Source organism: Roseateles sp. P1_C6 (assembly GCF_056406315.1).
The window spans coordinates 114,138-221,189 of the sequence record NZ_JBFUAK010000013.1 but is presented as its reverse complement, the minus strand read 5'-3'; the positions used below and the strand labels follow the sequence as shown (position 1 = coordinate 221,189).

Genomic DNA, 107,052 nt, shown 5'->3' with positions numbered 1-107,052 from the left:
CTGAAATTCCTGTGCTACAGTCGTGGGCTTCGCTGATGACAAAGCGCAACGCAAACCGGCAACGGCAAGCGGGGTGTTGAGGAGTTGGTGAGGCTGAGCTGAAGAGCTCGGGGCGAGCTGGAGAGTTCGTTGGGTGCTGAGGGGTTCGAAAGAATTTTTCAAAAGTACTTGACGACACTGCGAAAGCAGATCAAAATCTCGCCTCTTTGCTGCTGACGACTGAACGCGAAGCGAACAGTATGTGGGTAGTAAAGAAAGCCAAGCCGCTGAGTATTGAGAAAAGAAATTTTCAAAAATACTTGACGACGAAGCAAAAAGCAGATTAGAATCTCGCTTCTTTGCTGCTGACGAATTAAATGATTCGACAGCAACGCAGGATAAACAAAACGGCGCAAGCTGCTGAGTTTTGAATGCGATGTTCTTTAAGAATTCACAGCCGATAAGCGTGGGCGTTTGAAGTGAAGTGATGTTATCAGGTGACTGATGACGGTCCTTCGGACTTTAAACGCTCACGGAAATTAGATTTGAACTATGCAAATGGTTTAAGTCGATTCCGTTGAGTAAATTCAAGATCGAACTGTAGAGTTTGATCCTGGCTCAGATTGAACGCTGGCGGCATGCCTTACACATGCAAGTCGAACGGTAACAGGTTAAGCTGACGAGTGGCGAACGGGTGAGTAATATATCGGAACGTGCCCAGTCGTGGGGGATAACTGCTCGAAAGAGCAGCTAATACCGCATACGACCTGAGGGTGAAAGCGGGGGATCGCAAGACCTCGCGCGATTGGAGCGGCCGATATCAGATTAGGTAGTTGGTGGGGTAAAAGCCCACCAAGCCAACGATCTGTAGCTGGTCTGAGAGGACGACCAGCCACACTGGGACTGAGACACGGCCCAGACTCCTACGGGAGGCAGCAGTGGGGAATTTTGGACAATGGACGCAAGTCTGATCCAGCCATGCCGCGTGCGGGAAGAAGGCCTTCGGGTTGTAAACCGCTTTTGTCAGGGAAGAAAAGGTTCTGGTTAATACCTGGGACTCATGACGGTACCTGAAGAATAAGCACCGGCTAACTACGTGCCAGCAGCCGCGGTAATACGTAGGGTGCAAGCGTTAATCGGAATTACTGGGCGTAAAGCGTGCGCAGGCGGTTATGCAAGACAGATGTGAAATCCCCGGGCTCAACCTGGGAACTGCATTTGTGACTGCATGGCTAGAGTACGGTAGAGGGGGATGGAATTCCGCGTGTAGCAGTGAAATGCGTAGATATGCGGAGGAACACCGATGGCGAAGGCAATCCCCTGGACCTGTACTGACGCTCATGCACGAAAGCGTGGGGAGCAAACAGGATTAGATACCCTGGTAGTCCACGCCCTAAACGATGTCAACTGGTTGTTGGGAGGGTTTCTTCTCAGTAACGTAGCTAACGCGTGAAGTTGACCGCCTGGGGAGTACGGCCGCAAGGTTGAAACTCAAAGGAATTGACGGGGACCCGCACAAGCGGTGGATGATGTGGTTTAATTCGATGCAACGCGAAAAACCTTACCTACCCTTGACATGTCTGGAATCCTGAAGAGATTTGGGAGTGCTCGAAAGAGAGCCAGAACACAGGTGCTGCATGGCCGTCGTCAGCTCGTGTCGTGAGATGTTGGGTTAAGTCCCGCAACGAGCGCAACCCTTGTCATTAGTTGCTACGAAAGGGCACTCTAATGAGACTGCCGGTGACAAACCGGAGGAAGGTGGGGATGACGTCAGGTCATCATGGCCCTTATGGGTAGGGCTACACACGTCATACAATGGCCGGGACAGAGGGCTGCCAACCCGCGAGGGGGAGCTAATCCCAGAAACCCGGTCGTAGTCCGGATCGTAGTCTGCAACTCGACTGCGTGAAGTCGGAATCGCTAGTAATCGCGGATCAGCTTGCCGCGGTGAATACGTTCCCGGGTCTTGTACACACCGCCCGTCACACCATGGGAGCGGGTTCTGCCAGAAGTAGTTAGCCTAACCGCAAGGAGGGCGATTACCACGGCAGGGTTCGTGACTGGGGTGAAGTCGTAACAAGGTAGCCGTATCGGAAGGTGCGGCTGGATCACCTCCTTTCTAGATAGATTGAGCCTCGTTTGTTCTTCGGGACAAGCAGAGCGAAATCGCTAAGAGCGAAAGCTCAAGCACTTTACTTTAAGCGCCCACACTTATCGGCTGTCATACAACAGTGAGTGAAAATGCGTGAGCCTGTTGAGCTGGCCTCGACAGGCTGGCAACAAACAGAGTTCATGCGACAAGGTTCGCGTGGGTCTGTAGCTCAGTCGGTTAGAGCACCGTCTTGATAAGGCGGGGGTCGTTGGTTCGAATCCAACCAGACCCACCACGGCTTCAAAGTAATTTGAAGATCAACCCGGGGGATTAGCTCAGCTGGGAGAGCACCTGCTTTGCAAGCAGGGGGTCGTCGGTTCGATCCCGTCATCCTCCACCAGTTTCACTCATTCAGTTGGTAAACCTTAGCGAATAGCAATGTTCGTTGAGGTTTACCAGCTTCAGGTCTGCAAAGATCGGCTGTTGTTCTTTAACAATTTGTAGAGTCGAATCAGCGCTGTTGGCGGAAAGTACCTCCTGGTACACCGTGCCGCCAACAGTGATTTTGATTGCGTCAAACATAGACTTCAACTAAGCAAGAAATTGATTAGGTATGAAGAACGGCGTAACGCGTGAATACTCAAAAACAGTTTGGATCTGAGGATCTGAATTGAGTCCTTGACGACAGTGCAGTCAGCGCTGTCAAAGTTATAGGGTCAAGTGACTAAGTGCATGTGGTGGATGCCTTGGCGATTACAGGCGACGAAGGACGTGATAGCCTGCGATAAGCTTCGGGGAGCTGGCAAATTAGCTTTGATCCGGAGATTTCCGAATGGGGAAACCCACTCCGCAAGGAGTAACTCTGACTGAATACATAGGTCATTGTGGCGAACCGGGTGAACTGAAACATCTCAGTAGCTCGAGGAAAAGACATCAACCGAGATTCCGAAAGTAGTGGCGAGCGAAATCGGAGTAGCCCTCGCGTTTTAGCAGTTTGTATATCAGAACGGAATGGAAAGTCCGGCCACAGCGGGTGATAGCCCCGTATGAGAAATGCAGATTGTGGAACTAGGCGCGAATAGAGTAGGGCGGGACACGTGAAATCCTGTCTGAATATGGGGGGACCATCCTCCAAGGCTAAATACTCGTAATCGACCGATAGTGAACAAGTACCGTGAGGGAAAGGCGAAAAGAACCCCGGGAGGGGAGTGAAATAGATCCTGAAACCGCATGCATACAAAAAGTAGGAGCCCGCAAGGGTGACTGCGTACCTTTTGTATAATGGGTCAGCGACTTACATTCAGTGGCGAGGTTAACCGAATAGGGAAGCCGTAGAGAAATCGAGTCCGAATAGGGCGAATAGTCGCTGGGTGTAGACCCGAAACCAAGTGATCTATCCATGGCCAGGATGAAGGTACCGTAACAGGTGCTGGAGGTCCGAACCGACTAGTGTTGCAAAACTAGCGGATGAGCTGTGGATAGGGGTGAAAGGCTAAACAAACTTGGAAATAGCTGGTTCTCTCCGAAAACTATTTAGGTAGTGCCTCAAGTATTACCTGCGGGGGTAGAGCACTGTTTAGGCTAGGGGGTCATGGCGACTTACCAAACCTATGCAAACTCCGAATACCGCAGAGTACAGCTTGGGAGACAGAGCACCGGGTGCTAACGTCCGGACTCAAGAGGGAAACAACCCAGACCGCCAGCTAAGGTCCCTAAAATTGGCTAAGTGGGAAACGAAGTGGGAAGGCTAAAACAGTCAGGATGTTGGCTTAGAAGCAGCCATCATTTAAAGAAAGCGTAATAGCTCACTGATCGAGTCGTCCTGCGCGGAAGATGTAACGGGGCTAAGCCAGTTACCGAAGCTGCGGATGTGCAATTTATTGCACGTGGTAGGAGAGCGTTCTGTAAGCCTGTGAAGGTGGGTTGTGAAGCCTGCTGGAGGTATCAGAAGTGCGAATGCTGACATGAGTAGCGTTAAAGGGGGTGAAAAGCCCCCTCGCCGAAAGCGCAAGGTTTCCTACGCAACGTTCATCGGCGTAGGGTGAGTCGGCCCCTAAGGCGAGGCAGAGATGCGTAGCTGATGGGAAACAGGTCAATATTCCTGTACCGATTGCAAGTGCGATGTGGGGACGGAGAAGGTTAGCTCAGCCGGGTGTTGGATATCCCGGTTCAAGCGTGTAGTCGTGCTCTTTAGGCAAATCCGGAGAGCTTAGATGAGGCGTGATAACGAGGAGGCTTGCCTCCGAAGTGAGTGATACCCTGCTTCCAGGAAAAGCCACTAAGCTTCAGCTTGCAACGACCGTACCGCAAACCGACACTGGTGCGCGAGATGAGTATTCTAAGGCGCTTGAGAGAACTCTGGAGAAGGAACTCGGCAAATTGACACCGTAACTTCGGAAGAAGGTGTGCCTTTAGTAGGTGAACCATTTACTTGGGGAGCCCAATGAGGCCGCAGAGAATCGGTGGCTGCAACTGTTTATTAAAAACACAGCACTCTGCAAAGACGAAAGTCGACGTATAGGGTGTGACTCCTGCCCGGTGCTGGAAGATTAAATGATGGGGTGCAAGCTCTTGACTGAAGTCCCAGTAAACGGCGGCCGTAACTATAACGGTCCTAAGGTAGCGAAATTCCTTGTCGGGTAAGTTCCGACCTGCACGAATGGAGTAATGATGGCCACACTGTCTCCTCCAGAGACTCAGCGAAGTTGAAATGTTTGTGATGATGCAATCTCCCCGCGGAAAGACGGAAAGACCCCATGAACCTTTACTGTAGCTTTACATTGGACTTTGAACAGATCTGTGTAGGATAGGTGGGAGGCTTTGAAGTAAGGTCGCTAGATCTTATGGAGCCAACGTTGAAATACCACCCTGGTGTGTTTGAGGTTCTAACCTTGTCCCGTTATCCGGGATGGGGACAGTGTATGGTGGGCAGTTTGACTGGGGCGGTCTCCTCCCAAAGTGTAACGGAGGAGTTCGAAGGTACGCTAGATACGGTCGGAAATCGTGTCGATAGTGCATTGGCATAAGCGTGCTTGACTGCGAGACTGACAAGTCGAGCAGGTACGAAAGTAGGACAAAGTGATCCGGTGGTTCTGTATGGAAGGGCCATCGCTCAACGGATAAAAGGTACTCTGGGGATAACAGGCTGATACCGCCCAAGAGTTCATATCGACGGCGGTGTTTGGCACCTCGATGTCGGCTCATCTCATCCTGGGGCTGTAGCCGGTCCCAAGGGTATGGCTGTTCGCCATTTAAAGAGGTACGTGAGCTGGGTTTAAAACGTCGTGAGACAGTTTGGTCCCTATCTTCCGTGGGCGCTGCAAGATTGAGAGAGCCTGCTCCTAGTACGAGAGGACCGGAGTGGACGCACCTCTGGTGTATCGGTTGTCACGCCAGTGGCATTGCCGAGTAGCTAAGTGCGGAAGAGATAACCGCTGAAAGCATCTAAGCGGGAAACTCGTCTCAAGATGAGTCTTGCCGGGGCCTAGAGCCCCCTGAAGGGTCGTTCGAGACCAGGACGTTGATAGGCTGGGTGTGGAAGCGCAGTAATGCGTTAAGCTAACCAGTACTAATTGCCCGTGAGGCTTGACCCTATAACTTTGATAGTCTGTGCTACAGCACGACGTCAGGGTGAGTGTTCAAGTTATGTCGTTCTTCGAAGCTACGAAGACGCAATCAAATTAAACTGATTCCGCAGCAAGTATGAATACTTGCCGCGTGCAGATAACATCTGCTGACTCTACGAATTGGGTTTGTTGACCTCGTCAACAAGCCAACCAGTCAAGCCTGACGACCATAGCGACTTGGTCCCACTCCTTCCCATCCCGAACAGGACAGTGAAACGAGCCAGCGCCGATGATAGTGCGGATTCCCGTGTGAAAGTAGGTCATCGTCAGGCTATTTACCCTTCAAAACCCCTCCAGCCCAGGCTGCGAGGGGTTTTGTTTTTGGCGGCAGGAAAACCAACAGCCTTGCGTGAAGCCGGGCGAATCATATTGGCGACTGAACCTCCGGAGTAATGACATGGCCGATGAACAGTTTGATCTGCTGGGTTTCAGTGGTCCGCAGCACTTCTTCTATCCCACACCGCCCCCTGGCAGGAAACTGGCGAAGTCGTTCGACTTGTTCCTGGCGCTGCGTGTCCCGCCTGCCGACGCTGCGCGGATGTCAGCGGACATCCAACTCCTGCGGCGGCGCATCGGCTCCGGCGCTGAAAGAGAAGTACCCCCACATCTCTGGCACATCACCCTGTCAGCCATCGCCCGGTTCGACGAGAGCTTTCGCCAGGCCACGCTGGACGCGATCCAAGCAGCATGCGGCGGTGTAGCTTGTCCTGTCATTCCGATTGCCCACGACAGGGTGATCGGCTTTCAGCCGAGTGGCGCATGCGTGTTGCTATGCACCGAAGAAACCGCGCGGGCGATTCGGCATTTGCGAGCGACTATCGCCGCCGCGCTGAAGAACGTCAGCGTCAGCAGCAGGGCGTCAAGCACGCCGCATCTGACCCTCTTCTACGACAAGCATCACCCGACGGCTGAGACGACCCTGGATGTGCCGCTCACATGGCAGGCCGTCGACTTCAGCCTTGTCGTCAGCCACCACGGGCTTGGGCATCACGAGATCGTGCGCAGCTGGGACCTTCAGAAATAGAAGAACCCGCCGCAGCGGGTTCTTCATTGCGGACATCGGCCGGACCAGGCCGGCTTCATGCGTGTCTACACGTTGAACAGGAAGTGCAGCACGTCGCCATCCTTGACGACGTACTCCTTGCCTTCCGCGCGCATCTTGCCCGCGTCTTTCGCGCCCTGCTCGCCACGGTGCTTGATGAAGTCGTCGTAGGCGATGGTCTGGGCGCGGATGTAGCCCTTCTCGAAATCGGTGTGGATGACGCCGGCAGCTTGCGGGCCGGTGTCGCCGATGTGGATGGTCCAGGCGCGCACTTCCTTCACGCCGGCAGTGAAGTAGGTCTGCAGGCCCAGCAGCTTGAAGGCGGCACGGATCAGGCGGTTCAGGCCGGGCTCGTCCTGGCCCATCTCGGCCAGGAACAGCGCACGGTCCTCGTCGGCCATATCGGCCAGTTCGGCCTCGGTCTTGGCGCAGATGGCGACAACCGGTGCGTTCTGGCCGGCGGCGTATTCGCGCAGACGGTCCAGAAAGGGGTTGTTCTCGAAGCCGTCCTCGGACACGTTGCCAACGAACATCGCCGGCTTGGCTGTGATCAGGCACAGCGGCTTCAGGATGACCAGTTCTTCCTTGCTGAAGTCGATGGAGCGCACCGGCTTTGCTTCGTTCAGCGCGGCCTCGCATTTCTCGAGCACCTTGACCAGCGCGATCGCCTCCTTGTCGCCAGCGCGCGCCACCTTGTTGTAGCGGTGCAGGCTCTTTTCCACGGTGCCCATGTCGGCCAGGCACAGCTCGGTCTGGATCACCTCGATGTCGGAGATCGGGTCGACCTTGCCGCTGACGTGGATGACGTTCGGATCCTCGAAGCAGCGCACCACGTTGACGATGGCGTCTGTCTCGCGGATGTGCGACAGGAACTTGTTGCCCAGTCCTTCCCCCTTGCTGGCGCCAGCCACCAGGCCGGCGATGTCGACGAACTCGACGACGGCAGGCAGCACGCGCTCCGGGCTGACGATCTCGGCCAGCGCGGCCAGGCGTGGGTCAGGCAGCTCGACGATGCCGACATTGGGCTCGATCGTGCAGAAGGGATAGTTCTCGGCGGCGATGCCGGCTTTGGTCAAGGCATTGAAAAGCGTGGACTTGCCGACGTTCGGCAGGCCCACGATGCCGCATTTGAGGCTCATGGCTGGGCTTTCTGAGGGGAGGCGACCGGCGGCGGGCCGGTGCCGAAGCGAATGATTTTAGTCGGCTGGCGTCCTGTGGGCCGCGCCCGCGATGCGGTCACACCCCGCTGCCTACAATCGCCCCATGCAAAGCGTGGACGTGTTGGTGAAGGGTCGTGGTGCGGTGGGCAGCAGCCTCGCGCTCAGCCTCGCCGCTCAAGGCCTGACGGTGGGCATCGCAGGTGCCGCGGAGCCGGCCCGGGCCGACGATGTGCGCACCTATGCGCTGAACGCGGGTTCGGTGGCCTTGCTGACCGAATTGAAGGTCTGGGACAGCCTGCCTGCGGATGCCGTCTGCCCGGTCTACGACATGGTCGTCTGCGGCGACGCTGCTGTCGACCAGCCCGCCGGCCGGCTCAGCTTCTCGGCCTGGCAGCAGGGGCTGCGCGAACTGGCCGTCATCGTCGACGCGGCGGCGCTGGACACCCAACTGGCAACGGCGCTGCGCTTTTCGCCGCATGTGCACGGCGTCAGTGCGGCCACGCCGGCGGCGTTGACGGCACTGTGCGAAGGGCGCGAGTCGGCCGCCCGCGAGGCGCTGGGCGTCGAGTTCAAGCCCAAGCCTTATGGCCATCGCGCATTGGCCACCCGCCTGGTCGCGGACCGGCCGCATCAAGGCGTCGCCCGCCAATGGTTCGGCGCCGGTGGCGAGGTGCTGGCGTTGCTGCCCTTCGAGCGCCCCAGTCCTGCGCACTCGTATGGCCTGGTTTGGTCCTGCGCCGACGCTCGCGCCCAGGCCTTGCTGGCGGTGACCGAAGCCGATTTCGAGCGCGAGCTCAATGCAGCGACGCAAGGCGCAGTCGGCGCCTTGTCGCTGGGTGGCCCGCGGGCGACCTGGCCGCTGGCGTTGGCGCGTGCCGGCGCCGTCACCGGGCCAGGCTGGGCCTTGCTGGGTGATGCTGCCCACCTCGTGCATCCGCTGGCCGGCCAAGGTTTGAACCTCGGCCTCGCCGATGTGGCGGCGCTGTCCCGCGTGCTGGCCGAACGGGAAGACTGGCGCCCGCTGGGCGACGAGCGCCTGCTGCGCCGCTACGCCCGCGAGCGCCTCGCACCCACGCTGGCCATGGGCGAGCTGACCGATGCGCTGCAACGCCTCTTCGCACATCCGTCGTCCGCGGCGCAAGGGCTGCGCAACCGCGGCCTGGATGCGCTGAACCAACTCACTCCCGTCAAGCGCTGGTTGACCCAGCGTGCGCTCGGTCTCTGACCTCTTTTTTCGAAGCTGCCATCGTGCTGAATCGTCTCCGTCTGCTTGCCGTCCTGCTTGCCGCAGCCAGCCTGCCCGCCTTCGCCAGCGAGGCCGCCATCCGCAAAGCCATCACCGAGCGCATGCCCAATGCACCCAAGATCGATGAGGTGCGGCCAGCGCCCATGCCGGGCCTGTGGGAGATCCGCATCGGCAACGAGATCCGCTACACCGACGCGACCGGCAGCTATCTGATCGAGGGCGAGCTCATCGACCTGAAGGCCAAGAAGAACCTGACCGAAGAACGCGTCACCCAGCTCAACCGCGTGGACTTCGCGGCGCTGCCGTTCAAGGACGCGCTGACGTGGAAGAACGGCACCGGCAAGCGCCGCATCGCCGTCTTCGCCGACCCGAATTGTGGCTACTGCAAGCGCTTCGAGAAGTCGCTGCAGGAGTTGAAGGACGTGACCGTCTACACCTTCCTGATCCCCATCCTCGGCGGCGATTCGCCGGAGAAGACGCGCGCGATCTGGTGCGCCAAGGACGGCAGCGCCACCTGGCTGGCTTGGATGCTCAAGAACGAGCAGCCGCCCAAGGCGCCGGCCACCTGCGACGACGCGGCCATCGAGCGCAACCTCGCGCTGTCGCGCAAGATCCGCGTGAACGGCACGCCGGCCATCCTGCTGGAAGACGGCAACCGCATCCCGGGTGCCGTGGGCGCTGTCGAACTCGAGAAGCGCCTGCAGGCCCTGGCCGCGCCCGCCGCCGGGCAAGCCGTGACCCGATGAACGCCGCGTACCGGGAGCTTGCGCATCGACTGGGCTACGCCGGCCTCATTCCCTTTGTGCTGGGCTGCCTGCTGATCTGGCTGATCGGCGACCGCGACCTCGACCAGCATGCCTTCGTCAGCCTCGCGATGTCGGCCTATGCCGGCCTCATCATTGCCTTCCTGGGCGGCATCCACTGGGGCCTGTCGTTCGCGCGCGGCCTGCCCGGTCGCCAGCCGCTGGTCTGGGGCATCTTTGCCGCACTGCTGGGCTGGCTCGGCGTGCTGATGTCGCCTTACGCTGGCCTGGCCCTGCACGGCGGCGTGCTGATCGCCTGCTATGCGGTGGACCGCCGCGTCTACCCGCAGCTGGGCGCTGCGGACTGGCTGACCCTGCGCTTTCGCCTCACGGTGGTGGCGTCGTTGAGCTGTTTCCTCGCCGCCGCGGGCAGTTGATGGCCGGCCCGCGCTACCGCATCGAGCTGGCCGACCTCGCGGCCCACCGCTACCGCGTCACGCTGACGCTCCCGGCCCCCGCGGCGCAGCAGGACTTCAGCCTGCCGGTGTGGATCCCGGGCAGCTATCTCGTGCGTGAATTCGCCAAGCAGCTGAGCGGTCTGAGCGCCCACCAGGGCAGCCGCGAGCTGGCCGTCGAACAACTCGACAAGGCCAGCTGGCGCGTGCGCTGCAGCGGCCGCGCGGCGCTGGTGCTGAGCTATGACGTCCATGCCTTCGACGCATCGGTGCGCACCGCCTGGCTGGACAGCCAGCGCGCCTTCTTCAACGCCAGCAGCCTGTGCCTGCGCGCGCATGGGCGCGAGGCCGACGCGCATCACATCGAACTCGCGCACGTGCCCGACGGCTGGCACGTGGCGACGGAGATGGCGGTGGCCGATGGCGGCTACCAGGCCGGTGGCTACGATGAGCTGCTGGACCATCCCTTCGAGATCGGCGCGCATTGGCAGGGCGAGTTCGTCGCGGCCGGCGTGCCGCACCGCATCGTCGTCGCGGGCGCCTGGCCTAGCTTTGATGGCGCACGCCTGCTGGCTGATGTGCAACGCATCTGCGAAGCGCAGATCGCGTTCTGGGGCGAAGCCCCGTTCGAGCGCTACAGCTTCCTGCTGTGGGCCGTGGACGACGGCCATGGCGGGCTGGAGCACCGCGCCAGCACGGCGCTGATCTGCGCACGGCGCGAGCTGCCCACGGCGGCGGAGGCGCAAGCGCCCAGCGACAACTACGCGCGCCTGCTGGGCCTGTTCAGCCACGAATACTTCCACGCCTGGAACGTCAAGCGGCTGCGGCCGGCGGAGTTCGCGACCTTTGACTACCAGCGCGAGAACTACACCGAGCTGCTGTGGTTCTTCGAGGGCTTCACGAGCTACTACGACGAGCTGCTGCTGCTGCGCGCCGGCCTGGTCGACACGCCGCGCTATCTGAAGCTCCTGGCCGCCTCGGTCAACGGCGTGCTCGCCAGCCCGGGCCGGCGCGTGCAGCCGCTCAGCGGCGCCAGCTATGAGGCCTGGACCAAGTACTACCGGCCCGACGAGAACAGCCCCAACACGACGAGCAACTACTACGCGCAAGGCGCGCTGGTGGCGCTGTGCCTGGACCTGAGCCTGCGCGCGCACAAGTCCAGCCTGGACGCGCTGATGACGCGGCTGTGGCAGGCCAGCGCCGGCGGGCCGGTCAGCGAGGCCGACATCCTCGCGGCCGTCAAGTCGCTCGGTGGTGAAGCCGTGGCCGGGCAGCTGCATCAATGGGTGCACGGCACGGATGAGCTGCCGCTGCGCGAGCTGCTCGAGGCCGCCGGCGTGAACTGGCGCGACGACGGCCGCGCCAGCGTCGCGCAACGGCTGGGCCTGCGCGTGCGCGAAAGCGCGCTGACGGGCGTCACCATCACGCATGTGCTGAGCGGCGGTACGGCGCAAGCCGGGGGACTCAACGCGCGCGATGACGTCATCGGCTGCAATGGCTGGCGACTGCGTCGGCTGGATGACGCTCTGGGCCTGCTGGCCGCGGGCGACACGCAGCTGCGCCTGCTGGTGGGCCGCGACCAGCGCCTCGTCGAGCTGGTCGTCGACCTGCCGCCGTCGCGGCCCGCCGCGGTCGCGCTGACGCTGGCCGCCGACGCGCACGCCGCACGCCGCCGTTGGCTGGGCGCCTGAGCGCATCATGAAGACGCCGCGGCCGCCCTGGCTGCTGGTGCTGGCCGTGCTGGCTCTGCACCTGTTGCTGGGCCACGAGGTGCAGCGCATCCACGAAGGCTGGATCAGCGAGGGCCAGCCGCCCATGCCGGCGCGCATGCAGGTGGCGCTGGTGCAGGAGATGCAGCTGCAGGCGCCCCCGCCCGTGCGCCCTGCCGCGCCGCCCCCGCCGCCGGCGCGGCCGAAAGCCCCTGCCGCGGTGGCGCAAGCGCCCGACGAGCCCGCATCCGCCCCTGAGCCCCAGCTGCAGGCCTCGGCACCGGAGCCCGTGGCGCAGGCCGCGTCGGCTCCGGTCGAGGTCGCACTGCCGGAAGCTCAGGCGGCATCGGCACCGCTTGACGGCGAGCCCGGTCCTGAGTGGCCGCTGTCCACACGCCTGAGCTATGTGCTGACGGGCAACTACCGCGGCCCGGTGAGTGGCCAGGCTCAGGTGGAATGGCTGCGCAAGGGCAAGGACTACCAGGTCAACCTGGACGTCGGTGTCGGCCCCAGCTTCGCGCCGCTGATCTCGCGGCGCATGAGCAGCCAGGGCCAGCTGACGCCCGAGGGCATCGCGCCGCAGCGCTATGACGAGGAGACGCGGTTCATCGTCGGCGAGGGTTACCGCGTCAGCGTGTTCTTTCTCGGGGCCGAGGTGCAGCTCGCCAATGGCGTGCGCGAGCCCGCGCCGCGCGGCGGCCAGGACTCGGCCAGCCAGTTCGTGCAGCTGACCTGGCTGTTCATGACCGGCCGCGAGCCGCTGCAGGCCGGCCGCGTCGTGTCCTTCCCGCTGGTTTTGCCGCGCAAGCAATACGCCTGGCAGTACGAAGTGCTTGGCGAGGAGCTCGTGGACACGCCGATGGGCCCCGTCGCCAGCTGGCATCTGAAGCCCGTGCGCCCGCCAGGCGGCGGCGACCTGACGGCTGAGGTGTGGCTGGCACCCACGCTGCAATACCTGCCGGTGCGCCTCGTCATCCGGCAGGATGCGGACACCTACATCGACCTCATGCTCAAGAGCGCGCCGCTGCAAGAAGCCGCGCCAGAATCCACCGGCATCCCCAGGAGACTTTCGCAATGACCACCTACGAATGCATCATCACCGCCGTGCACGGCGACGGCCCGCGCAAGACCGGCCTCATCACGCTGAACCGCCCGAAGGCGCTGAACGCGCTGAACGACCAGCTGATGGACGAGATGGGCCAGGCGCTGCTGGCCTTTGACGCCGAGGATGCCATCGGCTGCATCGTGCTGACCGGCTCGGAGCGCGCCTTCGCGGCCGGGGCCGACATTCCGACCATGCTGCCCCACACCTTCGCCAGCGCCTTCAAGAGCGGCCTGATCTCCAAGAACTGGGAAACCATCCTGCAGGTGCGCAAGCCCGTCATCGCCGCCGTGGGCGGTTTTGCGCTGGGTGGCGGCTGCGAGCTGGCGATGATGTGCGACTTCATCATCGCGGCCGACTCGGCCAAGTTCGGCCAGCCCGAGATCAAGCTGGGCATCGTGCCCGGCGCCGGCGGCACGCAGCGCCTGCCGCGCGCGGTCGGCAAGAGCAAAGCGATGGACATGCTGCTGACCGCCCGCATGATGGGCGCGGCGGAAGCGGAGAGCGCCGGCCTGGTGTCGCGCGTCGTGCCGGCGGAAAAGCTGCTGGAGGAGGCGCTGGCCGCCGCCGAGACCATCAACGGCTTCAGCGGCCCGTCGGTCATGCTCATCAAGGAGCTGGTCAATCTGGCCTTCCAGGGCCCGCTGACCGACGGCGTGGCCGTGGAGCGGCGCTACTTCCATGCGCTGTTCGGCAGCCATGACCAGCGCGAGGGCATGGAGGCCTTCCTGGCCAAGCGGGCCCCGACTTTCGAGCACCGCTGAGCCAGGGCTGAGAACCGTCCGCTGCGGACTGCTCGGTGCTAAGAAGACGGCCGCCGTGCCGGGCGGCGGTTGATTGCTGGTTTTTGTGGCAAAACGATGACGTTCTAGGGATGACTATTTGCGTTGGATGAATAGTCAGTTCCCGCCAGCCTAGTATTTCTACTGAGATGGGCTGCCTACAGTTCAGGCCATGGACAACGCGGTCGCGAAGTCCGAATGACCCAAGCAGGACGTTCCTGCCAGAACCTGAAGGAGCCCGTCATGAGCAAGCTGTCTACCGTCATCGCCGCCACCCTGCTGATCGCCGCTGGTGCCGCATCCGCCCAAACCGTCACTCCGCTGACCCGCGAGCAAGTCATCGCCGATCTGGTGGCTGCGCGCAACAGCGGTGAACTGGCCGCGATCCAGGGAGAAAAGGGCGTCGAAGTGGCCCCCGCTGCCGCCAAGAACAGCGCGGTCGCGACGGCCAAGCTGCCCCGTCAAGCCGTGCTGACGATCAAGCCCACCGAAGTGCGCAGCGAAACCAGCGCCGCGCTGGCTGCCGATCACGGCGAGAACGCCGCCCGTGAGCTGGGCGACTTCCCTGCGCCCATCACGCGTCGCAACTCGGCGCTGGCCAGCAGCAACCGCTGACCTGCCGACGCAGCCGCGAGGCTGCGGTCCTGACGAGCGGCCCTTCGGGGCCGCTTTTCTTTTGTGGGTTGGAAAAGCCTGAGCAGTTGCTTGCCTTGTCGGGCGCCGCGCGGAAGCCACCTGCTCATCCAATGAGCTAATTGCGCGCCGAGAAGAGGTATTGTTTTTGTTTGGCAAATAGCGCATTGCTTTTTGCCTGGTGTTTCTACTGAGTGGCGCTGCCTACAGTTCAACCCATGGACACCGCGGTCGCGATGCCCAAGCGAACCAGGCGGGGCAACCGCCAGACCTTGAAGGAATCATCATGAGCAAGCTGTCTACTCTCTTCGCCGCTGTCGCCCTCGTCGCTGCCGGCGCCGCTTCCGCCCAAACCACCCGCGAAGCCGTCATCGCCGACCTGGTCGCCGCCCGCAACAGCGGTGAACTGTCTGCCCTCCAAGGCGAGAAAGGCATTGAAGTGACGGCCCCGGCCGCCACGAAGGCTGCCGCCGTCGCCACCGTCAAGCTGCCCCGCCAGGCTGTGCTGACGATCAAGCCGACCGAAGTGCGTGCCGAAACCACCGCCGCGCTGGCCGCCGACCACGGCGAGAACGCTGCCCGCGAACTGGGTGATTTCCCGGCCCCGATCGCTCGCCGCGCCTCCGCGCTGGCTGCCCGCTAAGACCCGGCGCTGAAACAAAGCGGTTTCAAGCCGATGAAAGGCGACCCGAGAGGGTCGCTTTTTTGTTGCCTGCGTTCCTAGAATCCGCGGCCCACGACAGAACGGGCGTTGGAGACGAGATGCGGATGCAGAAGATGTGGGCAGCGACAGCGCTGCTGATGACCTCGATGACAGCGTTGGCCGCCGGCCCCGTGGTCGGGGTGAGCTGGTCCAACTTCCAGGAGGAGCGCTGGAAGACTGACGAGGCCGCCATCAAGGCCGAACTGGCCCGCTTGGGCGCCAGCTATGTGAGCGCCGATGCCGGCGGCTCGCCGGAGAAGCAGATCGGCGACGTCGAGTCCCTGCTCGCCAAGGGCGCCAAGGTGCTCATCATCCTGGCGATGGACAAGGACGCGATTCAACCGGCGCTGAACAAGGCCAAGGCGCGCAAGGTGCCGGTGCTGGCCTACGACCGCCTCATCGAGGCGCCCGAGGTCTTCTACCTGACCTTCGACAACCGTGAGGTGGGGCGTCTGCAGGCCAAGGCCGTGCTGGCCGCCAAGCCGCAGGGCCGCTACGTGATGATCAAGGGCTCGCCCAGCGACCCGAACGCCGACTTCCTGCGCGCCGGCCAGCGGGATGCGCTGGCCGACGCGGTGAAGAAGGGCGACGTGAAGATCGTCGCCGAGGAGTACACCGACGGCTGGAAGCCCGAGGTGGCGCAGAAGAACATGGAGCAGATCCTGACCCGCCTGAAGGGCGGCGTGGACGCGGTCGTGGCCAGCAACGACGGCACGGCCGGTGGCGCCATCGCCGCGCTGGCGGGCCGTGGCGTGAAGGGTGTGCCGGTCAGTGGTCAGGACGCCGACCATGCCGCGCTGAACCGCATCGCGCTGGGCACGCAGACCGTGTCAGTCTGGAAGGATTCGCGGGCCCTTGGCAAGGAGGCCGCATCGGCCGCCGTGCAACTGGCCGCCGGCCAGAAGGTGGAGGGCGCCGCGGCCTGGGCGGGCGGTGAGCGCAAGGTCTCGCTGCAGGCCAAGTTCCTCGCGCCGGTGGCGATCACGCAGGCCAACCTGGGCGACGTCATCAGCGCCGGCTGGGTGCCAAAGGCGGTGGTCTGCAAGGGCGTGGACGCGGCCAAGGCGCCCGCCGCCTGCAAGTAGGAGCCCGGATGAGCGCCCAGACCCAGCGGCTCGCCGTCATGGCGGCCGTGCTGGTGGCCATTGCCATCGGCTTTCACGTGCTCACCGGCAGCTTCCTGACGGCTGAGAACCTCTACAACATCGCCCAGCAGACGGCGGTCGTGGGCATCGTCGCCAGCGGCATGGCGCTGATCATCGTTGCGCGCCAGATCGACCTCGCCGTGGGCTCGCTGCTCGGCGCCGTGGGCGTGCTGATGGCCTGGCTGCAGTACACGCAGGGCTGGTCGATCGCGGCCTCGCTGTTCGCGGGCCTGGGTCTGGCGCTGATCGTCGGCCTGTTCCAGGGCTGGCTGTCGGCCGTCATCGGCATTCCGTCCTTCGTCGTCACGCTGGGCGGCCTGGTCTCGCTGCGCGGCGTGGCCTTTCTGATCGCCGACGGCAAGACGCAGCCGGTCAGCGAGCCCTGGCTGCTGGCGCTGGGCGGCGGCATCGACGGGTCGCTGGGTGAAAGCGGCAGCTGGCTGTTGGGCCTCGTGCTCGTCACCGCGCTGTGGGGCTGGCAGCTCGTTCAGCGCCGCGCGCAGACCCAGGCGGGGGGCGTGCCCGGCAACCTCAAGCATGAGCTGCTGAAGGGCGGACTGGCGGCGCTGGCCGTGTTCGCCTGCGTGGCCGTCTTCAACGCCTACAAGATCGAAGGCCAGGAGCACGGCCAGGGCCTGCCGCTGCCGCTGGTGATCTGGGCGGCGGTCGTGCTGCTGCTGGGCTTCATTGCCAAGCACACGCGCTTTGGCCGCTACGTCTACGCGATCGGCGGCAACCCCGACGCCGCGCGGCTCGCGGGCATTCCGGTGAAGCGCGTGATGATCCAGCTGAACCTGCTGCTGGCCGCCCTGGTGGCGCTGGCTGCGGTGGTCGCGATGGCGCGCCTGAATGCGGGCACGAACTCGATGGGCACGGGCATGGAGCTGACGGTCATCGCCGCGGCCGTCATCGGCGGTGTGAGCCTGGCCGGCGGCAGCGGCAGCGTGGGCGGCACGGTGCTGGGGGCCTTGATCATCCAGAGCATAGACAGCGGCCTGCTGCTGACCGACGTGGGCATAGGCTGGCGCATGGTGGTGCTGGGCCAAGTGCTGGTCGCGGCCGTGGTGTTCGACCGGGTGGTGCAGAAATGACGGCGCTTCTTGAAGTGCGCGATGCGCGCAAGTCCTTTGGCGGCGTGCATGCGGTCGATGGCATCAGCTTGAGTTTGGCGCCCGGCGAGGTGCTGGCCGTGCTGGGCCACAACGGTGCCGGCAAGTCCACGCTGATGCAGATGATCGCCGGCGCGCTGCCCTTCGATGGCGGTGAGCTGCTGCTCAACGGGGACGCGGTGAAGTTCGCCAGCCCGGCCGACTCGCGCGCCGCCGGCATCGAGACCATCCACCAGAAGCTGGCGCTGGCCGACAACCTCGACTCGGTCGCCAACCTGTTTCTCGGCCGCGAACTGCGCACGCGCTTCGGCCTGCTGGACGACGCGGCCATGCGCGCCGCGGCCGTGCCGCTGTTCGCGCGGCTCAACCCGAACTTCAAGAACATCGCCGACCCGGTGGTGTCCTTGTCGGGCGGGCAGCGCCAGGTCGTCGCCATCGCCCGCGCGCTGCAGTTCAAGGCCCGCGTGCTCATCATGGACGAGCCCTGCGCGGCGCTGGGGCCGGCGGAGACGGCGATGGTCCACGACCTGATCAGGCGCCTGAGCGCCGAGGGCGTGGGCATCCTGCTCGTCACACACGACATGCCGGACGTGTTCGCGCTGTCGCACCGCCTGGCCGTCATGAAGAACGGCCGTCTGGTCGGCGTGACTCAGACGGCCGCGGTGACCGAGGACGAGGTGCTGGCGATGATCATCGCGGGCAAGGCGCCCGCAGCGATCGCCTAGTTTCAGCCTTCCCGGCGCAGCGCCGGGAACAGGATCACGTCGCGGATGGACGGCGAGTCGGTGATCAGCATCATCAGCCGGTCGATGCCGATGCCGCAGCCCCCGGTGGGGGGCATGCCGTACTCCAGCGACCGGATGAAGTCGGCGTCGAAGAACATCGCTTCCTCGTCGCCGGCGTCCTTGTTGGCCACCTGGGCGTGGAAGCGCGCAGCCTGGTCCTCGGCGTCGTTCAGCTCGGAGAAGCCGTTGGCGTATTCGCGGCCGGTGATGAAGAGCTCGAAGCGCTCGGTGATCTTGGGGTCGGCGTCCGACGCGCGCGCCAGCGGCGAGACCTCGACGGGGTAGTCGATGATGAAGGTGGGCTCCCACAGCTTCTCTTCGACGACGGCCTCGAACAGGCCGAATTGCAGCTCGGCCAGGCTCCAGCGCGCCGGGGCTTCTTCACCGGCGGCCTTGATCCTGGCGCGCAGCACGTCGGGCGAATCGGCTTCCTCGCCTGTCAGGCCGGCGAACTGGATCAGCGAGTCACGCACCGACACGCGGGCGAAGGGCTTGTCCAGCGCCACCGGCTTGCCGGCGTAGGTCAGCGCGGCGCTGCCGGTGGCGGCGATGGCCGCGTGGCGCAGCACGGCTTCCGTGAAGTCCATGATGTCGTGATGCGTCCAGTAGGCCGCGTAGAACTCCATCATCGTGAACTCGGGGTTGTGGCGGACCGAGATGCCCTCGTTGCGGAAGTTGCGGTTGATCTCGAACACGCGCTCGAAGCCGCCCACGACCAGGCGCTTCAGGTACAGCTCGGGCGCGATGCGCAGGAACATCTGCTGGTCCAGCGCGTTGTGGTGCGTCGTGAACGGCTTGGCGTTGGCGCCGCCGGGGATGGGGTGGAGCATGGGCGTCTCCACCTCCAGGAAGCCGTGCTCCACCATGAACTGGCGGATGGCCGACACGCCCTGGCTGCGCGCGACGAAGCGCTTGCGGGCGTCCTCGTCGGTGATCAGGTCCACATAGCGCTGGCGGTACTTCTGCTCCTGGTCGCTCATGCCGTGGAACTTGTCCGGCAGCGGGCGCAGGCTCTTGGTGAGCAGGCGCAGCGTAGTGACCGTGATGGTCAACTCGCCGGTCTTGGTCTTCATCAGCGTGCCCTCGCCGCCGATGATGTCGCCCAGGTCCCAGTGCTTGAAGGCGTCGTAGACGTCCGCGCCGACGTTGTCGATGGTCACGCGCAGCTGGATGCGGCCGGTGGCGTCCTGCAGCGTGCAGAAGCTCGCCTTGCCCATCACGCGCTTGAGCATCATGCGGCCGGCCACGCTGACCTTGACGGCCTGCGGCTCCAGCGCCTCGTTGTCCAGCTCGCCGTACAGGGCTTGCAGCGGCAGCGCACGGTGTTGCGGCTTGAAGTCGTTGGGGAACGGCACCGCGCTGGCGGCCCGCAGCGCAGCCAGTTTTTCGCGGCGCTCGGCGATCAGTTGGTTCTCTTCAGCGGCGGGGGTGGGCGGTGTCGTTTGGGTCATTGCAGGCCTTGGTGAATCCGCGATTTTAGAATCCGCCACCTCGCCGGGCTCCGCACACCACGCTCCCGTGGCTTCGCAGGCCCCGCCGCCCACCCTCCACATGCCGCGAAACGCCCCGCTTCCTGCCCGTTCGCTCCGCGATTTCCTGCCCCTGGGGCCGCGCTGACATGGCGCTCTGGCCTTATCGTCTGGAGGCCGCCGTGGCCCGCCTGCGCGCGTGGGTCTGGCGGCTGCGTGGCCTGGCCGTGGGCGCGGGCGCCGCGGTGCATGGCGGCGTGCGTCTGCGCTTTGGCGCGCCCTCGGCGCTGGGCGAGCGCAGCGTGCTCTACCGCGATGTGCAGATCCTCGCGACCGGTACCGGCAGCTTTCGCATCGGCCGCGATAGCCATCTCGCGCCCGGCGCCTACGTGCTGGTCGGCGAGCAGACGCTGGACATCGGCGACGACGTGGCCATCGGCCCCGGTCTGATGCTGTTCTGCGAATCCAACGACGCCGGCCCCGACGGCCTGTTCCGACAGCAATACCGCCGCGCGCCGGTGCGCATCGGCGCCAACGTCTTCATCGGCGCGCGTGTGACGGTGCTACCGGGCGCCGTCATCGAGGACGGCGTCGTCGTCGCCGCGCACGCAGTCGTCAGCGGTCGCCTGGCGTCCGGCTGGGTCTATGGCGGCTGCCCGGCGCGGGCGTTGCGGCCGCTGCGCCCCGAGGCCGCGGCGACATGAAGTCGCACGCGGCGACAGCGCTGCGCTGGCTCGACTTCCCTGCGGCAACGCTGCGCTGGTTGGTGCGCGGCGAGCGGTGCCTGAATGACTTCCGCGCCACGTTTGCGGCCACGCTGGGTGTCGACGCGGCGCGGGTGCACCTGTTCGGCAGCGGACGCGCCGCGCTGCATGCCTATGTCACCAGCCTTGGGCTGCCCGCCGGGTCCGAGGTGCTGCTGCCCGGCTACACCTGCGTCGTCGTGCCCCAGGTCTTCGACAACCTCGGGCTGAAGCTGCGCTACGTGGACATCGAATCCGGTGCCTTCAACCCCGGCGCCGCGGCCATCGCCGCCGCCATCGGCCCGCAGACCGGCCTGGTGCTGCTGCCGCACAACTTCGGGCTGTGTCTGGAAGGGATTGCGGGCCTGCGCGAGCGGTTCCCCGGCGTCGTCTTCGTCGAGGACGCCGCGCATGCCTGGGGCAGCCGCACCGCCGATGGCCGCATCGCGGGCACGCTGGGCCAGGCCGCCTTCTTCAGCTTCGAGTACTCCAAGCCGCTGTCGACCGGCCTGGGCGGCGCGCTGGTCGTGAATGACGCCGCTGCCTGGCAGCCGCCGGCGCAGCATCGCCCGGCGACGGGAGCCGTGCTGCGCCAGGCACTGACGCTGGCCTGGCACCGGCTGGTGCAGACGCTGCCCGCGCCGCTGCTGCAGGCCGTCAAGTCGCTGCTGCGCGGCCCGTCGCGGCGGCTGGGCGTTGTGGCCGACACCCCCGACGCCGAACTGCAAGGGATGGCGCAGCCCGATTACCGGCTGGGCCTGCACCCCTGGTCAGCTGCACTGGGCGCCCGCCAGGCGCGGCGTGCGGCCGAGGTCTGGGCCGTGCGGCGCGACCAGGCGACGGCTTACGACAACCTGCTGGCCGCCTTGCCAGCGGCGCAGCGCCCCGAGCGCGCCACGGGCGACGTGCTGCTGCGCTACCCGCTGCTTCTGCCGCCGGGCAGCGACCGTGACGCGCTAACCGTGGCGCTGGCCCGTGAGGGCGTCGAGCTGGGCTGCTGGTTCGACGACGTCGTGCATCCGCGCGGCAGCCGCCGCCCGGGCTACCGCGATGGTGACTGCCCGGTCGGCGAGGCCACGGCGGCCTGCATCGTCAACCTGCCGCTGGGCTTGCATGCCCGTCTCAGCCAGGGGCAGATGCTTGCGCTGCAGCGGCATCTGGCCGGCCCGGAGCCCCGGCCATGAGCCTGCGGCGCCGCTTCGCACAACTGGCCGCCGCCTCCGCCATCAGCCAGGCCTTGCCGATGGCGATGGCGCCGCTGCTGACGCGCGCCTTCGGCGCCGAGGCGCTGGGCCAGTGGGCCTGGTTTGCCGCCGTGGCGGCCAGCTTCGCGACCGTCGCCAATGCGCGCTACGAGTACGCCATCCCGCTGCCGCGCCGCCGTGTCGACGCCGGGCTGCTGCTGGTGCTGGCGCTGGGCCTGAGCCTGTTGATCGGTGCGGCCACGGCGCTGCTGGCCTGGGGTCTGGGTGCCTTGCCCGCGGGCGCGCTGGGCGGGCGCTGGTCACACGCAGCCTGGTTGCGCGAGGCCGCGCTGGCCCTGGCGGTGGTGGTGGCGCTGACGGGCCTGCAGCAGGCGCTGATGCTGTGGAACAACCGCCACGGCCGCTTCGGCGCGATCGCCCAGGCGCGCGTCGGCCAGCAGGTGGTGCTGGCCCTGGCGCAACTGGCGGCCTGGGGCGCGGGCTGGTTGACGGCCGCCGCGTTGGTGGCGGCGCAGTTGCTGTCGCTGCTGGTGGCGCCGGCCTGGCTGCTGTGGCGCGGGCAGCCGGCGCGGCTGCGTATGGCCCGCACGGCCGTGGCGGCGCGGCGGCGCTGGCGGCGCCTGCGCGCCGTGGCCTGGCGGCACCGCCAGTTCCCGCTGGTCAACAGCCCGCATGCCTTCGTCAACAGCCTGCAGGAGGCGCTGGCGCTGTCGCTGATCGCCGCCTCGGCGGGCGTGGCGGCGGCGGGCTGGTATGCGGTGATGGTGCGGCTCGTGAAGGCGCCGGCCACGCTGGTGGGCGGGGCCTTGTCCGAGGCGCTGCTGTCCACATTGGCCCAGGACTGGCGCGAAGGCCGCAGCCTGCGCCCGACGCTGGCGCGCGCGATGCGCGGGCTGCTGCTGCCGGCCGTGGTGGGCGCGGCGGTGCTGGCGCTGGTGGGGCCAACGCTGTTCGGCTGGGCGCTGGGCAGCGACTGGACGACGGCGGGTGACTACGCACGCTGGTTCGCGCCCTATGTCGCGGCACACTTCGTCTGCGCGCCGCTGACCGTGGCGCCCATGGTCACGCAGCGCCAGACCGGCGCGCTGGCATTCAGTCTGGTGGGCAATGCGCTGTACGTGCTGGCGCTGGCGGGGATGCTGCACGCCGGCCGGCCGGTGACCGAAGCGTTGGGCGCCGTGTCGGTCGTGATGCCCTTGTACTTTGCGGCCTACCTGGCCTGGCTGTACCGCGGCGCGGTGCCGCCTTCTCGCACGGAGACTTGAGTTGAAACTGGTGTTGATCGGCGATGGCGAAAGCCCGCACCTGCTGAAGTGGGCGCGCATGCTGGCGCCGCGGGTACGCCTGGCGGCCATCTCGTCGCGCGGCTTTGCGCCCGGCTGGGAGCTGCTGCTGCCGGACGCCGAACGCCTGGCGCTGAACACCTCGCCCGATCACGCGGGCGGCAATCTCGCCATCGTCAAGATGCTGCCCCGTGTCGGCGCCTGGCTGGCCGGCACCGACCCCGACTGGATCCATGCGCACTACCTGACCTCGCACGGCACGCTGGCCTGGGCGGCCAAGCTGGGCTGGCGGCTGCGGGCGCAGATCGCCGGCTCGGCCTGGGGCAGCGACATCCTCGTGACGCCCAACCAGGGCGGCGCCTACCGCTGGATGACCAAGAAGGTGCTGCGCAGTTGCGCCGTGACGACCTCGGACTCCCACTTCATGGCCGATCGCATGCGCGAGCTGGGCGCGCGCGAGGTCATGGTGTTCCCGTTCGGCCTGGAGGCTATGCCCAAGCAGAACGCGAAGAAGCAGCCTTGGCTGTGCTTTGCCAACCGCGGGCTGGAGCCCATCTACCGGCCGCAGCGCGTCATCGAGGCGTTCGCGCGCATCGCGGCGGCGCAGCCCGAGGCGAGGCTGGTTGTCGCGAACGACGGCTCGCTGCGTGCCGCGCTTGAGGCAGACGTGGCCGCGCGAGGCCTGGCCGACAAGGTCAGCTTCGTCGGCCGCCTGGACGCCGCGGCGCAGGCCAGCCACTACGCGCGCTCGACCTGGTTCCTGAGCCTGCCCGAGAGCGACTCGGTGTCGGTCTCGGTGCTGGAGGCCATGGCGCATGGCTGCGTGCCGCTGCTGTCCGAGTTGCCGGCCAACCGCGAAGTCATCGGCGACTCGGCGCGCGGGCTGATCGTCGGCTCGCTGGACGACCTGCCGGCCCGCATGGTGGCGCTGGACACGACGCGACTCGCTGCGATCAACCGCGACTGGGTCGCCGCCAACGGCCTGTTCGAGCCACACGTGCAGCGCTTCCTGACCCGCCTGCGGGAGCTGTCGACATGAGGTTGCTGCTCGTCAACCACTACGCCGGCTCCCCCGCCCACGGCATGGAGTTCCGCCCCTACTACCTGGCCCGCGAATGGGTCAGGGCAGGGCACGAGGTCACCATCGTCGCGGCGTCGTACTCGCATGTGCGCGCTGTGCAGCCCGAGGTCGGCAGCGAGCCGCGCGAAGAAGTCATCGACGGCATCCACTACCGCTGGCTGCCTACGCCGCACTACGCCGGCAACGGCGTGGGCCGTCTGCGCAACATCCTGTCCTTCCTGCGCCAGCTGCGCGCCGATGCCTGGCGGCTGACGCGCGAATTCCGGCCCGATGCCGTCATCGCGTCCAGCACCTACCCGATGGACATCTGGGTCGCGAGGAAGCTCGCGCGGCTGGCGAAGCCCGAGCGTGCGCCGGGCGCTGCCGGCCCGTCGCGGGCCAAGCTGGTCTACGAGGTGCACGACCTCTGGCCGCTGTCGCTGATCGAGCTGTCCGGCATGTCGCCGCGCCACCCCTTCGCCATGCTATGCGGCAAGGCCGAGGCGGAGGCCTACCGCGACGCCGATGCCGTCGTCTCCATGCTGCCCTGCGTGCACGAGCACATGGCGTCACGGGGCCTGGACCTGAAGAAGCTGCACATCGTGCCCAATGGCTTTGCGCCCGAGGAATGGCAGGGCCAGTCGGCCCCGCTGGGCGCAGCACTGGCCTCACATCTGGACGCCGAACATGCTGCCGGCCGCGTGGTCGTTGGCTATGCCGGCTCCATGGGCCTGCCCAACGCGCTGGACGTGCTGCTCGACGCCGCCGCGCGGCTGAAGGATGCACCGCTGAGCTTCGTGCTCGTCGGCGGCGGCCACGAGGCCGCCCGCCTGGCCGAGCGTGCCGCGGCCGAGGGGCTGACGAATCTGCGCTTCTTTCCGCCCATCCCCAAGGCCCAGATCCCGACGTTGCTGGCCCGCTTCGACATCGCCTACATCGGCTGGCAGCGCACGCCCATCTACCGCTTCGGCATTGCGCCCAACAAGCTCATCGACTACCTGATGGCCGGGCGCGCCGTGCTGCATTCCGTCGAGGCTGGCAACGACCCGGTCGCTGAGGCCGGCGCTGGGTTGACCGTCGCGCCGGAGGCCCCGCAGGCCGTCGCTGACGGGTTGCTGAAGCTGGCGGCTCTGTCGCCCGAAGAGCGCGCCGCGATGGGCCAGCGGGGTCGTGCGTTCGCGATGGCGCATCACGCCTACCCGGTGCTGGCGGCGCGTTTCATCGAGGCCTTGTCGTGAGCGAACTCGAGCAGATCGCCCAACGCTACGCCCGCCGCCAGGCTCGTGGTGATGGCGGCGACCGCTACAGCCTGCTGCGTCCCGAGGTCTGGCAGATGTGGCAGGAGCGCCAGCGTGCCTTGCTCAAGCTGCTGGCCAAGCGCGCCGGCGAACCAGCCGACTGGCGTGCCACCGAGGTGGGGTGCGGCGCCGGCGGCAACCTGCTGGACCTGCTGCGACTGGGGCTGGTGCCCACGCACCTCACCGGCATCGAACTGCTGCCAGAACGCCTGACCGCCGCGCGCGCCGCCCTGCCAGAGAGTGTTCACCTGCTGGCCGGCGACGCGTCCGTCGCCGCCGTGCCACCGGCGAGCCAGGACTTGGTGCTGCAGTCCACCGTCTTCTCGTCCATCCTCGACGATGCGTTGCAGCAGCGCGTGGCCGACGCGATGTGGGCATGGTTGAAGCCGGGCGGCGCCGTCGTCTGGTACGACTTCACCGTCAACAACCCGCGCAACCCCGACGTGCGCGGCGTGCCGCTGGCACGCGTGCGACAGCTCTTCCCGAACGGCGGCTTCACCGCACGCCGCGTCACGCTCGCACCCCCTTTGGCCCGCGCGCTGCCAGGCGCTTACGCGCTGTTCAATCTCATTCCCTGGCTGCGCACCCATCGGCTGGTTCTGATCGAGAAGCCCCTGTAGTGCGTGATCCGCGAAAATCCCCCCAATGACTGCCCAGCCCTTCCTCCCTTTTGCCTTGCCTGACATCGGCGACGACGAGATCGCCGAAGTCGTCGACACGCTGAAATCCGGCTGGATCACGACCGGCCCCAAGGCCAAGCGCTTTGAGCAGGCCTTCGCCGACTTTCTCGGTGACCCGCAGATCGAATGCATCGCCGTCAACTCGGCCACGGCCGGCCTGCATCTCGCGCTTGAAGCCATCGGCCTGGGCCCCGGCGATGAGGTCATCACGACCACCCACACCTTCACGGCCACCGCCGAGGTCGTGCGCTACCTGGGCGCCGACGTGAAGCTGGTCGACATCGACCCGGCGACGCTGAACATCGACATCGCCGCCATCGAAGCCGCGATCACGCCCAGGACCAAGGCCATCCTGCCCGTGCACTATGCGGGCCTCGCCTGCGACATGCTGGCCATCCTCGACATCGCCCGCCGCCATGGCCTGCGCGTCATCGAGGATGCCGCGCACGCGCTGCCGACGACGCTGGAGAAGGAGCTGATCGGCACACTGGGCAGCGACGCGACGGTCTTCAGCTTCTACGCCAACAAGACCATGACGACGGGCGAAGGCGGCATGCTGGTCACCCGCAACGCCGAGCTCGCCAAGCGTGCGCGCATCATGCGCCTGCACGGCATGAGCCGCGACGCCTTCGATCGCTTCACGGCCAAGGTGCCCAGCTGGTACTACGAGATCGTCGCGCCAGGGTTCAAGTACAACCTGACGGACATTGCGGCGGCCCTGGGATTGCATCAGCTCAAGCGCCTGCCCGCGTTCCAGACGCGGCGGGAGCAGATTGCGAGGCGCTTCCAGGAGGCTTTCGCCGACTTGCCGCTGATCCTGCCGCCTGAGGCGCCCGAGGGCGATACGCATTCGTGGCATCTGTACGTGGTGCGCCTGGCCGACGACGCGCCCATCACGCGTGACGCCTTCATCGAAGGCATGTATGCCGCGGGCATCGGCTGCAGCGTGCATTACGTGCCGCTGCATCTGCATCCCTACTGGCGCGATCGCTACGAACTGACGCCGGAGCAGTTCCCGCAGTCGCAGAAGGCCTTCGAGCGCACGGTCAGCCTGCCGCTGTACACGGCGATGAGTGATGCCGATGTGGAGCGTGTCGTCGCTGCGGTGCGTGGGCTGCTGGCTTGAGCAAGCGAATCTTCGATGTGACCTGCTCAGCGCTGGGACTGCTGCTGCTGTCGCCTCTGCTGCTGCTGATCGCCATCTGGATCAAGTTCGATTCGCCCGGTCCGGCACTGTTCCGCCAGACTCGCGTCGGCCGCTTTGGCGTGCCGTTCACGATCCACAAGTTCCGCACAATGCGAGTCGAGCCCGGGCCGGCGATCACGGTTGGTGTCGATCCACGCATCACGCGTTCGGGAGTCCTGCTGCGTACCAGCAAGCTCGATGAACTGCCCCAGCTTTGGGATGTGTTGCGCGGCGCGATGAGCTTGGTCGGGCCGCGGCCCGAGCTGCCGCTGTATGTCGCGCTGTACCCGGAAGACTTGCGTGAGCGGGTCTTGGCGGTGCGTCCCGGTCTCACGGACCCGGCTTCGCTAGCTTTCAGTCATGAGGCGACCCTGCTCGCTGCGGCGGCCGATCCTGAGCGCGAGTATCGCGACGTTATCCTGCCGGCCAAGCTGAGGCTGGCAGTGGACTACGCCAGCCATGCGGGCCTTGCGGCAGACCTCCAGGTGCTTCTCAAGACGCTGGCGCGTGTACTGCGCGGCTGACAATCTCGCCCATGAACTGGCTATTTCTCGACACGCTCCTCACCCGCCTGCGCCCGCACCGGGAGGCGCTGGCGCTGATGCTGGATGCACTTGTCGTCGCGTTTGCCTGGCAGGCCACCTACCTGTTCCGCCTGGGCTTCGAACGCTGGTTCTCCGCGCGACCCGCCTATGACTGCTGGGTGCTTCTCGGCCTGGTCATCCTCTACGCCATGTCTTTCCGGCTGCTGCATGTGCCCAAGGGCATGTGGCGCTTTTCTGGCTTCGGCGAGATCAAGCGCCTTGCTGCGGCGTGCCTGGTGGCGGGCCTGGTGGGCGCGACCGTCATCCTGATGTCCCGTCTGGAGGCCGTACCGCGCGCCGTACTGGCATTGCACCCCATCTTCTCCCTGATGCTGCTGGCGATGATGCGAATGGCTTACCGCATGTTGTATGAGCACATGCGCAGCCGCATCAGCGGCAGCGCCCATGAGCAGCGTCGTGCGTTGGTGATGGGCGCTGGCGATGCCGGGAGACTGCTCGTGGCTGGAATCCAGCACAGCCAGGGTTGGGTGGTTGTGGGGTTCCTGGACGATGCACCCGAGAAGCGCGGCGCCAGGGCTGCAGGCATACCCGTGCTGGGCACCCTAGAGGAAGCGCCGCGCTTTGCGCAACTCCACGGCATCACGCACCTGATCTTCGCCATGCCCGCGGCCACACCCGCCCAGCGTCGCCGCGCGCTGGATCTGGCCGGCCATACGGGTCTGCCTGTGCTGACCATACCCAGCAGTCAGGAACTTCTCGCAGGCCTGCATGTCGACCAGGTGCGTGACATCGAACCCGAGGACCTGCTTGGCCGTGAAGCCGTGAACCTGGACGAGGGGGGGATCAGCGAATGCCTGAACGGCAAGGTCGTCCTGATCACGGGTGCTGGCGGATCGATAGGGTCGGAGCTGTGTCGCCAGGTGGCGCGATACGGCCCATCGAAGATCGTGCTGTACGAACTGAGCGAATTCGCGCTGTACTCGATCGAGCAGGACTTGAGTGAACGGTTCCCGCACATTCCGCTGGTGAAACTGATTGGGGATGTAAAGGATTTGGAACAGCTGCGTCACGTCTTTGCCAAGTACAAGCCCCTGATAGTCTTCCATGCGGCGGCGTACAAGCATGTGCCACTGATGGAGGAAGAGAACGCCTGGGCAGCGCTGCGCAACAACACGCTCGGCACCTATCGGGCCGCGCTGGCGGCGATCGAGGCCGGGGTGGAGCGTTTCGTACTGATCTCAACGGACAAGGCCGTCAATCCGACCAATGTGATGGGCGCCAGCAAGCGGGCTGCAGAAATGGTGCTGTCAAGTCTTGCCACCCGCGGCGGTCGCACAAAGCTGATGGCCGTGCGCTTCGGCAATGTGCTCGGCTCGAGCGGTAGCGTGATCCCGAAGTTCAAAGAGCAACTGGCCAAAGGCGGCCCGCTGACGGTCACCCATCCGGACATCACGCGCTACTTCATGACGATCCCGGAGGCGGCGCAGTTGGTGCTGCAGGCGGCGGTCATCGCGGAAAGCGGGCAGGTGTATGTGCTCGACATGGGCCAGCCGGTGAAGATCCTGGATCTTGCGCGAAACATCCTGTTGCTGAGTGGGCATCGCGACAGTGGTGTGAAAATCGAGTTCATAGGTTTGCGACCGGGCGAGAAGCTCTATGAGGAATTGCTTGCTGACGAGGACCTGACTCTGGCGTCATCGCATGATCGGCTGAGGATCGCGCAGTTGAAGGAAGTGGCAGGAGAGGCATGGTTGAATGCCATCGTCGGCTGGCTCGCTCCACCTGAGGCTGACGTGGTGGAAAGAGCGCTTCGCCAGAAGTTGCAGCAGTTCGTGCCTGAATATCTGCCGCGTTGATCCCAACCCAGGAATACGAGAGGCGAAATCGATCGCCGAGGATGAAAATGAACCAGAGAAGCAAAGTCGTTCTGACGCTGGGTCTGATCACCTTGCCGGGGACCGCCTTCGCGTATGTCGATCCTGGCAGTGGCTTGATGCTGCTGCAAGGGCTGATTGCCCTTGTAGGGGCGGTGGTCGTCGCAGTGCGTAATCCCGTGGCCGCGCTCAAGCGCCTGATCGCGAAGATCCGGCGCAAATGAGAGATCCCCAGGCGTCGCTGACCTTCGAGGCGGACAGGGTGCTGCGTCACCTGAATGCACCGTTGGCACCAGACCATTTCCTACATTCAGGCCTCGCGCGCCTGTGGGTGGAGCGCGGGGACCTCGTGCAGTTTGAGATCCTGTCGCCGACGACGCTGGCCGCGCGACGACTGAAGTTCGTCACGCATCCCTTTGAATGGAGTGACAGCCAGCTGCATGCTGCGGCCCGTTTCACCCTGCGTCTGCAAGAGGAAGCGGTGGCTGCGGGATTCGATCTCAAGGATGCGTCGGCGTGGAATGTCATCTTCGACGGAACGCGACCTGTGTTTTGCGACCTGATGTCGCTTCAGCCCTTGCGGGACAAGAAGTGGTGGGCCGCGGGACAGTTTGCGCGGCATTTCATCCTGCCTTTGCTGCTTTCGCGCCGTCGCGGACTGCAGGCTCACCAGGCATTTGCGATGTGGCGGGACGGCGTGCCGGAGCACGTGGCTCGGGAGATGTTGGGCCCCACGCGGTTTTTCGGCAGGTATTGGCCGTTGATGGCGAGCGGCCCGACACGCGACGCGCACAACGCAGCGGCGGGGTCTTGCCCGCGTGACGACGACAGCGACGCGATCAAATCCTTCCGCAGTTCCTTGCTGGGTGGACTCTCCTGGATGCTCGACGGCGTCAGTCCACGCCCCGACCAGGCGCGCCATGCGACCTACTGGCAGGACTACGCCGAGGCACGCGCGCACTACGAGGCCAACACGCTAGAGGTAAAGCGCCAGCAGGTGGCACAGTGGCTCGCGCGGCTCAAGCCGGCATGGGCGCTGGACTTGGGTTGCAACGCCGGTGAGTTCAGTCGACTTGCCTCAGCTGCGGGCGCGCAGGTGATCGCTGTCGATGCGGATCACGGCGCCATGGAACGCGTCTGGGCGAGCGCTGACCCAGCCCTGCATCCGGTCGTGGCCCATCTGGACGACCTCAGCGGCGGTCGAGGCTGGGCAGGGCGCGAGCACCCGGGTCTGGCTGACCGTCTGGTGCAGTCTGTAGATTTGACGATGATGCTCGCGCTCATCCACCACTTAGCGGTCAGCGCGTCGATCCCACTGCAAGAGATCGCCGCGTTTGCAGCGCGTTGCACGCGCCGCGCGCTGATCATCGAGTTGATCTCAAGCGACGATGTCCAACTGCGCTCGTTGTGCGAGCAGCGCCTGCGCGACCCGTTGGAGTTCGGGATCGACCGTCAAAAGGCGGCATTTGCTGCCGCTGGATTCGAGCTTATCGAGCAAGTCGAGTTGGGATCAGGTGAGCGCATGCTAGCGCTGATGCGTCGCGCCGCCTGACTTCATCTGGCAGGCACTTCAGTGGGGCTGCGCTGAACCATCAGCCGCGGCACGGGGCTTCGATGTGTCGACGCAGGACATCAAGTCAGTGAGCAACTTCTCGAGCTGGTAGGCGTTGCCGATCCGGTCGGCGCAAAAGCTGGCCGGCTTCGTGAACAGCGCGATGCCCCGCTCGTCCACTTCCTTGAGTCTGGCGGGGAACAATGCTTCGGCCTTGGGGTCGGCGCGCCAGCCACGCGAGCGAAGGATGCCGTGATCGCCGAAGATGACCACTATCGCGTTCGGATCCAGCGAGCCGATCGTGGCGAGATAGTCCTGCATCATCACGGTCGCGTGCTGCGAGTTTCGCAAGTGGGTGTCGATGAATTCCGCCTTGTCCGCGGCGAGGTAGTCCCGATAGGTGAGGTTCGTGTGCTCGGGAAGCGCGATATAAGACCACACGATCCAGGCCGAACTGTCCGACGCGGCCTTCTTGATGAAGGTGTTCGTAACGTGGTGATGCGCCTGTACCTCGTCCTCCTGGCCGGTCAAGCGCTGCGCCACCTTCTGGGTACCTCTGCATAGATGCAGGCCGACACGGATAGGCGCCAGCGAGCAAAATCCTATGCTTCGTTGGGGTTCGTAGGCGTCCAGATTCTGCAGGGGATGAAGGGTGCCGAAATAGTTGTTTTGGTACAGGAACGCGACCTTGTAGCCAGCGGCGTGGGCCTTGTCGACGCCGGTCGATGGCGAATCTATCGTGAGGGATGCCGATTCCTCAATCGGACTGTCCCCGAAGGCGCTCCAGGGCATCTGCCGCTCCTGCAGCACGTCGATGACCGATTGCATTGAATATGGGCGCGACGAGCGAGCGTTGACCGATTCCCTGAATCCCTCGTGAGCCAGAACTGCTTGCCAAGGCGGGGAGCGGCCAAACGTAGCCGAGTAGTAGTCGGTCTCGCTCATGGCGTCGAACATCAACAGATAGATGTTGGGTGGCTTGGCTCCGTGTGACTGCGTCGGTGCTGTGATCGCGGACCGGGGCGGTGGTGGCGCACGTCGGTGCGTCGAGGACTGGACGGCTGCCATGGCGATGGCCAGGATCAACGCCGTCAGGATCGCGCGGGAGGCACGGTCGAAGGTCAGACCTAGAAACGCCGCCAATGCCACCAACGGAAGGCAGGCAAGCTTTGTCACCTGGTTCCATTGCATGAAGACAAGAAAGCTGTAGGCGAACGAGACTGTCACGCAGAGCGCTGCAATAGCGGCCGGGATCCATCGTCTAGTCCCCGTGACGGGCGCTCTCCTGCAAACCAACCATGTGGTCACGCCGCAGATGGATGCCAACACCAGTGAATTGATCGCGATGCCCGCCGAGATGTACGCCAGCGACAACCCGGAAAAGGTCCGCCAGGCGTTTGCCACGACCCAGGCATACGGGAGCAGGCAGAACCAGAACACCCTGGCTGACACGAGGCGGGCCGTGTTCGTCATCGAGGCCTGACGGCCTGTAAATAGGCGTCCGCGATCGCCGAGGCGGTATAGCGCGAACGCAGCGTTGTGCGGTCGCCGCTGCTGGTCGTGGAAGCGTCGAGCGCCAGCCGCAGGTCTTGCGCGCTCTTGAAGTAGCAAGCGCCCTTACCCGCGGTCCTGCGATTGAACTCGACGTCGAAGCAGAGGATGCCGCAGTCGTAGAACAGCATTTCCACGAGCGAAGGGTTCGTACCTCCTACGCTGTGGCCATGCAGGTAGTACTCGCAGCTCGCCCGCAGCTCAGCGAGTTGAACGGGGTCGTAGATCGGGTCCAGCAGTCGAAGCCGTGGCTCCTGCGCGTATCTCGAGCGCAACGAGCGAGCGTAGTCGCTGTGATTCCAGTTGCCGATGATGGTGTATTCGGCAAGTGTCGATTGCAGCGCACCGTCGATCAGCAGTTCCAGGTTGTTCTCAGGTTCGATCCGACAGATCGTCAAGCCGGTCCGTGGCTTGCGATTGGGGTGGTCCACGCGCAGGACGTGGTCACCCGGATAAGCAATGCAGGTCGACTTGCACTTCGCGGACTCTGTGAGGAAGTCCCGAAGCGCTTCGTTGTCGTAGACTACATGGTGCGAGAACCATTGCGCAAGCGTATCGAAGACCTTGAGCAGTCGGCGCTTGTTCGCCGAGAACTTCGTGCGACGCCATTCGACGCCATCCACATTGACGACCAAGCGTTTGCCTGTGAGTGAGCACAGCGCCCGAAAGAGCGGAAACCACAGTCCGCCGGACACGCCGAGAACCACGATCTGCCGGCTCCTCGAGAACACGCGCACGAATGCCAGGGCATCATGGAGCACCGAGGAGGCCCCGTTGGCGGACACCGTCAGAAACTCGCGGTGCACGCCCTGAAAATCGGGTGACCGGTCCGGGTACAGGCGGGCGTCGCAGGTGACGATAACTGGAATTCCGCGCGCCGCGATGGTGGGCGCGCAGTGCTCGAGGAAGGATTCGAAGCCACCATATCGATTCGGGATGCCGGCCGATCCGATGAATGAGATGGTCATTGCTGCCCGCCTTTTTGACGCGCACCAATGATGTCGGCATAGCCGGCGAGCAACCGAGCGCAATAGGCGGACTCGCTGTGACGCTCGCGGATCAACTCGAGGGAGTTCCTGCCCATCGCAGCACGTGTCTCGCTGGACGAGCAAGACGCTTCATCAAGGGACCGCAGCAGGGAGGCCTTGTCGGAAGGCGAGAAGATGAGGCCTGTCGAGCCGTGCCGCACCAGTTCAGGAATGCCGCCGATATCAGCGCCCAGGACCGGCGTCCCAGCCCCGAAACTCTCTAGAACCGACATCGGATTGTTCTCGTACCACTCGGAGGGGACCACGCTGAAGCTGGCGTGTCGCATCTCCTGCCTGAGGGTCGCAGCGGGCAGCTTGCCGAGAAATTCAATGTTGGCGCAGTCCGCGTACCTGCCGCGCAGAACGTCCGACAAAGGGCCGTCGCCTGCAATCCTCAGGCGCAGATGCGGCCGCTCCCGGAATGCCGCGCACATCAGGTCAACACCTTTCTCGTGGGACAACCTTCCTGCATACAGGAAAGGTGCGTCTGCCGCGACCTCCGCGGGCGCCTCGGCGAGATCTTGATCGCTGATGAAGTTGTAGAGGACGGAAGATTGCGCGCGGATGGCCGGCAGGTACTGCGCGTGCTTGTCCAGGCAGAACTGCGAGACCATGAAAAAGTGATCGATGTGGTCCAGGTAATTGAAGTACCGGTCGCGCACCCAGCTCTCGCCTGCGGACAACGCGCTGGCGAACAGACTGCTGCGATTGCAGCGCAGCGCGACGGCGTGCCGCTTCTCTCCGGAAGCGCAGCGCTCGCAAACGCCTTGCTGCTGCGTGTACAACGTGCTGATCGGGCAGAGCATTCGATACTCATGCACGGTCATCACGCAGGGGATTCCCAGGCGGCGCAGCGCGGCCAATACCGCCGAGCTCAGCTGGCCATAAAAGATGTGCAGGTGCGCAATGTCGGGCTTGAATGAGGCAACCAGACCTTCGATGGCCTGGGCAGCGTCGGGTCGGTAGACGAAGTCGCGAATGTTGCCCAGGGTTCGCACCGGATTGCGGCTGAAATAACTGTTTTGAGGAAGAAGTGCGGTGGTTTTGCGGGCATCGAAGGATTCATCGCCGCAACTGAGCGTGGCGACATCGTGCTTTCGATCTAGCAGCATGCGGGTCGTCAACTGGAATACCCGGTCGGATCCGCCTCGAATGTTCTCGAAATTATTGAGCTGGAGAATGCGCATGCGTGGCAGATCGTCTATTTATGAGCGACGTGGAGGCGGGATTTCGAGTACGGCCGACTGCGTCGGCCGCGAGGAAAAAGCAAAGAAAGTACAGCCCGTATCTGGATAGCAGAATCTGCGACGAGAAGGAAATGACTAGGATGGCCACGCAAAACAGTTGCAGAGTTGCGCTGTCGGGCGTTCGCGGTCTCATGGAGTGCGCACCCCTGAAACCGAGGCCAATCAATGCTGCGCCGCCTAAAACGAACGGCAGCCCGCCCACCAGCAAGAAGCCGAACCACATGATGTCAAAAACGGCAATGGCACCGCCGTCGGCAAACAGCTCAGGCAGCAGACCAGCGAGGTAGAGCGTTTCCACCAAATCGTTAAGTGGCGTTGGCATGCCGCCCACCAGCAGCCGACTCCCCCCTGTCGACAGCAGCTCGGGCAGAGCCAGCAGCATGCCCAGCCGTTGATAGGTCAGTACGAGGATGAAGTCGTCCCAGTTGTTGCCCGGGCCGAGGTAGATTTCCGGTAGGAACCAGATGAACAGCCCGCCGACCAGGGTCAGGCCGCAGACCATCGGCCAACGGTAGCGCCGAATCCAGGACTTGCCCCGCAGACTGTGGACCATACTCACAGCAAGTGCCGCCAGCATCGTCGTGTTAGAGCGGCCGCAGACGATGATCAGGAGGGCTGCGGGCACCATGGGAGAGTCAGTTCGGCGAGTGAGAGCAAAGCAAAGCAGAAGCAGCCCAACGTAGCTCAGCTCGATGGGATTGCGCAGCGTGAGCGACGCGAAGGACTTGCCAAGGCTCAGACTCGTGAGAACAGCGTTGGTCTTTTCCGCCGGAGTGAAGCCCTCATGCAGGGTCTGCAAGGATTTCGCCAAAGCGTCCGAAAGCAGCAGTTGCGTGAAAGCAAGTGCGGCGAGGGTGAGCGTGACAGTGCTCAGGGCTGCCGACAGTTCATCAATAGCTTGAGAACCATCCTGGTTCGCCGGCAGGAAGCAGCCAGGGCGAGACAGCACCGTGGCAACGAAGGTAACCCAGACGGTGTACCTTAGCGCTGCGAGGATGAACTCGTGATTGCCGCTCCCCGAGGCCAATGAAGTGGCTAGCGAGACGAGATACAACATCGCGGGGACAAGGATCCACCATCCGTAGGCGCCGAGCAGGGTCTTTGTACCGCGCTTGGCTCCTAGGGCGAGACCTAGCAGCGCCACAATGTCAACGCCTTGGGTCGCCACCGAATAAAGCGTCGCCGAACCTGTGACGAGATAGACGGCCATCGCTACGCTGTCAACCCACAGCGGCAAAAGCAGCAGGCCTACCAGAAGCGCCACTCGACGGCGAGGCGCTGGTCGCGAGGTGAGCTGGCCTGCTGCCTTTGCGTCAACTGGGCGCGACATTCGAGTGCCGATCAAAGAAGCGCGCCTGACCGCGCCGTGCGCGCCAACGCAGGGCCAACATGCTTGCGTTCAGGCTAATACTCTCTAGAGCGGTGATGGATTGCGGCCGCCAAGTGGTATGGCTGGTGCGCTGTGCCAGCCCGATGAAGTCCCTGCTGGTGCGCTCGATACTGAAATCCAACGCCCGGAGCTGGGCACGCCGAGTATGTTCGGCATACCCAGCCTCCGTCGCCATGCTCAAGGTTTCCAGGCAGGTGTCGAAACTTGTGAGGGGATATGGCAGGCCCGCATCATGGTAAGACAAGCCATTCGTATCGTGAAGGAAACCGTACGTGCCTGCGTCGACCGCGTGTTCGATGCCGATGATCGCCGGGACGCCGGCCGCCGACGCCTCTATTAGCACAGTTCCACTGCCAACGAATGCCAAAGCGCCCTCGAGCACCTCAGCAATGCGTTCATAGGCTATGGTCCCCTTCAAGTGCACCTGCTGCTGCAACCCCAATGTAGCGATCTGCTCGCGCAGGGCCGATTCGCATTCGCCGGTGCCATATATGTCGTATTGAAGCTCCAGCCCGCGGCTCCTCAGTCGGGCGATTGCTTCCAGCATTTGACTGTTATAGGTCTTGAAAGGTGTTAGTCGACCGATGGAGACGACACGCCGCGATCTTTTGCCTAGGGCAACTGCTCCGGCGCCTTGAGCATCTATTCCAATAGGAGTCAGCAACCCGGCGCGGTAGTCAATGCCGAAGCGCGCCGTATGGACCAATACCGAGCTCTCGTTAAAAAAGACCACGTGTTCAGGCGGCAACCCGCGGAATAGCGTTTCGGCGCGCCGCACGAATGTCACATCTTCGTCCTCGAAGAGATACTCGCGGTCATGATAGACCCCGACGGTCAACCTCCCGAGCGCGGCCACGGCGCTCAGCCGGGCCGCCAGCAGCAGCGAGCCGGTGTCAGCGGCGTGACAGACGTCAGGTACGTCCTTCAGCCACTGACGCAGCGCTGGGCCGTCCAGTGGCAGCACGAATCGCAACAAGGGTTTGTCAAGGATGGGCCGCCAGGGTCCAGCGGGAATGAACTGGTCGAGGTAAGCAATGCGGGCGTGGTCGCTCAGCTGGGCCAGTAAGCCAGGATCCGCACGGCGGGTGGCAAGCAACACGGAAACGCGAACACCAGCCCGGGCTAGAGATCGGCTAAGGCGAACCAGCAACGTTTCGACACCGCCCAACGGCAAGCCAACATAGACGAAAAGGATGTGCATTCGATCTCAGCGCGCAGGGGTGGTGGGTAGGGCACGCAGATAAATGCGGTACACCAGCACGCACAGTGGCAAATACAGCGCGTAGGTCAATACGTAGGCATAGCTCGCACCTGCCGCGCCATAACGGCCGATCAGCATCCAGCCTGCGAGCAGCATCATGCCCCCTTGGAAGAATTCAGCCGCAACGTGCAGCCTCAGATTGCCACGCGACAGACCGACAAAACCCAGCACAAGCGACAGCGAGCGAAGCGCGTCGCCGCAGGATTGCCAGGGCAGCAATGTGACCGCTGAGCCGAACTCTCGTGAAAACAGCAGCGCAACCAGACCTGCCGCAAATTGGAACGTGAATAAAGTGATTACGGCTACGACGGGCACAAGAAAGCGGTAGGCCTCGCTGACCAGGCGCTGAAGGCCAAGGCGATCGTTCACCGTCGCCACGCGAGGAAGAAAGTAGCTGCTCAGCAGGGCGCCAATGAACTGGAGCGAAGCGTCAGAGTAACGAAGTACAGCCTGCCATCCTCCAACTTCGGACCAGCCGCCGTGTTCCAGCAGGCGGTCTCTGAGAAGGATCTGAACCAGCGGCATCGCGATCGCTGAAATCAGTACCATCAGGCTGAACTTGCCCAGATACAAGGCGTCGGGCCAATGAATTCCCCATTGACGCCAGCGCGGCCAACCGCTGCGCCAGAGCTGGTGCGCAGCGTAGACGATTGCTGGACAACAGGCTGACCATAGCAGTCCGTAGGCAGCGCCTAGCACGCCCCACGTGGCCGCCAGCCACGCCATGCCACTGAGGCCCGCGATGACGGCGATTGAGGAGGCCACTGCGAAGGTTTGGGTCTTCTTGTCAGCGATGATCTTTGCGGAGGCCAGCGCGGCAAAGCTGAGTGCGAACTGCAGCAGTGCAAACAGCTCGATGACACGGACAAAGTTCTCCGACTTGAACAGCAACTGGCTCAATGGCGCCGCTGTAGCCAAGATCACGGATGCCACGATGAAGGAAGCGCCCAAACCCAACGTGGAGGCGGTCAGCCAGAAACGCTGTTCTGCTTGGGCATCCTGACGTCGCTGCGGCAAGCCCGTGATGACCCCGTTCTGAGTGCCACCAGCGGCAAGCAGGACGCAAATTGCCAACAAGCTCATGAGCTGACCGAGCTGCCCCAGACCCTGTGGGCCTGTGCTGACGGCGATGACCTTAACTGTCAGCACCCCGCCGAGCAGACGCAGGATGGTCGAAGCCCCGACTAACAGGCCGGCTGTCTTGAAATTCATTGAAAGCGTCGGCCGCAGCGGCGTCTGAGACTTAGCCGTGCCGCAGTGACGAGAGGACCACGTCGCAGACCTTGTCAACCTCGGCGTCAGTCAACTCGTAGTACAGCGGCAGGCGGACAAGGCAGCTGGAGAAGTGGTCGCTGTGGGGAAGTGGCCTGCCGTCATGCTTGCGCTGGAAGTACGGGCTGTCGTGAAGCGATAGATAGTGGAACACCGCATGTATTCCTTGTTCCTTTAGGCCAGCGATCAGCTTGGTCCGTTGTTCAAGGCCGCTGCACACGAGATAGAACATGTGTGCATTGTTCGTCGCGTAATCAGGAATTACGGGCAGCGTCACTCCGAACTCTGGCACCTGCGGGGCCAAGCGATCCCAGTAGCGCTGCCAAATCGACAGCCGCCGAGCCTGAATCGCTTCCAGATTCTCAAGTTGCGCGAACAGGTAGGCGGAAATGATGTCCGAGGGCAGGAATGACGACCCCACATCGACCCAACCGTATTTGTCCACCTCACCACGAAAAAACGAACTGCGGTTAGTGCCTTTTTCCCGCACGATCTCAGCGCGGCCGACATACTGTGGTTGGTTGACCACGAGCAGACCGCCCTCGCCCGCAATTACATTCTTCGTCTCGTGGAATGAAAAGGCAGACATTGCGCCAATGCCGCCCAATGGCCGACCTTTGTAATACGAGTCAATGGCTTGAGCGGCATCTTCGATTACGACCACCCCATATCGCTGTGCGATGGCCAGGATGCGGTCCATGTCACATGCTACGCCAGCGTAATGCACAACGACGATTGCGCGAGTGCGTGGCGTGATTAACGCTTCAATGGATTCAGCATCGATATTCGGATTGAGCCTCTCGCTATCGGCAAAAACGAGGGTCGCCCCACGCAGAACGAACGCGTTCGCGCTTGATACAAAGGTGAACGACGGCACGATGACTTCGTCGCCCTCTTTGATGTCGAGAAGCAGGGCGCTCATCTCCAGCGCGTCAGTGCACGACGTTGTCATCAACGCCTTTGCGAACCCGTAGCGTTGTTCGAAAAATGTGTGGCACTTCTTCGTGAACAGCCCATCGCCTGAAATCTTGCCAGATGCGACGGCCTGCGCGATATATACCAACTCTCGGCCGTGCAAGTATGGTTTGTTGAACGGAATCATTTGCTTTCCTCTTCAAGCAGCGTGGCTTCGAGATTCAACAACTCCTTGGAGCGAGCCTTGGCCCGTCTGGCGGGGTTCCCAATATATATTCCCCACGGTTCGGTACTCTTGTGAACTAAACTCATTGCTCCGACAGAGCATCCTTCAGCAACCGAGACGCCGGGAAAAATCACCGAACTAGCGCCAACAATGACATGCCTACCGAGGTGCACTGGCAATTTCGTCTCAGACTTGTATTTGCCCGGGACGGTCGGATTCGTCATGGTCTTGCCCGAATAGTCATCGGATTGGCTGAAGACTTGTACGAAATACGCCAAGCCCGCAAAGTCATCCAGCGTGATTCCAGCTTCTCCGCCGGCGAGCAGGCAATGTGGGGCGATGTGTACATATCGCCCGATAGTGATCTTGCCAGAAATAACGCAGAAATCGTCGATTCTTGAATTGTCTCCAATCTCGATCTTATCTGGGTTGTAGATCGCCGCCCTTGAGCTGATTTTGACGTTTTTTCCGAGAGACTTGAAGCCGAACGATTCTAATTCGGCGAGAGTTAGATATGCCATGTGAGTGTTCCGGTGGATCGACTCTTGACGGGTGGGGCCCCATCCGTTCGCATCGACGAGAGATCGCCGTCGGTATTAGATATTGGAGAGAGTGCGGCGGCGAGTGAAAACTATCAGGTAGGCCAGAGAAATAAGCAAGCCGGCTGCCACGCCGCCCAAAGTGATCAATGACCGTTTGGGCTTGCTCTTGCGCTCAGGCGGTGTGGCTGGGTCGACAACCTGGAATAGTAAGCCTTCGCGACTTTCATCTAATTTGGCCAATTCGAACTGGCGGGAATAGATCTCGAAGAGTGTTTCCTGGTATTTGAATTCGCGGTACGCTCCAACGTAGTCTTGATTTCCAGTACTGTCGGTCGGCTGCTCTATCGAGCTAAGTTGTGCTCTCAAACTCGAGAGCGCGGCCGCTTGCTGCTGTACTTCCACCGCGTTTTCGTTTAGCGTGCGGCGCATCGCCTGCAACCGCACCTCGGCTGCTGCTATAAGTGCTTTGGTACGGCCATATGATTCCGCTGCAAACTTGGGCTCGTTCTTCAGGGCCCCTGCGTTGATACCCGACTTCTGCAGCGCGATTTGCGCTTGGCTTAAACGGTCGCGCGCGGTATTCAGATGCTGTTCGAAGAATGTGCGCCGCTGTTGTGCCTCAGTCAAGGCGAGCCCATTGCTTAACGTGCGCAATTCCGAAATGAATGCGTTCGCCATGTCAGCCGCACGTTTCGGATCAGTGTCATCAACCTCTATGACAATTAGATTGTCCTTCTTGCCCTGAGTGATGTGAAGCCGCTGCCAGAGTTCTTTGCGAGTAGCCGCCCGATAATCCTTATCGTAGAGTTCCTGAAGATTGAATTTGTCGACGATGCGATCGGCGACTGTCACGCTTTGCAACAGGGAGACATATTGGTCAATAGGTGTTCTAACCCCCGTCGCGGCACCGGCGATGGATGACAGTGCGCCGAGCGATGCCAAGGCAGCTGCGGCGGGACCCTGCTGCGGCTGTGGACTGATGAAGGCTGCGCGCGCTGTGAATACTGGCGGGATGATGAACGCTGCACCGAGACCCACAGCTCCGCCGACGAGGGCGCCTATCGCAAGTCGCCTCCAATTCGGTAGAAGAAGGGCCACGTAATTGAAGTCCCGCGAACTGTCCGTCGGGTCTGCGCCGAGGTCTTGCAAATCTGCACTGCTCATGGAATTCAGTTGCGGATGGTTTTAAGGGCAGCGGCGCCAATGCCGAACTGATACAAGATCTGTGTCCAGTCCTTTGCTTCTTGGATGAAGGTCGTTTTATTCAGCTCTTCTGGTACGAAAACCGTATCGCCCGGCAACGCTGCCAGATTCGCAAGCGAGCCTCCCCCAAACCAACCGCTGCTGGACTGCCTGGCACTGATGACACTGCCGTTGGCGCGCAGAACGAACATGCTTCCGCTATCGGCACCACGGGTGGGGCCGCCGGCGAGTTTCACGATGTCGTTGATAGATTCACCGCGCTTCAGCAGGTAACTGCCACCGTTAAACACGCTGCCGAACACACCGACCGTATTGGGGCGCGGGGGGACGTACAAGCGGTCACCGTCCTCTACGACCAGGGCCGGCAGCTTGCTTGAGGCGTCCGTGAGGTCCAGCACGACGCGACCCGTCGGACGCACGGCTCGCAGGCGTTCAATCAGTCGCGTGGTCCCAGCTTGCTTCTGACTTAAGGCGGCCGCTTCATCGGCTGAGCTCACCTTTTGAGTGGAAGTGTTCCGAGTGAAATCGGTTTCCAGATCGCGGAGCGCGCGATCGTATTGCGCTTCTTGAACCTTGCGCACGGTCTCCCGAGACAATTCGGTGCCGAATAGATAGGCATCTGAAGTCAGCCCTCCAGCTGCTTGCACAGCATCGACCAAGGTGCTGACGGGGGGCAGAACGTAGTCGCCAGGTCGTCCGACCTCGCCTTCTACTCGAATGCGCTTGTACTGTTTGGCCTGCGGAAGTACAGCGGCAACGCCGTTGAACGCGCGCACGACATCACCGCTGCTCAAACGCTGAGTGCCGTCAGCTGGCAGAAGCAACTCGACCACGCGGCGATCATTGCGTTCACTGAGCCGCTCAATCGCGACGCGCCTGGTGTCGGCAACCGTTGACAACCCGCCGACATAGGCAATGGCGTCATTCACTGTCTCCCCGCCTTTAAGCTCGACTATTGCGGGTCGATTCACGCTGCCAATCATGGCCACCTGTGCGCCGACAGGGCCGACGTGGAGCACGTCATCGGCTTGCAGCGGCAGATCGCCCTTCTTGTCGCCCTGAACGAGCAAGTCATAGAGATCGAATCGGGCAACCAACTGCCCGCCACGGCGCAACTCAATGTTGCGGAAGCTGCCCGCCGAAGAAGGCCCGCCAGCCTGCGCCAGGCCAGTCATCACGGTTGCCAAGCTACTGACGCTGTAGGCGCCTGGTTTGGCGATGAAGCCGGTTACGTAAAAGCGAATGCTTCGCAGGCGGCCAAGCGTGGCGCTGAGCTGGAAATTCTTGAAAACCTGCCCTACGCGCCGCGTCAGCAGTTCATTGAGATCGGCATGCCGCACGCCCGCAACGACCACAGGACCGACGCGCGGGATGACGATGCGACCCGAACGGTCAACTGTCAGCCGCAGATCCGCATCCACGGCGCCCCAGATCGTCAGTTGAATTTCGTCCCCAAGGCCCACCACATAGTCGGACGGCACTTGGCGATTTGCTTCAATTGAAGCGATGGTCCGAGTCGGCAGCATCAAATCGCCGCCCAGGCGCTGTATAGGTACCCCGGCCAGTTCGCTTGCGTACGCTTCAAACTCGCTGGGAGGCGTCACTTTCAGTGGCGGCATGGCGCGCTGGGGCGTCACAACACCATCGTCGACACCGGCTGATTTGGTGAGTTCGTCCTGAGCAGCGGCCGGACGCGGTGGTCCGGACCCTAATCGCACTGGCCCGGAAACGCCGGAGCTCTGACTGTCAGTGTCCGTTACGTCGGCCGGTGCTGCCGTGGCGGTCGCGGTGCAAGTGAAGAGGGTAGCCGCCAGGAGGCTGGAAAGTAGATGCCGCGAGGGTTTCATCGTGAGTCTGTCAGGAGAGCGGCGCGCTATGCCGCTGGGCCACCTTGCGGAAAGGTGGCGGATGAAAGGTGGCGGATTCTAGAGGGCCTGTGCTCGCGCCCACTAGGTGGCGGCCGTTCACTAAACTATCGCCAATGCTCTATCTTCTTGTGTCCTTCTTTGTGGCTGCCCTGGTGACCTTGTTGGTCATCCACTCTTCGCGCAGTCACGCCCATCTGTCCGCTGATGCTGACCTCTCTGGCCCTCAGAAGTTCCATGCCGCGCCCGTTCCGCGCATCGGCGGAATGGGAATGTTCACCGGCTTGCTGTGTTGCGTCGCCGTTGCATTCATGGCTGGGCACGCCGACTGGATGTTTGGCGCGCTGCTGCTGTTTTGCGGGCTGCCCGCCTTCCTCGCCGGCCTGGTCGAGGATCTGACCAAGCGGGTCTCGCCGGGAAAGCGTCTACTGGCCACGGCGGTGTCCGCCGCCCTGGGAATCTGGCTGGCGGGCGCGGCGATCACGAAAACCGACATTCCGGGGCTGGATCTGCTGGTTTCCACGGCAATCGGAGCCTGGATCGCTACCATCTTCACCGTCGCGGGCGTGGCCAATTCAGTCAACATCATCGATGGCTTCAATGGCCTGTCGTCAATGTGTGTGAGCCTGATGCTGCTGGTGTTCGCCTATGTGGCTTACCAAGTGGGTGACGTCACGTTGGCCCTGTGGGCGCTGGCAGGCGTCGGTGCCGCGCTCGGATTCTTCGTCTGGAACTTCCCGGCCGGCCTTATCTTCCTTGGAGACGGCGGCGCCTACTTCCTTGGCTTCTACCTTGCTGAAATCGGCATCTTGCTGACCGCCCGCAATGCCGAGGTGTCGCCGCTCTTCCCGCTGATGGTCTGCATCTATCCGGTGTTTGAGACGGTTTTTTCCATCTACCGGCGCAAGATCGTCCGGGACGTGCCGCCGGGCCTGCCGGACGGCATTCACTTGCATTCACTGATCTACCGCCGCCTGATGCGCTGGGCCATCGGCGCACGCGATGCCCGAGCTATGACGCGGCGCAACTCAATGACAGCGCCGTATCTTTGGATGTTGTGCGTCTCATCCCTGGTGCCCGCTTTGATGTTCTGGGACTCCACGCCGCTGATCGCAGCATGCATGGTGCTTTTCGGGCTGACCTACGTGGCCCTGTATCGCCGCATCGTCCGCTTCAAGACGCCGAAATGGCTGGTCGTCAACCGCTGAAACGCCCAAAACGCCCAGGCGGGCGATAATCGGCGGCTATGAGCGAAAACGCCTCCCCGTCCGTGCAAGCCGATATTGCGGACATCGAGTCGGCCCCCCCGGCCCGGTTCGACACCCTTCCCCTCGACCCCAAGCTGATCCGCGCGGTCGCCGATTCCGGCTATCTGACGATGACGCCCATCCAGGCCAAGGCGATCCCTATCGTGTTGGCTGGCAAGGACGTCATGGGCGCGGCGCAGACCGGCACGGGCAAAACTGCCGCCTTCTCGATCCCGTTGCTGCAGCGCATGCTGAAGCACGAGAACCCGAGCGTGTCGCCGGCCCGCCATCCGGTGCGGGCCCTTGTGCTGGCGCCCACGCGTGAGTTGGCCGACCAGGTCGCCGAGAACGTCAAGAAGTACGCCAAGCACACGCATCTGCGCTCCACCGTGGTCTTCGGCGGCATCGACATGAAGCCGCAGACGGCGACGCTCAAGGCGGGTGTCGAGGTGCTGATCGCGACGCCGGGCCGCTTGCTGGACCACATCGAGGCCAAGAACTGCGTGCTCAACCAGGTCGAGTATGTCGTGCTCGACGAGGCTGACCGCATGCTGGACATCGGCTTCCTGCCGGACCTGCAACGCATCCTGAGCTACCTGCCCAAGACGCGCCAGACCCTGCTGTTCTCGGCGACGTTCTCGCCCGAGATCAAGCGGCTGGCGCAAAGCTATCTGCAGGACCCCATCCTGGTCGAAACGGCGCGACCCAACCAGACCGCGTCGACCGTGGAGCAGCGCTTCATCGCGGTGACCGACGACGACAAGCGGGCGGTGGTGAAGCAAATCCTGAAGGAGCGTTCGATCTCCCAGGCCATCGTCTTCGTGAACTCCAAGCTCGGCGCCGCCCGCCTGGCGCGCACCTTCGAGCGCGACGGTCTGCGCACGGCCGCGCTGCACGGCGACAAGTCGCAGGACGAGCGCCTGAAGTCACTGGACTCGTTCAAGCGCGGCGAAGTCGATCTGCTGGTCGCGACGGACGTGGCCGCACGCGGCCTGGACATCGCCGATCTGCCGGCCGTCTTCAACTTCGACGTGCCCTTCAACGCCGAGGATTACGTCCACCGCATCGGCCGCACCGGTCGCGCCGGGGCTTCCGGCCTGGCCGTCACGCTGGTGGCCAAGTCCGATGCGCGCCTGGTGGCTGACATCGAGAAGCTGATCAAGCGCAAGATCGAACTGGACGCCTTCGAACTGCAGGACAGCCGTCCGCCGCGCTTTGAGCGTCGGCCCGTGGAAGAAGACGAAGCGCCCGCAGCTGCCGCACGGCCCGCGCCGCGTGCCGCCTTCCGTCCGCCGGCGCCGCCCAAGGACCCGTTCTTCGACAAGCCCTACGAGTCCAGTACCAGTGGTGAGCCGCCGGCCTGGGAGAAGGCCAAGGCTGCGGCCGCGCCGGTCAAGGGCTTGTCCAGCTACATCAAGCCCAAGAAGCAGGTCGCCGCGCTGTTCGGTGCCAAGCGTGCGGCGGAGCCTGCCGAGTCCTAAGCCAAGATGGAGAAGACCGCAGGGATGCGGTCGGGCAGGGTGGTGCGGTTGGACCGCCAGTCGGCCACAGTGGCGGTTTGCGTCCAGCCGCCCGGCAGCGTCAGCCCCACGCTGATGGACAGCCGGGTGCCGGGCTTGAGCGCCGACAGCAGCGCCTGGCGCAGCGGCTCGTTGCGATAGGGCGTCTCGATCAGCAACTGGGTCTGCTGCTGGCGCGCCGATGCCGCTTCCAGCTCGCGGATGCGCGCCGTCCTCGCGGGCGCGTCCACCGGCAGATAGCCCACGAAGGCAAAGCTCTGCCCGTTCAGGCCGCTGGCCGCCAACGCCAGCAGCAGCGAGCTGGGCCCGGACATGGGCACGACCTCGATGCCGGCCTCGTGCGCCAGCGCCACCAGGCGTGCGCCAGGGTCGGCCACGGCGGGCAGGCCGGCTTCCGAGATCAGGCCGAGGTCGTGGCCCGCCAGCGCGGGGTCCAGCAGCGCCAGCCAGGCCACGCCGTCATCACCACCGCCCCTGCCGCCCTTGGGTGGGCGCGGCAGCTCGGCAATCTGCAGCGCTTGCAGCGGCTGGGCCAGTGGCGCGATCGCGTCGACCCGCTTCAGCAGCGAGCGTGTCGTTTTCGCGTTCTCGGCCGCCCAGTGCGTCAGTCGCGCCGCCGTCTCGATGACGCGCTGCGGCAGCACCTCGCGCAGGTCCAGCGAATCGTCCACGCCGAAGTCCAGCGTGTTGGGCATCAGGATCAGTTTTCCGGTTGTCATGCGAGTGGGTCCAGGCCGGCGCGGCGCAGCAGCGCGCAGGTGCGGATCAGCGGCAGGCCGATCAGCGCGGTCGGGTCGTCGGATTCGACGGCCTCCAGCAGCGCCACGCCCAGACTTTCGACCTTGGCGCTGCCGGCGCAGTCATAGGGTGTGTCGGCGCGCAGGTAAGTCTCGATCGCCGCGTCGCTCAGCGCGCGAAAGCGCACCCGCACCTCGGCGCGTTCGATGGCCGCGAGGCCGGGCGCGACGATGGCCACCGCGGTCTGGAAGACCACCTGCCGTCCGCTCATGCGCTGCAGTTGCATCACCGCGCGCTCATGCGTGCCGGGCTTGCCGATGGCCTCGCCGTCCAGGTCGGCCACCTGGTCAGAGCCGATGACCACGGCGCCCGGATGCCTGGCTGCCACGGCCCGCGCCTTGGCCAGCGCCAGCCGTTCGGCCAGTGCCGCCGGTGCCTCGCCGGGCAGGGCGGATTCATCGACCTCGGGGGCGATGGCCTCGAAGGGCAGGTGCAGCCGGGCCAGCAATTCCTGTCGGTAGCGCGAGGTCGAGGCGAGGATCAATGCGGGCATCGGGGCATTCTCCCCCGCCTAAACTCCTGACCATGAAATCGCGCGCCTTTGTTCCCGAGAAGCTCGACATCGCGGCCCTGGCTCACGACGACGCCAGCCTGCAAGGTGAATGGCCTGCGGCATCGCTGCAGCGCTTGGCCGACTCGGCTGCGCCCGAGACGCCCGCCAGCGGCTGGCCCGCGCTGCACTGGAGCCTGCACGGCGAGATCCGCCAGCCCAAGGCGGCGACGCCGCAGACCTGGCTGCACCTCACCGCATCGGCGCAGGTCGCGCTGACGTGCCAGCGCTGCCTGAAGCCGGTGCATGAAGACATCGCCATCGACCGCTGGATCCGCTTCGTCGACACCGAGGCCGAGGCGGCTGCGCTGGACGTGGACAGCGACGATGACGTGCTGGCCTTGCCGCGCCACATGGACGCCCGCGAACTCATCGAGGATGAGCTGCTGCTGGCGCTGCCGCTGGTGCCCCGCCACGAGGTCTGCCCGGAGCCGCTGGCGCATATCGACGAGCCGGGCGAGCCCGAGCTGGAAGAGCGGCCCAACCCCTTCGCGGCGCTGGCGTCGCTGAAGCGCCAGAAAAACTGATTCGCCATGCGCCACGCCGCCTTGTCGACCTCGAACACGCGGCGGTGTTGGTGCTCAAGGCATTCGGTGCTACACTCGTGGGCTTTTCTGCGGTCTGGAGTTCGAGCTTTGATCTCACTCCCCGGGGCAGTGCCCCAAAGTCCGCCCCCGAACCCCGCAGAGTCTGGAGAATTTCATGGCTGTTCAGCAAAACAAGAAGTCGCCTTCCAAGCGCGGCATGCACCGTTCGCACAATGCCCTGGTCACCCCGGGTACGGCCATCGAGCCGACCACCGGCGAAGTGCACCTGCGTCACCACATCAGCCCCACCGGTTTCTACCGTGGCCGCAAGGTGCTGAAGAGCAAGGCCGACGCGGCCTGATGGTGCCCGGTGCCGCTCGCCGCGGCGCCACCCGACCGATGAATCTGCCGACCCGGCCTGCGTACCGCGCAGGGCCGGGTTTGGTCTTTGTGGCTCACAAAAACCACTGATATGACCGCAGTACCCCTGTCCGAACCGATACACTTGGCCGTCGACTGCATGGGCGGCGACCACGGCCCCTCGGTCACGCTGCCAGCCTGTCGCGCCTTTCTCGACAAGCATCCCGGCGCCGAACTCATCCTCGTCGGCAAGCCGGAGGAGCTGACCGCCGCGTCGGCCTGGCCGCGCTGCCGCGTCGTCGCGGCCAGCGAGGTCGTCACGATGGACGACCCCATCGAGGTGGCGCTGCGCCGCAAGCGCGATTCGTCGATGCGCGTCGCCATCCAGCAGCTCAAGGCGGACCGCGACGGCAGCCCGGCGCTGGCCCACGCCTGCGTGTCTGCCGGCAACACCGGCGCGCTGATGGCCGTGGCCCGCTACCTGCTGAAGACGCTGGACGGCATCGACCGCCCCGCGATCGCCACCGTCATGCCCAACCAGCGCGGCCGCTTCACGACCGTGCTGGACCTCGGCGCCAATGTCGACTGCACGGCCGAACACCTGCTGCAGTTCGCCGTCATGGGCAGCGCGCTGGTGTCCGCCGTCGAGGGCAATGAGGAGCCCAGCGTGGGCCTGCTCAACATCGGTGAAGAGGCCATCAAGGGCAGCGAGACCATCAAGCAGGCCGGCGAGCTGCTGCGCACGGCAGGCGCCGCGGGCCAGCTGAACTTCTTTGGCAACGTCGAAGGCAACGACATCTACAAGGGCACGACGGACATCGTCGTCTGCGACGGTTTCGTCGGCAACGTCATGCTGAAGACCTCCGAGGGCCTGGCAACCATGATCGGCGCCTTCATCAGGGAAGAGTTCAGCCGCAACCTGATGACCAAGTTCGTCGCATTGCTGGCCCTGCCCATCCTGACGGCGTTCAAGAACCGCGTGGACCACCGCCGCTTCAACGGCGCGGCGCTGCTGGGCCTGCGCGGCCTGGTCTTCAAGAGCCATGGCTCGGCCGATGCCTTTGCCTTCGAGCAGGCCTTGGCGCGCGCTTATGATGCCGCCCGCAACCGGCTGCTTGACCGGGTCCACGACCGCATCGTCGCCACGCTGCAAGCCAAGGCGAGCGATGCTGGAGACAACGCGGCGAACTCCGTCGCGCAGGCTGCATGAGCCCCACTGGAATTCATACCCCCCGCTACTCCCGCATCCTCGGCACCGGCAGCTTCCTGCCCGCCGACCGCGTGACCAACCAGGACCTGGCTGCGCGTCTCGCGGCCGATGGCATCGAGACCTCGGACGAGTGGATCGTCGAGCGCACCGGCATACGCGCCCGCCATTTCGCGGCGCCGGACGAGGCGGCCAGCGATCTGGCCTTCCCGGCGGCGCAGGCTGCGCTGGAGGCCGCCGGCATCACCGCCGCGGAGCTCGACCTCATCATCGTCGCGACGTCCACGCCCGACATGGTCTTCCCGTCGACCGCCTGCCTGCTGCAGAGGAAGCTGGGCGTCTTCGGCTGCGCGGCCTTTGACGTGCAGGCCGTCTGCTCCGGCTTCATCTACGCCCTCAGCGTGGCCGACGCGATGATCAAGAGCGGCGCGGCCACCAAGGCGTTGGTCATCGGTGCCGAAGTGTTCTCGCGCATCCTGGACTTCAAGGACCGTACCACCTGCGTGCTGTTTGGCGACGGCGCCGGTGCCGTCGTGCTGGGTGCCAGCGAAGAGCCCGGCATCCTCGCGACCGAGTTGCATGCCGACGCGCGCCATGTCGACATCCTGTGCACGCCCGGCACCGTGTCCGGCGGCCAGGTCATCGGCACGCCGCTGCTGAAGATGGACGGCCAGGCGGTCTTCAAGCTCGCCGTCGGCGTGCTGGAGAAGGTCGCCCGCTCGGTGCTCGACAAGGCCGGCATGACCGATGCCGACATCGACTGGCTGATCCCGCACCAGGCCAACATCCGCATCATGCAGGGCACGGCCAAGAAGCTGAAGATGGACCTGGGCAAGCTGGTCGTCACCGTCGACGAGCACGGCAACACGTCTGCCGCCTCCGTTCCGCTGGCGCTGGACGTCGCCGTGCGCAGCGGCCGCATCCAGCGTGGCGACACCGTCATGCTGGAAGGCGTGGGCGGCGGCTTCACCTGGGGCGCGGCCCTGTTGAAGTACTGAGCGTCCAGACGCTGCCGGCCCGGCACTCTCGACCGCGACTGAACTGGAACTGAATCTATGACTGCACCTTTCGCCGTTGTCTTTCCCGGCCAAGGCTCGCAGGCCGTCGGCATGCTCGACGCCTGGGGCGACCATCCGGAAGTCCGCCTTGTCCTCGAAGAAGCCTCCGCCGCGCTTGGCGAGGACATCGGCGCGCTGATCCACGCCGGCCCGAAAGAGCTGCTGGACCTGACCACCAACACCCAGCCCGTCATGCTCACGGCCGGCATCGCCTGCTGGCGCGCCTTCGTTGCCGAGACGGGCGCTGTGCCCGTCGCCGCGGCCGGCCATTCGCTGGGCGAATACACGGCCCTGGTCGCTGCCGGCGCGTTGAGCCTGGCCGATGCGTTGCCGCTGGTGCGCTTTCGTGCGCAGGCGATGCAGGAGGCCGTGCCGGTGGGCGCTGGCGCGATGTACGCCATCCTGGGCCTGGACGGCGATGCCGTGCGCGCCGGCTGCGCACAGGCCGCTGCCGAGACGGGTGAGGCCATCGAGGCGGTCAACTTCAACGACCCCAAGCAGACGGTGATCGCGGGCAGCAAGGCCGGCGCCGACAAGGCCGCCGAGATCCTGAAGGCCGCGGGCGCCAAGCGCGCGCTGCCGCTGCCGGTATCGGCACCGTTCCACTCCAGCCTGATGAGGCCGGCGGCCGAGCGACTCAAGGAGAAGCTCGCGTCGGTGCAATTCCATACGGCCGCCTTCCCGGTCGTCAACAACATCGACGTGGCCGTCACCGACAACGTCGATGCGCTGCGTGACGCGTTGTACCGTCAGGCCTTCGGCCCGGTGCGCTGGGTCGAGGTCGTGCAGGCCCTGAAGGGCCATGGGGTGGTCCACCTCATCGAAGCCGGCCCCGGCAAGGTGCTCAGCGGCATGGCCAAGCGCATCGACGCCGAGCTGCAGGCCGCCTGCGTGTTCGACCCCGCCTCGCTCGCCGAGGCTCGCAATCTGCTGGGAGGCGGCTGATGACTGAATCTGCAAGCAAAGGCGTCGCCCTGGTCACTGGCGCCAGCCGCGGCATCGGCCGCGCCATCGCGCTGGCCCTCGCCAACGACGGCTGGCGCGTCATCGGCACCGCGACCAGCGAGTCCGGCGCCGCCGGCATCACCGAGGCGCTGTCTGCCCAGGGTGGCCGCGGCATCGTGCTGAACGTGACCGACGCCGCCGCCAGCCAGGCCGCAGTGGACGACATCGTCGCCAAGGACGGTGGGCTGCACCTGCTGGTCAACAACGCCGGCATCACGCGCGACGGGCTGTCCATGCGCATGAAGGACGACGACTGGGATGCCGTCGTCGACACCAACCTGAAGGCGGTCTTCCGCCTCGCCCGCGCGGCCACCAAGCCGATGATGAAGCAGCGCGGCGGGCGCATCGTCAACATCACGTCCGTCGTCGGCGCCTCCGGCAACGCCGGCCAGGCCAACTACGCCGCGGCCAAGGCCGGCGTGGCGGGGCTGACCCGGTCGCTGGCCCGTGAGCTGGGCAGCCGCAACATCACGGTCAACTGCATCGCGCCGGGCTTCATCGCCACCGACATGACCGAGGTGCTGCCCGAGGCCCAGAAGGCCGCGCTGCTGGCGCAGATCCCGCTGGGCCGTCTGGGCGCACCCGAGGAAATCGCCGCGGCCGTCGTCTTCCTGGCGTCACCGGGCGGTGCTTACATCACGGGCACCGAGCTGCACGTCAACGGCGGCATGTTCATGGGCTGATTTGGCCCGGGCGCACCGATTTAGGGGCGCCCATCTAGAGCCCGTAGAATGTTGGGCTGTTTTCTGCAAACCCCTCCTGGAGGAGTGTCATGAGCGATATCGAAGCACGAGTCAAGAAAATCATCGCCGAGCAACTCGGCGTGGCGGAAGCCGACGTCACCAACGAGAAAGCCTTTGTGGCTGACCTGGGCGCCGATTCTCTGGACACCGTGGAACTGGTGATGGCCCTCGAAGACGAGTTCGGCATCGAGATCCCGGACGAAGAGGCCGAGAAGATCACCACCGTACAGCTGGCGATCGACTACGCCGTCAAGCACCAGAAGGCCTGAGCGCCTTCTTTCCCCTCTCGCAACTCTGATCCGCACCGCATGAGCCGTCGCCGTGTCGTCGTCACCGGGCTTGGCCTGATCAGTCCTGTCGGCAATACCGTTGCCGAGGGCTGGGCCAACATCCTCGCCGGGCGTTCCGGTATCGCCACCGTCACCCGCTTTGATGCCAGCAACCTGGCATGCCACTTCGCGGGTGAGGTCAAGGGCTTCAACATCGAGGACTACATCCCCGCGAAAGAAGCCCGGCACATGGATGGTTTCATCCATTACGGTCTGGCGGCGGCCTTCCAGGCGGTGCGGGATTCCGGCATCCCCACCGGCGATCAACTGACCGAAGAACAGGCCGAGCGCATCGGCGTGCTGGTGGGTTCGGGCATCGGCGGCCTGCCGCTGATCGAAGACACCCACACCGAGCTGATGAACCGCGGCCCCCGCCGCATCTCGCCGTTCTTCATCCCGGCCTCGATCATCAACATGATTTCGGGCCACGTCTCCATCAACTTCGGCTTCCAGGGACCCAACCTGGCGATCGTGACGGCCTGTACCACGGGCTTGCACGCGATCGGCGAAGCCGGCCGCCTCATCGAGTACGGCGATGCCGACGTGATGATCGCGGGCGGTGCCGAAGGTGCGGTGTCGCCGCTGGGCATCGGCGGCTTCGCGGCCGCGCGAGCCCTGTCGACCCGCAACGACGACCCCGCGACCGCGTCCCGCCCCTGGGACAAGGACCGCGACGGTTTCGTGCTGGGTGAAGGCGCGGGCGTGCTGGTGCTCGAAGAGTACGAACACGCCAAGAAGCGCGGCGCCAAGATCTATTGCGAGCTGGTCGGTTTCGGCATGGGTGCGGACGCTTACCACATGACCGCGCCCAATGTCGACGGCCCCAAGCGCTCCATGCGCGCGGCGCTGCGAAACGCGGGCATGAACCCCGACCAGGTTCAGTACATGAACGCGCACGGCACCTCCACGCCGCTGGGCGACGTGAACGAGACCAACGCGATCAAGCTGGCCTTCGGGGATCACGCCAAGAACATGGTCATCAGCTCGACCAAGTCCATGACCGGCCACCTGTTGGGCGGTGCGGGCGGTATCGAGTCGGTGTTCACGGCGCTGGCCATCCACGACCAGGTCGCGCCGCCGACGATCAACATCTTCAACCAGGATCCCGAGTGCGACCTGGACTACTGCGCCAACGAGGCGCGGCCGATGAAGATCCAGGTCGCCGCGAAGAACAACTTTGGCTTCGGCGGCACCAACGGCACGCTGATCTTCAAGCGCGTCTGACGACGCGGGCGCCCGGCGATGCGCCGCACGCCGCCGGTCGTGGTGCCACTCGGGCCGCAACCCGTGGTGCAAGCCATCGTGGCGTTGATCGCGATGCTCGCATCCAGCGGGCTGGCCGCCTGGGCCCTCGGTCACCATGCCAATTCGTGGCCTGCTCTGCTGGCCATCCCTTTCGTCGGCCTCTGGGCTTGGCGCGCCGCCGCCGTGCTGCCGCGTCGGCTGCGCTGGGATGGTCAGGCGTGGTGGCTGCTTGAGCCTGGCCATGACGACGAAACCACCGTTCGACTTGCCGTGCTGATCGATCTCGACTCCTGGCTGCTGTTGCGCGCCTGCCCCGGCCCGCGCTGGCTGCCACTGTCGCGCGGCCAGTTGGCCGCGCACTGGCCCGCGCTGCGCGCGACGCTGTTCGCCGCGCCGCAGGGGCCGCGGTGAACGACGCTGACGCCGACGCGCTGCTGGTCCGCGAGGCCCAGAACGGCAGCCGGCCGGCCTTCGACATGCTGGTGTTGAAGTACCAGCGTCGCGTCGAGCGCCTGCTGTCGCGCAGCGTGCGCGACCCCGCCGACGTGGCCGACCTCTGCCAGGAGACCTTCCTGGCCGCCTACCGCGCGCTGCCGGCCTTTCGCGGCGACAGCGCTTTCTACACCTGGGTCTACCGCATCGCCATCAATGCGGCCAACCGTCATCACGGCCAACGCGCCCGCCAGCGGCCGGTCGAATTCTTGGACGACGACGGTGAGGGAACTTTCGGCACCGATGCGTCTCCAAGCGACGATGCGACCCCCGAAGCCCTGCTTGCCAGCCGCCAGTTGGCGCGCGAGCTGGATGACGCGGTCGCCGCCCTGGCCGAAGACCAGCGCCGCGCGCTGCTGCTGAGAGAGGTGGATGGCTTGAGCTACGACGAGATCGGCGATCTGATGAACTGCCCCCCGGGCACCGTGCGCTCGCGCATCTTCCGCGCCCGCGAGGCTGTCGCCGCGCGGCTGCGGCCGCTGCTGGGTGGGGGAGGGTGGCGATGATCGAGCCCACCGACGATGCGCTGAACGAGGCCTTGTCCGCCGTCATGGACGGCCGCGCCAAGCCGGCCGACTGGGCGGGCGTGAACGCCGCCTGGGCGCAGGACCCTGGTTTGCGCGAGCGCTGGGCGCTTTGGCATGCCGCCGCCGACGGCCTGCGTTCGGCTGAACTGCCTGCGCTGCACCGCGAGCCCAAGGCGCTGCTCGACGCGCTGCATGCGCAGATGCCGGCGCCCGTCATTGAGCACCCGCGCCGCGGCGACTGGTTCGCGCCCATCGCAGTCGCGGCCGGCTTCGTGGTCGTGGCCATCGGAATTGGTGCGCTGCGCCCCGCGCCCGCGCCAGACGCCGTCTTGGCCGCTGCGCCGATTGCAACACCGCGCGCGCAAGGGCTTAGCGGCATGAGCTTTGCGCAGACGGCCGCAGGCCGTACGCTGCCCGCCGTGGGCGCGGCGCGCGAAGCGCCTCCGGAGATCATCGACTGGGGCCTCGCCCTGCCGGAACCTGCGGCTTCGCGGCCCCTTCCTTGAAGTGCCGCGGCGCTGCCCCATCTGTTGTGTCCGTCCTGCCTTCATCGCTCTGCTGAATCCCTGGAACCCCCATGCACGCTGAGAACCGCCTCCACCCATCCCGCGCGCGCTTCCTGCTTTCCAGCACGGCGCTGGCGCTTGCACTGAGCCTGGGCCAGGCGCCCGCCACGGCGCAGCCGCGCGAGCTGCCGGACTTCGCCGAACTGGTCGAGCGCGTCGGCCCCGCGGTGGTCAACATCCGCACCTCCGAGAAGGTCAAGGTGCCTGAAGGCCAGGCGGAGATGAACGAGCAGATGCAGGAGTTCTTCCGCCGCTTCGGCATTCCCGTGCCCAACCAGCGCCGCGGTGCCCCGCGCGGCGGCGGCACGCCGGACGAGGACGGCCCCATGCGCCGCGGCGTCGGCTCCGGCTTCATCCTCAGCGCCGACGGCTACGTGCTGACGAATGCCCACGTCGTGCAGGGCGCCGACGAGGTCATCGTCACGCTGACCGACAAGCGTGAGCTGAAGGCCAAGCTGATTGGTGCCGACCAGCGCTCCGATGTCGCCGTCGTCAAGGTCGAGGCTGCAGGCCTGCCGTTCGTCAAGGTCGGCGACAGCAACAAGGCCAGGGTCGGCGAATGGGTCATGGCCATCGGCTCGCCCTTCGGCCTGGAGAACACCGTGACGGCCGGCATCATCAGCGCCAAGCAGCGCGACACCGGCGACCTGCTGCCGCTGATCCAGACCGACGTGGCCATCAACCCCGGCAACTCCGGCGGCCCGCTGGTCAACATGCGCGGCGAGGTCATCGGCATCAACTCGCAGATCTACAGCCAGAACGGCGGCTACATGGGCATCTCGTTCGCGATCCCCATCGCCGATGCCATCCGCGTGGCCGACGAGCTGCGCGCCGGTGGTCGGGTCGTGCGCGGCTACCTGGGCGTGCTGCCGGATGACATCACCAAGGAGATCGCCGAGGCCATCGGCCTGGGCAAGCCGCAGGGCGCGGTGATCCGCTCGGTGGTGGCGGGCAGCCCGGCCGAGAAGGCAGGCGTGGAGGGCGGCGACGTCGTCACCAAGGTGGACGGCAAGGTGGTGGACAAGGCGGCCGACCTGCGCCGCCTGGTGGCTGCCGTGAAGCCCGGCGCCAAGACGACGCTGACGGTGTTCCGCCGCGGCGCGTTCAAGGATCTGGTCGTCACGCTGGGCGAGGACGAGCGCAGCAAGCGCCCGGGCAGCGCCAGCGAGCCCGCCGAACCTCCTGCAGCGACCGGCCCTAGCGCCGCGCTGGGCTTGAAGGTGTCGGAGCTGACGGAGGTCCAGCGCAAGGAGTTGAAGCTCAAGTCGGGCGTCAAGGTCGACGGCGCCACCGGTGCCGCGGCCCGCGCCGGGCTGCGCGAGGGCGACCTGATCCTGTCGGTCGACAACGTGGAGGTGGCCACGGTCAAGGCCTTCCAGGCGCAGATCGCCAAGGCCGAGAAGGCCAAGGTCATCAACCTGGTTGTGCGGCGCGACGACGTCGTCAGTTTCGTGCTGCTGAAGCCGGCCCGCTGACCCTGTGAAAAAACTCAGCCGGGAAGTCGGGCTTTCCGCGATGCGGCAAGCCCGTCGGTGCCGCGCAAAAAGGTTGTCCACCGTTTCTGGAAGTTGGCGCCGGCTAACTTCGGACGGGACGTTGGGATTGTTTGCGTCAGCCGCTAAAATGCGGGCCTGACGACGCGCAAACGGAGTGTCCAGCAATGGAATCGCCGTCCGCCTGCAGTGCCTGGATTTGATCCACAGGTGATCCACAAGGACTTGTGGATAAGCTGTGGTTAAAATCCTTGTTGGCAGCCTGCAACGGCCGGAAAACCAATGCTGGTGCGGTTTCCCGGCTGGGCCTTTTGGCTACAATGAAGGCCCAACAAGCAGTTGCCATACCTTTTGTTGGAAGGCACGTCGCCTCTTTCGACGTGCCTTTTTTTTAGCTTCAGCATGCCGCTTCGCGGCTTCACATCGCTTCGCGATATGAGCTTGCGCTGCAAGGGCTCCCGCCCCTTGTCTTTCACTTCGCAGCGCGGCCCAGGACCACATGAACCACATCCGCAACTTTTCCATCATTGCCCACATCGACCACGGCAAGAGCACGCTGGCCGACCGCATCATTCAGCGCTGCGGCGGCTTGACTGACCGCGAGATGGAAGCGCAGGTGCTGGACTCGATGGACCTGGAGCGCGAGCGCGGCATCACGATCAAGGCCCAGACCGCGGCGCTGCAATACAAGGCCAAGGACGGCCAGGTCTACAACCTGAACCTGATCGACACGCCCGGGCACGTGGACTTCTCTTATGAAGTCAGCCGCTCGCTGTCGGCCTGCGAAGGCGCGCTGCTGGTCGTCGACGCGAGCCAGGGCGTCGAGGCGCAGACGGTCGCCAACTGCTACACGGCACTGGACCTCGGCGTCGAAGTCGTGCCGGTGCTGAACAAGATGGACTTGCCGTCCGCCGATCCGGACAACGCCAAGGCAGAGATCGAGGATGTCATCGGCATCGACGCCGACGACGCCATCCCCTGCTCGGCCAAGACGGGCATGGGCATCGACGAGATCATCGAAGCCGTCATCGCCCGCATGCCGCCGCCGCGCGGCAACCCGACGGCCGCGCCGCGGGCCATGATCATCGACGCCTGGTTCGACAACTACGTCGGCGTGGTCATGCTGGTGCGCGTCGTCGACGGCGAGCTGCGCAAGGGCGAGCGCATCCGCATGATGAACACCAACACGGTGTACCCCATCGAGCACATGGGCGTGTTCACGCCCAAGAGCGAGAACCGCGACGGCCTGAAGGCCGGCGAGGTCGGCTTCATCATCTGCGGCATCAAGGAATTGGCCGCAGCCAAGGTGGGCGACACGGTCACGCTGGAAAAGAAGCTGCCCAACAACGCCGGCCCGGCGACGGAGGCGCTGCCCGGCTTCAAGGAAATCCAGCCGCAGGTCTTTGCCGGCCTGTACCCGACCGAGGCCAGCGAGTACGACCAGTTGCGCGACGCACTGGAAAAGCTCAGCCTCAACGACTCCTCGCTGCGCTACGAGCCCGAGGTCAGCCAGGCGCTGGGCTTCGGTTTCCGCTGCGGCTTCCTGGGCCTGCTGCACATGGAGATCGTGCAGGAGCGCCTGGAGCGCGAGTTCGACCAGGACCTGGTGACCACCGCGCCCAGCGTCATCTACGAGGTGGAGCTGAACGACGGCGAGGTCATCCAGGTCGAGAACCCGTCCAAGATGCCCGAGATCGGCCGCATGAAGGAAATCCGCGAGCCCATCGTGACGGTGCACCTTTACATGCCGCAGGACTACGTCGGCGTCGTCATGACGCTGGCCAACCAGAAGCGCGGCGTGCAGCTGAACATGGCCTACCACGGCAAGCAGGTCATGCTGACCTACGAGATCCCGCTGGCCGAGATCGTGCTGGACTTCTTCGACAAGCTGAAATCCGCCAGCCGCGGCTACGCGTCCATGGACTACGAGTTCAAGGAGTACCGCGCGGCCGACGTCGTCAAGGTCGACATCATGATCAACGGCGAGCGGGTCGACCCGCTATCCATGATCGTGCACCGCAGCCAGAGCCAGTACCGCGGCCGCGGCGTGGCCGCCAAGATGCGCGAGCAGATCCCGCGCCAGATGTACGACGTGGCCATCCAGGCCGCCATCGGCGCCAACATCATCGCCCGCGAGAACATCAAGGCGCTGCGCAAGAACGTGCTGGCAAAATGCTATGGCGGTGACATCACCCGCAAACGCAAGCTGCTGGAAAAGCAAAAGGCCGGCAAGAAGCGCATGAAGCAGATCGGTTCGGTCGAAGTGCCTCAAGAGGCCTTCCTCGCCATCCTGCAAGTCGATGACTGAACCTCACTGCTCCAATCTCCAGCCTTGAAAACTTCCCTGATGAGTGCACTGACCGGTGTTTTGTACGCGGCCCTGGTGGCCTATCTGGGCGGCTGGTACGTGGGGCGCTGGAGCGGCAACTTTGCGCTGCTGCTCTTCGTGCTGACGTCCGTGACGCTGTTCTATTGGCTGGCCGAGCGCTTCCATTTCGCGCCTGCCCGCCGCGCCGCGGCCGACGCACTGCTGGCCAATGACGCCAAGCGCCGCGAGGCGCTGGCCGCGCAGGGCATCAGCCGCGTGGACGGCGACGTGGAGCCGGCCCGCCAGCAGATCCTGCAGCAGCCCTGGTGGCTGGACTGGACCGCCGGCCTGTTCCCGGTGATCCTGGTCGTCTTCCTGCTGCGCAGCTTCCTGTTTGAGCCGTTCAAGATCCCGTCCGGCTCCATGGTGCCGACGCTGCTGGTGGGCGACCTCATCCTCGTCAACAAGTTCCACTACGGCATCCGCCTGCCGGTGCTGAACAAGAAGATCATCCCCAACAACGACGTCAAGCGTGGCGACGTGATGGTCTTCCGCTACCCCGAAGACCCCAGCACCGACTTCATCAAGCGCGTCGCCGGCATCCCGGGCGACGAGGTGAGCTACATCAACCAGAAGCTCTACATCAACGGCCAGCTCGCGCCGCTGCAGCCGCAAGGCAATTTCTACGACGAGGACGCCCGCGTCTACCGCCAGCGTTTCCTGGAGAAGCTGGGCGACAAGGAGCACCAGATCCTGGTGCAGCCGGAGGCCCAGCGCTTTTTCCGCGCCGACCGCGCCGACGGTCCCTTCCCGTTCAACGAGAACTGCCGCTACACCATCGAAGGCGTGACCTGCAAGGTGCCGGCCGGCCACTACTACATGCTGGGCGACAACCGCGACAACTCGCGCGACTCGCGCTTCTGGGGGTTCGTGCCCGATGAAAACATCGTCGGCAGGGCCTTCTTGGTGTGGATGAATTTCGGTAACCTCAAGCGCGTCGGTACCTTCTTCAATTGAATGTCCAGATGAGCCCCTGCCGCAGCCCCTCGCCGTCTTCATCGCCACGCCACCAGCGCGGCCTGTCGTTGATCGGTCTCCTGTTCTGGGGCGGCGTCATCGCCGTCCTGGCCGTCGTCGGCATGAAGGTCTTCCCGACCGTGCTCGAGTACTACACCGTGCAGCGGGTCGTCGACCGCATCGCAGCCACCAACCCCGCGACCGTGCCGGCCGTGCGGCAGGCTTTCGACCACTCCACCCAGGTCGAGTATTCCGTTCAGAGCATCAAGTCCAGCGACCTGGTCGTCAGCAAGGATGCCAACGACAAGCTGGTCATCGAGTTCGCGTGGGACAAGGAGATCGACCTCGCCGGGCCGGTCTATCTGCTGATCAAGTACCGGGGCAAGTCGCGTTGAACCCAGCCCCGCGCCGATGAACGCCGCGCTGGACGACCTGCAACGCCGCCTCGGTCACCGTTTCCAGCGGCCGGAGTTGCTGGCGCGGGCCCTCACGCACCGCAGCTACGGTGCCGACCACAACGAGCGCCTGGAATTCCTCGGTGACGCCGTGCTCAGTCTGGCCGTGTCCAGCCTGCTGTATGAGCGCTATGCCGGCTCCGACGAGGGCGACCTGACCCGCGTGCGCGCCCACCTGGTGCGCGAGGACAGCCTGCACAAGCTCGGCCTGGCGCTGGGGCTGCCGGCCGTGCTGAGGATGTCCGACGGCGAGGCCCGCGGCGGCGGCGCGCAGCGGCCGTCCATCCTGGCCGACGCCGTGGAAGCCGTGCTGGGCGCCGCCTACATCGATGCCGGCTACGACGCGGCCTTGGGCATCGTGCGCCGCTTGCTCGCCGAAACCATCGCCACGGCCGCCAGCGCCGGCGACTTTGGCAAGGATGCCAAGACCGCTTTGCAGGAATGGCTGCAGGCGCGCCGCATTGCCGTCCCAACTTACCGTATCGTCGCGACACGCGGGCAGGCGCATGCCCAGACCTTCGAGGTCGAGTGCGCGGTGCCGGCGCTGGACGTGGCCGAACTGGGCGAAGGTCGCTCACGCCGTACTGCCGAGCAGGAGGCTGCCCGCCGCCTGCTGGACCGACTCACCGCCGAACGAGGCCACCCATGAACACCGACGCAGTTCCTCCCGCCGCCACCGCTGACGGCCCAGCCCAGCGCTGTGGCCTCATTGCCATCGTCGGTCGGCCCAACGTCGGCAAGTCCACGCTGCTGAACGCCCTTGTGGGTCAGAAGGTCAGCATCACCTCCGACAAGGCGCAGACCACGCGCCACCGCATCACCGGCGTGCGCACCGTCGACGAGGCGCAGTTCGTCTTCGTTGACACCCCCGGCTTCCAGACCAAGCACAACGCCGCGCTGAACCGCACGCTGAACCGCACCGTGCACGGCGTGCTGGCCGACGTCGACCTGGTGCTGTTCGTCGTCGAGGCCGGCCGCTTCGGGCTGGATGACGCCAAGGTGCTGAGCCTGCTGCCCGAGGACAAACCGGTCGTGCTGATCGCCAACAAGCTGGACGCCGTGCACCGCCGCGCGGAGCTGGCGCCCTGGCTCAAGGGCATGCAGGAGCGCCGCAACTTCACCGAGTTCGTGCCGCTGTCGGCCAAGAAGGAGGCTGACGTGACGCGCCTCTTCAAGATCCTCAAGCCCTACCTGCCCGAGCAGGGCTGGTTCTACGACCAGGACGCGCTGACCGACCGCAGCGAGAAATTCCTCGCCAGCGAAATCATCCGCGAGAAGCTGTTCCGCCTGACCGGCGACGAGCTGCCCTACACCTCCACCGTCATCATCGACAAATGGGAAGACGAGGGCGAGCTGCGCCGCATCAGCGCCAGCATCGTCGTCGAGCGCGACGCCCACAAGGGCATGATCATCGGCCAGGGCGGCGAGCGCCTGAAGCGCATCGGCTCGGAGTCGCGCCAGGAGCTGGAGCATCTGATGGATGGCCGCGTCTTCCTGGAGCTTTGGGTCAAGGTGCGCTCGGGCTGGGCGGACACGGAAGAGCATCTGCGCAGCTACGGGTACGAATGACGCAATGAGGCTGACGCGCCCGCCGGCGGTCCAGGCTGCCTACGTGCTGCACCAGCACGACTGGAGCGAGTCCAGCCTCATCCTCGACTTGTTCACGCGCGAGTCGGGCCGCGTTGCAGTCGCGGCCAAGGGGGCCAAGCGGCCCTACTCGCAGCTGCGCGCCGTGCTGCTGCCGCTGCAGCGCATCTCGGTCAGCCTCTCCAAGCCGGCGAAATCGGCTTCAGGCGAGGGCGGCGAGGTGCAGACGCTGCGCAGCGCCGAGTGGGGCGGCGGCGCCACGCTGCCCGCCGGCGCCGCGCTGTTCTCAGGCTACTACCTGAACGAACTGCTGCTGAAGCTGCTGGCCCGCCACGACCCGCATCCGCAGCTCTTCGACGCCTATGCCGATGCCCTCGCGCACCTCAGCGAGGGCGACGCGGTGCTACGGGCCTTCGAGTTGAAGCTGCTGGCAGAGCTGGGCCTGCTGCCCGACCTCAGCGTCGTCACGCCCACGCAAGCGCCCATCGATCCGGCGCGCCGCTACCAGCTGTCGCCCGAGTCGGGCGTCGTCCCACCGACCAGCGACGCCAGCCTGCCCGGCGCGTTGCTGGTCCAGCTGCAGGCTGCGCTGCTGCACGGCAGCATGGCGGCGCTGCGCCAGGCCTGCGCCACCGCGCCCCAGGGCCTGAAGACGGTGCTGCGCGGCCTGCTCCATTTCCAGCTGGGCCACCAACCGCTGCGCACGCGCGCGTTGATGGTGGACGTGCAGCAACTGCTCGAACGCTGACACCGCAAGCGGGCGGCGCTAGGGGTGACCCTAGCCAGGGTTGGCGCGGAAATAGGGGCAGACGCAGCTTTCGGCCGCGCGGGGCGCTCCGAACAATGCAGCGCATGGGCTCGAGCCGCGTTGCGGCTCGGCGTCTTGTCAACCGCACCCCCGAAAGCCGTCCATGCCGCCGAACACCGTCGACACCGCCGTCAAAGACATCCGCCACCACATGGAGACGGGTTGGTTCAACCCTGTCACCCATGGCGACATCAGCAGCGTCAAGTCCATCCTGTCCAACCTCAACGCGAGCGACACGCGTGCGGTGATCGGCAAGCTCGGCGCGGGTGAGCTGCGCCAGATCGCCGACGAGATGAACGACGACTCGTGGTTTGGCAATGGCGGGCTGAGCCAGGGCGAGCGCCGCGACTTCTTCAACGAGATGGCGCGCGATCTCGGTGGCGCCGAGCTGGCCAAGCTGTCGCAGGCTTTTGACCGCACCACCGGCCGCCAGACCGCGCGCAACCGCCTGCTGGCCGACGATAACATCACCGGTCTGGCCGCCGCCGTCGGCCAGCATGGCAGTGACCAGACCAAGCTCGACTTCATCAAGCAGCTGGCGGGCGCGTCGACCGATCAGACCGCCATCGACACGATGAACGAGTCGCGCCTGCACGACCCGCAGGCCCGCGCGATCGCCGAGGTCATCGGCAGCATGGGCAACAGCCCCGCCACCGCTCAGCAGGCCTTGCAGAGCCTGCAGCCCGAGCAACGCCTGGCAGTGCTGAAATCGGCCGCCAACGAAACCATCGTCGTCGGTGGTGGCATGGGCGGCGGCGTGGGTGCTGTGCGCACGGACACCGCGGCCCTGGACAGGCTGCTCAAGGTCGCGGGCGGCATCGGCGATACCGACACCAAGGCGCGCGTGTTCGCCGACGCCGCGTCGGTCATGACGGACCTGGCCCGCCGCGGCCGGTCGGACGCCGCCGAGAACGTGCGCCGCAGCATGGGCCAGCTGCTGCTCAGCGACACTAACGGCGTGATGCGCGAGCTTGCCGCCAACCGCGAAACCGCCAACGGCTCGGCCCTGGCGTCCTACGTCAAGGCGTCGCTGAATGCCAAGGACTTCGGCACGCTGGGTGAAATCCAGGCGCAGATCTCGTTGGGCAACGGCAAGAACGAGAACCCGGTCCAGCGCTTCGAGGCCCAGGTCGCTGCGGCCAGCGGCGGCCAGCGCTTCGTCAATGCCGAGACCGCCGGCTACTACGCCGGCGCGGTGAGCGCGGCGGTCAAGGGCATTACGCAGGATGCCAAGGAGCAGGGCGACCTGATCAACGCCACGCTGAAGAGCGTGCTGACCGTCGTCGACAAGACCGTGGGCCGCGCCCACCCGGCAGTCGGCATCGGCGCCTCCGTGCTGAAGGAGTGGACGCAGTTCGGCGTCAAGGCTGCGATGGATGCCAAGATCAGCGACCAAGTCAGCGCCGACGACAAGTTGTTCTGGGCGCTGGTGCCCAGCGTCGCTTCGCGCACGCTGCCCAACGGCCGGCCGGACCTGGAGCAGGCCGCCAGCAGCGGCGCCGGCTCCGCCTTCAACGGCACCTGGATCGTGACCCGAGAGCATGCCAAACCATGAACTTCCTCCCGCAGACCCGGTACGCCGTGCGCGCCTGCTCGCCGCGCTGGGCCTGTTCGCCGCGGGGGTGCCCATGATCAGCGGCCCGAGCGCCGCCGCGCCCGTCGCGGCCTTGCCTGCCCCGCCGGCGGGCGCCGAGGCGGTGGACTGGGATCATTTCGGCGAGCCTTCGCTGTCCGCCGCGCGCCGCGCCAATGTCGCGGCCAGCCGCGAGCTGCTGCCGGCGGCCGGCTCGGGCCAGACGGTGGACACGCAGCTCTACCGCCTGCCGGGCGACGCGGGTTGGGAGCGGGTGCTGGGCCACTACCAGCAAAGCGCCGTGCCCGCCTGGAAGCCTGTCGCTGGCGCCGCTCGGGTGGACACGGGCAATCCGGCCCGACAGCAGCGCTTCACGGCCAGCGAGGATGCCGCTCAGCGCTTCGCCGTCGTCTGGCTGCCGCCGGCCGGCGACGTGCGGGACGGCCTGCTGATGGTGCTGCGCACGGTGCCGGCGCGCTGACCGACCCCGCCTGTTGCAGAAGCCACCGGGGCTCGGCCGACGGTGGCTTTTTTCCATGTGGCCGCGTGGCATGGCCGGCTCCACTACCATCCCGTTTCTCATCCGCCCCCGTTGCCGCCCCTCGATGAACCCTCTTGCCCAGCCCGGCGCCCGCTGCGCCCTGTCGGTCAACGTCAACAAGGTTGCGTTGCTGCGCAACACGCGCCACCTCGGCATCCCCAGCGTGCTGCGCGCGGCCGAGCAATGCTTGCTGGCAGGCGCCCAGGGCATCACCGTGCACCCGCGGCCGGACGAGCGCCACATCCGTTCCGGTGACGTGGACGACCTGGCCGCCTTCCTGAAGGACTGGCCGCAGGCCGAGTTCAACATCGAGGGCAACCCGACGCAGAACCTGATGGACTTCGTGCGTCGCCACCGCCCGCATCAGGTCACCTTCGTGCCGGACTCCGAAGACCAGTTCACGTCCGACCATGGCTGGACGCTGCCGGCCGATGCCGAGCGCCTGAAGCCGCTGATCCACGAAGCGCAGAGCCTGGGCGTGCGTGTCAGCCTGTTCATGGACCCCATACCCGCCGCGATGGCCGCCGTGGCCGAGCTGGGCGCCGAGCGCATCGAGCTGTACACCGAGACCTTCGCATCCGCCTTCGGCACGCCGAGCGGCGATGCGGTGCTGGCCGGCTTCACGGCGACGGCCGAGGCCGCGCTGAAGGTGGGTCTCGGCATCAATGCCGGCCATGACCTGAACCGCGACAACCTCAGCCTTTTCCTGCGCCACGTGCCGGGCGTGCAGGAGGTGTCCATCGGCCACGCACTCATCGCCGATGCGCTCGAGCTGGGCTACAGCGAGACCGTGCGCGCCTACCAGCGCGTCATCGCCACCGCCTACAGCTGACCCCGTGATCTACGGCATCGGCACCGACGTCTGCGACATCCGCCGCATCCGCGCGACGCTGGCGCGGCGCGGCGAGCGCTTCGCCGAGAAGGTGCTGGGCCCGCATGAGCTGGCGGTCTTTCGCGAGCGTCATGCCAAGGTGGCGGCGCGCGGCGAGGCCTATCTGGCGACGCGCTTCGCCGCCAAGGAGGCCTTCTCCAAGGCCATCGGGATGGGCATGCGCATGCCCATGACCTGGCGGGCGATGGAGGTCGTCAAGGCGCCCAGCGGCAAGCCCGAGATTGCGCTGCACGGCAGGCTGGCCACCTGGTTTGCCGCGCGGGCCCTGAGCGCCCATGTGACCGTCAGCGACGAGCAGGACTACGCCGTCGCCTTCGTCGTCGTCGAGCGCGTTTCCCGCTAGACGGCGCCGCGTCCGCGGCATGCGGCGTGAGTTTTCACGCGCATGTCTGTTTGCGCCGCCATTTCCCGTTTGTCCATGCATGGGCCAGCAGGCCCGGCGAAGGAGCGGGCGATGGACGCACACGTGGTTCAACAGGCGCTGGTCACGGCCGCCGTGGTGGGCGGCCTGCAATGGCTGATGAAGCGCGGCGGCCCGCGCGTCAGCGGCTGGGTCGCGGCGGTGCCCGTGACGTCCGCGCCGGCACTCTTCTGGCTCAGCCTGGAGCGGGGCGGCGGCTGGGCCGCGCAGGCGGCGACGGCGGCGCTGGTGTCGACCGGGCTGACGGCGGTGTTCGCGCTGGTCTACGGCCGTGGCTGCGTGCGGCGCTGCCCGACGGCCTGCACGGCGCTGGCGCTGCTGACTTGCACCAGCCTGGGCCTCGTCGTGCAGCCGCAGCTGCAGGACGGCCTGCTGGCGTCGGCCCTGTTCGCATTCATGGCACTCGCCTGGGCGGGCTTCGGGCTGCCGCGCATGCAGGCGGCGGCGTCGCGCCGGCCCGACCCGCGCCGCGAGCGGCGCAACCGCTGGCTGGTGATGGCCGTGGCCGCTGCGCTGACGCTGCTGACGGGTGGGCTCAGCAGCGTCGTCGGGCCGGCGGTGTGCGGCCTGGTGGCGGCGGTGCCGGTGGTGGGCATCTGCACCATCGTCTCCACCCACCAGCGCGAAGGTGCGGCGCTGACGGGTGCGCTGCTGAAGGCCTACGTCGAGGGATCGCTGGCCAAGGTGGTGTTCCTCGTCGCCCTCGCCCTGGGCCTGGGCGTGCTCGGCACGGCCTGGGCTTGGTCGCTGGCGCTGCTGGCCGCGGCGCTGGCGCTGACGGGTCAGCAGCTGGCGCTGCGGCTGTGGCTGCGCGCCAGCGCCTGAGGCCTCAGGGCTTCTTGGTTGCCGGCGCCGCCGGCTTGGACAGCGATTCGCCTTTGGACTTCATGTCCATGTCCATGTCCATGAACATCAGCCCGTTGTCGGGCATGTTCATCGTCATCTTCATGGCCATGCTGAGCTGGTTGGTCAGCGGCAGGCGGTCGGCCAGGCGCAACGAACTGCTGCCCTTGCCGCTGCCGCTGACGACGACGTTCACCGTCCTGGGCGCCGCGGCTGGCGCGGACGCGGCCTCGCCTTCGGGTGCCGACGCGGCCGCCGGTGCCGGCAGCGGCGTGGTGATGTCCATCGTCAGCTCCATGCCGAGGTCGAAATAGGCCACGCCGTGCTCCACGCGCGCCAGCGTGTAGCGCAGCTTGCTCTGCATGGCGCCGGCACCACCGGGCAGCGGCACGGGCAAGGCCATGGTCAGCGGCACCTCCACGCTGTCGCCCACCTTGAGCGGACGCTGGCTCAGTGCCTTGAACAGCTGCAGCGCCTCGCCCACCATGGCGTTGCCCTGGTTGCGGATGAAGTCGTTCAGTTCGGGCGTGCCCTCGACGCTCTGGATCTCGAAGCCGAAGTCCTGGGGGTTGAAGCGGGCGGTGAAGCCGACGTTCTGGCTCTTGTTGTTGGGTAGCGGCATGGTCTTGCCGCCCACCTCCACCTGGCCGCCGTTGCTGCCAGTGGCCACGGTCAGCGGCAGCCAACCCTGCGCGTCGGGCTGGCCGACCTTCATCGTCTGCTGCATCTGCATGGCCATCTTGACCGGCCCCATCTGCGCCACGCGCTCGGCGGCCTGGGCGATCTGGGCGCGCTGCTCGTCGGTGGCCGCGGGGCCGGCCTCGATGCGCGTCTTCATGACGGCCTTCATGTCGATCTGCTGGCGCTGGTCCTGGCCTGCGCGCGGCGTCGTGTCGAAGCTGACGGTGGCCGGTGCGGCGGGCGCGGCTTGCGCGCCAAGGTGAAGGCCGAGCAGGGCGCCGACGAGGGTCAGGCGAAGCGGTGAAACGATCACGGAGTCGACTCCAGAAGAAATGCCGCCGGGCTGGCAGCCGGGCGGCATCGTAGGTGGGCTCAAGGTGGACCGACGGCAGCGTGCTTGGGTAATTTCACCCTGAGGGCGACGGTGGGCGTCGGGATCAGCGCGCCGCTTGAAACAGCAGCCGCTCGGCCAGCTCACGGCGGGCCGGCGGCTGGGCTGCCAGGCGGTCCAGCGTCGCGATCACCGGCTCGCAGGACGCGCCGACCTGGGCCGGCGCGGCGTCCGGGGCGTCCGCCCAAAGATGCGACAGCATGCCCAGCGCAGCGGGCCCGACCGAACGGCCCAGCACCTCGATCTCGATCGCGCTCGGCGGTTTGGGCAGCCAGCGCGGCGGGGCGCCGTTGGCCGCGTCCAGCAGCCACTGCGTCTCGCGGACCTGCAAGGCCAGTGGCAGCTGCTGGCGCGTGCCCAGGTGGCCGTCGAGCAGGTCACGGCAGGCCGGGCGGGCGCGCGGCTGCGCCGGTGTGCGCAGCGCCTTCAGCTGGTCGCTGACGAGCTGCACATAGCGCCGCCGCAGCGCCGCGTCGGTGCCGCTGAGCAACGCCGGCATCTGCTGTGCCAGTGGCTGCAGCGCGGCGGCCTGCACATCCTCATCGGTGGCGCCGGCCGCACGGGCCGCCAGCATGCGCTTGGCGACCACGTCGACGGTGCCCGCGGTGCGGCGCTCCAGCGCCTCCCACACGGGGTGCATGCGCAAGGCGTCGTCGTAGTCCGCCAGGGCGGCGCCCGCGGCCGGCAGCGGGATGGCCAGCGTCCGTGGTGACGGCGCGATCAGTGCATGCGCCAGCAGTTCCTCGCGCGGCACGAACCACATGCTGTGCGACGGCGTGCGCAGCGTCGTGTCGATCATGCTCTGCGGCAGGCCCAGGTCGCGGTAGGTGCTGGCCAGCTGCTGGTTCGCCAGCTCCTCGAAGACCGGGTTGTAGGTGCCGGTGGAGGCGCGATGAAAGCCCAGCTGGCCTGTCGGGGTCAGCTGGCGCGGCTTGCCGGCCAGGAACACCAGCGTGCAGGCGCTCGCGCAGGTGCCCACGGCGCGGCTCTCGTGGCCGTGCTGCTTCAAGGCCGCGGCCATGCGCTCCGCCTCACGCACGCGGCCGCCGGGCGAGGCCAGCTCCACGCGCTTCAGGTCGCGGGCGGCCTCGCTGTCCAGCAGCGCGCGCAGGCGCTCGCCATCGCCCATGCCGATGACGCCGTCCAGGCGCAGGCTGCGCCCGTCGGCGGAGATGCTGAACTTGGCCTGCCCGAGCGGGTCGATGCCGCGCGCCATCTGCCAGAACTCACCCACGTCCGGCAAGAAGCCCAAGCACGTGAAGAGCAGCAGTTGCAGCACGCCCAGCGCCAGGAAGATGCGCGCCAGCCAGCCCCACAGCAGCGAGCCCTGGTCACGCAGGTAATTGGACGCCGACCGCCACGCGCCGATCTTGCACCAGGTGTCCAGCGCTAGCAGCAGCGGCATGCCCAGCAGCAGCACGATGGCGCTGACCTGCAGCGAATCGCCCTTGACGCTGATCCAGCTCATCAGCCCGCTCAACACCATGGCCAGCGGCGTGGCGACCAGGAAGTTGTTGATCCAGTAGCTGCGCACCAGGCTTTGTTCGCCGCGCCAGTGGCTCGCGAAATAACCCGCCTGCTGCACCGGGGCGATCGGCGCGCGGCGGCGCGTGGGCGCCGCGGTGCGCGGCCGGTGCGAGGCCTGCTGCCAGGCCGCCGGCGCCTCGGCGGGTGGGGCTTGCGGTGTCAGCCCATCGGCCGCCGCCGAGGTGGGATCGATGTAGGGACGATGGGGGCGGTCTTGGTTCATCGCTGGGCCAGGCGTCATGGACCGCCGGAAAAGAAAAAGCCGCCCGGTCGGGCAACCGGGCGGCATCGTAGAGCGCGGCAGGCTTGGGCGGCGTCAGGAGGCGCAGGTAATTTCACCCAGGCCCACCGGCGTGCCGGGTTCAGCCACGGTAGTTGTTGAGCATCGGGTAGCGCCGCGCCACCAGCGCGAACAGTGCCGCGGCCGCCAGCGCAAAGCCGGCGAAGAAGAACATCAGGCAGGCCGTCTCGCTGTAGCCGGTGGACTTGATGGCCGACAGCGCCTGCGGGCTCTTGATGCTGACGTTGGACAGCAGCACCCACAGGTTGCCCACCGTCACCGACAGGTTCCAGAAGCTCATGATCGTGCCCTTCATGGACAGCGGCGCCTGGCTGTAGGCGAACTCCAGGCCGGTGGCGGACACCAGCACCTCGCCCAGCGTCAGCAGCGCGTACGGCAGCATCTGCCAGAGGATGCTGACCGTCGTGCCCTCGTCCAGCCACAGCTGCAGCACGCCGGCGACGATCCAGGCCGCGCCGGCCAGCGCGATGCCCGCGCCCATGCGACGCAGCGCCGTCACCTGCAGGCCCGCGCGTCGCAGCAGCGGGTAAAGCACCAGATTGTTGAAGGGGATGAGGATCATCACCAGCAGCGGGTTCAGCGCCTGCATCATGGACGACTGGAACCAGGCCGGCTTGGCCATCTGGTCGGCCTGCAGCACCCAGGTCGAGGCCTTCTGGTCGAACAGCGACCAGAACGGCGTGACCAGCGCGAACAGCACCAGCACGCGCAGCACGGCGCGCACGCCGTCCACCGCTTCATCGGGATGCGCGCCGCGGGCGCGGTCCAGCTGCAGCGCCGCGCCGACGCCGCCAAAGCCCATCACCAGCACCAGCGCCAGGCAGACGGCGGCGACGAAGCCCAGGCTGGCCATCTGGCTCAGGCTGCAGGCCCCGCCGATCAGGCCCAGCGCCGCGACGCCCATGCCCAGACCGCCACCCCTGAGCGCCGTCCACACCACCTTCAGGAAGCTGTGCGGGTTGGCGCCGCGCGCCGGCTGGTGCACGTACTTCTTGCGGCCGCTCCACAGGATGACCGTGGCCAGCAGCATCAGCAGGCCCGGCAGGCCGAAGGCGACGCTGGCGCCGTAGTTCTTCAGCACGACGGGCATCAGCAGCGACGCGAAGAAGCTGCCGAAGTTGATGATCCAGTAGAAGGCGTCATAGACCTTCTGGGCCAGCGACCGGTTGCTCTTGTCGAACTGGTCGCCGACGAAGCTGGTGACCAGCGGCTTGATGCCGCCCGAGCCCAGCGAGATCAGGAACAGCCCGAAGTAGAAGCCCTTCAGGTTGTTCTCGAAGATCGAGAGGCACGCATGCCCCGCGCAGTAGACGACGCTGAACCAGAAGATCGTCGGGTACTTGCCGAAGAAGCGGTCGGCCAGCCAGCCGCCCAGCAGCGGGAAGAAATAGACGCCGATGACGAAGGTGTGGAACACCTCCTTGGCCTCGGCCTTGCGCATGTCCTCGGGAATGGCCAGCAGCAGGCTGGTCATCAGGAACACCGTCAGGATGTTGCGCATGCCGTAGAAGCTGAAGCGCTCGCATCCTTCGTTGCCGATGATGTAAGGGATCTGCGGCGGCATCTTGGCCGCGGGGCTGGCCGCGGTGGCGGCGTCTGCGGTGACAGTGGTCGTCATGTAGGCCTCGGGTCGGAGGGTAGGTCTCAAGAGAAACGCCGCGCGGCTTGTGGCCGGCGGCGTTTTGGGGGAGCGGGTCAGCGCCGTTCGATCATGCCTCGAAAGGCAGCTTCACCTGGCTCAGATCCTTGCGGGTTTCCACGAGCACCAGCGGGCCTTCGTCGACGACAACGACCGCGGCCGGCTCGCGGCCCAGCGGGGCGGGCGCGGGTTCGGCGGCGATGGCAGCCTGCACGGCGGCGATCTTGTCGGCGTCGGAGTTGACCCAGCTCAGGCCCGCGCCTTCGGCGATGGCATGCAAGTCACCGAGCGGCAGCTTGAAGGCTTCGACGACCGGGGCCGGTGCCGGTGCCGGCGGCGGCGGTGCCACCACGGTCACGGCGGCCACAGGTGCCGGCGGCTGGACGGGGGCCTGGACTGGCGCCTGGATTGGCGCCTGAGCGCCGGCCATCGCGTTCTCGATCAGCGAACCCTGGGTGGGGATGGCCTCGGCAACCCCTGCGGCGTCGTCACCGGCGGCGGCTTCCTGGCCGTCGACAGTGCCTTCCTCGCGACGGTTGCGGTTGCGATTTCGGCCACCACGGCGGCTTCGCTCGCGACCCTGGCCTTCGCCGGCGTCGTCGCCTTCGGCCAAGGGTGCTGCGTCAGCGGTCGCGGCGTCGGCAACCGCTTCGGCGGGTGCGTCAACAGTGCCTTCCGGCGCGGCTTCATCGCCGGCCGTCGCGCCTTGCTCGTCACCACGGTCGCGGCCACCACGGCGGCGGCGGCGGCCACGGCCCTGGCGCTCTTCGCCGGCCGGCGTGTCACCGGTCGGGGGCAGGCCGGCCTCGGCCTGGCTGTCGACGAAGGCGGGCGGCGCGTCATGGATGGCGGCCAGGTCTTCGCTCAACGCTGCGGCGACCGGCTGTGCGGCGACGGTCTCGACCGGCGGGCGTTCCTGGCGCTCGCCACGGGGGCGGCGCTCGCCACGTTCGGGCCGGTCACCACGCTCCTGGCGGTCCGGGCGCTCGCCGCGCTCGGCACGTTCCGCGCGCTCGGGGCGCTGCTGCTCGGGCTTGTCGCCGCCTTCGCCGCGCGGCTTGCGGTCGCCGCGCTCGGGACGATCACCGCGGTCTGCGCGTTCGCCACGCGCTTCCTGCGGCTTGCCGTCACGGCGGCCACCCTGGCCGCGTTGTTCACCACGCTCGCCACGGTCACCGCGCTCGCCGCGTTCACCACGGCGGCCACCGTCGCGGCCACGGCCGTCACGGCCACCTTCGCGCTTGGGCTTGTCGGTCGCGGCCGGTGCCGGGGCGGGGGCTTGCACGGCCGGCACGGGTGCCGGGGCGGCCTCGCCACCACCGAAGAAGCTGAACAGGCGGCTGAAGAAGCCCTTGGCCTGCGGTGCCGGCGGCGGTGGTGCGACCACGGGAGCCGGCGCGGGTGCCGCGACGGGCTCGGGCTTGGGTGCGGCCACCGGCGCGGGCTGCTCGGGCAGGATGCCCTTGATGACCGGTTCCTGCTTGTTCTTCTTGTCGCCAGCGTCGCGGCGGGTGATGCCCACCTCGTCCTGCGGCTCTTCGATCATCGTGTAGCTGGCCTGCAGGTTCTCCAGGCGCGGGTCGTCGTGGCGCAGGCGCTCCAGCTTGTAGTTGGGCGTCTCCAGGTGCTTGTTGGGCACCAGCAGCACGGTGACGCGCTGCTTCAGCTCGATCTTGGTGATCTCGGTGCGCTTCTCGTTCAGCAGGAAGGACGTCACTTCCACCGGCACCTGCACGTGCACGGCGGCGGTGTTGTCCTTCATGGCCTCTTCCTGGACCATGCGCAGGATCTGCAGCGCCGAGGACTCGGTGTCGCGGATGTGGCCGGTGCCATTGCAGCGCGGGCAGGTGATGTGGTTGCCTTCGCTCAGCGCCGGGCGCAGGCGCTGGCGGCTCATCTCCAGCAGGCCGAACTTGCTGATGGAGGCGAACTGCACGCGGGCGCGGTCCTGGCGCAGCGCATCGCGCAGGCGCTGTTCCACGTCACGGCGGTTCTTGCTCTCCTCCATGTCGATGAAGTCGACAACGATCAGGCCGCCCAGGTCGCGCAGGCGCATCTGGCGGGCGATCTCGTCGGCCGCTTCGAGGTTGGTGCGGGTGGCCGTCTCTTCGATGTCGGTGCCGCGCGTCGAGCGGGCCGAGTTGACGTCGACCGACACGAGGGCTTCGGTGTGGTCGATGACGATGGCGCCGCCCGAGGGCAGGTTCACCGTGCGGCTGAAGGCCGTCTCGATCTGGTGCTCGATCTGGAAGCGGCTGAACAGCGGCGCGTCGTCACGGTAGCGCTTCACGCGATGGCCCTGGTCGGGCATCACGTGGTTCATGAACTGGTGGGCCTGCTCGAACAAGTCGTCCGTGTCGATCAGGATCTCGCCGATGTCGGCGGTGAAGTAGTCGCGGATCGCGCGGATCACGAGCGACGACTCCTGGTAGATCAGGTAGGCGCCCTTGCCGCCCTTGGCCGCGTCGTCGATCGCGGTCCAGAGCTTGAGCATGTAGTTCAAGTCCCACTGCAGCTCGGGCGCCGTGCGGCCAATGCCGGCGGTGCGCGCGATCAGGGACATGCCCTTGGGGTACTCGAGCTGGTCGAGGTTCTCCTTGAGTTCCTCGCGGTCCTCGCCCTCGATGCGGCGCGACACGCCACCGCCGCGCGGGTTGTTGGGCATCAGCACCAGGTAGCGGCCGGCCAGCGACACGAAGGTGGTCAGCGCCGCGCCCTTGTTGCCGCGCTCTTCCTTCTCGACCTGGACCAGCAGCTCCTGGCCTTCCTTGATCGCGTCCTTGATGGTCGCGTTCTTGACGTCGGTGCCTTCGCGGAAGAACTGGCGGGAGATTTCCTTGAACGGCAGGAAGCCGTGGCGGTCCTCGCCGTAGTCGACGAAGCAGGCTTCGAGCGAGGGCTCGACCCGCGTCACGACGGCCTTGTAGATGTTGCCCTTGCGCTGCTCGCGGCCTTCGATTTCGGTCTCGAAGTCCAGCAGCTTCTGGCCATCAACGATCGCGAGGCGCCGCTCTTCCGGCTGCGTCGCATTGATCAGCATGCGTTTCATGTCATCACTCCTCACGCGCCGGGCCGGTGTGTGGGCCGCAAAACGCGCACGTCATCGCGCTGTCCGAGGACAGCTCAAGATGCACGGGCGACGGTGAAGAACCGAGGAAGGAATCGCCCTGGACCGAAAGCGCTGCCGACCGTGAGGGTCAGCGTGCAGTCGGCGTTGGCGCGTGCGCCGCAGCAGCTGTCATGCGAGCCGAGCCGCCGGCTCCCGCGCGCACCCGTCCGGCGCGGGGCCGGAACAGGGCGGCCACACCGGGATCTAGCCGGGGCCGCAGGGGTGCGTGTGGGGGGAGGGGCATGCTCATCCGCGTGGGCTGCTGGACGCTGGTGACAGCTCGCGTCGGCCTGGGCCTAAGCGCTCTGTCGCCATGGAAACCTTGTTGTCTGCGGGCGCCGTGTGCTCGGAAGCAGCGGGGCTCGCGGGTTCTTGTGTCATCGCTCTGCCGCGTCTGTCAGCGGGCCGTTCACTCACTCGGGGAGGGAACCTGCCGGCCACCGTTCGCGTTGCATCGCCTGTGGCCGCCGGGGCTTTGCCCCATCGGCCACACGTTACCGCCGCTAAAATCAAACAAATCAAATACTTACGGCAGCAACGTGGTGAAAAGGATTATAGGGGCAGCCCAAGTGCCGCCCGACACCACGCAAACCCCTGTCACGGCGCCTGCCGTGCGCCGGGTCACGGTGGACGAAGGCTCCGCCGGGCAGCGGCTGGACAACTTCCTGCTGCGCGAGCTCAAGGGCGTGCCCAAGACCCATGTCTACCGGGTCATCCGGGCGGGCGAAGTGCGGGTCAACAAGGGCCGCGCGCATGCGGACACCCGGCTGGAAATTGGTGACGAGGTGCGTATCCCGCCCGTGCGCCTGCCCGAGCGTGCGGCCCAGCCCGAGGCGCCGGCGCGCGAGTTTCCGGTGGTGTTCGAGGATGAACACCTGCTCGTCATCGACAAGCCGGCCGGCGTGGCGGTGCACGGCGGCTCCGGCGTCAGCTACGGCGTCATCGAGGCGCTGCGCCGTTCCCGGCCCACGGCCAAGTTCCTGGAGCTGGTGCACCGGCTGGACAAGGAAACCTCAGGCCTCTTGATGATCGCCAAGAAGCGCAGTGCGCTGGTCAACCTGCAGGACCAGCTGCGCGACCGCGAGACGGGCAAGACCTACGCCGCCCTGGTCTGGGGCGACTGGCCGGCCAAGCTCAAGGTCATCGACGTGCCGCTGGTGAAGTTCGTCGGCAGCGACGGCGAACGCTGGGTTCGGCCGGGCAAGGACGGCGAGGAAGAGGCCAAGCGCTCGATCAGCCTCGTCAAGGTGGTGCAGCGAGTGAATGGCTTCAGCCTGCTCGACGTGACCATCAAGACCGGCCGCACCCACCAGATCCGCGTCCACCTGCAGCAAGCCGGCCACGCCATCGTGGGCGACCCCAAGTACGGCGATTTCGAGCGCAACCGTGAGCTGGCCCGCGGGCCGGCCAAGTTCGACCGCATGTTTCTGCACGCCAAACGGCTGCGTTTCACCCACCCCGCCACCGAGGCCGAGATGACGCTGGAAGCGCCGCTGCCGCCCGAGTGTGAGAAGCTGACCAACCCATGAGACCCCAACGTTTTGACCTGATTGCCTTCGACTGGGACGGCACGCTGTTCGACTCCACCGCGCTGATCGCCCGCTGCATCCAGCGCGCCGCCGTGGACCTGGGCCTGCCGGAGCCGGAGTTCGAGCGCGCCAAGTACGTCATCGGCCTGGGCCTGCGCGACGCGCTGGAGCATGCGGTGCCCGGCCTGGCCGAGGACCGCTACCCGGAGCTGGGGCTGCGCTACCGCCATCACTACCTGGCCTCCGAGCACGAGCTGTCATTGTTCGACGGCACGCTGGCGATGCTGGAGGCGCTGAAGGCGCGCCACCACTGGCTGGCTGTCGCCACCGGCAAGAACCGCGTGGGCCTGGACCGCGTGCTGGCGTCCAGCGAGCTGGGCCATCTGTTCGATGGCAGCCGCACGGCCGACGAGACCCGCTCCAAACCGCACCCGCAAATGCTGCTGGAGCTGATGCGCGAGTTCGGTGCCGAGCCCGAGCGCACGGTGATGATCGGCGACACGACGCACGACCTGCAGCTCGCCGCCAATGCCGGCGTGCCCTGCGTCGCGGTCAGCTTCGGCGCACACGACCACGAGACCTTTGCCGAGTTCAAGCCGCTGTTCGTCGCCCACTCGACGCGCGAGCTGCATGACTGGCTGATCCAGCATGCCTGAGCAACACACCGCGCCGCTGCAGCGGCTGTGCGCCTCGGCCGAGCTGGCGGAGCGCGGCAAGGCGGTCAGCTTCGACGTCATCCAGTGGCGTGAGCCGGTGCGTGCGTTCGCGCTGCGTTTCGACGGCCAGGCCGTCGCCTACCTGAACCGCTGCGTGCATGTGCCGGCCGAGATGGACTGGCAGGAGGGCGAGTTCCTGGATGGCGACAAGCGCTTCATCATGTGCAGCATCCATGGCGCCGTCTACGACCCACTGACCGGCCAGTGCCTGATGGGCCCCTGCAACCGCGGGCGGCTGACCAAGATCGAACTGACCGAGCGCGACGGCGAGGTCTATTGGCACCCGACACGCGACACCAAACCCGCCTTCGAAGACTGACATGACGACACCTTCCGACGACACGCTGCCGCCCCCCATGCCCGAACCCGTGGGCGTGCCCCCTCTGGTGTCCCAGCACGAGCCCTTGCTGGCTCAGCTGGCGCGCGACTTCCTGCGCGAGCGGCGGCTGGAGCGGCGCTGGCGCACCGTGTTCCGGCTGTTCTGGCTCACGCTCGCGGCACTGCTGGTCTACAGCCTGTGGTTGCAGGGCCGGCATGTGACGCCGTCGGCCACGGCGCACACGGCCCTGGTCGAGGTGCGCGGCGAGATCGCCGTCGACACCGAGGCCAGCGCCGAGCTGCTGCTGGCGGCGTTGAAGGACGCCTTCAAGGATGAAGCGGCCCAGGCCGTCGTGCTGCGCATCAACTCGCCCGGCGGCAGCCCCGTTCAGGCGGGCATCGTCCACGACGAGATCAAGCGGCTGAAGAAGCAGTACGACAAGCCGGTCTATGCCGTCGTCGAGGAGATGTGCGCGTCCGGCGCCTACTACATCGCGGCGGCGGCGGACGAGATCTACGTCGACAAGGCCTCCATCGTCGGGTCCATCGGCGTGCTGATGGACGGCTTCGGCTTCACGGGGCTGATGGACAAGCTGGGCGTCGAGCGCCGCCTGCTGACCGCTGGCGAGAACAAGGGCATGCTGGACCCGTTCAGCCCGCTCAAGCCCAGGCAGCGTGAATACGCGCAAGCCATGCTGGACCAGATCCACCAGCAGTTCATTGCCGTCGTGCGCGAGGGCCGCGGCAAGCGGCTGAAGGAAACGCCGGAGACCTTCTCGGGCCTGTTCTGGAATGGTGAGCAAGCGGTCAAGCTGGGCCTGGCGGACCACTTTGGCAATCTCGACTACGTGGCCCGCGAGGTCGTCAAGGCCGAGGAAGTCATCGACTACACACCCAAGGACAACGTGGCCGAGCGCCTGGCCAAGCGCTTCGGCGCGGCCATGGGGGCGGGCGCCGTGAAGGCGCTGCGGGAGATCGCGCCGATCCGCTGACGCGCGGCGCAACGAGCACGAAAAAAGGCCGCAGCCTTTGCGGGCTGCGGCCTTGCGCGGAGCGCTGATGCGCTTACTGCGTCTTGGTTTCGGTCTTGACCGCGGCGTCGGCCTTGGCTTCGGCATGCTTCTTCGCATGCTTGTGGCCATGTTTGGCAGGCGCGCTGGCCGGGGCGGCGGGCATGGCGGCGACGGCGGGCGTGGCCGGCGTGGCGGCAGCCGTCGTGGCCGCGGCAGCGGTCACCTTGGCGGCCGGTGCGGCTGCCGGAGCAGGCGTTGCCGCCTGGGCCACGGTGGTTGCAGCCGGCGTCGCCACGGCGGCGGTGGTCTTCGCGGCGGCCGGTGCAGCGGCAGTGGCCGGTGCCGGTGCCGGGTTTTGCGCCAGGGCCACGCCAGAGGCGAGCGTGATGAGGGCGGTGGCGATGGTGGTCTTCAGCGTGTTCATCTTGAGGGCTCCAGGGTGGTTTGGGGTTTCGTTGCGGGCTTCGCGAAAGCTTGTGGGGACAACGACGCCTGCGCACTCGCGGTTGACGGTCGGTGCTTGCGTTGCAAAGCCTTACACCGGCCAGAATCGACCCTCATGAACACCGCATCCCGCTTCGACTGGACCGCCGGCTACCCCAGCCGGCGCAGCCCGCTATTCGCGCGCAACATCGTTTCCACCTCGCATCCGCTCGCCGCGCAAGCCGGCCTGCGCCTGCTGCAGGCCGGCGGCAATGCGGTGGACGCGGCCATCGCCACGGCGGCCTGCATGACGCTGTTGGAGCCCTGCAGCAACGGCCTGGGCTCGGACGCCTTCTGCATCCTGTGGGATGGGCAGCAACTGCGCGGCCTGAACGCCTCGGGGCCAGCACCCGCCGCGTGGACGCCCGAGTTCTTCAAGGGTCAGGTCATGCCCAAGCGCGGCTGGGGCTCGGTGACGGTGCCCGGCGCGGTCGGCGCCTGGGCCGCATTGAGCGAGCGCTTCGGCAAGCTGCCGTTCGCGGACCTGATGCAGCCGGCCATCGACATCGCCGAGCGCGGCTACGCCGTGCCGCCCATCGTGCAGGGCAAGTGGGCGATGGCCGCAGCGCTTCACGAACTCACATCTCAGCCCGGCTTCGCGCAGGCCTTCCTGCCGCGCGGACGCGCGCCCGACGTGGGCGAACTGTTCCGTTTCCCGGACGCGGCGCGCAGCCTGAAGCTGATTGCCGAGTCCCGTGGCGAGGCCTTCTATCGCGGCGAGATCGCGCAAGCGCTGGCCCGCTTTGCACGAGAGACCGGCGGCGCGCTGACCGAGGCTGACATGGCGGCCTACCAGCCCGAATGGGTCACGCCCTTGGCCAAGGACTTCGCCGGCCACACGCTGCACGAGATCCCGCCCAACGGCCAGGGCATCGCGGCGCAGATGGCGCTGGGGTTGCTGGAACATTGCAACGTGGCGGCGCACGCCGTCGACAGCCCCGAGGCCCAGCACTTGATGATCGAGGCGATGAAGCTGGCCTTTGCCGACGTGTACCGCTACGTGGCCGAGCCCGGTGCGATGCAGGTCAGCGCCGCGCAGCTGCTGGACCCAGGCTACCTCGCGCAACGCGCCCGGCTGATCGACCCGCGGCGCGCCCAGGTCTTCGGCGCCGGCAACCCCATCAAGGGCGGCACCATCTACCTGACCGCGGCGGACGAGTCGGGCATGATGGTCAGCTTCATCCAGAGCAACTACATGGGCTTCGGCTCGGGCCTGGTGCTGCCAGGCTACGGCGTCAGCCTGCAGAACCGCGGCCATGGCTTCACGCTGGAGCCCGGCCATGCCAACCAGGTCGCGCCCGGCAAGCGGCCCTTCCACACCATCATCCCGGCGTTCCTGACCCGGGACGGCGCGCCGGTGATGAGCTTCGGCGTCATGGGCGGCAACATGCAGCCGCAAGGCCACATGCAGACGCTGGTGCGCATGCTCTGCTACGGCCAGAACCCGCAGGCGGCGTGCGATGCGCCGCGCTGGCGCTTCAACGAAGGCCTGTCGATCAACATCGAACCGCACATGCCCGCGGTCACCATCGAGGCCTTGCGCGCGCTGGGTCACCAGATCGGCGACATCCACGACAGCTACCAGGACTTCGGCGCCGGGCAGTTCATCTGGCGGTTGGGCGAGCCAGGCGCGGAGGGCTACGTGGCCGCCAGCGACCCGCGCCGCGACGGCGCCGCCGTGGGCTGTTGACCGTGGACTTGCAGCCTCTGCGCCTGAACCCCGGCGACGACCTGCGCGGCGCGCTGGAGAGGGGCGGGCGCACCGGCTTTGTCGTCGCGGGCATGGGCAGCCTGGCCGGCGCGCAGCTGCGCTTCGCCGGCGAGCCGGAGCCGACGAGCATCGCCGGGCCGCTCGAGATCCTGACGCTGAGCGGCAGCCTGACGCCCGACGGTGCGCATCTGCATGCCAGCGTGTCAGACGCGTCGGGCCGCGTGTTCGGCGGGCATGTCTGCGCGGGCTGCGAGGTGCGCACGACCGCCGAGCTCTTGACCGCCGCCTTGCCGCCTGGTTCGCTGGCGCGCGAGTTCGACGCGGCGACGGGCTATGCCGAGCTTGCCGTTCGCGCGCCATGACCGCCGGCACGCGACACCGCCCGGCCGCGCTGCTAGCATGCATCGCATGACCAAGCTGCTCGACCTCGACTGACGCCCCTGCGCGTCCTGTTTGCCGGCGGAACTGCCTCCGCCTGTCGAGTCCTGTCGGAGCCCTAGCGTCATGTCTTCCAAGTTCTTCACCCTCGCGCCCGGCGACCTGCTGCGCGATGCGGTCTACCGGCGGCTGTGGTCGTCCATCCTCATCTCATCGCTGGGCGGGCAGATCACCATGCTCGCGCTGCCGCTGACGGCGGCGGTGCTGCTGCAGGCCAGCCCCACGCAGATGGGCCTGCTGCAGGCGATGGAGATCCTGCCCTTCGTGCTGTTCTCGCTGCCCGCCGGCGTGCTGTTGGACCGCGTGCGCAAGCTGCCGGTCTACATCTGGGGCGAAAGCCTGCTGGCCGTTGCAGTGGCCACCGTGCCGCTCGCGGCCTGGATGGGCTGGCTGGGCATGGGCTGGCTATACGTCGTCGGCTTCGTGCTGGGCTGCGTCTACACGGTGGCCGGCAGCGCGGCGCAGATCGTGCTGACCCAGGTCGTGCCGCGTGAGCGGTTGGTGGAGGCGCATGCCAAGAACGCGCTGGCCTCGTCGGGCGCCGAGGTGGCCGGCCCGGGCCTGGCCGGCGCACTGATCAAGATCTTCGGCGCGCCGCTGGCGCTGGCCGTGGACGCTGTGCTGCTGCTGGTGTCGGCGGCCATCCTGCGCGGCATCCAGGTCAAGGAGACGCTGCTGCCGAGCAGCGGCCACGGCTTCTGGACCGAACTCAAGGCCGGCCTGCATTTCGTGCGCGAGCGCCGGCTGCTGGTCAGCCTGGCCACGGCGACCGGCGCCTGGCAGCTGTTCCACAACGCGGCTCTGGTCGTGCAGATCCTGTTCGCGACGCGCGAGCTGCAGCTGGCCCCGCAGACGGTGGGCCTGTCGTACATCGCGCTGGGTGCCGGCACGGTGCTGGCCAGCATCTTCGGCCACCGCATCAGCCGCCGCATCGGCCCGGGGCCCTGCCTGGTGCTGGGCTATGGGGCTTGCGGCGCGGGCTGGCTGCAGCTGGCCGTCGTGCCGACCGGTCAGCTGGGCATCATCAGCTTCGGGGTGATGCTGTTCGCCTTTGGCGTTGGGGCCGTGCTGATCTTCATCAACTTCCTGTCGCTGCGCCAGGCCGTCACGCCGGCGCCCATGCTGGGCCGCATGACCAGCACGATGCGCTGGCTCATCCTGCTGCCGGCCGGGCCGGGCGCGTTGATCGGCGGCTGGCTGGGTGAGCATGTGGGCCTGCGCGCGGCGCTGGGCTTCTCGGGTGTGGGCGCCTGTCTGCTGGCGCTGTGGGCCTGGCGACATGAGGTGATCCGGGGGGTGCGCGAATTGCCGAAGCCGGTGGAAGTGGTGACCGCGTGAGCGAGTTGCCCGATCCCCTGCTGATCGAGATCCCGGAGCGCCTGGATGGCGAGCGCACCGTGCTGCTCGCGCCGCGCGCCGGCATCGGCGCCGAACTGGCCATCGTCATCACGCAGTCGCTGTCGCATCTGCGGCCGTGGATGCCCTGGGCCCAGGATGCGCCGACGGCGGAGAGCTCCGAGCTGGTCGTGCGCCGCATGCAGGCGGACTTCATCGCGCGCCGCGACCTGTGCTTCCAGGTCTACGCGCGCCGACCCGACGGCAGCCCGGGGCGCATGCTCGGCGGCACCGGCCTGCACCGCATGGACTGGAGCGTGCGGCGCTTCGAGATCGGCTACTGGATACGACCCGAGGCAGCGGGGCAGGGGCATGTCAGCGAGGCGGTGCGCCTGCTGACGGCGCTGGCCTTCGACCGCCTGGCCGCGCGCCGACTGGAGATCCGCTGCGATGCGCGCAACGTGAAGAGCCGGGCCGTGGCCGAGCGCTGCGGCTTCGAGCTGGAGGGCGTGCTGAAGAACGAGGCCCTGGGCGTGGATGGCCACGCGCGCGACACCTGCGTGTACGCGCGCATCTGCTAGCGGCGCAGGGCAGCCGGTGGCGAGGCGGTGATCTCGCCCAGGTCGACCCGGGAATCGATCCTGCCGTCGTCCATGAACATCGGCCCGGCCATCATGGGGCCGGCGCCAATGCCCTTCGACGTCATGTTCCAGCTGCTGCCGCCGCGGCCATTCAGACCGATGGCGTGGATGGCAACGTAGCTGGACAGCACGTCGGCAAACGACGGTGTCGACAGGAACTGCGCCCGCGCCTTGGAGCCGATGGCCGTGTGCACGTTGCCGGCCAGGGCGACCACGGTGTAGCCGGGGTGCGTGGTGAGCGTGAGCCAGGTGTTGTCGGCCATGCTGCGGTCGTTGATGGCGCTGAACCGGTCCTGCTCCGCATCGGTCAGGACCTGCTTCTGCTTGGCATCGAGCGGCGCGATCTCGTGATAGCTGGTCTGCATGGCCAGCACACCCACGCGCTGGCCGGCCTGGCGCCATTGGCGCACCTGCTCGATCAGGCGCAGCATGGCCTGGCTGCTGCGGCCATCCTGGCTGTCCGGCCGTGCCCAGGCCCGCAGGCTCAGCAAGGCCTGCGCATCTGCCGGCTGGCCCGCGGACGCGAGGTAGCGGTTCAAGGCCTCTTGCTCGCTGCCGTCGCGTTCCAGCGCCAGGATGACGGGCCGCCCCTGCTTCAGCAGGCCGCAGACCAGCTGCCCCACAAAGGCGGGCGTCTGCTCGGTGCCGTGCACTTCGCCCACGACGATGACGCGGGCGTCGATCTTGTCGACGGCGATCTGCGGCGCCGCCGCACAGTCGATGGGTGCCGCGCGAGCCGCTTGTGCGGCGAGCAGCAGGGCGAAGGCGAGGCAGGTGGCGCGAAGGTGCATGGGGTCAGCGGGTTAGGTGGGATGCCCGCCGCAGCGTATCAGCCCGGCTTCAGTCGGTCGACGGCGTCGGTAATGATGCCGTCGATGCCCTCGGCGATGAGCCGCCGGGCGACGGCCTCGTCGTTCACCGTGTAGACCAGCGCGCGCCAGCCGTTGGCATGCAGGCGCTGGATCATGGCGGCGTCCATCAGCCGCCAGTTGGTGATGACGGCGACGACCTTCAGGCCTTGGGCGCATTCGAGCCAGCCGTCCCACAGGGTGTCCAGCAGCAGCGCACGGGGCAGCGCGGGTGCGGCGGCGCGGGCGCCGTCGAGCGCTTCGGGCTTGAAGGAACTCAACAACGGCGGCACGGCACCGGCCCACAGGCGTTCGGCCTCGCGCGCGGCGACTTCGCCGGTGGTGCGTTCTGCGCCGGGGCAGGGCTTGATTTCGATGTTCAGCGCGCAGCCGTTGGCCTGGCAGAAGGCGGCGATCTGTTCGATGCGGGGCAGGGGCTCGGCCGCGAAGGGCGGGCTGTGCCAGGCGCCGGCGTCCAGCCGCGCGAGTTCGGACCAGTCCTGCACGGCCGGCGAGCCACTGCCGCTGGTGGTGCGCTCCAAGGTGTCGTCATGCAGCAGGAAGGCCTGGCCGTCCCGGCTGAGCTTGACGTCGCATTCAAAGGCCCGGTAGCCGAAACCCGCGCCGATGCGGAAGGCCGCCAGCGTGTTCTCCGGCGCCAGCTTGCCGGCGCCGCGATGGGCGATCCACAGCGGGTAGGGCCAGGGGGTGTTCACAGGCGCTTTCCGGTGGCGGTGTCGAAGCGGTGCAGGCGCTCGGGCTTGAAACCCAGGTGCAGCAGCTCACCGGGTTGGGGTGGCGGCAGCGTGGCGTCCAGGCGCAGCGTGAAGGGCGTGGCGCTGCCCAGCTTGCCGTAGACCAGGCGCTCGGCGCCCAGCATCTCGATCATCTCGACGCGCAGCGGCCAGCCGCTGTCGGCCAGCTGCGCGTGCTCAGGGCGCAGGCCCATCGTGAGTTCGCCGTCGGCGCTGGGTGGCACCTCCAGCGCGGCGCCGTCGATGAGGAACTGGCCGCCCTGCTGGCGGCCTGGCAGCAGGTTCATGGCGGGCGAGCCGATGAAGCTGGCGACGAAGGTGGACGCCGGCTGGCCGTAGACCTCCTCGGGCGTGCCCATCTGCTCGATGCGGCCGCCGTTCATGACGATGATGCGCTGCGCCAGCGTCATGGCCTCGACCTGGTCGTGGGTGACGAACAGCGACGTGACGCCCAGCTCGCGGTGCAGCTTCTGGATCTCCAGCCGGGTCTGCACGCGCAGCTTGGCGTCGAGGTTGGACAGCGGCTCGTCGAACAGGAAGACCTGCGGATCGCGCACGATGGCGCGGCCCATGGCCACGCGCTGGCGCTGGCCGCCGGACAGCTCTCGCGGCTTGCGGGCCAGCAGGTGGCCCAGCTCCAGGATCTTGGCCGCGCGCTGCACGCGTTCGTCGATGTCCGCCTTGGGCATCTTGCGCAGCTTCAGCCCGTAGGCCATGTTCTCGCCCACGCTCATGTGCGGGTAGAGCGCGTAGTTCTGGAACACCATGGCGATGTCGCGGTCTGCCGGCTCGACGTCGTTGACGACGCGCGCGCCGATGGCGATCTCGCCGTCGCTGACCTCTTCCAGCCCGGCCACCATGCGCAGCAGCGTGGACTTGCCGCAGCCCGAGGGTCCGACGATGACGACGAACTCGCCGTCGCGGACCTCGGCATCGACGCCGTGGATGACCTGTACGGCCTTGGCGCCGTGACCGTAGCGTTTGATGAGCTTGCGAATGGAGATGGCGGCCATTTATTTCTCGGTGTCCACGAGACCCTTGACGAACCAGCGCTGCATCAGGATCACCACCAGCGCGGGCGGGATCATGGCGAGCAGTGCGGTGGCCATGACGAGGTTCCAGTCGTTGGCGGCCTCGCCGCCGCTGATCATTCGCTTGATGCCGATGACCACCGGGTACATGGATTCGTCGGTGGTCACGAGCAGCGGCCACAGGTACTGGTTCCAGCCGTAGATGAACTGGATGACGAAGAGGGCAGCGATGCTGGTGGTGGACAGCGGCAGCAGCACGTCCTTGAAGAAGCGCAGCGGCGACGCGCCGTCGATGCGCGAGGCCTCGACCAGCTCGTCGGGCACGGTCAGGAAGAACTGCCGGAACAAGAAGGTGGCGGTGGCCGAGGCGATCAGCGGCACCGTCAGGCCCGCGTAGCTGTTGAGCATCTGCAGGTCGGCCACCACCTGGTAGGTGGGGCCGATGCGCACCTCCACCGGCAGCATCAGCGTCACGAAGATGGCCCAGAAGAACAGCTGCCGAAGCGGGAAGCGGAAGTAGACGATGGCGAAGGCAGACAGCAGCGAGATGGCGATCTTGCCGACGGCGATGACCAGGGCCGTCACCAGGCTCACCCACATCATGCGGGCCACCGGCGCGCTGGAGCCTGCGCCCGCGCCGCCGCCCAGCGCCGTGGTCATGTTGTCGATCAGATGGCCGCCGGGCAGCAGCGGCATGGGCGCATGGACGATGGCCTCGGCCGTCTGCGTGGCGGCGACGAAGGTCACGTACAGCGGAAAGGCCACCACCGCCACGCCCAGCAGCAGGATGGCGTGGGCCAGCCAGTCCAGCCAGGGCTTTCTCTCGACCATCAGTACTGCACCTTTTTCTCGACGAAGCGGAACTGCAGCACCGTCAGCGTGATGACGATGACCATCAGCACCACGCTCTGCGCCGCGGAACCGCCCAGGTCCAGCGCCTTGAAGCCGTCGTGGTAGACCTTGTAGACCAGGATGGCGGTCTCCTTGCCCGGGCCGCCCTGCGTGGCGGCGTCGACGATGCCGAAGGTGTCGAAGAAGGCGTAGACGATGTTGATGACCAGCAGGAAGAAGCTGGTGGGCGACAGCAGCGGGAAGGTCACGTCCCAGAAGCGCCGCCAGGGGCTGGCGCCGTCGATGGCCGCGGCCTCGATCAGCGAGCGCGGGATGGACTGCAGCCCGGCCAGGAAGAACAGGAAGTTGTAGGAGATCTGCTTCCACACGGCGGCCATGACGATGAGGGTCATCGCGTGGTCGGCGTTCAGCAGGTGGTTCCAGTCGAAGCCCAGCGCGCGCAGGCCGTAGGCCACGATGCCGATGGAAGGCGCGAACATGAACAGCCACAGCACGCCGGCGATGGCCGGCGCCACGGCGTAGGGCCAGATCAGCAGCGTCTTGTAGAGCCCGGCGCCGCGCACGACGCGGTTGGCCATGACGGCCAGCAGCAGCGAGATGGACAGGCCCAGCACGGCGACCAGCAGCGAGAACAGCGCCGTGGTCTTGAACGAGGCGAGGTAGCTGGCGTCGGCCCACAGCGCCTGAAAGTTGGCCAGGCCCACCCACTCGGTGGACAGCCCGAAGGCGTCCTGCTGCTGGAACGACTGCAGCAGCGCCTGCGCCGCCGGCCAGAAGAAGAACACGCCGATGACCACGGCCTGCGGCGCGAGCAGCAGCCAGGGCAGCCAGCGGGAGCGGAAGACGACGCGTTTTTCCTGCGCCATGTCAGTTCCGCGGGCCGAGCGCCGGGCCGCTCCCAAGCCGGCCCGTCATGGCGATGTGCCTGTCGGTCAACCCGACAGGCATCGCCGTCCCCTCGGGGGACCGGCCAACGTACCCGTTGGACGAGGGGCTCACAGCTTCGCGGTCTTCTGGAACTTCTCGAGCTGCTCGTTGCCACGTTTGATCGCCGCATCGATGCCTTCCTTAGCGGTCTTCTTGCCGGCCCAGATCAGCTCGAATTCCTCGTCGACGATGGTGCGGATCTGCGGATGGTTGCCCAGACGCACGCCGCGCGACTTGTCGGTGGTCTTGCGGATCATCTGGTTCACGGCGACGTCGCTGCCCGGGTTGGCCTTGTAGAAGCCGCTGGCCTCGGTGGTGACGAAGGCGGCCTTGGTGGCGGGCAGGTAGCCGGTGCGCTTGTGGCTTTCCGACGCGACATCGGCGCGCGCCAGGTACTCGAAGAACTTGGCCACGCCCTTGTAATCGGCCGGCTTCTTGCCCGCCATCACCCACAGGCTGGCGCCGCCGATGACGGTGTTCTGCGGTGCGCCGGGCACGTCGGGGTAGTAGGGCAGGGCGGTGATGCCAAAGGCGAACTTGGCGTTTTTCTTGATGTCGCCATAGATGCTGGACGACGCCGTCGTCATCGCGCACTCGCCCGAGACGAAGGTGGCGTCGGACGCGTTGCCGCGGCCCTTGTAGACGAACAGGCCCTGCTTGGCCATGTTGGCCAGGTTCTCGATGTGGCGCAGGTGCAGCGGCGTGTTGAAGGCCAGCCGGGCGTCCAGGCCACCAAAGCCGTTGTTCTTGGTCGCGAACTCGACGTTGTGCCAAGCCGAGAAGCTCTCCAGCTGCGTCCAGCTCATCCAGGAGGTGGTGAGCGGGCATTTGCTGCCATTGGCCTTGAGCTTGGCGGCGGCCGAAGCCACCTCGGGCCAGCTGGTGGGCGGCTTGTCGACGCCCGCGGCCTTCAGCGCGTCCTTGTTGTAGAAGAACACCGTCGTCGAGCTGTTGAAGGGGAAGCTCAGCATCTGGCCGTTGGGCGCCGTGTAATAGCTGGCCACGGCCGGCACATAGGCGCTGGGGTCGAAGGGGATGCCAGCCTCCTTCATGAGGTCGGCCACGGGCTTGATGGCGGCCTTGCTGGCCATCATGGTGGCCGTGCCCACCTCGAAGACCTGCAGGATGTGCGGCGCCTGGCCGGCCCGGAAGGCGGCGATGGCTGCGGGCATGGATTCTTCGTAGGTGCCCTTGAACGTGGGCACGACCTTGTAATCCTTCTGGTTGGCGTTGAAGTCGCGGGCCAGGTCGTTGACCCATTCGCCGCGCGCGCCGCCCATGGCGTGCCACCACTGGATCTCGGTCTGCGCGTGGGCCTGGGCGGCCAGGGCCAGGCTGGCGGCAACCGTTGCAATTTGGGCGAACGACTTCATCCAGTGTCTCCGTCAGCTGTTTTGCGGGCCAGCATAGCGCCGCTTGTTGAGCCGCGAATGGCGGACAAACACGGTGGCGCCCAGAGGGCAAGACCCCTCGGTTAGCATTCCGGACCCTGCCGCAAGGGGCTGTGGCCACAAGCCGGGCGTCCTTGCCCGCCTTGCTGCCGACCCGAGCCGCGGCCCGTCCGATCCAGCCTGCCAAGGCGACTTTCCCGGTCACGCCGGTTGCCATGAACGCTCCGCATCCCTTGATGCCCACCGCCGATCACCCGGCGGACGAGACCGCAGCCCCCCGGTTGCGCGAGATTCCCTACAACTACACGTCGTTCTCCGACCGCGAGATCGTCATCCGCCTGCTGGGCTCCCGGGCCTGGGAGCTGCTGGACCAGTTGCGGCTGGAGCGCCGCACCGGCCGGTCCGCGCGCATGTTGTACGAGGTGCTGGGCGACATCTGGGTGGTGCAGCGCAACCCCTACCTGCAGGACGACCTGCTGGACAACCCACGCCGCCGGGGCCAACTGATCGAGGCCTTGCACCACCGCCTGGGCGAGGTGGAGAAGCGCCGTGACGCCGCCGCCGACGCCCAGCGCGACGCGTCGGTGGGCGAGCTGCTGAAGGCGGCCCGTGGTGCCGTCGCCGAATTCGCGCTGATGTTCGAGCGCGTGGCGGAGTTGCGCAAGCGCTCGGCCAGGAAGCTGGCCAAGCACACGGCCAAGGACAACATCAAGTTCGACGGCCTGTCGCGCGTGTCCCATGTGACGGACGCAACCGACTGGCGCGTCGAGTACCCGTTCGTCGTGCTGACGCCGGACACCGAAGAAGAGATGGCCGGCTTGGTCGGTGCCTGCTTCGAGCTCGGGCTGACCGTCATCCCGCGGGGCGGCGGCACGGGTTACACGGGCGGCGCGATCCCGCTGGTGTGGAACAGCGCCGTCATCAACACCGAGAAGCTGGAAGCGCTGCGCGGCGTCGAGATGCTGCGTCTGCCGGGCCTGGACCGCGAGGTGCCGACCATCTTCAGCGAGGCCGGTGTCGTCACGCAGCGCGTGGCTGACCTGGCCGAGGCCAACGGCTTCGTGTTCGCGGTGGACCCGACCAGCGCCGAGGCCAGCTGCATCGGCGGCAACGTCGCGATGAACGCCGGCGGCAAGAAGGCCGTGCTGTGGGGCACGGCGCTGGACAACCTGGCCAGCTGGAAGATGGTGACACCCGAGGCCAAGTGGCTGGAGGTGATCCGCCTGAACCACAACCTCGGCAAGATCCACGATGTGGAAGTGGCGAGCTTCGAGCTGCGCTATTTCGACGCCTCGGGCACCAAGCTCGAAAAGACCGAACGGCTGGACATCCCGGGCCGTGTCTTCCGCAAGGAGGGCCTGGGCAAGGACGTGACGGACAAGTTCCTCGCCGGCCTGCCGGGCATCCAGAAGGAAGGCTGCGACGGTCTCATCACCAGCGCGCGCTGGATCGTGCACCGCATGCCGGCGCATGTGCGCACGGTCTGCCTGGAGTTCTTCGGCAACCCCAAGGACTGCGTGCCCAGCATCGTCGACATCAAGGACTACATGTTCTCGATTGCCGACACCGGCGTGCTGCTGGCGGGCCTGGAGCACCTGGATGACCGCTACCTGAAGGCCGTGGGCTACGCGACCAAGAGCAAGCGCGGCGGCCTGCCCAAGATGGTGCTGGTGGGCGACATCGTCGGCGACGACGCCGATGCGGTGGCGCGCGCCACCAGCGAGGTCGTGCGCCTGGCCAACGGCCGCTCGGGCGAGGGCTTCATCGCCGTCAGCGCCGATGCGCGCAAGAAGTTCTGGCTGGACCGCAAGCGCACCGCGGCGATCAGCAAGCACACGAACGCGTTCAAGGTGAACGAGGACGTGGTCATCCCGCTGCCGCGCATGGGCGAGTACACGCTCGGCATCGAGCGCATCAACATCGAGCTGTCCTTGCGCAACAAGCTGGCGCTGGTGACGGCGCTGCAGGCGTTGTTCACGACCGGCAAGCTGCCGCTGGGCAAGAGCGACGACGCCGGTGAGATCCCCAGCGCCGAGCTGCTGGAGGACCGCGTGCAGCAGGCGTTGACGCTGCTGCGCGAGGTTGGTGGCCAGTGGCAGCAGTGGCTGGTCGGGCTGGATGGCCCGGACGGGGGCTTCTTCGAAGGCCTGCAGACGCACGAGCTGCGGGCGTCGTGGAAGACGCAGATCCTGAAGCCGCTGCAGGCCATCTTCAGCGGCGCGGCCTTCGAGCCGCTGCTGGCCGAGTGCCGCCGCATCCACCAGGAGGTGCTGCGCGGCCGCGTCTGGGTGGCCTTGCACATGCATGCCGGCGACGGCAATGTGCACACCAACATCCCCGTCAACAGCGATAACTACGAGATGCTGCAGACGGCGCATGAGGCGGTCGCCCGCATCATGACGCTGGCGCGCTCGCTGGACGGTGTGATCTCCGGCGAGCACGGCATCGGCATCACCAAGCTGGAGTTCCTGACCGACGAGGAGTTGGCCAACTTCACGGCCTACAAGCAGCGCGTGGACCCCGAAGGCCGCTTCAACAAGGGCAAGTTGCTCAGGGACGCGGCGCACCCGGCCGATCTGCGCAATGCCTACACGCCGTCCTTCGGCCTGATGGGGCATGAGTCGCTGATCATGCAGCAGAGCGACATCGGCGCGATCAGCGACTCCATCAAGGACTGCCTGCGTTGCGGCAAGTGCAAGCCCGTCTGCGCCACGCATGTGCCGCGCGCCAACCTGCTCTATTCGCCGCGCAACAAGATCCTCGCCACGTCGTTGCTGGTCGAGGCCTTCCTGTACGAGGAGCAGACGCGCCGCGGCGTGTCCATCAAGCACTGGCAGGAGTTCGAGGACGTCGCCGACCACTGCACGGTCTGCCACAAATGCCTGTCGCCTTGCCCCGTCAAGATCGACTTCGGCGACGTGACGATGAACATGCGCAACCTGCTGCGCAAGATGGGCCAGAAGACCTGGCGGCCCGGTAACGCGGCGGCCATGTTCATGCTGAACGCGACCAACCCCGAGACCATCAAGCTGGCGCGCACGGCCATGGTGGGCATCGGCTTCAAGGTCCAGCGCCTGGCCGTCGACCTGTTCAAGCCGGCAGGCCGCAAACAGACCAGCGCGCCGCCGGCCACGCTGGGCGCCGCGCCGATCAAGGAACAGGTCATCCACTTCATCAACAAGAAGCTGCCCGGTGGCCTGCCCAAGAAGACGGCGCGCGCGCTGCTGGACATCGAGGACAAGGACTACGTGCCCATCATTCGCCCGCCCGCGCTGGCGAGCGAGACCGAGGCTGTGTTCTATTTCCCCGGCTGCGGCTCGGAGCGGCTGTTCAGCCAGGTGGGCCTGGCCACGCAGGCCATGCTGTGGCATGCCGGCGTGCAGACGGTGCTGCCGCCCGGGTATCTGTGCTGCGGCTACCCGCAGCGCGGCTCGGGCCAGTTCGACAAGGCCGAGAAGATGATCACCGACAACCGGGTGCTCTTCCACCGCGTCGCCAACACGCTGAACTACCTGGACATCAAGACCGTGGTGGTGAGCTGCGGCACCTGCTACGACCAGCTGCAGGGCTACAAGTTCGAGGACATCTTCCCCGGCTGCCGCATCATCGACATCCACGAGTACCTGCTGGAGAAGGGCATCACGCTCGGCTCCAAGACCAGCTACCTGTACCACGACCCCTGCCATTCGCCGATGAAGCTGCAGGAGCCGATGAAGACGGTGAAGGCGCTGGTGGGCGAGAACGTCGTCAAGAACGAGCGCTGCTGCGGCGAGAGCGGCACGCTGGGCGTCACGCGGCCCGACATCTCGACGCAGGTGCGCTTCCGCAAGGAAGAGGAACTGCGCAAGACCGAGACGCAGCTGCGCGAGTCGGGCGCCGTCGGCGAAAAAGAGAATCTCAAGATCCTGACGTCCTGCCCGAGCTGCCTGCAGGGCCTGAGCCGCTATGGCGACGACCTGCAGAACGGCCTGCTCGAAGCCGACTACATCGTCGTCGAGATGGCCCGGCAGATCCTGGGCGAGAACTGGATGCCCGAGTACGTGGCCAAGGCCAACAACGGCGGCATCGAACGGGTGTTGGTGTGAGCTGCGTCTTGTGCGAGACCGATGGCGGCCTCTTCGTCGTGCGCACGCCGCGGTTCCGCATCGTGCGCGTGCTCGACGAGCCGGCCCATCCGGCCTTCTACCGGCTCATCTGGAACGCCCATGTCGCCGAGTTCAGCGACCTGTCTGACACAGATCGACACGCCTGCATGGACGCTGTCACCGAGATCGAGCGGGCTCTGAGGTCTTTGCTCGCCCCGACCAAGGTGAATCTGGCCTCGCTGGGCAATGTCGTGCCGCATCTGCACTGGCATGTCATCGCCCGTTTCGACGGTGACAGCCATTTCCCCGCGCCCATCTGGGCCGCGTCGCGGCGCGAGGCCCAGCCGGTGCTGGCACGGCCGCTGGAGGCCGTCGACGCGGCCATCGCCGCAGCGCTCAGCGGCTGAGCACGGCCACCCGCACGCCGGCGGGCTTGGCGCCGGCCATCTGCGCGTCGCTGAGCCTGGGGTCGATGAAGTCGACGCTGAAGCGATAGATCTGTGCCGCTGCCACCGTGCGCGGGCCGCAGTCCAGCTTGTTCACCGCATGGCGCACGCCGCGAGCAATCTTCTGCGAGATGCCGTTGGCCTGGACCGCGGCGACCTCGCCGTTCTCCATGACGAATTGCACCTTCACTTCGCCGTAGCGGGCCTCGTCCTGCCAGATGCGGCCCAGGGCGCTCTGCAGCTGCCCATCGAGGTCAGAGCAGGCGGCATGCACGTCGTAGCGCGCGGGCGCTTCGATGACGCGGCCGCTGACCTCGACGCGCTCAAGGTCGGCGGGTTCGGCAAATGCGGGGCCAGCGGTCAGCGTGAGGCTGATGGCGCAAGCCAGGCCGGCGAGCAGGCCGTTGAGGGCGGGTGAGCGGCGGGCGATCGAGTAGTGGTTGGACATGACAAGCTCCTGTGGGTCTAGAGGGGCAGGGCGCGCGAAGGGCGTCGACCTGTGCTCAGACTAGGCGTCTGACTGAGCGGGCCCAAGCCGCAGGCGATGAGTTGCCGCCCGCATGCGACGGCACGCTGAAAAGCGCGCCTGAATTGCATGAAGTCCGTTTCGCGCCGACGAACGAGCCGATGCCATTCGTCATGGCTGGATGCCATCCGTGAATGCCCGCTAGGGTGGCCCCCGTCACTGCGGGAAGTGACAAGCGAGATTTCGTGTGCCGGACACACTGCGCGCCGCTTCGGATGGTGCCGCATCGGTGGGCGTTGACGTCGTTGGAGATGAGCCCGGCCGGTGAGCCTCGACAAGGTGGTGCTTCCCGTGGAGATCCCATGGGCCGAGCCGGTGCGCCGTACGCCACGGCGACTTTTGCGGAACTATCAAGATGAGCTTTGTCTTTGCGAACCCGAAAAGCCTGCTCGCGCTGGCGTGCGGCCTGGCGATGGCCGGCGCAGCCCAGGCGGGCGTGTCGAACCAGCAGGTCGACCGCGGCCTGACCAGCGTCGTGCAGCGCGCGGCGCCCGTCACCGACCGCCTGATCATTGGCTACCGCGACGCCGCCGAAGCCGATGCCGGCGACGCCCGCGTGCTGCGCGCCCGCAGCGTGGCGAGCCATGCAATGTCGACCCGCGTGGCCGCCCTGAATGCCGCGCTGGCCCAGCGCGGCGTCAAGGCCGGGCTGCTGCGCCAGATGGGCACCGGCGCCCACGTGTTCAAGCTGGACCGCGCGCTGTCGCACAGCGACCTGCAGCGCGTCGCGGCCGAGCTGAAGGCGGCAGACGCCAACATCGCCTACGCGGAACCCGACCGCAAGATGTACCCGCTGATGACGCCCAATGACTCGAGCTACACCGCTCAGTGGGACTTGTACGAGACGACGGGCGGTATCCGCGCCCCGGCGGCCTGGGACCTGGCGACTGGCTCCGGCGTCACCGTCGCCGTCATCGACACCGGCATCCGCCCGCACGCCGACCTGTCCGGCCAGATCGTGGCCGGCTACGACATGATCAAGGACACGGCCGTCTCCAATGACGGCAATGCCCGCGACAGCGACCCGAGCGACCCTGGCGACTGGACGGTGGCTGGCGAATGCGGCGCCGGCGAACCGGCCAGCGGCTCCAGCTGGCACGGCACGCACGTGGCCGGCACCATCGCCGCGAAGACGAACAACTCGACCGGCGTGGCCGGCATCGCCTTCAATGCCAAGATCCAGCCGGTGCGTGTGCTGGGCAAGTGCGGTGGCTACACCTCCGACATCGCCGACGGCATGATCTGGGCCTCGGGCGGCGCCGTCACCGGCCTGCCGACGAACGCGACGCCGTCGCGCGTCATCAACATGTCGCTGGGCGGCGGCGGCGCCTGCGACACGACGTCACAGAACGCGATCAACAGCGCCCGCTCGCGCGGCACGGTGGTGGTCGTCGCGGCCGGCAACGAGAACCAGAACGCCAGCAACTCCAACCCGGCCAACTGCTCCGGCGTCATTGCCGTGGCGGCCACGGACCGCAACGGCGCACGTTCGTACTACTCGAACTACGGCGCCGTCGTGGCGCTGGCCGCACCGGGCGGCGACGTGCGCTCGTCCAGCAGCAACGGCATCCTGAGCACGCTCAATGCCGGCACGCAGTCGCCAGGCGCCGACAGCTACGCCTACTACCAGGGCACGTCGATGGCGACGCCCCACGTGGCCGGCGTCGTCGCGCTGATGCTGAGCGCCAAGCCGACTGCCACGCCGGACCAGATCAAGGCAGTCCTGCAAAGCAGCGCGCGTGCCTTCCCCGGCACCTGCTCGCAGTGCGGCTCGGGCATCCTGGACGCGGCGGCAGCGGTGGCGGCCATCAGCGGCACCGGTGGCCTGCCGACGGTCAACGAGACCGAGTCCAACGGCACGATCGCCACGGCCAACACCGTGTCGGCACCGGCCAACGTGAACGGCAGCATCGGCTCGACCAGCGACACCGACTACTTCAAGGTGACGCTGCCGGCCGGCAAGACGCTGAGCGCGACGCTGACGATGGGCAGCAGCAGCAACGACTTCGACCTCTACGTGAAGAACAGCTCGGGCACGACGCTGGCGAAGAGCGAGAAGGCGGCCGGCCAGGTCGACAGCACGACCTACGCCAACGGTGGCAGCAGCGCCATCACGCTGTATGTGCAGGTGCTGCGCTACAGCGGCACCGGCGCGTACACGCTGAAGCTGCAGTGGTGAAAGTTTTGGCGTGAGTGAGGTGCCCGGCGGTCCATCAGACAGGCCGTCGGGTGCCGCTCACCGAATGGCGCCTTCGCCCGCTTCAGCATGCTGCTGAAGAAGGGGTATTTCGGTGAGCCTGTTTAGACCTTCGGATCCTTCCCAGACCCACTGCAGCAACGAGGGCGACGCCCATGAGCTGCAGTTGCGAAGGCTCCGGAACGACTGCCGTCAATTGGGCCGATCCTGGCGCCCCGCTGATGCACGGTCCGTCAGTGGTGACGCCTGCGGCCCCGAAACTGCAATTTGCGACGCCACCAGCCGGGTCGCTGGCGTACCAGTCCAGATTGGACGGCCCTCCTTTGACGATGGAAAGGCTGGCGCCACGGTAGCCCGGTTCTGTAAAGAGCCGAAAATCAACCGCCGTAAGGTTGCGTGCGCTGTCTGTCCACAGATCGACGTCATAAGAGCCCGCCATGGTCCACGACGCCGTGCCGATCGTGATGCTCAATTGGTGGACCGTGGTCTCCACCACGAAGAGGCCCGGGAACCACTCGATGCCTGAACTGAGATCCGCTGTGAATGACAGGCTGCCGACGAAAGAAGTGGTCGGCGGCGTTACGAAGCCAAAGACGGTGTGACCCGGTCCAACGGAGGTGGCGCGAAGATCCAGCGCGTACGTGAACGTCTCTGCTCGCGCATGCAAGGCAGTCACGGCGAGCAGGCATAGGGCGGCCGATCGGAATGCACCAAGTCGGGACATTGTGGGCAGGGGCATAACGAGTCTTCTGAAGGGTGGCGGTGCGCCGATTCTTCGCGCTCGACGATCACTGCACCCTCCCTAGTTGCTGGTGCTCCGCCGCTCGCCACCGCCTTCGGTGGCGAACTGGGAGGCCAGGCCTGCTCGCTGGCTCACCACACGGTCAGCGGGTCGGTGGCCACCATCGCACTCCCGGGCTTGCAGGAGAACGCCTGCGCGAAATAGGCCGAATTGCTCATCGGCGTCAGCACGCGGTACTTGGCCGGCGAGTGGCTGTCGGTGCGCAGCTGGTTGATGAGGAACTCGGTGCGCACCTTGGTGCGCCAGATCAGCGCGTTGCTCAGGAAGAAGCGCTGTGCCGGCGTGTAGCCGTCGATCTTCCTGTCGGCGGTGCCGGTGCGCTTCAGCGCCCGCTGCAGGCCCTCGTAGGCGATGGGCAGGCCCGACATGTCGGAGATGTTCTCGCCCAGCGTCAACCGGCCGTTGATGCTGTAGCCCGGCAGCGGCGAGATCGCGCCGTAGCGCTCGGCCACCTTGTCGGCACGGGCCTTGTAGCCGGCCGCGTCGGCCGCGGTCCACCAGTCGGTCAGCGAGCCGCCTGCGTCGAAGTTCCGGCCGCTGTCGTCGAAGTGGTGCGTGATCTCGTGGCCGATGACCATGCCGATGCCGCCGTAGTTGGCGGCGTCATCCGCCTTGGCGTCGAAGAACGGCGGCTGCAGGATGCCAGCCGGGAACGTGATCTCGTTGAGGCCGCCGGCAAAGGCGTTGACGATGTGCGGGCTGGTGCGCCAGCGGCCGCGCTCCACCGGGGCGTCCAGGTCTTTCACCTGGCGGTCGCTGTGCCACAGCGCCACCTTCAGCCAGTTGCCGGCGAAATCCGTCGTGCTGAGCTGCAAGCCCTCGTACTGCGGCCATTTGTCGGGGGCGCCGATCTTGGGCTGCATCTGCGCCAGCTTGTCCAGCGCCTTGGCCTTGGTGGGCGCCGTCATCCACGTCAGCTTCTCGATGCGCTCGCGCATGCTGGCGCGGATGTCCTCCACGAGGGCCAGCGAGCGCTTCTGCGCCTCCGGCGAGAAGGCGCGGGCGACGAAGAGTTCGCCCAGCGCCAGCGCCACGGGCTCGTTGCCGTAGCGGCCGCCGATCTGCACGATGACGTCCTCGGCGCGCGGCGGCGGTGCCTGCAGGCCGGTGATGGTCTTGCCGCGGTATTCGAAGGACGCCGTCGAGAAGGCCTTGGGCAGCCGCGGCGCGGCGGCGTCCAGCACGCGCAGCGCCAGGTACTGGCGCCAGACCGGCAGCGGCGTCTCGGCGGCGAGCTGGGCCAACCGGGTCGCGAACTCGGGCTGGCCGACGATGAAGCGCTGCGGCGGCTTGGCGCCTGCCGTCAGCACGGCCAGGTAGGCCGTCCAGTCCAACCCGGGCGCGGCGGCCGCCAGCTCGGCTGGGCTCATGGCGTTGTAGTTGGCGTTCGGGTCGCGCAGCTGGGTGCGTTCGCGCGAGCTTTCGGCCAGCCGGGTCTCGAAGGCGAACAGGGCGTCCAGCTCGGCGTCGCTGGCGGGCTTGCCGGCGGCGGCGAGCAGGCTGCGCGTGTAGCCGCGATAGGCCGCCTTGACGGCGCGGGTGCGCTCGTCGTCGCGGAAATAGTCGTCCCGGTCCGGCAGCCCCAGGCCGGACTGGTTGAGGCCCAGCACGTTGCGGCGGGTGTCCTTGCGGTCCGGCTGCACGCTGAAGCTCAGCGGCGCGCTGACGCCGCCGCGGTTCAGCAGCGCGAGCAGCGCGGGCAGGTCCTCGCGGCGCTGCAGCGCGTCGACGCGGTTCAGCAGCGGTGTGACCGGGCTGAAGCCGCGCGCCTCGATGGCGGCCTCGTCCATGCCGCTGGCGAAATAGGCGGCGATCAGCTTCAGGCCGGGCGTCGTCTGCAGCGCCGGCTTGTTGGCCAGTTCCTTCAGCGCCTTGTCCAGCAGTTCGTCATTGGCCTGGCGCAGCTGCTCGAAGCTGCCGATGCGCGCGCGGCTGGCGGGCAGCTCGGTCGCGGCCTCCCAGTTCGCGTTGACGAAGGCATAGAAGTCGTCGCAGGGCGCGACGTCCTTGGACAGGCCGGCGAGGTCCAGCGCCTGGGCGGCGCCGGCCAGGGCGAGCAAGGCCGCGGCAGCGGCCAGGCGGTGACGGGCAAAACGGGGCATGAGGGGGGCGGAGCAAAGCCGTTGAAGCGTGAGATTAGAGCGCCCGCTCGCCGCGCGGGCTGGAAGACACAGGGCATGATTGCGGGTTTTCACCAAGTATTTCGACCCGGCCATGCCCGTTTTTCTGCGCCTGACCCTTGCCTTCGTCGCGCCACTGCTGCTGTCCGCCGCCGTCATGGCCCAACCCGTTCAGGGCCAGGGCGCCACTTTCCCGTCCAAGGTCTACGACACCTGGGCGCGCGCCTTCGAGAAGGCCGGCGGCAGTGCCGTGCGCTACAAGGGCACGGGCTCGGGCGACGGCGTCAAGCAGATCGGCGCCCGCCAGGTGGACTTCGGCGGCACCGACGCGCCCCTGGCGGCGGCCGAGCTGGCCAAGCTCAAGCTGGTGCAGATCCCGATGCTGGTCGGCGGCGTCGTGCCGGTTGTGCAGTTGCCGGGCCTGGCGGCGCCGATGCAGCTGGACGGCGCGCTGCTGGCGGATATCTACCTCGGCCGCGTCAAGCTCTGGAGCGATGCGCGCATTGCCGCGCTGAACCCTGGCGTCGCGCTGCCGGCTTGGCCCATCAAGCGCGTCGTGCGCGCGGAGAAGTCCGGCACCAGCGATGGCTTCAGCCGCTACCTGGCCGGCGCGTCTCCCACGTTCAAGGCCGATGTCGGCGCCAGCCAGGCGCCGGCCTGGCCGGGCGAGCCGCTGAAGGCCGAGGGCAACGACGGCATGGTGCAGACGCTGCGCGCGACGCCAGGGGCGATCGCCTACGTCTCCTACGACCGCGTGCTGCGCGACAAGCTCACGGCCGTGAAACTGCGCAACGCGGCCGGCCGCTTCGTCGCGCCGTCGGAGCGGGCCTTCAGCGCCGCCGTGCTGGAGAGCGACATGCACCGCCAGGGCGACGACTTGGCGACGCTGCTGGACCGCCCGGGCGTCGACGCGTGGCCGATCACGCTGACCAGCTTCGTGCTGGTCGACGCCGAACCGGCCAGCGCCGCCAAGGCCCTGGGCGCGCTGAAGTTCCTGTACTGGTGCTTCATGCATGGCGACGACCTGACTCGCGGCTCGGGCTTTGCGCCGCTGCCCATCAGCGTGCAGTCGCGCCTGGCGGCGCGCTTCACGCTGGTGCGCCCCAAGGACGGCCAACTGCCGGCCTATCAGTCGTTCTGATCCCACGACCTAAACTGACGACATGCCCGCGCCCACGGAAATCACCGTCCACCAGCAATCCCGCGTGCTGGAGATCGCCTTTGACGACGGCGCGCGGTTTCGTATCCCCTTCGAGCTGATGCGCGTCTACAGCCCGTCGGCCGAGGTCATGGGCCATGGCCCCGGCCAGGAGACGCTGCAGACCGGCAAGCGCGATGTGCTGATCACCGGCCTGGAGCCGGTCGGCCACTACGCGGTGCGCCCGGAGTTCTCGGATGGCCATGCCAGCGGGCTGTTCACCTGGGACTACCTCCACAAGCTCGGCAGCCAGCAGGACAGCCTCTGGCGCGACTACGAAGCGCGCCTGGCGGCCGCCGGCAAGAGCCGTGACGACGCCATGCCCGTCAAGGGCGGCGGCAGCTGCCACTCGCATTGAACCCTTCCATGAGCCAAACCCATTTCGGTTTCAGCACCGTCGACGAAAACGAGAAGGCCGGCAAGGTCCGCGGCGTCTTCGACTCGGTCGCGTCCAAGTACGACCTGATGAACGATGTGATGTCGGCCGGCCTGCACCGGGCCTGGAAGGCTTACACCGTGCAGGTCGCCAACCTGAAGCCGGGCGAGCGCGCGCTGGACATCGCCGGCGGCACGGGCGATTTGTCGCGCGCCTTCGCCCGCAAGGTCGGCGAGAGCGGCGTCGTCGTGCACACCGACATCAACGAAGCCATGCTGCGCCAGGGCCGTGATCGGCTGCTGGACGAAGGCCTGATCCTGCCAACCAGCCTGGCCGACGCCGAGAAGCTGCCCTTCAAGAGCGAAAGTTTCGACCTGGTCAGCGTCGCCTTCGGCCTGCGCAACATGACGCACAAGGACCTGGCCCTGGCCGAGATGTGCCGCGTGCTCAAGCCCGGCGGGCGCCTGCTTGTGCTGGAGTTCTCCCGCATCGCCGAGCCGCTGCGCAAGCCCTACGACTGGTACTCCTTCAACATCCTGCCCAAGCTGGGCTCGCTGTTCGCGGGCGACGCTGAGAGCTACCGCTATCTCGCCGAATCCATCCGCATGCACCCCGACCAGGCCACGCTCAAGGCCATGATGAAGACGGCCGGCTTCGGCCACGTCGACGTCCACAACCTCAGCGCGGGCCTCGTCGCGCTGCACGCCGGCATCAAGTGCTAGGTTTGCAGGGCGCGGTGCCGCGCCCTGCATGACGTCGGGATGACGTCATCCCCAAGGTTTTGATCCCACCCCCCAAGAACGTGGGGGCTAGGGAACTTCTGGCTTGAAATAGCTCTAAATCGTGGCCGTGGCGAACCCAGTAATGGGGGCGTGCGGCCCATAGAAGCGACATATCCCGCCGCTACACTCATTCGTTGATTTGGGCCGGGGGGCCCTTCCTCTGAATAACAAGGACCGTGAAAAAGATGGCAAAGCGACTGATTGAATACCAGGCCCCATGGTTGCTGGCCGCCATCGCGGCGGCCACATTGCTCGCCGCCTGCGGCGGCGACAAGGGTGACAAGGCCTCCCAGACCGCGGCCAAGGTCAACAAGGAGGAGATCACGGTCCACCAGATCAACTTCGTGCTGCAACGCCAGCCGGGCCTGAAGCCGGAGCAGGCCGAGGCGGCCAGCCGCCAGGTGCTGGAGCGTCTGGTCGACCAGGAACTCGCGGTGCAGAAGGCCCAGGAGCAAAAGCTCGACCGTGACCCGCGCGTCGTGCAACAAATCGAAGCCGCCAAGCGCGAAATCATCGCCCGCGCCTATGTCGACCGGGTCGGCGAATCGGTCGCCAAGCCCAACGCTGAAGAGATCGCCAAGTACTACAACGACAAGCCGGCCCTCTTCAAGGACCGTCGCATCTACAGCCTGCAGGAACTGCAGATCGAGGCCAAGCCCGAGCAGTTCGAAGCCATCCGCGCCAAGCTGTCGGCGTCCAAGAACCTGAACGAGTTCGCCGAGTACCTGAAGGCCAACGACTTCCGCTTCAACGGCAACCAGGCCGTGCGCGCCGCGGAGCAATTGCCGCTGACCAGCCTGGATTCGATCGCCAAGATGAAGGACGGCGACTCCGTCCTCAGCCCCAGTCCGAATGGCCTGACGGTGCTCTTCCTGGTCGGTTCGCGCAGCCAGCCCGTCGACGAAACCCGTGCCCGTCCGGCCATCGAAGCCTTCCTGCAGAACCAGCGCAAGGCCGAAGTGGTGCAGAAGGACCTGAAGGCGCTGCGCGACAGCTCCAAGATTGAATATGTGGGCAAGTTTGCGCAGCCGGCGCCGGGGGCTGCCAGCGCGCCGACCCAGCAGGTGCTGCCCGCCGCTGCTGCTTCTGAATCGCCGGCGCCGGTCGCACCTGCGGCCAGTGGCCTGGATCCTGCTTCCATCTCCAAGGGCATGGGCCTCAAATGATGCGTATCCACCACCTTCTGCTCGCTGCCGCGCTCGGCCTGAGTGCCCTGGGTGCCCAAGCTCAATCCGGTTCCGCCGTTTCGGCTGCTGCCGCTTCGCCTGAATACCGTCTGGGTGCGGGCGACGTCATTCGCATCGTCGTCTACCAGAACCCGGACTTGACGCTGGAAACCCGGGTCTCGGAGTCGGGCCTCGTGAGCTACCCGCTGCTTGGCAATGTGCGCATTGGGGGCCTGGGCGTCAGCGCAGCCGAGAAGCTCATCGCCGATGGGTTGAAGAACGGCAGCTTCGTCAAGTCGCCGCAAGTCACCATCGTCCTGCTGCAGGTCAAGGGCAATCAGGCCAGCGTGCTGGGCCAAGTCAACCGTCCCGGGCGCTATCCCATCGAAACCGCAGACATGCGCATGACGGACCTGCTGGCCAATGCCGGCGGCGTTGCCGGCACCGGCGCCGATCTGCTCGTGCTCAGCGGCACGCGCAATGGCAAGCCTTTCCGACTGGAGATCGACCTGCCCACCGTGTTCGGCTCCAGTGCCGATCAGGGGCGCGTCAATGACGTGCTGATCCAGAACGGCGATGTGCTCTGGGTGGACCGCGCGCCGCTGGTCTACATCTACGGTGAAGTGCAACGTCCCGGCCCGGTGCGGCTGGAGCGTGGCATGACGTTGATGCAGGTTCTGGCGGCGGGTGGTGGCTTGAACCAGCGCGGCACGGAACGCGGCATCCGCGTGCACCGCAAGAGTGCTGACGGCAAGGTGCAGGTCGTGCAGCCGGGTATGGACGACACCATCAAGGATGGCGACGTGGTCTACGTAAAAGAAAGCTTGTTCTAAGCTAAGGAAAGCCAGATGACCTTCAGTCAGTTCCTTGCAATCATCCGCGCCCGGGCCAAGGTGTTCTGGGCCATCCTGATCGGCGTCATCGTCCTCGGTGTTGGCCTCAGTCTGGCCTGGCCGAAGAAGTACACCGCCGTCGCGACCGTCGTGGTCGACATCAAGCCCGACCCCGTCTCGGCCATGGTGTACCAATCCATGATGAATCCGGCGTTGATGGCCACCCAGGTGGACATCATCCAGAGCGATCGCGTGGCTCGCCGGGTGGTGCGCAATCTCAAGCTGACCGAGAACCCTGAGATTCGCCAGGAGTGGCAGGAAAGCGGTGACCAGAACAGCGACATCGAGACGTGGCTGGTGGAAGTGTTCCAGCGCGACCTCGACGTCAAGCCCAGTCGCGAGTCCAGCGTGATCAGTGTGGCCTACAAGGCGCGTGATCCCAAGTTCGCTGCAGGTCTGGCCAACGCCTTTGTTCAGGCCTACGTCGAAACTTCGCTGGACCTGCGCGTCGATCCTGCCAAGCAGTACAGCAGCTTCTTCGACACGCGCTCCAAGGAAGCCCGCGATACGCTGGAGAAGGCTCAGGCGCGCCTGAGCAAGTTCCAGAACGAGAACGGCGTGATCAATGCGGATGAGCGCCTGGACATCGAAACCCAGCGTTTGAATGAGCTGAGTTCGCAACTGGTGGGTATTCAGGCGCTCAGCTCCGAGTCCAGCAGCCGCCAAGGCCAGGTTGCCTCCGGTTCGGTCGAGAAGCTGCAGGAAGTGACCAACAACCCGCTCGTCGGCTCGTTGCGCGTGGATCTGGGTCGCCAGGAAGCTCGGCTTCAGGAGCTCAATTCCAAGCTGGGTGACAACAACCCGCAGGTCATCGAGCTGAAGGCAAATATCGCAGAGCTCAGGCAGAAGATCGACGCGGAAATCCGGCGCATCGGCGGTGGGGTCGGCGTGACCAACACCATCAACAAGCAGCGCGAAGCCCAGGTTCGGTTTGAGCTCGATGCCCAGCGCAACAAGGTGCTCAAGATGAAGCAGGTGCGCGACGAAGGGTCCGTCATCCAGCGTGACATCGAGAACGCCCAGCGCGCCTACGACACCATCCTGGCGCGGTTGACGCAGACCTCGCTGGAAAGCCAAACCACGCAGAGCAGTGTGGCCGTCCTCGCGCCGGCGACGCCGCCCATGCTGCCGTCGTCTCCCAAGCTGGTGCTGAACACCATCCTCGCGATCTTCCTTGGCGGCCTGCTGGCGCTGAGTACGGTGCTCGTGATGGAACTGCGCGACCGCCGACTGCGCTCCGCCGCGGACGTGGTGGCCATGCTCGGCCTTCCCGTCATTGGCGTGCTGCCCTCGTTGCACGCCAAGAACAGCAAGAAGAAACGTGCGGCCCAGGCGCTTCAGCATCGCTTGGTAGGCCAGATCGCAGCGTCGAAAACGGGAAATTGAACTCATGAGTGCAACACCAGAAGCATCGGCGCACCGGGCGAGCCCGTCGGCAACTCACATGGTTCACGACCGCTCCATTGGCGACATCATTGCCTCCACGCGCAACCTGACGGCTGAGCAAGTCGAGCGGATTGCCGAGCATCAGCGCAAGACCGGCGTGCGATTCGGCGAAGCAGCAGTCGCGCTGGGCTTTGCGAATGCAGACGACGTGCTGTATGCGCTGGCGCAGCAGTTCCACTATCCGTATGCGGCCGAGGCGCAACGCGACGCCAGCCCGGAATTGGTGACGCTGAATCAGCCCTTCTCCTATCAGGCCGAGGCGTTCCGAGCGATCCGCCCTCAGGTGATGATGCGCATCTTCGGCGAAGGCCGCCAGGAGCGGCGCGCGCTCGCCGTGGTCAGCCCGGAAGCCGGAGATGGCAAGACCTATTTCGCGGCGAATCTGGCGGTTGTGTTGGCGCAGCTGGGCGGTCGAACATTGCTGGTCGATGCCGACCTGCGCAATGCCCGACAGCATGCGGTCTTCAATGTTCCAAATGACGCAGGCCTGTCCGGTCTGCTGGCCGGGCGTGTCGAGGCCAATGTGATCAAGCAGATTCAGAACGTGCCGAATCTGTTCCTGCTCCCGGCAGGGGCCACGCCGCCCAATCCGCTTGAGTTGGTGGAGCGCCCAGCCTTTGCCTTGCTCATCAGGGAGCTGACGGGCAAGTTCGACCACGTGGTGGTGGACACGCCGGCTGCGCAATATGGCGCCGATGGCGAAGTGGTGGCTGCCCGATGTGGTGGTGCGCTGATCGTCGCGCGCAAGGACGCCTCGAAGGTGCAGGCACTGCAAGACTTGACCGCCAGCCTTGGAGATTTGGGTGCCACGCTCGCAGGCGTGGTCGTCAATGAGCATTGACGTCGCCAGTTCGCAGTTGGGGGAGCGGGTGCAGGCGCGCTGATGCGTCACCCGCACCTCCTCTCGACCCATTCCCATGGAATATCCCTTGGACCGAAGTGCTATGACACGGCCTGCCGCCCTTGACCAGCGCCAATGGCTGCTTTGGCTCCCGATCGTTCTGGGCCTGGCGGCACTGTATGGGCCCACGCTGTTCGACCTGTTCACCACCGTCTGGAATAGTGAGGAACAGGGGCATGGCCCCATCGTTCTGGGTATTGCGATCTGGCTGATCTGGCGCCGCAGGGCCGAGTTATTTGACGGGCCGCCCGATGTGCCCCGCCCCATATTGGGATTTGTGTGCATCGTGTTGGCGTCGGCCTTCTATTTTCTCGGCCGCACACAGGACTATCTGTTCTTCGAAGCCGGGTCACTGATCTTCATGCTCATCGGCGTCGTGCTCCTCATGCGCGGCACGACGGCACTCAAGAGCGTGTGGTTCGGGCTTTTCTTCATGCTGTTCATGGTGCCCTTGCCCAACAGCGTCGTGGATTTGCTCACCCAGCCGATGAAGATGGCCGTGTCCTATGTGGCCGAATCCATCTTGTTCACCTTGGGATACCCAATCGCCCGTTCTGGCGTCATGCTGTTGATTGGGCCGTATCAGTTGCTGGTGGCGGATGCTTGTGCGGGCCTGCACACGCTGTTCACGCTCGAGGCACTCGGACTGCTGTATCTGAA

General features: G+C 66.2%; 97 protein-coding genes, 2 tRNA genes and 3 rRNA genes (1 of these 102 cut by a window edge). 73 read left to right on the top strand and 29 right to left on the bottom strand.

Features of this window, described 5'->3' with window-relative positions; genetic code table 11:
• The first annotated feature begins 574 nt into the window (after positions 1-574).
• The 3 genes from AC1D29_RS26745 to AC1D29_RS26735 all read left to right on the top strand — a co-directional run bounded on the left by AC1D29_RS26745 (position 575) and on the right by AC1D29_RS26735 (position 2,471).
• Positions 575-2,098 (top strand): 16S ribosomal RNA (locus AC1D29_RS26745).
• A 191-nt stretch (positions 2,099-2,289) separates the two neighbouring features.
• Positions 2,290-2,366, top strand: a tRNA-Ile gene (locus tag AC1D29_RS26740).
• Positions 2,367-2,395: 29 nt separating this feature from the next.
• Positions 2,396-2,471: transfer RNA gene (locus tag AC1D29_RS26735), tRNA-Ala, on the top strand.
• Positions 2,472-2,482: 11 nt separating this feature from the next.
• On the opposite strand, the gene AC1D29_RS26730 is transcribed toward AC1D29_RS26735, so the two are convergent.
• Positions 2,483-2,653, bottom strand: coding sequence for a hypothetical protein (locus tag AC1D29_RS26730; RefSeq protein ID WP_477903267.1), 171 nt, complete (start codon positions 2,651-2,653; stop codon positions 2,483-2,485).
• 132 nt (positions 2,654-2,785) lie between these two features.
• Here AC1D29_RS26730 and AC1D29_RS26725 point away from each other — a divergent pair.
• The 3 genes from AC1D29_RS26725 to AC1D29_RS26715 all read left to right on the top strand — a co-directional run bounded on the left by AC1D29_RS26725 (position 2,786) and on the right by AC1D29_RS26715 (position 6,721).
• Positions 2,786-5,664: ribosomal RNA gene (locus tag AC1D29_RS26725) — 23S ribosomal RNA — on the top strand.
• 192 nt (positions 5,665-5,856) lie between these two features.
• Positions 5,857-5,969: ribosomal RNA gene (gene rrf, locus AC1D29_RS26720) — 5S ribosomal RNA — on the top strand.
• Together the 16S, 23S and 5S rRNA genes with 2 tRNA genes alongside form the textbook arrangement of a ribosomal RNA operon.
• A gap of 125 nt (positions 5,970-6,094) precedes the next feature.
• Complete coding sequence (locus tag AC1D29_RS26715) at positions 6,095-6,721, top strand: 2'-5' RNA ligase family protein (RefSeq protein ID WP_477903265.1); 627 nt, start codon at positions 6,095-6,097, stop codon at positions 6,719-6,721.
• A gap of 65 nt (positions 6,722-6,786) precedes the next feature.
• On the opposite strand, the gene ychF is transcribed toward AC1D29_RS26715, so the two are convergent.
• Positions 6,787-7,878, bottom strand: coding sequence for a redox-regulated ATPase YchF (gene ychF, locus AC1D29_RS26710; protein WP_477903263.1), 1,092 nt, complete (start codon positions 7,876-7,878; stop codon positions 6,787-6,789).
• Between the two features lie 124 nt (positions 7,879-8,002).
• Here ychF and AC1D29_RS26705 point away from each other — a divergent pair, with 124 nt between their 5' ends.
• From AC1D29_RS26705 to AC1D29_RS26655, 11 genes are all read left to right on the top strand, one after another.
• Entirely contained in the window at positions 8,003-9,124 is a 1,122-nt protein-coding gene (locus AC1D29_RS26705) for an FAD-dependent monooxygenase (protein WP_477903261.1), read from the top strand.
• Positions 9,125-9,147: 23 nt separating this feature from the next.
• Entirely contained in the window at positions 9,148-9,891 is a 744-nt protein-coding gene (locus tag AC1D29_RS26700) for a DsbC family protein (protein ID WP_477903259.1), read from the top strand.
• Entirely contained in the window at positions 9,888-10,325 is a 438-nt protein-coding gene (locus tag AC1D29_RS26695) for a DUF3429 domain-containing protein (RefSeq protein WP_477903257.1), read from the top strand. The genes AC1D29_RS26700 and AC1D29_RS26695 overlap by 4 nt, the downstream gene beginning before the upstream one ends.
• Positions 10,325-12,034, top strand: coding sequence for a M61 family metallopeptidase (locus AC1D29_RS26690; protein WP_477903255.1), 1,710 nt, complete (start codon positions 10,325-10,327; stop codon positions 12,032-12,034). Before AC1D29_RS26695 ends, AC1D29_RS26690 begins: the two co-directional genes overlap by 1 nt.
• 7 nt (positions 12,035-12,041) lie before the next feature.
• The gene (locus tag AC1D29_RS26685) at positions 12,042-13,130 is read left to right on the top strand and encodes a DUF3108 domain-containing protein (protein ID WP_477903253.1); all 1,089 of its coding nucleotides are present in this window, start codon (positions 12,042-12,044) and stop codon (positions 13,128-13,130) included.
• A complete protein-coding gene (locus tag AC1D29_RS26680; RefSeq protein ID WP_477903251.1) occupies positions 13,127-13,918 on the top strand; it encodes an enoyl-CoA hydratase in 792 nt (263 codons plus the stop codon). The genes AC1D29_RS26685 and AC1D29_RS26680 overlap by 4 nt, the downstream gene beginning before the upstream one ends.
• A 261-nt stretch (positions 13,919-14,179) precedes the next feature.
• The gene (locus tag AC1D29_RS26675; RefSeq protein ID WP_477903249.1) at positions 14,180-14,551 is read left to right on the top strand and encodes a DUF4148 domain-containing protein; all 372 of its coding nucleotides are present in this window, start codon (positions 14,180-14,182) and stop codon (positions 14,549-14,551) included.
• Between the two features lie 304 nt (positions 14,552-14,855).
• Positions 14,856-15,212 carry a hypothetical protein gene (locus tag AC1D29_RS26670; RefSeq protein WP_477903247.1) on the top strand — a complete coding sequence of 119 codons (357 nt, stop codon included), beginning with the start codon at positions 14,856-14,858 and terminating at the stop codon, positions 15,210-15,212.
• A gap of 119 nt (positions 15,213-15,331) precedes the next feature.
• Positions 15,332-16,357 carry a substrate-binding domain-containing protein gene (locus tag AC1D29_RS26665; RefSeq protein ID WP_477903245.1) on the top strand — a complete coding sequence of 342 codons (1,026 nt, stop codon included), beginning with the start codon at positions 15,332-15,334 and terminating at the stop codon, positions 16,355-16,357.
• An 8-nt stretch (positions 16,358-16,365) separates the two neighbouring features.
• A complete protein-coding gene (locus AC1D29_RS26660) occupies positions 16,366-17,508 on the top strand; it encodes a sugar ABC transporter permease (protein ID WP_477903243.1) in 1,143 nt (380 codons plus the stop codon).
• Complete coding sequence (locus AC1D29_RS26655) at positions 17,505-18,251, top strand: ATP-binding cassette domain-containing protein (protein ID WP_477903241.1); 747 nt, start codon at positions 17,505-17,507, stop codon at positions 18,249-18,251. Before AC1D29_RS26660 ends, AC1D29_RS26655 begins: the two co-directional genes overlap by 4 nt.
• A 2-nt stretch (positions 18,252-18,253) precedes the next feature.
• Here the strand turns inward: AC1D29_RS26655 and lysS are convergent, their stop codons facing one another.
• Complete coding sequence (gene lysS / locus AC1D29_RS26650; RefSeq protein ID WP_477903239.1) at positions 18,254-19,801, bottom strand: lysine--tRNA ligase; 1,548 nt, start codon at positions 19,799-19,801, stop codon at positions 18,254-18,256.
• A 128-nt stretch (positions 19,802-19,929) separates the two neighbouring features.
• On the opposite strand from lysS, the gene AC1D29_RS26645 reads away from it, so the two are divergent.
• From AC1D29_RS26645 to AC1D29_RS26595, 11 genes are read left to right on the top strand one after another with little or no spacing between them, the layout of a single operon-like run.
• Positions 19,930-20,484, top strand: a complete 555-nt coding sequence (locus tag AC1D29_RS26645) for an acyltransferase (protein WP_477903237.1) — start codon at positions 19,930-19,932, stop codon at positions 20,482-20,484.
• Positions 20,481-21,707, top strand: coding sequence for a DegT/DnrJ/EryC1/StrS family aminotransferase (locus AC1D29_RS26640; protein ID WP_477903235.1), 1,227 nt, complete (start codon positions 20,481-20,483; stop codon positions 21,705-21,707). Before AC1D29_RS26645 ends, AC1D29_RS26640 begins: the two co-directional genes overlap by 4 nt.
• Complete coding sequence (locus AC1D29_RS26635) at positions 21,704-22,993, top strand: lipopolysaccharide biosynthesis protein (protein ID WP_477903233.1); 1,290 nt, start codon at positions 21,704-21,706, stop codon at positions 22,991-22,993. The genes AC1D29_RS26640 and AC1D29_RS26635 overlap by 4 nt, the downstream gene beginning before the upstream one ends.
• 10 nt (positions 22,994-23,003) lie before the next feature.
• Positions 23,004-24,050: a glycosyltransferase gene (locus AC1D29_RS26630; protein WP_477903279.1), complete on the top strand. Its 1,047-nt coding sequence runs from the start codon at positions 23,004-23,006 to the stop codon at positions 24,048-24,050.
• Complete coding sequence (locus AC1D29_RS26625; protein WP_477903231.1) at positions 24,047-25,309, top strand: glycosyltransferase family 4 protein; 1,263 nt, start codon at positions 24,047-24,049, stop codon at positions 25,307-25,309. The genes AC1D29_RS26630 and AC1D29_RS26625 overlap by 4 nt, the downstream gene beginning before the upstream one ends.
• Positions 25,306-25,989: a class I SAM-dependent methyltransferase gene (locus AC1D29_RS26620; protein WP_477903229.1), complete on the top strand. Its 684-nt coding sequence runs from the start codon at positions 25,306-25,308 to the stop codon at positions 25,987-25,989. Before AC1D29_RS26625 ends, AC1D29_RS26620 begins: the two co-directional genes overlap by 4 nt.
• A gap of 25 nt (positions 25,990-26,014) precedes the next feature.
• Positions 26,015-27,175, top strand: a complete 1,161-nt coding sequence (locus AC1D29_RS26615) for a DegT/DnrJ/EryC1/StrS family aminotransferase (RefSeq protein ID WP_477903227.1) — start codon at positions 26,015-26,017, stop codon at positions 27,173-27,175.
• A complete protein-coding gene (locus AC1D29_RS26610; RefSeq protein ID WP_477903225.1) occupies positions 27,172-27,759 on the top strand; it encodes a sugar transferase in 588 nt (195 codons plus the stop codon). Before AC1D29_RS26615 ends, AC1D29_RS26610 begins: the two co-directional genes overlap by 4 nt.
• Positions 27,760-27,770: 11 nt before the next feature.
• Positions 27,771-29,636, top strand: coding sequence for a polysaccharide biosynthesis protein (locus AC1D29_RS26605; RefSeq protein ID WP_477903223.1), 1,866 nt, complete (start codon positions 27,771-27,773; stop codon positions 29,634-29,636).
• A gap of 41 nt (positions 29,637-29,677) precedes the next feature.
• Positions 29,678-29,878, top strand: coding sequence for a hypothetical protein (locus AC1D29_RS26600; RefSeq protein ID WP_477903221.1), 201 nt, complete (start codon positions 29,678-29,680; stop codon positions 29,876-29,878).
• A complete protein-coding gene (locus AC1D29_RS26595; RefSeq protein ID WP_477903219.1) occupies positions 29,875-31,206 on the top strand; it encodes a class I SAM-dependent methyltransferase in 1,332 nt (443 codons plus the stop codon). Before AC1D29_RS26600 ends, AC1D29_RS26595 begins: the two co-directional genes overlap by 4 nt.
• An 18-nt stretch (positions 31,207-31,224) precedes the next feature.
• Here the strand turns inward: AC1D29_RS26595 and AC1D29_RS26590 are convergent, their stop codons facing one another.
• A complete protein-coding gene (locus tag AC1D29_RS26590; RefSeq protein ID WP_477903217.1) occupies positions 31,225-32,433 on the bottom strand; it encodes a hypothetical protein in 1,209 nt (402 codons plus the stop codon).
• Between the two features lie 43 nt (positions 32,434-32,476).
• Between AC1D29_RS26590 and AC1D29_RS26585 the strand changes: the two genes are divergently transcribed.
• Complete coding sequence (locus AC1D29_RS26585; RefSeq protein WP_477903215.1) at positions 32,477-32,689, top strand: hypothetical protein; 213 nt, start codon at positions 32,477-32,479, stop codon at positions 32,687-32,689.
• Here AC1D29_RS26585 and AC1D29_RS26580 read toward each other — a convergent pair.
• The 9 genes from AC1D29_RS26580 to AC1D29_RS26540 all read right to left on the bottom strand — a co-directional run bounded on the left by AC1D29_RS26580 (position 32,676) and on the right by AC1D29_RS26540 (position 43,460).
• Complete coding sequence (locus AC1D29_RS26580) at positions 32,676-33,725, bottom strand: DUF1972 domain-containing protein (protein ID WP_477903214.1); 1,050 nt, start codon at positions 33,723-33,725, stop codon at positions 32,676-32,678. The two genes, AC1D29_RS26585 and AC1D29_RS26580, sit on opposite strands and share 14 nt — an antisense overlap.
• Positions 33,722-34,972: a glycosyltransferase family 4 protein gene (locus AC1D29_RS26575; RefSeq protein WP_477903212.1), complete on the bottom strand. Its 1,251-nt coding sequence runs from the start codon at positions 34,970-34,972 to the stop codon at positions 33,722-33,724. The genes AC1D29_RS26580 and AC1D29_RS26575 overlap by 4 nt, the downstream gene beginning before the upstream one ends.
• Positions 34,950-36,296: a hypothetical protein gene (locus AC1D29_RS26570; protein ID WP_477903210.1), complete on the bottom strand. Its 1,347-nt coding sequence runs from the start codon at positions 36,294-36,296 to the stop codon at positions 34,950-34,952. Before AC1D29_RS26570 ends, AC1D29_RS26575 begins: the two co-directional genes overlap by 23 nt.
• 49 nt (positions 36,297-36,345) lie before the next feature.
• Positions 36,346-37,623, bottom strand: coding sequence for a glycosyltransferase (locus tag AC1D29_RS26565; protein WP_477903208.1), 1,278 nt, complete (start codon positions 37,621-37,623; stop codon positions 36,346-36,348).
• Between the two features lie 6 nt (positions 37,624-37,629).
• Positions 37,630-38,895: an O-antigen translocase gene (locus AC1D29_RS26560; RefSeq protein ID WP_477903206.1), complete on the bottom strand. Its 1,266-nt coding sequence runs from the start codon at positions 38,893-38,895 to the stop codon at positions 37,630-37,632.
• A 31-nt stretch (positions 38,896-38,926) separates the two neighbouring features.
• A complete protein-coding gene (rffA, locus tag AC1D29_RS26555; protein ID WP_477903204.1) occupies positions 38,927-40,057 on the bottom strand; it encodes a dTDP-4-amino-4,6-dideoxygalactose transaminase in 1,131 nt (376 codons plus the stop codon).
• Positions 40,054-40,617: an acyltransferase gene (locus AC1D29_RS26550; protein ID WP_477903202.1), complete on the bottom strand. Its 564-nt coding sequence runs from the start codon at positions 40,615-40,617 to the stop codon at positions 40,054-40,056. The genes rffA and AC1D29_RS26550 overlap by 4 nt, the downstream gene beginning before the upstream one ends.
• 75 nt (positions 40,618-40,692) lie before the next feature.
• Positions 40,693-41,802 carry a GumC domain-containing protein gene (locus tag AC1D29_RS26545; protein ID WP_477903200.1) on the bottom strand — a complete coding sequence of 370 codons (1,110 nt, stop codon included), beginning with the start codon at positions 41,800-41,802 and terminating at the stop codon, positions 40,693-40,695.
• Between the two features lie 5 nt (positions 41,803-41,807).
• Positions 41,808-43,460 (bottom strand): SLBB domain-containing protein, encoded by a 1,653-nt coding sequence (locus AC1D29_RS26540; RefSeq protein ID WP_477903198.1) that lies wholly within the window; start codon positions 43,458-43,460, stop codon positions 41,808-41,810.
• A 362-nt stretch (positions 43,461-43,822) separates the two neighbouring features.
• Here AC1D29_RS26540 and AC1D29_RS26535 point away from each other — a divergent pair, with 362 nt between their 5' ends.
• Both AC1D29_RS26535 and AC1D29_RS26530 read left to right on the top strand, forming a co-directional pair.
• Positions 43,823-44,914, top strand: coding sequence for an MraY family glycosyltransferase (locus AC1D29_RS26535; RefSeq protein WP_477903196.1), 1,092 nt, complete (start codon positions 43,823-43,825; stop codon positions 44,912-44,914).
• A gap of 38 nt (positions 44,915-44,952) precedes the next feature.
• Positions 44,953-46,434, top strand: a complete 1,482-nt coding sequence (locus tag AC1D29_RS26530; protein WP_477903194.1) for a DEAD/DEAH box helicase — start codon at positions 44,953-44,955, stop codon at positions 46,432-46,434.
• Here AC1D29_RS26530 and AC1D29_RS26525 read toward each other — a convergent pair.
• Together AC1D29_RS26525 and AC1D29_RS26520 are read right to left on the bottom strand one after the other, a co-directional pair.
• Positions 46,431-47,192 carry an SAM-dependent methyltransferase gene (locus AC1D29_RS26525; RefSeq protein WP_477903192.1) on the bottom strand — a complete coding sequence of 254 codons (762 nt, stop codon included), beginning with the start codon at positions 47,190-47,192 and terminating at the stop codon, positions 46,431-46,433. The two genes, AC1D29_RS26530 and AC1D29_RS26525, sit on opposite strands and share 4 nt — an antisense overlap.
• Positions 47,189-47,764: a Maf family nucleotide pyrophosphatase gene (locus AC1D29_RS26520; RefSeq protein WP_477903190.1), complete on the bottom strand. Its 576-nt coding sequence runs from the start codon at positions 47,762-47,764 to the stop codon at positions 47,189-47,191. Before AC1D29_RS26520 ends, AC1D29_RS26525 begins: the two co-directional genes overlap by 4 nt.
• A 32-nt stretch (positions 47,765-47,796) precedes the next feature.
• Here AC1D29_RS26520 and AC1D29_RS26515 point away from each other — a divergent pair, with 32 nt between their 5' ends.
• The 23 genes from AC1D29_RS26515 (at position 47,797) to AC1D29_RS26405 (ending at position 67,800) form a co-directional block, all read left to right on the top strand.
• Positions 47,797-48,348: a YceD family protein gene (locus tag AC1D29_RS26515; protein WP_477903188.1), complete on the top strand. Its 552-nt coding sequence runs from the start codon at positions 47,797-47,799 to the stop codon at positions 48,346-48,348.
• 175 nt (positions 48,349-48,523) lie between these two features.
• The gene (gene rpmF, locus AC1D29_RS26510; protein WP_056876082.1) at positions 48,524-48,709 is read left to right on the top strand and encodes a 50S ribosomal protein L32; all 186 of its coding nucleotides are present in this window, start codon (positions 48,524-48,526) and stop codon (positions 48,707-48,709) included.
• 111 nt (positions 48,710-48,820) lie between these two features.
• Positions 48,821-49,918, top strand: a complete 1,098-nt coding sequence (gene plsX, locus AC1D29_RS26505; RefSeq protein WP_477903185.1) for a phosphate acyltransferase PlsX — start codon at positions 48,821-48,823, stop codon at positions 49,916-49,918.
• Positions 49,915-50,913: a beta-ketoacyl-ACP synthase III gene (locus AC1D29_RS26500; protein WP_477903183.1), complete on the top strand. Its 999-nt coding sequence runs from the start codon at positions 49,915-49,917 to the stop codon at positions 50,911-50,913. The genes plsX and AC1D29_RS26500 overlap by 4 nt, the downstream gene beginning before the upstream one ends.
• 57 nt (positions 50,914-50,970) lie before the next feature.
• Positions 50,971-51,918 (top strand): ACP S-malonyltransferase, encoded by a 948-nt coding sequence (gene fabD, locus AC1D29_RS26495; RefSeq protein WP_477903181.1) that lies wholly within the window; start codon positions 50,971-50,973, stop codon positions 51,916-51,918.
• The gene (gene fabG / locus AC1D29_RS26490; protein WP_477903179.1) at positions 51,918-52,661 is read left to right on the top strand and encodes a 3-oxoacyl-ACP reductase FabG; all 744 of its coding nucleotides are present in this window, start codon (positions 51,918-51,920) and stop codon (positions 52,659-52,661) included. The genes fabD and fabG overlap by 1 nt, the downstream gene beginning before the upstream one ends.
• Before the next feature lie 89 nt (positions 52,662-52,750).
• Positions 52,751-52,990 (top strand): acyl carrier protein, encoded by a 240-nt coding sequence (gene acpP / locus AC1D29_RS26485; protein WP_056204266.1) that lies wholly within the window; start codon positions 52,751-52,753, stop codon positions 52,988-52,990.
• A gap of 39 nt (positions 52,991-53,029) precedes the next feature.
• On the top strand, positions 53,030-54,274 hold the full coding sequence (fabF, locus tag AC1D29_RS26480) for a beta-ketoacyl-ACP synthase II (protein WP_477903177.1): 1,245 nt from the start codon (positions 53,030-53,032) through the stop codon (positions 54,272-54,274).
• A gap of 66 nt (positions 54,275-54,340) precedes the next feature.
• The gene (locus AC1D29_RS26475) at positions 54,341-54,706 is read left to right on the top strand and encodes a hypothetical protein (RefSeq protein ID WP_477903175.1); all 366 of its coding nucleotides are present in this window, start codon (positions 54,341-54,343) and stop codon (positions 54,704-54,706) included.
• Positions 54,703-55,293 (top strand): sigma-70 family RNA polymerase sigma factor, encoded by a 591-nt coding sequence (locus AC1D29_RS26470; protein WP_477903173.1) that lies wholly within the window; start codon positions 54,703-54,705, stop codon positions 55,291-55,293. Before AC1D29_RS26475 ends, AC1D29_RS26470 begins: the two co-directional genes overlap by 4 nt.
• Positions 55,290-55,820: an RseA family anti-sigma factor gene (locus tag AC1D29_RS26465; protein ID WP_477903171.1), complete on the top strand. Its 531-nt coding sequence runs from the start codon at positions 55,290-55,292 to the stop codon at positions 55,818-55,820. The genes AC1D29_RS26470 and AC1D29_RS26465 overlap by 4 nt, the downstream gene beginning before the upstream one ends.
• Before the next feature lie 71 nt (positions 55,821-55,891).
• The gene (locus AC1D29_RS26460) at positions 55,892-57,355 is read left to right on the top strand and encodes a Do family serine endopeptidase (RefSeq protein WP_477903169.1); all 1,464 of its coding nucleotides are present in this window, start codon (positions 55,892-55,894) and stop codon (positions 57,353-57,355) included.
• A 517-nt stretch (positions 57,356-57,872) separates the two neighbouring features.
• Entirely contained in the window at positions 57,873-59,681 is a 1,809-nt protein-coding gene (gene lepA / locus AC1D29_RS26455; protein WP_477903167.1) for a translation elongation factor 4, read from the top strand.
• A gap of 39 nt (positions 59,682-59,720) precedes the next feature.
• The gene (gene lepB, locus AC1D29_RS26450) at positions 59,721-60,698 is read left to right on the top strand and encodes a signal peptidase I (protein WP_477903165.1); all 978 of its coding nucleotides are present in this window, start codon (positions 59,721-59,723) and stop codon (positions 60,696-60,698) included.
• An 8-nt stretch (positions 60,699-60,706) separates the two neighbouring features.
• Positions 60,707-61,093 (top strand): DUF4845 domain-containing protein, encoded by a 387-nt coding sequence (locus AC1D29_RS26445; protein WP_477903163.1) that lies wholly within the window; start codon positions 60,707-60,709, stop codon positions 61,091-61,093.
• 16 nt (positions 61,094-61,109) lie between these two features.
• The gene (rnc, locus tag AC1D29_RS26440) at positions 61,110-61,802 is read left to right on the top strand and encodes a ribonuclease III (protein WP_477903161.1); all 693 of its coding nucleotides are present in this window, start codon (positions 61,110-61,112) and stop codon (positions 61,800-61,802) included.
• Entirely contained in the window at positions 61,799-62,722 is a 924-nt protein-coding gene (gene era / locus AC1D29_RS26435) for a GTPase Era (protein ID WP_477903159.1), read from the top strand. Before rnc ends, era begins: the two co-directional genes overlap by 4 nt.
• A 4-nt stretch (positions 62,723-62,726) precedes the next feature.
• A complete protein-coding gene (recO, locus tag AC1D29_RS26430) occupies positions 62,727-63,488 on the top strand; it encodes a DNA repair protein RecO (RefSeq protein ID WP_477903157.1) in 762 nt (253 codons plus the stop codon).
• A 163-nt stretch (positions 63,489-63,651) separates the two neighbouring features.
• Positions 63,652-65,103 (top strand): hypothetical protein, encoded by a 1,452-nt coding sequence (locus AC1D29_RS26425; protein WP_477903155.1) that lies wholly within the window; start codon positions 63,652-63,654, stop codon positions 65,101-65,103.
• A complete protein-coding gene (locus AC1D29_RS26420; RefSeq protein ID WP_477903153.1) occupies positions 65,090-65,602 on the top strand; it encodes a hypothetical protein in 513 nt (170 codons plus the stop codon). The genes AC1D29_RS26425 and AC1D29_RS26420 overlap by 14 nt, the downstream gene beginning before the upstream one ends.
• Positions 65,603-65,726: 124 nt before the next feature.
• Positions 65,727-66,494 carry a pyridoxine 5'-phosphate synthase gene (locus AC1D29_RS26415; RefSeq protein ID WP_477903151.1) on the top strand — a complete coding sequence of 256 codons (768 nt, stop codon included), beginning with the start codon at positions 65,727-65,729 and terminating at the stop codon, positions 66,492-66,494.
• Between the two features lie 4 nt (positions 66,495-66,498).
• The gene (gene acpS, locus AC1D29_RS26410; RefSeq protein ID WP_477903149.1) at positions 66,499-66,897 is read left to right on the top strand and encodes a holo-ACP synthase; all 399 of its coding nucleotides are present in this window, start codon (positions 66,499-66,501) and stop codon (positions 66,895-66,897) included.
• 111 nt (positions 66,898-67,008) lie between these two features.
• Positions 67,009-67,800: a hypothetical protein gene (locus tag AC1D29_RS26405; RefSeq protein ID WP_477903147.1), complete on the top strand. Its 792-nt coding sequence runs from the start codon at positions 67,009-67,011 to the stop codon at positions 67,798-67,800.
• A 4-nt stretch (positions 67,801-67,804) separates the two neighbouring features.
• Here AC1D29_RS26405 and AC1D29_RS26400 read toward each other — a convergent pair whose 3' ends face one another.
• The 4 genes from AC1D29_RS26400 to AC1D29_RS26385 form a co-directional block, all read right to left on the bottom strand.
• A complete protein-coding gene (locus AC1D29_RS26400) occupies positions 67,805-68,812 on the bottom strand; it encodes a hypothetical protein (RefSeq protein WP_477903145.1) in 1,008 nt (335 codons plus the stop codon).
• A 124-nt stretch (positions 68,813-68,936) separates the two neighbouring features.
• The gene (locus AC1D29_RS26395) at positions 68,937-70,640 is read right to left on the bottom strand and encodes a COG3904 family protein (protein ID WP_477903143.1); all 1,704 of its coding nucleotides are present in this window, start codon (positions 70,638-70,640) and stop codon (positions 68,937-68,939) included.
• 139 nt (positions 70,641-70,779) lie between these two features.
• Positions 70,780-72,336, bottom strand: a complete 1,557-nt coding sequence (locus AC1D29_RS26390; RefSeq protein ID WP_477903141.1) for a POT-type proton-dependent oligopeptide transporter — start codon at positions 72,334-72,336, stop codon at positions 70,780-70,782.
• Between the two features lie 91 nt (positions 72,337-72,427).
• Entirely contained in the window at positions 72,428-75,406 is a 2,979-nt protein-coding gene (locus AC1D29_RS26385) for an Rne/Rng family ribonuclease (RefSeq protein WP_477903139.1), read from the bottom strand.
• A gap of 602 nt (positions 75,407-76,008) precedes the next feature.
• On the opposite strand from AC1D29_RS26385, the gene AC1D29_RS26380 reads away from it, so the two are divergent.
• From AC1D29_RS26380 to sppA, 4 genes are read left to right on the top strand one after another with little or no spacing between them, the layout of a single operon-like run.
• On the top strand, positions 76,009-76,995 hold the full coding sequence (locus AC1D29_RS26380; protein WP_477903137.1) for an RluA family pseudouridine synthase: 987 nt from the start codon (positions 76,009-76,011) through the stop codon (positions 76,993-76,995).
• Positions 76,992-77,651, top strand: coding sequence for an HAD family hydrolase (locus tag AC1D29_RS26375; RefSeq protein ID WP_477903135.1), 660 nt, complete (start codon positions 76,992-76,994; stop codon positions 77,649-77,651). Before AC1D29_RS26380 ends, AC1D29_RS26375 begins: the two co-directional genes overlap by 4 nt.
• Positions 77,644-78,030 carry a Rieske (2Fe-2S) protein gene (locus AC1D29_RS26370; RefSeq protein ID WP_477903133.1) on the top strand — a complete coding sequence of 129 codons (387 nt, stop codon included), beginning with the start codon at positions 77,644-77,646 and terminating at the stop codon, positions 78,028-78,030. The genes AC1D29_RS26375 and AC1D29_RS26370 overlap by 8 nt, the downstream gene beginning before the upstream one ends.
• A gap of 1 nt (position 78,031) precedes the next feature.
• Entirely contained in the window at positions 78,032-79,021 is a 990-nt protein-coding gene (gene sppA, locus AC1D29_RS26365; RefSeq protein ID WP_477903131.1) for a signal peptide peptidase SppA, read from the top strand.
• A 73-nt stretch (positions 79,022-79,094) separates the two neighbouring features.
• Here the strand turns inward: sppA and AC1D29_RS26360 are convergent, their stop codons facing one another.
• Complete coding sequence (locus tag AC1D29_RS26360; protein WP_477903129.1) at positions 79,095-79,466, bottom strand: hypothetical protein; 372 nt, start codon at positions 79,464-79,466, stop codon at positions 79,095-79,097.
• Positions 79,467-79,601: 135 nt separating this feature from the next.
• Here AC1D29_RS26360 and AC1D29_RS26355 point away from each other — a divergent pair, with 135 nt between their 5' ends.
• The 4 genes from AC1D29_RS26355 to AC1D29_RS26340 all read left to right on the top strand — a co-directional run bounded on the left by AC1D29_RS26355 (position 79,602) and on the right by AC1D29_RS26340 (position 83,590).
• The gene (locus AC1D29_RS26355) at positions 79,602-81,215 is read left to right on the top strand and encodes a gamma-glutamyltransferase family protein (protein WP_477903127.1); all 1,614 of its coding nucleotides are present in this window, start codon (positions 79,602-79,604) and stop codon (positions 81,213-81,215) included.
• Positions 81,216-81,217: 2 nt separating this feature from the next.
• Positions 81,218-81,598, top strand: a complete 381-nt coding sequence (locus AC1D29_RS26350) for a PPC domain-containing DNA-binding protein (protein WP_477903125.1) — start codon at positions 81,218-81,220, stop codon at positions 81,596-81,598.
• 142 nt (positions 81,599-81,740) lie between these two features.
• Positions 81,741-83,012, top strand: a complete 1,272-nt coding sequence (locus AC1D29_RS26345; RefSeq protein ID WP_477903123.1) for an MFS transporter — start codon at positions 81,741-81,743, stop codon at positions 83,010-83,012.
• Positions 83,009-83,590, top strand: a complete 582-nt coding sequence (locus tag AC1D29_RS26340; RefSeq protein ID WP_477903121.1) for a GNAT family N-acetyltransferase — start codon at positions 83,009-83,011, stop codon at positions 83,588-83,590. The genes AC1D29_RS26345 and AC1D29_RS26340 overlap by 4 nt, the downstream gene beginning before the upstream one ends.
• Here AC1D29_RS26340 and AC1D29_RS26335 read toward each other — a convergent pair.
• From AC1D29_RS26335 to ugpB, 6 genes are all read right to left on the bottom strand, one after another.
• On the bottom strand, positions 83,587-84,441 hold the full coding sequence (locus AC1D29_RS26335) for a TraB/GumN family protein (RefSeq protein WP_477903119.1): 855 nt from the start codon (positions 84,439-84,441) through the stop codon (positions 83,587-83,589). The two genes, AC1D29_RS26340 and AC1D29_RS26335, sit on opposite strands and share 4 nt — an antisense overlap.
• A gap of 38 nt (positions 84,442-84,479) precedes the next feature.
• Positions 84,480-85,214 carry a glycerophosphodiester phosphodiesterase gene (ugpQ, locus tag AC1D29_RS26330; protein ID WP_477903117.1) on the bottom strand — a complete coding sequence of 245 codons (735 nt, stop codon included), beginning with the start codon at positions 85,212-85,214 and terminating at the stop codon, positions 84,480-84,482.
• Positions 85,211-86,266, bottom strand: coding sequence for a sn-glycerol-3-phosphate import ATP-binding protein UgpC (locus AC1D29_RS26325; RefSeq protein WP_477903115.1), 1,056 nt, complete (start codon positions 86,264-86,266; stop codon positions 85,211-85,213). The genes ugpQ and AC1D29_RS26325 overlap by 4 nt, the downstream gene beginning before the upstream one ends.
• Positions 86,267-87,115: a sn-glycerol-3-phosphate ABC transporter permease UgpE gene (gene ugpE, locus AC1D29_RS26320; RefSeq protein WP_477903113.1), complete on the bottom strand. Its 849-nt coding sequence runs from the start codon at positions 87,113-87,115 to the stop codon at positions 86,267-86,269. It abuts the gene before it with no gap.
• The gene (gene ugpA, locus AC1D29_RS26315; protein ID WP_477903111.1) at positions 87,115-88,002 is read right to left on the bottom strand and encodes a sn-glycerol-3-phosphate ABC transporter permease UgpA; all 888 of its coding nucleotides are present in this window, start codon (positions 88,000-88,002) and stop codon (positions 87,115-87,117) included. The genes ugpE and ugpA overlap by 1 nt, the downstream gene beginning before the upstream one ends.
• Positions 88,003-88,131: 129 nt before the next feature.
• The gene (ugpB, locus tag AC1D29_RS26310) at positions 88,132-89,436 is read right to left on the bottom strand and encodes a sn-glycerol-3-phosphate ABC transporter substrate-binding protein UgpB (RefSeq protein ID WP_477903109.1); all 1,305 of its coding nucleotides are present in this window, start codon (positions 89,434-89,436) and stop codon (positions 88,132-88,134) included.
• 254 nt (positions 89,437-89,690) lie between these two features.
• Here ugpB and AC1D29_RS26305 point away from each other — a divergent pair, with 254 nt between their 5' ends.
• Together AC1D29_RS26305 and AC1D29_RS26300 are read left to right on the top strand one after the other, a co-directional pair.
• On the top strand, positions 89,691-93,539 hold the full coding sequence (locus AC1D29_RS26305; protein WP_477903107.1) for a DUF3683 domain-containing protein: 3,849 nt from the start codon (positions 89,691-89,693) through the stop codon (positions 93,537-93,539).
• Positions 93,536-93,946, top strand: a complete 411-nt coding sequence (locus AC1D29_RS26300) for an HIT family protein (RefSeq protein WP_477903105.1) — start codon at positions 93,536-93,538, stop codon at positions 93,944-93,946. Before AC1D29_RS26305 ends, AC1D29_RS26300 begins: the two co-directional genes overlap by 4 nt.
• Here AC1D29_RS26300 and AC1D29_RS26295 read toward each other — a convergent pair.
• Positions 93,936-94,433, bottom strand: coding sequence for a hypothetical protein (locus AC1D29_RS26295; protein ID WP_477903103.1), 498 nt, complete (start codon positions 94,431-94,433; stop codon positions 93,936-93,938). The two genes, AC1D29_RS26300 and AC1D29_RS26295, sit on opposite strands and share 11 nt — an antisense overlap.
• A gap of 433 nt (positions 94,434-94,866) precedes the next feature.
• Between AC1D29_RS26295 and AC1D29_RS26290 the strand changes: the two genes are divergently transcribed.
• Positions 94,867-96,690 carry a S8 family peptidase gene (locus tag AC1D29_RS26290; RefSeq protein ID WP_477903101.1) on the top strand — a complete coding sequence of 608 codons (1,824 nt, stop codon included), beginning with the start codon at positions 94,867-94,869 and terminating at the stop codon, positions 96,688-96,690.
• 82 nt (positions 96,691-96,772) lie between these two features.
• On the opposite strand, the gene AC1D29_RS26285 is transcribed toward AC1D29_RS26290, so the two are convergent.
• Both AC1D29_RS26285 and AC1D29_RS26280 read right to left on the bottom strand, forming a co-directional pair.
• On the bottom strand, positions 96,773-97,384 hold the full coding sequence (locus AC1D29_RS26285) for a hypothetical protein (protein WP_477903099.1): 612 nt from the start codon (positions 97,382-97,384) through the stop codon (positions 96,773-96,775).
• Positions 97,385-97,581: 197 nt separating this feature from the next.
• Positions 97,582-99,612: a M13 family metallopeptidase gene (locus tag AC1D29_RS26280; RefSeq protein WP_477903097.1), complete on the bottom strand. Its 2,031-nt coding sequence runs from the start codon at positions 99,610-99,612 to the stop codon at positions 97,582-97,584.
• Positions 99,613-99,724: 112 nt separating this feature from the next.
• Between AC1D29_RS26280 and pstS the strand changes: the two genes are divergently transcribed.
• From pstS to xrtB, 8 genes are all read left to right on the top strand, one after another.
• The gene (gene pstS, locus AC1D29_RS26275; RefSeq protein WP_477903095.1) at positions 99,725-100,771 is read left to right on the top strand and encodes a phosphate ABC transporter substrate-binding protein PstS; all 1,047 of its coding nucleotides are present in this window, start codon (positions 99,725-99,727) and stop codon (positions 100,769-100,771) included.
• A 22-nt stretch (positions 100,772-100,793) separates the two neighbouring features.
• Entirely contained in the window at positions 100,794-101,186 is a 393-nt protein-coding gene (locus AC1D29_RS26270; protein ID WP_477903093.1) for a gamma-butyrobetaine hydroxylase family protein, read from the top strand.
• Between the two features lie 8 nt (positions 101,187-101,194).
• Positions 101,195-101,926, top strand: a complete 732-nt coding sequence (gene ubiE, locus AC1D29_RS26265; protein ID WP_477903091.1) for a bifunctional demethylmenaquinone methyltransferase/2-methoxy-6-polyprenyl-1,4-benzoquinol methylase UbiE — start codon at positions 101,195-101,197, stop codon at positions 101,924-101,926.
• A 245-nt stretch (positions 101,927-102,171) separates the two neighbouring features.
• Positions 102,172-103,152, top strand: a complete 981-nt coding sequence (locus tag AC1D29_RS26260; RefSeq protein WP_477903089.1) for an EpsD family peptidyl-prolyl cis-trans isomerase — start codon at positions 102,172-102,174, stop codon at positions 103,150-103,152.
• On the top strand, positions 103,149-103,985 hold the full coding sequence (gene epsE, locus AC1D29_RS26255) for a polysaccharide export protein EpsE (RefSeq protein WP_477903087.1): 837 nt from the start codon (positions 103,149-103,151) through the stop codon (positions 103,983-103,985). Before AC1D29_RS26260 ends, epsE begins: the two co-directional genes overlap by 4 nt.
• Positions 103,986-104,000: 15 nt before the next feature.
• Positions 104,001-105,431 carry a chain length determinant protein EpsF gene (epsF, locus tag AC1D29_RS26250; RefSeq protein ID WP_477903085.1) on the top strand — a complete coding sequence of 477 codons (1,431 nt, stop codon included), beginning with the start codon at positions 104,001-104,003 and terminating at the stop codon, positions 105,429-105,431.
• Between the two features lie 4 nt (positions 105,432-105,435).
• The gene (locus AC1D29_RS26245; protein WP_477903083.1) at positions 105,436-106,332 is read left to right on the top strand and encodes a polysaccharide biosynthesis tyrosine autokinase; all 897 of its coding nucleotides are present in this window, start codon (positions 105,436-105,438) and stop codon (positions 106,330-106,332) included.
• 76 nt (positions 106,333-106,408) lie between these two features.
• Positions 106,409-107,052: the 5' portion of an exosortase B gene (xrtB, locus tag AC1D29_RS26240; RefSeq protein ID WP_477903081.1), read on the top strand. 244 nt of this gene lie beyond the right edge of the window; the window shows 644 of its 888 coding nt (coding positions 1-644); its start codon is at positions 106,409-106,411; the stop codon falls past the right edge of the window.

What these genes read in the sequence shown, in the direction of transcription:
- AC1D29_RS26730 (WP_477903267.1), bottom strand. Translation starts at nt 2,653, where the DNA reads ATGTTTGACGCAATCAAAATCACTGTTGGCGGCACGGTGTACCAGGAG.
- AC1D29_RS26715 (WP_477903265.1), top strand. Translation starts at nt 6,095, where the DNA reads ATGGCCGATGAACAGTTTGATCTGCTGGGTTTCAGTGGTCCGCAGCAC.
- ychF (WP_477903263.1), bottom strand. Translation starts at nt 7,878, where the DNA reads ATGAGCCTCAAATGCGGCATCGTGGGCCTGCCGAACGTCGGCAAGTCC.
- AC1D29_RS26705 (WP_477903261.1), top strand. Translation starts at nt 8,003, where the DNA reads ATGCAAAGCGTGGACGTGTTGGTGAAGGGTCGTGGTGCGGTGGGCAGC.
- AC1D29_RS26695 (WP_477903257.1), top strand. Translation starts at nt 9,888, where the DNA reads ATGAACGCCGCGTACCGGGAGCTTGCGCATCGACTGGGCTACGCCGGC.
- AC1D29_RS26690 (WP_477903255.1), top strand. Translation starts at nt 10,325, where the DNA reads ATGGCCGGCCCGCGCTACCGCATCGAGCTGGCCGACCTCGCGGCCCAC.
- AC1D29_RS26685 (WP_477903253.1), top strand. Translation starts at nt 12,042, where the DNA reads ATGAAGACGCCGCGGCCGCCCTGGCTGCTGGTGCTGGCCGTGCTGGCT.
- AC1D29_RS26680 (WP_477903251.1), top strand. Translation starts at nt 13,127, where the DNA reads ATGACCACCTACGAATGCATCATCACCGCCGTGCACGGCGACGGCCCG.
- AC1D29_RS26675 (WP_477903249.1), top strand. Translation starts at nt 14,180, where the DNA reads ATGAGCAAGCTGTCTACCGTCATCGCCGCCACCCTGCTGATCGCCGCT.
- AC1D29_RS26670 (WP_477903247.1), top strand. Translation starts at nt 14,856, where the DNA reads ATGAGCAAGCTGTCTACTCTCTTCGCCGCTGTCGCCCTCGTCGCTGCC.
- AC1D29_RS26665 (WP_477903245.1), top strand. Translation starts at nt 15,332, where the DNA reads ATGCGGATGCAGAAGATGTGGGCAGCGACAGCGCTGCTGATGACCTCG.
- AC1D29_RS26660 (WP_477903243.1), top strand. Translation starts at nt 16,366, where the DNA reads ATGAGCGCCCAGACCCAGCGGCTCGCCGTCATGGCGGCCGTGCTGGTG.
- AC1D29_RS26655 (WP_477903241.1), top strand. Translation starts at nt 17,505, where the DNA reads ATGACGGCGCTTCTTGAAGTGCGCGATGCGCGCAAGTCCTTTGGCGGC.
- AC1D29_RS26645 (WP_477903237.1), top strand. Translation starts at nt 19,930, where the DNA reads ATGGCGCTCTGGCCTTATCGTCTGGAGGCCGCCGTGGCCCGCCTGCGC.
- AC1D29_RS26640 (WP_477903235.1), top strand. Translation starts at nt 20,481, where the DNA reads ATGAAGTCGCACGCGGCGACAGCGCTGCGCTGGCTCGACTTCCCTGCG.
- AC1D29_RS26635 (WP_477903233.1), top strand. Translation starts at nt 21,704, where the DNA reads ATGAGCCTGCGGCGCCGCTTCGCACAACTGGCCGCCGCCTCCGCCATC.
- AC1D29_RS26625 (WP_477903231.1), top strand. Translation starts at nt 24,047, where the DNA reads ATGAGGTTGCTGCTCGTCAACCACTACGCCGGCTCCCCCGCCCACGGC.
- AC1D29_RS26615 (WP_477903227.1), top strand. Translation starts at nt 26,015, where the DNA reads ATGACTGCCCAGCCCTTCCTCCCTTTTGCCTTGCCTGACATCGGCGAC.
- AC1D29_RS26605 (WP_477903223.1), top strand. Translation starts at nt 27,771, where the DNA reads ATGAACTGGCTATTTCTCGACACGCTCCTCACCCGCCTGCGCCCGCAC.
- AC1D29_RS26600 (WP_477903221.1), top strand. Translation starts at nt 29,678, where the DNA reads ATGAAAATGAACCAGAGAAGCAAAGTCGTTCTGACGCTGGGTCTGATC.
- AC1D29_RS26595 (WP_477903219.1), top strand. Translation starts at nt 29,875, where the DNA reads ATGAGAGATCCCCAGGCGTCGCTGACCTTCGAGGCGGACAGGGTGCTG.
- AC1D29_RS26580 (WP_477903214.1), bottom strand. Translation starts at nt 33,725, where the DNA reads ATGACCATCTCATTCATCGGATCGGCCGGCATCCCGAATCGATATGGT.
- AC1D29_RS26575 (WP_477903212.1), bottom strand. Translation starts at nt 34,972, where the DNA reads ATGCGCATTCTCCAGCTCAATAATTTCGAGAACATTCGAGGCGGATCC.
- AC1D29_RS26565 (WP_477903208.1), bottom strand. Translation starts at nt 37,623, where the DNA reads ATGCACATCCTTTTCGTCTATGTTGGCTTGCCGTTGGGCGGTGTCGAA.
- AC1D29_RS26560 (WP_477903206.1), bottom strand. Translation starts at nt 38,895, where the DNA reads ATGAATTTCAAGACAGCCGGCCTGTTAGTCGGGGCTTCGACCATCCTG.
- rffA (WP_477903204.1), bottom strand. Translation starts at nt 40,057, where the DNA reads ATGATTCCGTTCAACAAACCATACTTGCACGGCCGAGAGTTGGTATAT.
- AC1D29_RS26550 (WP_477903202.1), bottom strand. Translation starts at nt 40,617, where the DNA reads ATGGCATATCTAACTCTCGCCGAATTAGAATCGTTCGGCTTCAAGTCT.
- AC1D29_RS26545 (WP_477903200.1), bottom strand. Translation starts at nt 41,802, where the DNA reads ATGAGCAGTGCAGATTTGCAAGACCTCGGCGCAGACCCGACGGACAGT.
- AC1D29_RS26540 (WP_477903198.1), bottom strand. Translation starts at nt 43,460, where the DNA reads ATGCCGCCACTGAAAGTGACGCCTCCCAGCGAGTTTGAAGCGTACGCA.
- AC1D29_RS26535 (WP_477903196.1), top strand. Translation starts at nt 43,823, where the DNA reads ATGCTCTATCTTCTTGTGTCCTTCTTTGTGGCTGCCCTGGTGACCTTG.
- AC1D29_RS26530 (WP_477903194.1), top strand. Translation starts at nt 44,953, where the DNA reads ATGAGCGAAAACGCCTCCCCGTCCGTGCAAGCCGATATTGCGGACATC.
- AC1D29_RS26525 (WP_477903192.1), bottom strand. Translation starts at nt 47,192, where the DNA reads ATGACAACCGGAAAACTGATCCTGATGCCCAACACGCTGGACTTCGGC.
- AC1D29_RS26520 (WP_477903190.1), bottom strand. Translation starts at nt 47,764, where the DNA reads ATGCCCGCATTGATCCTCGCCTCGACCTCGCGCTACCGACAGGAATTG.
- AC1D29_RS26515 (WP_477903188.1), top strand. Translation starts at nt 47,797, where the DNA reads ATGAAATCGCGCGCCTTTGTTCCCGAGAAGCTCGACATCGCGGCCCTG.
- rpmF (WP_056876082.1), top strand. Translation starts at nt 48,524, where the DNA reads ATGGCTGTTCAGCAAAACAAGAAGTCGCCTTCCAAGCGCGGCATGCAC.
- plsX (WP_477903185.1), top strand. Translation starts at nt 48,821, where the DNA reads ATGACCGCAGTACCCCTGTCCGAACCGATACACTTGGCCGTCGACTGC.
- AC1D29_RS26500 (WP_477903183.1), top strand. Translation starts at nt 49,915, where the DNA reads ATGAGCCCCACTGGAATTCATACCCCCCGCTACTCCCGCATCCTCGGC.
- fabD (WP_477903181.1), top strand. Translation starts at nt 50,971, where the DNA reads ATGACTGCACCTTTCGCCGTTGTCTTTCCCGGCCAAGGCTCGCAGGCC.
- fabG (WP_477903179.1), top strand. Translation starts at nt 51,918, where the DNA reads ATGACTGAATCTGCAAGCAAAGGCGTCGCCCTGGTCACTGGCGCCAGC.
- acpP (WP_056204266.1), top strand. Translation starts at nt 52,751, where the DNA reads ATGAGCGATATCGAAGCACGAGTCAAGAAAATCATCGCCGAGCAACTC.
- fabF (WP_477903177.1), top strand. Translation starts at nt 53,030, where the DNA reads ATGAGCCGTCGCCGTGTCGTCGTCACCGGGCTTGGCCTGATCAGTCCT.
- AC1D29_RS26465 (WP_477903171.1), top strand. Translation starts at nt 55,290, where the DNA reads ATGATCGAGCCCACCGACGATGCGCTGAACGAGGCCTTGTCCGCCGTC.
- AC1D29_RS26460 (WP_477903169.1), top strand. Translation starts at nt 55,892, where the DNA reads ATGCACGCTGAGAACCGCCTCCACCCATCCCGCGCGCGCTTCCTGCTT.
- lepA (WP_477903167.1), top strand. Translation starts at nt 57,873, where the DNA reads ATGAACCACATCCGCAACTTTTCCATCATTGCCCACATCGACCACGGC.
- lepB (WP_477903165.1), top strand. Translation starts at nt 59,721, where the DNA reads ATGAGTGCACTGACCGGTGTTTTGTACGCGGCCCTGGTGGCCTATCTG.
- AC1D29_RS26445 (WP_477903163.1), top strand. Translation starts at nt 60,707, where the DNA reads ATGAGCCCCTGCCGCAGCCCCTCGCCGTCTTCATCGCCACGCCACCAG.
- rnc (WP_477903161.1), top strand. Translation starts at nt 61,110, where the DNA reads ATGAACGCCGCGCTGGACGACCTGCAACGCCGCCTCGGTCACCGTTTC.
- era (WP_477903159.1), top strand. Translation starts at nt 61,799, where the DNA reads ATGAACACCGACGCAGTTCCTCCCGCCGCCACCGCTGACGGCCCAGCC.
- recO (WP_477903157.1), top strand. Translation starts at nt 62,727, where the DNA reads ATGAGGCTGACGCGCCCGCCGGCGGTCCAGGCTGCCTACGTGCTGCAC.
- AC1D29_RS26425 (WP_477903155.1), top strand. Translation starts at nt 63,652, where the DNA reads ATGCCGCCGAACACCGTCGACACCGCCGTCAAAGACATCCGCCACCAC.
- AC1D29_RS26420 (WP_477903153.1), top strand. Translation starts at nt 65,090, where the DNA reads ATGCCAAACCATGAACTTCCTCCCGCAGACCCGGTACGCCGTGCGCGC.
- AC1D29_RS26415 (WP_477903151.1), top strand. Translation starts at nt 65,727, where the DNA reads ATGAACCCTCTTGCCCAGCCCGGCGCCCGCTGCGCCCTGTCGGTCAAC.
- AC1D29_RS26405 (WP_477903147.1), top strand. Translation starts at nt 67,009, where the DNA reads ATGGACGCACACGTGGTTCAACAGGCGCTGGTCACGGCCGCCGTGGTG.
- AC1D29_RS26395 (WP_477903143.1), bottom strand. Translation starts at nt 70,640, where the DNA reads ATGAACCAAGACCGCCCCCATCGTCCCTACATCGATCCCACCTCGGCG.
- AC1D29_RS26390 (WP_477903141.1), bottom strand. Translation starts at nt 72,336, where the DNA reads ATGACGACCACTGTCACCGCAGACGCCGCCACCGCGGCCAGCCCCGCG.
- AC1D29_RS26385 (WP_477903139.1), bottom strand. Translation starts at nt 75,406, where the DNA reads ATGAAACGCATGCTGATCAATGCGACGCAGCCGGAAGAGCGGCGCCTC.
- AC1D29_RS26375 (WP_477903135.1), top strand. Translation starts at nt 76,992, where the DNA reads ATGAGACCCCAACGTTTTGACCTGATTGCCTTCGACTGGGACGGCACG.
- AC1D29_RS26370 (WP_477903133.1), top strand. Translation starts at nt 77,644, where the DNA reads ATGCCTGAGCAACACACCGCGCCGCTGCAGCGGCTGTGCGCCTCGGCC.
- sppA (WP_477903131.1), top strand. Translation starts at nt 78,032, where the DNA reads ATGACGACACCTTCCGACGACACGCTGCCGCCCCCCATGCCCGAACCC.
- AC1D29_RS26360 (WP_477903129.1), bottom strand. Translation starts at nt 79,466, where the DNA reads ATGAACACGCTGAAGACCACCATCGCCACCGCCCTCATCACGCTCGCC.
- AC1D29_RS26355 (WP_477903127.1), top strand. Translation starts at nt 79,602, where the DNA reads ATGAACACCGCATCCCGCTTCGACTGGACCGCCGGCTACCCCAGCCGG.
- AC1D29_RS26345 (WP_477903123.1), top strand. Translation starts at nt 81,741, where the DNA reads ATGTCTTCCAAGTTCTTCACCCTCGCGCCCGGCGACCTGCTGCGCGAT.
- AC1D29_RS26335 (WP_477903119.1), bottom strand. Translation starts at nt 84,441, where the DNA reads ATGCACCTTCGCGCCACCTGCCTCGCCTTCGCCCTGCTGCTCGCCGCA.
- AC1D29_RS26325 (WP_477903115.1), bottom strand. Translation starts at nt 86,266, where the DNA reads ATGGCCGCCATCTCCATTCGCAAGCTCATCAAACGCTACGGTCACGGC.
- ugpE (WP_477903113.1), bottom strand. Translation starts at nt 87,115, where the DNA reads ATGGTCGAGAGAAAGCCCTGGCTGGACTGGCTGGCCCACGCCATCCTG.
- ugpA (WP_477903111.1), bottom strand. Translation starts at nt 88,002, where the DNA reads ATGGCGCAGGAAAAACGCGTCGTCTTCCGCTCCCGCTGGCTGCCCTGG.
- ugpB (WP_477903109.1), bottom strand. Translation starts at nt 89,436, where the DNA reads ATGAAGTCGTTCGCCCAAATTGCAACGGTTGCCGCCAGCCTGGCCCTG.
- AC1D29_RS26305 (WP_477903107.1), top strand. Translation starts at nt 89,691, where the DNA reads ATGCCCACCGCCGATCACCCGGCGGACGAGACCGCAGCCCCCCGGTTG.
- AC1D29_RS26295 (WP_477903103.1), bottom strand. Translation starts at nt 94,433, where the DNA reads ATGTCCAACCACTACTCGATCGCCCGCCGCTCACCCGCCCTCAACGGC.
- AC1D29_RS26290 (WP_477903101.1), top strand. Translation starts at nt 94,867, where the DNA reads ATGAGCTTTGTCTTTGCGAACCCGAAAAGCCTGCTCGCGCTGGCGTGC.
- AC1D29_RS26280 (WP_477903097.1), bottom strand. Translation starts at nt 99,612, where the DNA reads ATGCCCCGTTTTGCCCGTCACCGCCTGGCCGCTGCCGCGGCCTTGCTC.
- pstS (WP_477903095.1), top strand. Translation starts at nt 99,725, where the DNA reads ATGCCCGTTTTTCTGCGCCTGACCCTTGCCTTCGTCGCGCCACTGCTG.
- AC1D29_RS26270 (WP_477903093.1), top strand. Translation starts at nt 100,794, where the DNA reads ATGCCCGCGCCCACGGAAATCACCGTCCACCAGCAATCCCGCGTGCTG.
- ubiE (WP_477903091.1), top strand. Translation starts at nt 101,195, where the DNA reads ATGAGCCAAACCCATTTCGGTTTCAGCACCGTCGACGAAAACGAGAAG.
- AC1D29_RS26260 (WP_477903089.1), top strand. Translation starts at nt 102,172, where the DNA reads ATGGCAAAGCGACTGATTGAATACCAGGCCCCATGGTTGCTGGCCGCC.
- epsE (WP_477903087.1), top strand. Translation starts at nt 103,149, where the DNA reads ATGATGCGTATCCACCACCTTCTGCTCGCTGCCGCGCTCGGCCTGAGT.
- epsF (WP_477903085.1), top strand. Translation starts at nt 104,001, where the DNA reads ATGACCTTCAGTCAGTTCCTTGCAATCATCCGCGCCCGGGCCAAGGTG.
- AC1D29_RS26245 (WP_477903083.1), top strand. Translation starts at nt 105,436, where the DNA reads ATGAGTGCAACACCAGAAGCATCGGCGCACCGGGCGAGCCCGTCGGCA.